The sequence below is a fragment of the Hungatella sp. L36 genome (genome assembly GCF_014288035.1).
Genome location: NZ_JACOPC010000010.1, coordinates 173,015 through 288,357 on the forward strand (window position 1 = coordinate 173,015; position 115,343 = coordinate 288,357).

Genomic DNA, 115,343 nt, shown 5'->3' on the forward strand with positions numbered 1-115,343 from the left:
TTTTGAATTTCTTCCGATTTACTGTCTCCTAAAAAATCACAGTCTATCGATTTTGCCATATCTGATAGAATATTCCAACATGTTATAATTACATTACAGTCTAAAATTTGCATGTCTAACTTTTTTAATATATCGTCTGTTATCTGCAGAACTTCAGAATCAATACTATATCCTTTACTTTCTGTAAAAGCCTTAGCCTCTCCAACATTTGCAAAAAATTTTATCTTTTTGTCCTCATCTTGTAAAAAGCCATCAATTTCATCTGTATACCAAAGTGTGCAATATTCTGTTTGATTGACTTTAAACTTTATAGGATAAAATTCTATTATTTCCTCTTTATTCAAAATCACGAACACCCCATTTTTTTATTTGGTTGTATTCACTACCTGGACCAGTTTTGTAATTTCCTGCACCATATTTTTCATCCATTTAACCGTTTGGCGAAATCTTTGCCACGCTCTCCTTTATACGGTCGACTGCCTTTGGCCCATTTAGGAACCTCTAAAGTCTTTTCTTTCCCTGATCCTGATTTAGGCTTCTTATATTCTCGTTCCTCACTCTCAGAATCCCCTTAGCACTGACGCTGAACCCTCATAACTTTTACGCCTTTTTCTCTGTTCTTCTGGAAAAAGGCGGTAAATCAATTACTGTGTTTTTATTTCTTTCATCTTATCACAAGCCTTTATCAAATGACAGCCTTTATTACTCCGGCTCCCGGTATTCCGTATGATTTTTCAGCATCCCCTACACGATATTGACCAACCTGCGGGCGATGCAGATCAGCGCCTGCTGTTTATTCTTTCCTTCCGCTACTCTTTTCAGATAATACTCCTGGAATACTTTATTCCTCGGCGTTCCGTTGGTGGATATCTGAATCATTCGGATGGCTAAAAAGTAAAATAGACTGCAACAGTCTGTTTCCCTGCTACGGGCACATATCCCTCCCTTTTTTTCCGCCGAAGAAAAGTTAATCGGGCATATCCCTGCTAATTTCGCCTGCTTATTGGCTTTGGGAAATCGGTTGATGTCTCCAATTTCTGACAGCATATTTGCCGCTGTTATTACCTCCATTCCAGGCATGGTCATCCGTGTGCAGTTGAATGTCGATAAGCGTTATGTACCGAATTACGCCCTACGGCAACGGCCATCGCAAGGGGGATTAAGCCTGTCTGCTTCCCTAACCTCGGATTTCACAAGTTATTCTCCTTTCGGAGTTGTCGTATTTTAACTCTGAAAAGGAGTATCCGCAAGTCATTTGGGATCAGTACTGAATGTTTGTGAAATGTGATACAAAAATGGCGGACTGATTTGTGTCATAGTGGTATCGCCAGAAAAGAAAAGGAACTAGCAGCCAATATCATATAACCGCTGGTTCATTACTATGTTTTTCTGGCAGTTTCAATCAGCCACTTTTCTCTCCCTTATACCCCTTGGTGTGCGCCATTTTACCATGGAACCAACCCGCATGTCAATTTCCTTTTCCTTGTGTTTTTCTTGCTGGTTCCTTACTTTTGGTATTCATTTCAAAGGTCGAAAAATAATCTGCTGGGTGGCTTTGCGGCACCCAAATTTTGTAATAAATCGGATTCTCCCACCCAAAACGCCCGAAACACCACAAAATCAAAGGATTATGGGGTGGCTCAGAAATACTCCCGGCTAATAACAGTTTTTCGGCAAAGCGGCACCCTTAGCGGGGATGTCTCTGATTCATGATTTTTCCTGCCCCTGTGGCGCGCCATGACCGCCCGTGTTGCCCTTTTCCGACCGACTTCGGAAAGATGTACCATGAACCATGTATATCAGCTCGTTGACCCGATGTGAAACAACCGTCATTTTCCGAAAATCAAGAAAAATTGCAGGGTCGAAATGTGTGCTGGTTAAAAGCTGGGTGGCTTTGACGCCACCCAGCCGTGGGACATTGCCCGGCAAAGCCGGGCCAAATACTATTTATGTTAGATTCCGAGTATTCTTGTAAAAATCGCATATTCCCTTTTGGGGATCATAATACTCCCAATTTAAATAATAGTTAATTGCCAATGCAGTTTCTTCCCACGATTCTCTTGCGCATCCTTCCAGTAACTTTTTTATTTCTTCTGTAATATAATTTATATTTTCCTCCATATTAGAACCCTTAACAATAAATACTGATCTTATTAACATTGCCCCTATCCCCTTGGATAATTTCTCTAATCGCTTCGGAGTCATTATTCTAAAAGAAAAGCAATCTGCACCTTTATCACCTTCAGTATTTATACATGCTTCTAAATGCATAACAAAGTCTTCTATATCCTCTGGTTCCTCAACATCTAAAATACAATCTAAAATTGGTATAACCATTTAAACCTCCTAGAAAAATATCAGTCTTCAATAATGCCCACATGATAATTTGTTAATTTATTTCCCGCTGAATCAAACATTTCAAAGTTTGCCTCGTAAACCCCCTTCGTTTTTTTAGTCATAATTCTGAAAGACTTTGTACCATCTTTACTCGTGTATTTAATCAAACCATTTTCCATTGTCGTTTTATATCCTTTTCCGACAAATTTCTGACCTGCTTCCATTACTGTATTCACATCTACATTTGTTCCGGATAGTCCATCAATTTCCTCAGAGTTCTTTGCTAATTCAGCTAATTCATCTGCTGAAGGTGGTTCCTTAGTCTTAGAATCCCCCTTGGCACTGACGCTGAACCCTCATAACTTTTGCGCCCTTTTATCTGTTCTTTTGGAAAAGGCAGTAAACCAATTACTGTGTTTTATGCTTCTTTCATCTTAGCACAAAGTATTCGTAACCGACAACCATTATTGCTCTGGTTCCCGGTATTCTGTGTGATTTTTCAACATTCCGTACACGATATTCACCAGTCGTCTGGCAATACAGATTAACGCCTGCTGTTTATTCTATCATTCTGCCACTCTTTTAAGGTAATACTCCCGAAACACCTTATTCCTCGGCGTTCCATTCGTGGAAATCTGAATCATCTGAATTGCCAGAAAGTAAAAAATTGCTTGTAGCCGCCTGTTTCCCTGCTTCGGGTACATATCCTTTCCTTTTCCCGCTGACGAAAAGTTGATCGGGCATATTCCTGCGAACTTTGCCAGCTTATTGGCGTTGGGAAAACGGTTGATGTCTCCTATCTCTGACAACATATTCGCAGCGGTTGTCACGTCAACACCTGGCATGGTCATCAATGTACAGTTAAATGACGGCAGCATAGTTTCTATCGCTGTCTCCACAATCTCAAGCTGTTCCCGGTAATGCTCCAAGTCTCCTGTAATATTTCGCGTGATGGCATCCCGACTCTCCTGATGCTCCCTTGTGGTCTGACCGTCCATACGTACCAGTTCTAATATTTTCCCTGCCCGTTTGATGGAGCAGTTATTGTGGCTGATTGGGCGCAGTTCTGCCACCAGTTCTTCCGCGGTCTTCCCTTTTAGGTGTTCCTGTGACGGATATCTAAGCCAGAAATAAAGCGCTGTCCTTCGGCTGATATCACCAAAGAATTGTTTGTAGCTCGGGTACGCTACGCAAAGCTGTTCATATAATTGATTCTTTAATCTCTGCTGATGGGAACAGATGTTGTCCCGGCGATTCACCAACTGGCTTAAAGTCCAATAAGCATCAGCCGGCACGGCATCCGGCAGTTTGTCCAGCATATTGATTAGTACAAGTGCGACCGCTTCTGCGTCGTAACTGTCATTTTTTTGATACTTCGGTACGCTTTTTCTCTGGGCATATGACAACGCGGTATTCACGTCTTTCACCATACAGCCTTTTTCAATCAGCCACACCGCCAGCGCGCAGCCATAGCCGTAGGCATTCTCTAATCCGTATGCCGCTGTCTTTTCTTCTGTTAAAAAGCGGCTTACTTTCCTTGTCAGCTTATGGAACTCTGATGGTTTGTTTTCAAAGGTGATCTCCCCCAGCTTTTCGGAGTTGTCGTATGTTAACTCTGAAAAGGAGCATCCGCAAGTCATTTGGGAGCAGCTCTGAATGTTTGTGAAATGTGATGCAGAAATGGCAGGCAGATTTGTGACATAGTAGTATCTCTGGAAAAGAAAAGGAACCAGCAGCCAATATCATCTGACTACTGGTTCATCACTATGTTTTTCTGGCAGCTACAATCAGCCTCTTTTCTTTCCCCCTTATACCCCCTGGTGTGCGCCATTTTACCATGGAGCCAAACCGCAGGTCAATTTCCTTTTCCTTGCATTTTTCTTACCGGTTCCTTACTTTTGGTATTCATTTCAAAGGTCGAAAAATAATCTGTTGGGTGGCTTGGCGGCACCCAAGTTTTGTAATAAATCTGATTCTGCCACCCAAAACGCCCGAAACACCACAAAATCAAAGGATTATGGGGTGGCTCAGAAATACTTCCGGCTAATAGCAGTTTTTGCGGTAAAGTAACACCCTTAGCAGGGAGGTCTCTAATTAATGATTTTTCTTGCCTCTGTGACACGCCGTGACCGCCCGTGTTGCCTTTTTCTGGCAGGACTCGGAAAAGATGTACCATGTACCAAGTATCTCGGCTCGTTGGCCCAATGTGAAACAGCCTCACTTTTCCGAGAATCATGACAAATCGCAGGGTCGAAAAGTGTGCAGGTTAAAGTCTGGGGTGGCTTAACGCCACCCAGTCGAAGGACATTGCCCGGCAAAGCCGGGCAAATAAAAAATAATAATTATAAAGGATTACCACATTTCCACTCTGGTATTAGCAGAGAAAAATCACTTAAATATCTAGTTAGCTCTTCTTCGAGGTTATAAATTCCACAAATACCTTCTAATATTCTGTCACTTTCCAAAATTGAATCAGAAATTTCCAATCCATTATCATAGTATTCCACTGGTATTTCATAATCACGGATTTGGAAATAAGTACTTTGAACTTTTTGTTCACTAATAGTTTTTGTGATTTCTCTATAATGTCCTTCTGTACTCAGCTCATAACCAAAAACTGTTATAAAATGTCTAAGTCTTGAATCCGTAGGCTTTAGTTCCGCTGCCAGCGTACAGCCAGTTATTAGATCATTAATCTGTTTAATAGATAATTTCACGTTATATCACCTCTAATCCATATTAAAAAATATTCTAATTTCTTTACCACTTGCAGGATAAATTTGTAAATGTGGCATAGCTCCGTCAGGATTATCCAAACTGTGACCTAAAAGCCAGCCATCATTTCCAGCTTCTGTATCCCAATGGTATGTATTCGCTTTTGTACCATACATATTTTTTACATCCATTGCATCCATACCAGTTGTATTTGTGTATCCATCACTCTGATATAAATTTAAAAATAACTCTTCCGCCTCAGATTTACTATTTACAGTTACCGACTTTGCGCCATTAGTTAATTGATCAGCAGCATCTTTTACAGTCTTAGAGGACCACTTTATTGACTCAGAATCCCCCTTGGCACTGACGCTGAACCCCCATAACTTTTACGCCTTTTTCTCTGTTCTTTTGGAAAAGGCGGTAAACCAATTACTGTGTTTCTATTGCTTTCATCTTAGCACAAACTGTTCGCAACCGACAACCGTTATTGCTCCGGTTCCCGGTATTCTGTGTGGTTCTTTAACATTCCGTACACGATATTCACCAGACGTCTGGCAATGCAAATCAGCGCCTGCTGTTTATTCTTACCTTCTGCCACTCTCTTTAAGTAATACTCTCGAAACGCTTTATTCCTCGGCGTTCCATTCGTAGAAACTTGAATCATCTGGATTGCCAGAAAGTAAAAAATCACCTGTAACCGCCTGTTTCCCTGCTTTGGACACATATCTTTCCCTTTCCCGGCAGACGAAAAATTGATTGGGCATATTCCGGCGAACTTCGCCAGCTTATTGGCATTGGGGAAACGGTTGATATCTCCGATCTCTGACTGCATATTTGCCGCTGTTGTCACATCCACTCCCGGCATGGTCGTCAAAGTACAGTTAAATGACGGCAGCATAGTTTCTATCGCTTTTTCCACAACCTCAAGCTGTTCCCGGTAATGCTCCAAGTCTCCCGCAATACTTCGCGTGATGGCATCCCGACTCTCCTGATGCTCCCTTGTGGTCTGACCGTCCATACGTACCAGTTCTAATATTTTCTCTGCCCGTTTGATGGAGCAGTTATTGTGGCTGACCGGGCGCAGTTCTGCCGCCAGTTCTTCCGCTGTCTTTCCCTGCAAGCATTTCGGCGATGGGTATTTGAGCCAGAAATGCAAGGCCGTAGCCCGGCTGATATCTCCGAAGAAGCCTTTGTAGCTGGAATAAAGCACACAAAGCTGCTCATGCAGTTGTTTCTTTAATCTCTGCTGATGAGAGCAGATGTTATCCCGGCGGTTCACCAACTGACCCAACGTCCAGTAAGCATCGTCCCGCACGGCGTTGGGCAGTTTGTCCAACATATTAATCAGCACAAGTGCAACCGCTTCTGCGTCATAGCTGTCATTTTTCTGATACATCGGAACGCTTTTTCTCTGGGCGTAGGACAATGCTGTGTTTACGTCTTTCACAGTGTAGCCTTTCTCTAAAAGCCAAACCGCCAGCGCACGGCCATAGCCGTATGCATTCTCCAATCCATATACCGCTGTCTTTTCTTCCGTCACAAACCGACTGACTTTTCTCGCCAGCTTATGGAATTCTGATGGTTTGTTCTCAAAGGTAATCTCGCCTAATTTCTGATTCCAGCAGTCAAGCATGACCGCCGTGTGTGTTTCGTTATGCAGGTCAATCCCCACATAGATGATGTTTTCATTTCTCGTCTGAATCCTTCCTTTTCATCCTGTCTCCATCCGTAATCAAAAAATCACCGGCAACCTCAGCTGATAAGCGTTATGTGCCGAATTACGCCCTACGGCAACGGCCATCGCAAGGGGGATTAAGCCTGTCTGCTTCCCTAACCTCGGATTTCACAGGTTATTCTCCTGTCGGAGTTGTCGTATGTTAACTCTGAATAGGAACATCCGCAAGTCATTTGGAAGCAGTTCTGAATGTTTGTGAAATGTGATGCAGAAATGGCAGGCTGATTTGTGACATAGTAGTATCTCCAGAAAAGAAAATGAACCAGCAGCCAATATCATCTGACTACTGGTTCATCACTATGTTATTCTGGCAGCTACAATCAGCCTCTTTTCTTTCCCCCTTATCCCCCCTGGTGTGCGCCATTTTACCATAGAACCAACCCACAGGTCAATTTCCTTTTCCTTGCGTTTTTCTTACCGGTTCTTTACTATCGGTATTCAATTCAAAGGTCGAAAAATAATCTGCTGGGTGACTTGGCGGCACCCAGCTTTTCTCATTTCCAGAATTTTGCCACCCAAAATGCTTGAATCGCCCACATTAAAGGCTTTTGGGGGTGGCAAAGCTACAAAATCACTATATCAGGCAGTCAACTTTTTTCGAGTCCCAATCCAGCGATTTTCTTTCATCCGGTTTCCATTGGTCCGCTCCCATCATCCTCTTTCCCCTGTGACGCGCCGTGACCTCCCGTGTTGCCGATTTGATTTGGAAACGGGATCGGAAAGATGTACCAAAAAGCAGGTTTCTAGGGAAAATCGCAGGGTCAAAAAGTGTGCGGGTTAAAGGTTGGGTGGCTTGACGCCACCCAGACCAGAGGACATCGCCCGGCAAAGCCGGGCGAATCTTTACTATCAATACAAAAAACAAGATAGAAATTTATCCTTATTTTTTATATTTACATTTAAACTCTCTAACCATTCAAATGACTCATTCAACTGTTTTCCCACAAGTTCTTTTCTCTCTTTTTTAATATAATCTGTATCAAATTCGCTATCTACAATATCTTTAATAAATTTAAAGCATTGCACCTCTTCATCATCAAAAAACATTCCATCAAAGATGCCAATTAAATCCTCTAATTCTTGATACTGCTGTTCATCCATTACTATTTTCATACTTACCTCACTTAAGCTGTATAATTTTATTTATTACATGCCCTGGATTAGCTGATGTAGAATGTTCTGCTCTTTGAGCAATTATCTGTAATTCCTTAAATCCTTGATTTTTTGCTTGCTCCTTTACAGTATTTAACCAAGTTTTAAATTCACTAGCACCGATTTGATTTGGAATATCTCCTTCATTCGAATAAATTGCTAAATCCTTCAAAATTAATCGGTCTCCCTCCACTTCCACCTCTGCCAATGCATCTATTCTATGTCCATCAACATCTATAGAATCCTCATACAAATCACCAGTTTTGAATTTAGCTTTAGAATCCCCCTTGGCACTGACGCTGAGCCCTCATAACTTTTACGCCTTTTTCTCTGTTCTTTTGGAAAAGACGGCAAACCAATCTCTATGTTTCTGTTTTTTATCCTAACACAAAGTGTTCGTAACCGACAACCATTATTGCTCTGGTTCCCGGTATTCTGTATGGTTTTTCAGCATTCCATACACGATATTCACTAATCTGCGGGCGATACAGATCAACGCCTGCTGTATATTCTTCCCTTCTGCCACTCTCTTTAAGTAATACTCCCGGAATACCTTATTCCTCGGCGTTCCATTCGTGGAAATCTGAATCATCTAGATTGCCAGAAAGTAAAAAATCGCCGGTTTCCCTGTTTTGGACACATATCTTTCCCTTTTCCAGCAGATGAAAAGTTGATTGGGCATATCCCGGCGAATTTCGCCAGTTTATTGACATTGGGAAAGCTGTTGATATCTCCTATCTCTGACAGCATATTCGCAGCAGTTGTCATGTCAACACCCGGCATAGTCATTAAGGTACAGTTAAATGAAGACAGCATAGTTTCTATCGCTGTTTCCACAATCTTAAGCTGTTCCCCGTAATGCTCCAAATCACCAGTAATACTTTGTGTTACGGCATCCCGGCTCTCCTGGTGTTCCCTGGTGGTCTGACCGTCAGTACGCACCAGTTCCAATATCTTTTTTACCAACTGGCCTAGTGTCCAGTAAACATCAGCCAGTATGGCATCCGGCAGTTTATCCAGCATATTGATTAATACGAGCGCAACAGCTTCCGCATCATAGCTGTCGTTTTTTTGATACATTGGAACGCTTTTTCTCTTGGCATAGAACAACGCTGTATTCACGTCTTTCACCATACAGCCTTTTTCAATCAGCCACACTGCAAGCGCATGGCCATCGCCGTAGGCATTCTCTAATCCGTATGCCGCTGTCTTTTCTTCTGTTAAAAGCGACTTACTTTCCTTGTCAGCTTATGGAACTCTGACGGTTTGTTTTCAAAGGTGATTTCACCCAGCTTTTGGTTCCAACAATCAAGCATAACCGCCGTGTGTGTTTCCTTATGCAGGTCAATCCCCACATAGATGATGTTTTCTTTTCTCGTCTGAATCCATCCTTTTTCTCCTGTCGGAGTTGTCGTATGTTAACTCTGAAAAGGAACATCCGCAAGTCATTTGGGAGCAGTTCTGAATGTTTGTGAAATGTGATACAAAAATGGCGGGCTGATTTGTGACATAGTCGTATCGCCAGAAAAGAAAAGGAACCAGCAGTCAATATCATCTGACTACTGGTTCATCACTATGTTTTTCTGGCAGATACAATCGGCATCTTTTCCCCTTAATCCTCCCTGATGTGCGCCATTTTACCATGGAACCAACCCGCAGATCAATTTCCTTTTCCTTGTGTTTTTCTTAATGGTTCCTTACTGGCAACACGTATCTCAAGGGTTGAAAAATAATCTGTTGGTGGCTTGGCAGCACCCAGCTTTTTTCATTTCCAGAATTTTGCCACCCAAAATGCTTCAGTAGCCCACATAAAAGGCTTTTTCTGGGTGGCAAAGCTATAAAATCACTATACTAGGCAGTCAACTTTTTTTGAGTCCCGATCCAGCGGTTTTCTTTTATCCGGTTTCCATTGGTCCGCTCCCATCATCCTCTTGCCCCTGTGACGTGCCTTGACCGCCCGTGTTGCCGATTTGGAAGCGGGATCGGAAAGATGTACCAAAAAGCAGGTGAATCGGCCCGTTGCCCCAATTTGAAATAGGGCTATTTCCCTGGAATTCAAGGAAAAATCTCCGGGTCGCAATGTGTGCGGGTTAAAGGTCGGGTGGCATTGCGCCACCTCAACCGTGGTACATCGCCCGGCAAAGCCGGGCGAACACAAGCCTCAAAAATCACTCGATAATTCTCCATTTAACTCGCTCTGCTTCAATTAGAATAAAATCATTGTACTTTAAATGTGCTTCATTATACGGATCAAACCCTTCCCATTCCGTCCAATAAAAGTACTCACTATTTTTTTCAATCTTTGCAAAGTTTATTTCTGTTCTCTGAGAACTCTGACCTCCTATTGGTGCTAAAAAATTAAAGCGTGTTGTATATTGAAAAAGGATTTCAATGGAAAAAGGATTATCATCCAATCGTTGAAACAGCAAATATAAATTATTATCATTATATTCATGACTAACACGATTCTTATCCACAAAATTTCCACTTTCAAACCTATATCCCACTAACGTAGAATCTCGAAAATTATTATATAATTGTTGAAGCTTTTCAATATCATCTGTAGTTTTAACTTCATTCCATGCCATTTATATCCTCTCCTTTAATTAATACCAAAATAATCCAATATCCACTGCTCTGTGCTACTAACTGCGCCGCTACTATTTTTCAACTTATAGCTTGACCAACTACCTTTTGTTGGATCATTAGGATTTGTATTGTATTGCTCAATTTTGATTCTCTCAGATGAGATATCCATCACTCGAATTCCATTTTCATCATAGATAATAACGTGGCCATCCTTTGTAGTATAATAACTGTTTGGTGCTGCTTTAGTCGGAATCTTTCCCCCTGAACGTCCACCTGTTGATAAAGAGCCGTTATCAGTTAATGAATCAAAATAATCCTCACTTAATTGTCCTTGATTTTTTAAATTGTGTGGATTAACTTCTGGAGTATCAGAATCCCCCTCAATTGGAAGTATTGTAATCCCTGCTCCAAGACTACCGGATATATCGCCGGATACATCTGCTGGTATTAATATCTCATACGTATTTCCATAAATATCCTGGACAGCCACCAGCTTACTTTGTGTATCAACCAGCTTATTCGGCTTTGGCATCAAGGCCTCAACTATTGAAAGAAATGCTATATTATACCCCAATTGTATTCCGGCTTCAAATGCTCCTCTTGAATCACCGGACGCTCCTGTTTCATTAACCGTTTCAATGAACTTTTCGTTATATAATTCTGCCAACTCATTATTGATATACAGATAATTACCCATTATGTAATTCCCTGTATCTTTTATTATAACGTCCATTGCAACGCCAAAATTTTCTATTCCAAACTGGACCCCCTTCATAAACACAGCACAATTCTGAACTGATTCATGTTTCATTGCTTCTCTAATCAGTTTCTTAACAAAACTTTCTTTGTCTTTTGCTTCTGCATATTTTATGGATAAATCACGCTGGATTTTATTTTCTTTTGGCATTTTGCTTATACCAGGTGAAAGGATTCCTTCTGTTTTATGTCCACTCGGATCAACATAATTCAGCGGACTGTTCTTCGTATAAGCATACCGGTTCAGCGTCAGCGGGTCTGTGATATCCCCCAGATACGTATCCTCCTGGAAGAATCTTCCCTTATCTGCATTATAATACCTCGCCCGCAAATACTCAAGTCCGGTATTCGGATTATAGCTCTCTGCATTATACCCATAGAAGTCTGTATGCTCTGTACTTCCCAGCGTCACCTTCCCATATGGATCATACTGGTACACGCTCGTCACCATTCCATTATACCACGTATTCGCCGTCACGCTTCCCCGGCCGTCATATAAGTAATAGCTCGTCTCATTATGGTCCACTCCGCGCGCTTCATTCCAGATATTATTCCGTGACAGCCGCTGCCTTCCTTTATAGCTGTAGCTCTCCGTCGCCCCGCTGTTCACCGTATAAGCGGTCAGCACCTCCGTATACTGCCGGTTCGTGTCATTCACATATTCCGTCAGGTCATAGGCTCTTCCCGTTGCAGAACAGATATAGCTGAACAAATCGCCTTCCGCCGTCAAGCTTCCATCTTCATTCTCATGATTCTCCGGCATGAAGATTTCACCGCTCACATTCTTTCCGTAACCGCATTCCGCTTCCGGATTGTAATTCAGCTGGAACGTCCGGTTCCCGTCTCCGTCATAGGCGGCTGCCATCAGAAGCTTCTGTCCATCCTTTACCGCTTTTAACCGGTTCTCCGTATCGTACTGGTACGTCGTCTCCGCATAATTCATCAGGCATTCCTGGGTCAGATTTCCATTGGCATCGTATTTGTACGTGTAGCGTTTCGTCAGATTCCCTTCGCAGACCACCGCGCTTACCATCTGGTTATCCGCATTGTAGGTATACGTCGTCTTATCCGGGTTTGCATACGTAAATGCTTTCTGCTTCTTTGCCATTGTTCGGTTTCCGACGCTGTCATACTCATACGTATAGGTAGTCTTGTCGAACATTCCCTTATCTTCTTTGCACTCGATGAGCTGGCCGTTATCATCGTACCTGAATGTCCGCTTTGTCGTCTGCCACTCCGGATTCTGGTTCTGCCACGGGTTATCAGAAACATGGACGCACTCTCCATCCGGGCCGCCCTTGTGGCCGAAATCCTTATTCGAAGCAAACAGGCACTCTTTGGCCGTCTCATTGGTAATCAGGCCAGCGTCATTATACATGTACTGATAATCGGAAATCAGGAAGCCGCAGGAACATAAATTCTCTGCTTCCACGATCTGGTCTCTCGCATTGTACGTGTAAGTGCTGGTGCTTCCATCCGCCCTCTTCACCCTCGTAAGCCGGTTTAAGGGATCGTAGCTGTAAAATGTCTCCCGGCCGTCACGATCCACGATTTTTGTGATATTATCATTCTTGTCGTAGGTATAGACTACCGCGTACCCATCCGGATACAGGATCTTCTGCAGGTTGTCCGCTTCATCATAGAAATATTCCACGGTCTTCCCGGAGCCATTCGCGGCGGTCTTCAGTCTGCCGAGCGCATCGTACGTATAGCTGCTTTCTCCGGTAATGTCCTCCATGGAGATTCTCTGCCCCATCACATTATAGCCCATCTGGACCGGGTGATCGGCTTCAGCGCCGTTCTGGTCTTCGTACGTCTTTTCCACAAGCCCGTTCAGGACATCGTAATCGTAGCGGATCGTGTCGCCCTTCGCTGTCATCCGCTCTGTCATCCGGCCGCCGGCATCATAAGCGAACTGCTCTTTCCTGCCCATCGGGCTGGTTAAAGAGGTCATGTTGCCTTCCAGGTCATACGCATACTTCGTTACATTCTTCTCAGCATTAGTCATTGCTGTGATATTTCCCATCACGTCGTACGCATACAGAGTGTCATTTCCCATCGGGTCGGTAACCATAGTCAGACGATCCAGAATATCGTACTGGAAATGGGTGATCAGGCCATCCGTCGCCTTCGCGGCCGTCACATTACCATGGTTATCATACGTAAACTCCTGGCTCAGGCCCATCTTATCGGTCAGGGCTGTAATTCTGCTTCCCGCATCATAGGTAACAGACTGTGTCTGGTTCAGCGGGTCAGCTGCCGTAATCTGCCGGTTGTCCTTATCGTAAGTATTCCTGTAAATATAGCCCTTCGGGTCTGTCAGCGCCGTTATATTGTAGTTGTTATCATACGCGTAGCTGGTGGTGCGGTCTCCCGGCCTCGTTACAGAAGTTACATTTCCTACCATGTCATAGGTAAACTTCGTCGCCTTTCCTTCCGGATCCACGCTTTCCTTCATCTGGTCAATCAGGTCATAGACGTAGGTGTTCTTATGGCCCATGGCATTCGTCACCGCATTTAAATTACCGCGTATGTCATACTCGTAGGTCTCCACTCCGCCCTTTGCGTTGACTGCCTTCGTCATCCGGTGCATAATATCGTATTCAAAGGCCGTGGTACGGCCAAGGCTGTCTGTATCCTTTGTGATATTGTCACCATTATCATACGTAAAGCGGCGATTTAGTCCCAGTGGTGTTGTAATTCCAGTCAGGCGGTGGACAGCGTCATATGTATATGCATACTCTCCGCCATTTTTCTGTGTCATCTTCGTTACCATGCGGTTTAAGTCCACCTCATAGGCGGTTACATTCCCCATGGCGTCGGTGATACTCGTTAATTCGTCGTGCTTATCGTAGGTATAGCTGGTCTCCGCCCCCTTCGGCGATATTTCCTTTACCAGATTGCCCATCACATCGTACTGATATTCCGTAATCAGTCCATTGGCATCCTTTGCCTTTGTCATGCGGCTTAACGCATCGTAACGGTACTCCTGCTTACTTCCCTCCGGTGTTGTAATGGAAAGAAGGCGGGACAGTTCATCGTACTCATAACCGGTACTATTGCCATTTCCATCCTGCAGTGCAGTCATGCGGTTCAGGACATCATACGAATATGCGTTTTTTACTCCGTTTCCATCTGTAGCCTCCGTCAGATTACCGTTTGCATCGTAGGCAAATGCAGTCGCTGCTCCCAGCGGGTCAACCTTTCCGGTAATCCGGTTGATGGCGTCGTATGCGTAGGTATAGACAGCTTCGCCCGGCTCTGTGATCCCGATCACGTTTCCTACCTTGTCGTATTCGTAGGATGTCGCCGTGCCATCGGCCTCAGTGACACGGATCAGGCGGTCGAGGGCGTCATATTCATACGCTGTCGCCGCCCCGTCGGTTCCGGTCGCGCGGATCAGGCGGTTAAACTTGTCATATTCATAGACCGCAGCTCTTCCGATCGTATCCGTCTGTTTGATCAGATTTCCGGCAAGGTCATATTCGTAGACCATGGTATTTCCGGTATTATCAGAAGCTTTTACTATCCGCCCCATGGAATCGTATTCATAGGTGGTCTCCACCCCTGCCTCGTCGGTGCTGGCACTCATCTGGCCCTTTGCATCATGTTCCATGGAAACCTTGTCTCCATCCGGCATGGTCATGCTGATCAGATTGCCTTCCGCGTCATACTCATAGGCATATGCCCCGCTCATGGCGTCAGTCATCTTAACGGTACGGCTTAACGCGTCGTACTCCATGGAGGTCTCACCCTTTAATGCATCGGTCATCTTTAAGACGTTGCCGAGAGAATCGTAATCCATGGCGGTCACGCTTCCGGCCGCGTCGGTGACGGCCCGCATCTGGCCAAGAACGTCATAATGGTATGTACTGCTGTTTCCCAACGCGTCTGTTGTCTTTAATAACCTTCCATTCAAATCGTAATCGCTGCCGGTGGTCTGCCCCAGAGCGTCGGTGATCTCCTTCAGTCTTCCGGCCGCGTCATAAGCGTATTCGGTATTGTGGCCGTTGCCATCGGTTGTCCCGGTCTGGTTTCCGGCCGCATCATACGTATATTCCGTAACACCGCCCAGCGGATCCACACTTCTCACCAGACGATTGCTGCGGTCATACTCAAATGTATAGACGCGGGTTTCATCATCAGTGATCCGAATGATATTGCCGTTTCCATCATAGGACATCGCCGTTACAAGGCCATTCTGTGCGGTCGTGCTGACGATATGGCCGGCACGGTCATACGTGTAGGAAACTTCACTTCCGTCCGGATAGATGGTCTTCTTCACATTTCCATTCCTGTCATACCAGTAATACACGGTATTTCCCAGAGCATCTTCCATCGTAACGGGAACGCCAAGGAGCTTGTGATATCCTGCTTTTACCGTATTTCCCAGACGGTCTGTTGCTGCAGTTGTATGTCCTTTGCCGTCTAATGTGTAGGTCATATCATTTCCGAGGGCATCGGTTACTTTTATCAGGCGGTCGCGGCTGTCATAAGCGTAGGAAGTGACATTGCCTTTGGCATCGGTTTCTCTCACTTTGTTATAGTTTTCATCGTACTCATAGGTCAGGGTATTTCCCATGGCATCCGTACCGGACAGAATGTTATACATCCGGTCATAGGTGAAATCTGTTTTCACACCCATGGCGTCCGTAATCGACAGAACACAGCCGGCAGGATCGAACTCGTAACTGGTCGTTCCACCATCTTTCGCAGTCTCTGAGACACGCCGGCCTTTCCGATCATAGACAAATACCTCGGAGCTGCCCAGCGGGTCGCCGGCTGTCAGCTGACGGTTCATCTCATCATAGGTGAAGGTATACGTATTTCCCTCTCCGTCGGTATAGCTCACAGGGACGGCTCCGTCATACGTATACGTACTGGTTCCGCCATTTCCGTCTGTCATGGAGATCATGCGGTTTACTTCATCGTAGCTCCAGGAGACAGTGTTCCCTTCCGCATCTGTCATAGAGAGCAGATTTCCCTGTTCATCGTAGATAAATGAAGTAGTATTCCCTTCATAATCCGTGGCAGTCAGCGGCTGATTCTGTTCGTTGTAGGTGTAGGAAGCCTGGCTGCCGTCTTCTCTGGTGATGGTCAGAACGTTTCCATTATCATCGTAGGCATAGGAGATCGTAACCCCCAGTTCATCCGTTTCAGAAGCAAGATGGCCCGACGCATCATATTCTCTGGCTATCGAAGAACCATCCGGATACACGATCTTTGTGGTACGCTTCTGCTCATCGAACCAGTATACCGTTCCATTTCCCTTATTATCAGTGGCGATGGTGTGGTCGTCAAAATATTCCAGCGCTGCCGTATTTCCACTGCCATCCACCTGGGCGATTACACGGTTCTCATCATCATACGTATTCTGAATGACCCTGTTTCCATTCTCATCATACCACGCAGTCATGCGGTTCTCATCGTCATACTCATAACGGCGGATTCCGCCTTCCGGATCAGTCACAGAAATCAACCGGCCATCTTCATCGTATTCGTAAGAAACTGCCTCCCCATCCGGCAGCGTAATGGAGGTAATCCGGTCGTGGTCATCCATCTCCACATCAAAGATTTTTCCTGACGCAGTCCTTACCTCTGTCAGTCTGTAATCATTATCATAGGTATAAGTCGTGGTATTTCCTTTTCTGTCCTTCTTATAGTGCAGGAAACCTGCATTATCAAACAGGAGGCTGGAGCCATCCAGATAGCTGAGTTCCCAGCCGGCAACACTGGGCTTTGAGTTTCCGGAATTTTCAGAATCCTCTGGATTTTCCGGTTCTTCCGGTGTTCCAGGCTCTGTCTCATTTTCGTCATTTGCAGTTTCATCGTCTGCCAGGAGCATCGGTTTCTCTGCTGCGTAGGATGCCTCAGAGGCAGTCGCTACCGGCGGTTTTGGAATTTCCGGAAGAACTACGTCGAAGGAATCCAGAGGCTTTAATACGAGATCATACCCCTCCGGCCCTTTGTAAATATCGCCTTCCCTGGTAAATGGCAGCATCGCGCCATCGTTCTGGCGGTACAATATTCTTCCATCCGGAAGCATGGTTAAATGTTCGCCAAAGGAGCCGCTCCACCCCCGGCCAAATTCAGAACGGTTGTCCGGCAGTAAGGAGTTGTAGGCTCTCTGTACTTCGAAATCCCCGCCAAGCTCTGTAAGCAGCGCATCTGCCTGTGACATATAGAAGTTTCCGGTATTTAAGTTGACAGGCTCGAAACCAAAGGGACAGTATACGCCCGCCCCCTGCAGCAGCCCTGATAATACCAGTTCTTCCCATGGCGTCAGATTCTCAAAGTTGTACTCTCCCGCATCGGGATCAGGATTGCGGATAAAAAGATACGTATCCATCTCTGTCAACTGATTTAAGTAGATATGATTGTCCTTTGCAATCGTATTGGGATTTACTTTATAATGCCTCGCAATTCGCTGAACAAGATCATCCTGCTGAACATGATAGATCAGAAAGGTATCCGAGAGCTTCTCTCCGGATTTTTCTGTCTCTCCGGCAGGTTCTCCAGATTCATCCTTTATCTCCGCCTCAGCTTCTGCTTTAAACTGGTAGACTGTGTTTGTCTTAAGCGATTCTAAATCAATGCCGTCGCTTTGCCAGTTCGATTTCGGGATCACGGTAAAATCATGCTCCAGACCCGCCAGATCGAATTTGGGATACAGGACGGTATCCTCACCGGTGGCCTTGCTGCCAGTCACATTCTCACCGGTTGATGTGTCAATCAGTTCCCAGGTTACCTCAGCATCACCGGTAGTTTTTCCATGAGCCAGGACACCGGTGGCAGAGCCGCCCTCGATATCGGTTTTTCTGACAGATGGCGTCACGGTAATAGTCGTGTCTGCTACCGGAAAGTCTTCCGGATTGCCTCCAGGGTTATCCCCCTCCCATTCCACGGTGATCTTCGGACCCATGGCGTCTTTTCTGTTATACAGAATCTCACCGGGAACGCGCAGTTCCTGCGGCGTATCAGCCCCGGGTTCCTGGTCTGCCTTAATGACAAATCCGGCCTGTGGTGTCTTCCCTGTGATCCAGCTGTTCATGGTCTCTGTAATATCAAAGTCCATAGCCATGTTCTCGCCCGGCGCTGACTGTCTGATTCCGGTCTCTGTAAAGGGCGGAGCTCCATTCCAGTTGATTTTATGGGCATCCCAGCCCACGGTGGGCGTACCGACGGTAAATACATTTGCATTGCTGCTGTTGTTGGTCCTGGCTGTGACGGTAAATATCGCACTGCTGCAGACCGCGTTCGCATCCTGCAGCATAGAGGTAATGCTTTCGCAGTCATTTTCATTAAATGCAACGTATTGGCGGCAATTCTTTAAATTGCTGTCTACATAGCCAACATATGCATTTCCATCCCAGTTAAATATGGCATTCGGCTGGCCCTGTGATGCCATTGCAAAGATAAACTCATTTGACGGAACTGCGGTGGCCGGATCAATCCGTACCGGATACTGCCGCTCTTCTGCATCCAGCCATTTTTTATCTGCAGTGACGGATATCTCGTAGCTGCCATTCGACCCACGTCCCAGCTTCATAGATAAATCGGTGCTCGTCTCGCCGGCGGCATCGATCATATAAGGCGCCTCTAAGAGAAATACAGGCGATTTCCTGCTTGTCCTGTAAAATATAATATTCTTTCCGGACTGTGCGGCCTTTAACCCGGAGGTCCTTACCTCGTAGGAAAATGTATTCTGATCCGTAGGTTCCAGAAGAATAATATCTTCTTTTACCGTATCTCCGCGCAGGGTATATTGAATATCTATGCCGGGATAGACATTATTATAGCGAATCGCATTTCCTGCTGCAGCACTCTTTTTAAAAATGCCGCCAGAGGGAATCATCTCAATCGCATCAGAGCTGGAGGCCAGCGCCACCTTAATGCCCCTGGAGGAGGTCGGTTTTGACGGGATGGTCACATCAATCGCGCCGGAAGCATTTTTGTAGACAGACGGGATCTCTTCGCTTTCCTCCTCATAGAACAGAGCAGAATCCTCCTCCATACCGGAGGGGTCATCTCCTTCGAGTATATAGGCGGCAGACCGTTCCATCTGTATTTTTGTTTCGGAAGAAACCAGTGTGTTGTCTACACGCGATATCTTCCCATCTTCATCCTTGTAAAGGCCGGAGTATCCTCCCATCACGGTAACGTAGCTGCGCTCCCCTACCTCATAGGTACGGAAATTGTCGTTGAACTGAACGAGCTTGCCCTCCGGTTCCTCAATCTCAAGCGGCTCATAGAAATTCTCCGGTTCTCTTAAGTCCGCATTGGATGGAGTGGCTGGTTTTACTTCACTTATATCTTTGGAGTTATCAGCCCCAGAATCATTCTGCGTTTTTGTCTCTTCCTTTGTTGCATCTGAATCACTGGCAAGCTCCAAATCCTCTATGGAAAGCTTCTCCGGACGTTCAAAATTGACATATCGCGGCTGGTTATTCAGATACTCGGCTGCGTAGGATACCATAGGCATCATGTCCGGTGCAACCATGGTAAAAATCAGCAGGAAGCTTAAAAAGCGCCGGCTGAACTGGCCATATAATCTTTTGTATTTTCGATTCATAACTTTTCCCCTTCATTCCCATTGAAAGATTTTATTATTGAGCGGATTGGTACAAAATTAAGCCAACATTTTACAACACTTATCATTTCAGTTTTTTCTCATAGTTCTCCCCCCTTCTCTTCTAGAATCACGTCTCTTTGCTACTATTAAAACACGAACATAAAATATTTCAATACGTCTTGCATAAACGGGACAAATATTGCATAAACGGGATTTTTATTAATACCGGTGGTAAATTTCATTCCTGTTTACGGATATAAAAAGAGAGCTGCCACACGATAATTTGATCCGTGCGGCAGCTCTCTTCACTGGCCCTTGTCATATTTAATTTACTTTCTTACCGGACGTTTTGGCTGGTAGCCGCCCCACTCGGATGCTCTTCCTTCTGCTCGTTTCGCAGCATTGGACGCAATCTTTGCTAATATCTCAAAACCTTTCTTCTTCATACCCATCTGTTTTACCTCCCCGCTTTTGTTTTGCTATTAACATTAGTATTGATACAGATAGCAGCGTGACTGAGATAACCGCTGCGATCATGTAATACTTGTTTGTATACATCAAGAACATAATCAGAACCCAAAATACAAACACAATCATACTGTAACTTCGAAACTTCTTTTTTTCCGCTTTACTGAGTGGATGATTCTCATTTTCAACCGGCGCCATCTGATACAGACACAGTCCCTGCAAAACTACAGATATCACTGCAGCTGACAGTACATTAGTAAATTCCATAACTCCATAGCCCGCAACCGTACATAACAGGCAGGTTGTACCAAACAGACAGAAACACTGGGTATATGTTTTTGCATGGAATCCGCCGCAAAACATCCGCATACTAAGAAAAACTGTATAGAATATAAGAACCCTCACAATCGAATGCGTTATAAGACCAATTAACAATACGATTAAGGCATTCGTAATATTTGCAATGGTTATTTGAAAACCATATTCATACACAGCCCTGTCTTCAGCTCTAATAATCTTTTCTCGTTCCAGCATACCAGCCAGCATGACCGAAAGCTTACAGATCAACAGTCTCACCTGCTTTGCTGTCATTTTTTTCTTCTTTATGAAGGATATTCCAGATATAATTCCTGAATGAATTTTCCATCGGCTTCCCAATGATCATAGTGACCGTTGTATTTTTCTATTACCTGGTGAATGCTTTCCATCCCAAATCCATGGTATTCTTTATCCCTTTTACTTGTTTTAAGCTTTGGATTTTTCTTAAGTACGGACTCCTGTACAGTGTTGCTCATTTTACATTTCAAATATCCGTGATAGTTTCCAATCTCCAAATCAATTTCTTTTTTATCCGCCATGGAAGTGGCCTCTATTGCATTTGTCATCAAATTATACATCAGAATCCCCATATCACTGTTCTTTATTCTCTTTACATCCGCATGAATGATGCAGGTTAATGTAATCCCCATTGATTCACAGTCCAAACAGGACTTATACAAGATAGCATTCAGTCCATCATTATCCGTCAGATCCGGCAATTCATTATACTTCTTCTCATTGTCTTCCAGCTCTTCCAGATATCTTGCAGCCTCCTCATACAAGCCAGACTGTAAAAACATATGTAAAGCAACGTAATGCCCCCGGGTATCATGTCTCTGAATCTGTAATCTCTTATTTAAGTTTTCAATATCCTTCACGTATTCTCCCTGCATTCCAATCGCCTTATTGGTATAGCTCCGGGAAATCTCCTTCAAATTGTGACTGCTCAAGCTGTTAAACACGTTATAAATAAGCAAAATCATAAGCATCGTGCCAAACAGGAGAAATAGAGACGTAAAGTGACGTATTACTTCATTTTCCCAGGTCAGTTCCATCGTAAAAAAACCTAATGTCAGAAACAGAATAAGGAAACAAAAGCCAATGAGAACGTAACCTTCATTTTTATTCAGAAAAAGGCCTTTGTTTTTCTTAATCATTAACATGAAATTGCATAATATGAATTTCAGAATTGTTACTGCAGTCAGCATCTCTGTCCTCAGATAATAATTGGACATCAATAAATTATTAATATTATGGTTCGTAATGAGAGTTGTAACTTCAAACACCGGTACTGTGGAGAAGAGAATAATGCACGCCCATATCATGGTTCCAAGGGCATGTTCAACTATACTCCCTTTACAGGCGATGCGGGCATACAAAAGCATTACGAGAAGATATGCCAGTCCCAGTACCCCCTCAAAGGGCATAAGAAAATTCAAAACCGATACGGTTGTAAAATAAGCAAGGACACCGGACATTTTGTAAAGGATTCTGGTTCTCCCCGCATACTTTGGCTGACAATACCGGCTAATAAAATGAATCCCAATTATAGATGTCGCAGCATTTGCAATCAGTTCGATCATCACCCCATGTTTAAGCGCCTCCTCTAAAATACAGTTTTCTAACTTCTGCTCTCCGAGATTTGCTAAGTAATACACTGCTGTTATCGGTAAGGATTATTTTATCATTATGAATCACATTGATCTGCTTCATATTTACTAAAAAACTCTTATGTACACGAATAAATTGATAACGCGTTAATTCTTCCTCCAATTTTTTAAGGCTGCCGCACATGCTATAAGTTCTGTCTGCTGTTTTAATTGTAATCAAATGCCCATTGCATTCGATATACAGAATGTCTTTATAATAGACTTTTTGTGCATTTACCACATAATATAATTCATTATAAACGATACGCGCAAAATACTTATCAATTGCTTTTTTCAAATCGGTTATCAACGCACTCTTACGCATAAACCAGAATGTATCGTATTCATATGACTGGAAAACCAGGCTTTCATGGGAAGAGACGAAAATCAATACTATGTTTGGATAACTCTTTTGCATTTTCCCGGCCATGGAAAAGCCGTCCATTCCCGGCATCTCTATATCCAGAAAGAGAATGTTAAATTTTCTGCTCCCAAGCTGTGAAAGGCATGTCTGGCCATCTGAAAAGTCTTCAATATCAGCATCCTCTCCATGACTCTCTATCATTTTATAAACTGCATCCCTAAGTAACAATCGGAAATCATTATCATCATCACAAATGGCAATTGAAATCATATCTTTTACTCTCCCCTTTACAAAGAAATATGGTAATCCTCCATACCCTCCTGCCCGGTAAGCTATAGATCCTTATCTTTTACTCTCTCAATAAATTCAAGCATCAGCCATACATCTTTTTCCGGCATTGAATAAATATAATCAATTGCTTTTTGCTGCATTAGCGAAGTGTTATTTCTATCATTAAAAAATTCCATTGGCGTAATTCCAAGATACTCACATATATAAAGGAACTCACTCATTGACGGAAGCGTTCTGCCAGAGGTGATACTACGAATATAGCTGGTACTGTGTCCTAAATCCAAGCTCATCTTTCGCTCTGAGACCTGTTTTTCTTCTCGTAATCCGGAAAGCCGACTACGTATAAATTGCTCATTCATTATAATACCTCCTAATAATAATCATAATTCACGACAAAAGTATTTCCGAGCGTTTATAACGCTTATTTTCAATTAATTAGACGTTTTAAACGCTCACCTGCTTATAAGTCAGTCGTTTGTAGTATCTATAATGAAACGATCTTTTTTTTTAAATTTTGTACTGGCAGCTCTCAGGCATTATTTTTGCAGGAAATGAATTAAAAAAGCTGAGTGAAATCACCAAATAATCAGTAATTTCACTCAGCCAGCTTACCACAACCCCAGCTTCAATCCGCAGAAAATAATTCTTTACTGCCTGCCCTTACATCCCATGCGCCTCTCTCCATGCCTTCACTTCCTCCAGCCGCTTCTTCGCCGCCTTCTCATTCCCCTCTTCCGTGGGGACATAATACCTCCTGTCTTTCAGGGAGTCAGGCATACACTGCATGGCGGCGATCTTGTCCTCTGTCTGGTGGGCGTACTGGTAGCCTTCTCCGTAATGCAGCTTCTTCATCAGTCCCGTCGGCGCGTTGCGGATCACTAAGGGAACCGGCTCTGCCAGCGTATGCAGGGCGTCCTCCTTGCAGTGTTCGTAACCCGCGTAGGCGGAGTTGGATTTCGGTGCCATGGACAGGTAGATCACCGTGTGTGCCAGATTGACGTTGCATTCAGGCATCCCGTTAAAATGGCAGGCCTGATAGGCAGATACCGCCAGAGTAAGCGCCTGACTGTCCGCCATGCCGATATCCTCGCTGGCAAAACGGATCAGCCGCCTTGCCACATAGAGCGGATCTTCTCCGGCCTCCAGCATACGGGCGAGCCAGTATAGCGCCGCGTCCGGATCACTGTTTCTCATGGATTTGTGAAGGGCGGAAATCAAGTTGTAGTGCTCTTCGCCATTTTTATCGTACAGAAGGGACTTACGGCTGATGCACTGCTCCAGCACCTCGGCTGTCACCGTGGTTTCCTCCGCGCTGATCTCCCCGTTTAAGACTGCCATCTCCAGCGTATTGAGTGCCGTTCTCGCGTCACCATTGGCAAACTGAGCGATCATCCGGAGCATGTCCTCCGTAATCCCGATTCTCTGATCCCCCAGCCCGAGAGGACTCGTCAAGGCATGGTGCAGAAGCATTACCAGGTCATCGGTCTGGAGTGCCTGGAGTACGAAAACCTTGCATCTCGAAAGAAGAGCCGCGTTAATCTCGAACGAGGGATTCTCCGTTGTTGCTCCGATCAGGATGATACTTCCCTTTTCCACATAGGGAAGAAACGCATCCTGCTGGGCCTTATTAAAACGGTGGATCTCGTCCACAAATACGAGCGTACGCAGACCTATATGACGGTCACGCTCCGCCTGGGCCATCACTTCCTTTATTTCCTTTATTCCGCTTGTGACGGCGGAAAAATCCACGAAGGAAGCCCTGGTCCGGTTGGCGATAATTCTGGCCAGCGTGGTCTTTCCCACTCCCGGCGGTCCCCAGAAGATCATGGAACACACCATGTCCTGATCAATAATCCGGCGCAGCACCTTCCCCTCTCCCAGGAGGTGCTTCTGGCCTACAAACTCTTCCAGCCCACTCGGTCTCAACCTGCTTGCCAGCGGCCCCACGGCAGCCCGGTCGTCAAAAAGCGATAATTGCTCCATCATATCTCAACCACCTTTTTCATTCGATCCATTTATTTAGCTTCTATTTTACCATGGCCTGAATGAAATATCAAACTCCATACCAGGCAAACTTATGTTTATTTGTATATAAGCAAGCAGGGGAGTCCGAGGGAAGCCGTGATCATTTTCCTGGCAGAATAGTGAATGAGCAGCCTCCCGACTTCTTTATATGGTATACTGGCATCATAGCACTGCATTGCAGACAAGATACCTGGTACACTGGAATTTCCGACGTGCGGTGCGCGGAGGATGCAACAAAACTGTTTCATTTTGTGCAGGAAAATGAAACAGCGATAACGGATGCGCTCAAAATTGTAAGCGTTTAATACCAGAAGAGGGACTGTTTTAAGAATACTCCTAAAACAGTCCCTCGCATTTTTTATTCTGTTATTCCATTTATTCTGCTGTTCAATCGACCCTGACACCATTTTTATCGACTCTGCCGCCGTCCGGTGTCACTGTATCTGCCAGCATATGGCCGGATTCATCCAGGTAGTACCACTTTCCGTCTGTCTGAACCCATCCGGTCTTCATCGCTCCGGATTCTCCCATATAATACCAATAGCCTTTTTCCTGAACCCAGCCGGTCTTCATCGCTCCGGACGGGTTGAAATAGAACCAGTGGTCTCCGGTATTGACCCATCCGGTCTTCATTGCCCCTGACGGGCTACAGAAATACCAGACATTGTTTAAATGAATCCAGCCGGTAATCATCCGGCCGTCAGCACCGATCCAGTACCATTCTCCGCCGACTTTGATCCACTCGCTCTGCGCATAGGTACCGTCCTCCTTTTCGAAGTTCCAGATTCCGTCCTTTGCCTTCCAGCTTCCGCTCGTTTCTTCCGGATCTTTCCACACACTGTTTGAGGAATCTTCCCGCTCTGGCTTTTCTTCCGGTACATTGCCGTCCGGCGTCTCGTCCGGTGCCGTGCCATCCGGTGTCTCGTCCGGCGTCGTTTCGTCCGGCGTCTCGTCCGGCGTCGTTCCGTCCGGCGTCTCATCCGGTGCCGTGCCATCCGGCGTCTCGTCATCTGCCGCATCCCGCTTAACCGTATAATCGTCCTGACTTCCGAACACAGTGAGCGTTCTTTCCGTAAACGATTCATCGGCTACTTTGCAGCCTTCCGTCTTAACCGAAAACGTCACATCACTGTCCGCGGTTACCACAATCGTTCCAAGATTCAACGCAGTACCCTTTTTCAGGATATCATCCGCTGTCCCCGATACGTAGATCGTAAATGTTCCGTTATCCCGGTTATAGCGATACGACTGCACCGTAATATCAGAATTGTTTTTTATAGCGCTGTCGAACTTAAAATCTATGCTCTCTATCCCATCCGAATCATCGGAGGCAACGCCGAGCTGAACCTGAAAGGTTCTCGCTTTCTGCACGTCCTCCCGTGCAGAAAGCATGATACTCACTTTTACTTCATGATCATTGGTTCCCTTTTCCCATGTGACAAACCGGTATTCCTCCGCCGGTGTTGTCATAATACGGCCAAACGCTGCAAGCAGGATCAGGATTCCCAGCAGGCCAATTATTACTTTCTTATTCATAAGTCGCTGCAACATATTTTCTCCTCCTGTACGTTCAGTCCTGTGCTTTTATCTCGATCTCCGGCAGTGTCTCCGGCACATCGACAAACAGAGTGTTGCTGACAAGACGTTCTCCCTTGTTGTCATGTGCGTTGTCTACCCGGTAGAGCTCCGCTCTCACACGTTTTGGAAGAGCGGCATTTTTAAGGTTTTCGGGTTCGATGTAATAGATCCACGTTCCGCTGCTGGTCTCACCCAGTTCTCCGTGCTCCGGCACTTCCGCAAAGATCATCTGTGCTGCCAATATATTTCCTTCTGCATCGGTACCGCCCACAATCTTTCCCTGCTCATCATACAGCAGGACCACATTGTACGCCGGATTCCCTTTATACGTTCCTGTGAACAGGAGGGAGCCCTCCGGAATAACGGCCTCGCCGCTCTCTCCATGTCCGGCATGGTAATCCTCTTTCAAAAGGCCAATCGAATCCGTCTGACCAAAGTCGATGTCGTCTCCGGTCTGCCCCAGCAGATCAATCTCCGAAATGGAAATATCGGTTCCCTTCTGGTCCACCGCCGTAATCCTTACGTATGAGGTGTCATAGGCATACAGCCAGGTGTCGTCATTCTTGTTAAAATAGACGGTCTGACTGCCGTTCGCCAGCTGTCCCTGCGCTACGGCGAAGGTTCCGGCCTTGACCTGGGTCCAGGAACCATCTGCGCCGGTATCGCTGATCTCCACTTTAAAATTGCCGATCGGACTTCCGGCCGCGTTATCCGCCTTACTCAGCTTATACGTGAAACCGGTGATGGTCTCTTCTCTGTTTAAGTGAATGGTGACAGAGGCCGCAGGTACTTTTCCGTTACTTCCGGCTACCGTCTTTCCTGTATAGGTGGTTCCTGCATCGTTGTCGATGACCTTTCCGATGGCCTCCATGGTTACCACATCCGGATTTATCTCCTCATCCACTTTGTCCTCTGCCGAGACCATGTTTGTGGTCACGGTCCAGTCTGACTTATCAATCACACCGCCGTGGGAGACTTTAACCGGCTCCAGTACCACCGGTTTTGTGGCATTTAAGTACTTATCGTAGCCTACCACTTCGTAGGTGAAAACTCTGTTGTTAATAGTAGAAATGGAATCGACAAATTCTGTCTGGTCCGCGGTCACAAAGCCGACCGGTTTCTTCTCTACATGGCTCTTGATGGTTTCGGAACGGTAGATTTCGTATCCCAGCATTGCCTCCGGCTGCTTCGACTGGCTTCCGAGATGAATTGTCACCTCGTTGGAATTCGGCCTGTAGCTTAAGTCAGCCTCGACCGTGGCGCTGGCTGCCACAGAACCATTTTTGCCGTTCTCCAGCACGTAAGCCCTTGCCTCGTCGTTTACAAACCAGATCGCTCTTGTCTCTTTCTCAAACTGCTCCGCGTACTTCTTTGTGTTCTCATCCGGCACCATACCCCAGCGTTCGAAAAACTCCAGAATATTCTTTTCAGCCGCCGCACAAGCCAGACGCATGAGCTTGTTGTCCACATCTCCGCTTACGCTTAACGCCACGTTGCCCGGCTTCGGCGCCGATCCCGGATTTCTTACGTAGGAATCTACTCTGGCAAAGAACAGATTGTTGAACTGTTCCTTATACGTATCGTACGTTTTGTAGTTATAACCGCCCATATCGTATGCAAGATGAAGCTGCCAGTATAATCCCAGCTGTGTAAATACATTGGAGGACCGCCCCGTTACGCCCGACGTCACCTTCTTATAAACCTCCGGATACTGGAACCGCACGCTGTCATTCGTATCACGGGCCTGCGCCAGCACAGAGAAGTAGTTATTGGTGATTTCGGCTATGGCATATGCGCCTTCATTAATTTCATGGCCGATCTCATGAGCGATGCCCCAGCCAAAGTACTGGCCGCTTTCGTATTTGCCTTCCGGCGTTGTCTTCACCGGTACGGACTTGGTAAGGCCCGGTACGGATCCCCACTCGATTCCGATATGCAGTCCGTCCGCATACATAAATGCGCCTGCAAACATCCTCTGGTAGCGCAGATTCAGCCGGCTAACCGGCAGTTTATTTTTCACTCCGGCATCGGGATCGCTGCTCAGTCCCTTGTGCTGGTAGAAGAGATTTACCATCTCATCGGCCGCCGTCAGTGCCTGATACAGCTGCTCCGCCTTTTCCTCCGTAGTTCCGCCTGATAATCCGGCGAGTATCTGCTGGGAGGAAACGGAATACATCATATATCTCGTTACGATATCCGTGGCGCCCAGAATACAGTTTTTCCGCGCAGCGCTCCAGTCTCCGTCATGCGCTTTTTTATGGTTCTCATGGTCTGCTTCCAGCTCCGCTGTGCTGGCCTCCAGATCTTCCACATACTTCGTCACCAGGGCTCTCTTCGCATTGGAATCGGAAGCTCTTGTTATATCCAGCGTTGGAATGTGATTTCCTCCGCTGACTCTCACACTGTAGGTCTCCTTATCCTGATCACCGGTATATTCGATGTAAAGCTGTCCGCCCTGCTCCACGTCGAGGGCAGTGATCTGGGGGATGGTTATCTCATTGATTCCCGCTTTCAGCGTGCCGATCGTGTTCGACCATGCGCTGGATTCCCCGTGATACTGAGTCGCTATAAGGCGCAGATTCGTGCTGTCTCCAGTCTTCCTGGACGGGCTGCCCACATAGACCAGCACCGTGTCTCCGGCCATGGCTGTGATGCCAAGCGGCTGCCAGGCGTTTAATCCGCCTTTAAAAGTAATATTGCCGTCCGCATTTTTCGTTACGTGATTATCTATAGTAAGAATTCCAGCCAGAGCCTCATCCGTTAAAAGCTGTTCTGCCGTATCCAGTTCTCTCTCCAGAATCTCTTTCTTCGGATGGAATTCCCCGCTTACCTCATCCTTCTCATCCAGACGCGCCCTCAGACTGCTAATAAGCTCCTGAGTCACCCCTTCCTTCAAAGAAATGTGCATATCGTCTGCAAACAGATCGTATACCTCATGCTCAATCGGATCGTAGTGATAGAATTTCATCTCCGCAATGCTGATTCTGTTGGCCGCACCGTATCCTGTCCTCAGTCTGACTGAAACCCGGTCTGTCGTTACCGGCTGTTTCGTCTGGAATTCATAATATACTTTTCCGTTAGAGCTGGTTTTTCTGCTGAAGGTGCCTGCTGCCTGCACCGGTGTGCTGCTTCCCTCCGGCCAGTAGAAGAAGGTCGCATTGGTATATGCAAACTTCTGAGCCGGATCCGGAATAAGGACCACGGTGTCCATCGTATAGCTGTCGTCGAGGGTCACCGTTGGTGATTTTGATTCTCCCGGGTAAACGCAGCCCGCATCCCAGTCGTTGCGCACCCACGCAGATACCATATCGTTGTCCACAATCGCAAACTCACTGTCGGCATTTCCGCCGTGATTGTTTACCGCCTTGATATGTTCGGTTCCGCCATTCTCCCCTGCCACATTGATCAGTTTGTAGTTTGGCGTTATGGGGGCATTGACGCTCTCGGTCGTTCCGCTGTAGTGCATGGAAGGCGCACTTTCCCCAATTTTGTTCGTACCGGTCAGATAGATATCGTACTTTGTTTCATCCTTTAGATTCTGGATCATCTGGCTGGTATTTTCAATGTTGTCGATTCTGGTGTATTTACCGTCGGCATCATCGTATTCCCGGTAAAACAGAGAATACGTATCCGTATCCTTCATCTTTTTCCAGGACACATCGAGGCTGCGGTAACTGCCCTTTACCGTAATTCCCTCCGGCGGATCAGGCCGTTTGGAGGCTTCCGGCGTCACCTTCACAGCCGTGCTGTAACCGCTTCTCCACGCCCCGTTTACAGACTGCACCCGCACGGTATACTCTTTTCCGTTTATCAGGTCCTCATTTTTTATTGACTTTACGCTTAAACGGTTGTCCGATACCGACAGCACCTCAGACTTGACTCCGCCTTTTACCTCACCGGTAATCTCGACCTCATAGCCGGTTACATTTACCGCGCGCTTCCAGGTTAAATCAAAGGATTCGCTGCCTGCCACAGCCTTTAAGTCCTCCGGGATGTTCATCTCCGGCTCCGGAATTCTGCTCTCCATATCATTTAAGAATTCCACCTTGGATATCTCGACCAGAGTGGCCTCCTTTTCTAATGCAGCCGTCACTTTGATCGTCACCTTCTTGATCGCCACCTGTTTGCCCAAATTGATGACAATGGTCTTACCAGCGGCGGAATCCTCAGGCGCGCTTCTAAAGGCCGCGCGCATCCTTGTCCCTGTCTGTCTTTCCGCCACGCCGTTCTCAATCCTGAATACGACAGGCTTCTCTTCGCCTTCCAATTCAACCGTGACCCAGCCGTCTTTGATGGTGTTTCCGGAACCTGTAACCGGCTGGATTGTAAATCCTTCCGCCTTTAAGCTCTGTCCCAAGTCTGCGGTGATCTCAATTGGCGTTTCCGGTGTGATCGCCGTCTCCGCTGTAAGCGTCAACGCCTCGCTGTCATTTCCGGCAAATACTTCCTTCAGCGTCTCCTCGGAGAACGACGCATTGCTGGATGACGCAACAACAGCAGCGGTATCCACCAGGGCCTGCCTCGTTACAGTCGCCTTTGTATTGCTCTTATTTTTATAGAAGATGGTAAAATACTGAAGGTCTACAAGATCTATCTGCCCGTCTCCATTAAAATCGAACCTGGAATCTGCGAAATTACCGTCTGCTTCATCAATGGCGTCAATGAAAGCCTCCATATCATCGCTGTCGATCGTTCCGTCACCATTCACATCACCCATCCGGATTACACCGGGCATTTTATCCCCGGCATAGCCGTATTTGTCCGGGTAGTCGTTTAAAAGCAGAATCGACGCCCGGTCACCGTTAATTGAAATATTTTTCTGTATGTAGTCCTCATAACCGCCATTTACCGCCTTCACCTGAAGCTGATACTTCCCCTTCGGAAGGTCTGTAAATGTGTAACTGCCGGAGGAATAGACCCCGGCCGATTCCACGGCCTCATACTGCACCGAACCCTGATCGGTCAGTTCCTCGTCCTTTGTCAGAAACAATTCCCATTCCGCGGCCTTCTGCACAGGAAGGACTCCACGAATTTCTACCTTTAATTCCCCATTCTTACTGTCGCTGTCACTCTCTTTCCAGGCATCAGAAGGACTCGCCGATACGCTGTTCGACGGTGACGCTACTCCTCTCTGCCCGAAATCAGCAAAGCTGGTCATCAGACTTGCCGGTCCCTGTACGACCAGGCACAATGCAAGCAGACATGCGGCTGCTCTCTTCATACGTGTTTTTCCTCCTCTGTGTTTCACTTTTGATATCCCGTTCTGTTCTCTCTTATCTGCGATATCATTCTCTTTTTTTCTTTTATTTTCCATTGAAGTTACATTTTAACATTTTTATCGAATTTTATCAATATTTCTGTAACTTCGTTTTAAAAATATTTTTATCACCTATTTTAAACGTACTTTAAATCAAATAAAAAGTACCGTTTCAGCCTGCCAGGACTCCTATTTCGGTCCGGTTGGCTCAAACGGTACGCTTTTTCTTGCTTATTTGTTTATTTCTTTTAAATACTCCAGGAAACGCTCTACTCCGCCGCCGGTCACACTTACCTCCTGCGGCCGTTCTCCCGGAACCTCCGAAACATCAAAGAAATGGCCCCGCTTCGACTTCTCCGTAATCATAAAGCTGTCGCTTCCAAAGATACCTTCCTCAATCCCCACATATTCATCGCCCCAGTAGCTGCACTCCTCCGGCAGAATCCCGAATTCCTGCCAAAGCCTGCCGAGAATCGTGTCCACATTATCACTTTTGCTGGAGAGTCCCACTTCCAGATATTTCGCGTCACAGGTGGGCGCCACCGTGATTCCATACGACGCCCCAATAGTCTTTGCCATCTCCAGAAGCGTTGACAGCCCGCCCTCAATTCCGTGACGCTTTAAGCTCTCCTTTAACAGCAGCAGCTCATTTTCCTGCAGAAACAGCTGATCTCCTCTCTGGCTCGACACCATCAAATCAATCTTACAGTAATTCGGCCTGGAAAATACGATATCGGTAGGGAAATCGTACTTCTTTAAAAGCTCCTTATGGATATCGAAACAGATGCTGTGGACTGCCAGAAGGCCTTCCCTGTCCGGCAGCCGGTCGGCAAAGACATACGGTCTTCCTTCATCGTCAAACGCGTAATTATAAGCGCCCCTTCCCAGCCCCAGGTATAAATTTTTTAATTCTTCAGGGGTGAAGCATTTCTCAAGCTGCCCTCCTGCAATGTTTTCGATCGTGGTCCCGCTGACGATCACTAATTTGACGCCCTGAGCCAGCAGCGGTCTCATGGCGGATAACGCCGCGTCTGCCGGCGCTTTTCTGGAATAAACCGCCGTCCCATCCCAGTCAAAGAATACGGCCCGTGGCTTAACAACAGACATAGTCTCCCTCCTTTAAAAGCTGATGCCGGGTATCTCCCAGCCATAATACGACGCCGTCTCCCGACAGCAGCGTCACTCTTGTTCCTTCCCGTCCGGTCCGCACGTGAAGCAGGCGGCCGCGGTACATGAACCGGAACTCGTACCCCTTCATCTTTTCCGGAAGGATGGGATGGAGCTCTAAGAATCCCCGGTTCACGCGCAGGCCGGCGAAACCGAAGACCACCGCCTGCCAAGTACCCGCCATATTGGCCGCATGGATTCCCGCATAGAAATTGTCGTGGTAATCATCCAGATCCATTCTGGCCGACTGGGCGAAATACGTATACGCCTCTTCCTCATACCCGATCCGGCAGGCCAGAATCCCGAAGATACAGGTGGAAAGGGACGAGTGATGCAGCGTCACCTCCTGATAGAAATCGTAGTTGCGCCTTAGTTCCTCTTCCGTAAAGTAATTGCTGTGCAGCACCATACCGAGTATGGCGTCGGCCTGCTTCGACATCCGCTGGCGGAAGATAAAGAGCGGGTGGTAGTTTTCATAGAGCAGATGGCGCTTCTCCGGCGGTATTTTCGATTCGTCCCACGGCTTGCGCATCATGAAGCCATCATCCAGCGGATAGACCTTCCTGCCTTCATCGTAGGGGAAATACATGTTCTCCACGATCCGGTTCCAGAGCGCCCGTTCCTCTTCCTTAACCCCCAGCTTCGCCACAAGAGCCTCCCAGGCGGCCTCATCCATTGCGCGAAGTGTGTCAAGCGCCCACCCGGCATCGCGGATATTCTCCCTCGCCATGAGATTCGTATAGAAATTGTTGTCCACAATGGCATTGTACTCATCCGGCCCCGTTACGGCGCAGATGCAGTACTTACCGCCCCTGGACTCAGCGAAACAGCCGACATCCGCCCAGACTCTGGCCGTTTCCACCAGCACCTCCGCGGCCTGATCCTTTAAAAATTCCATATCTCCGGTCACATCGAGATACAGCTTAAAGGCGTAGGCAATATCCGCATTAATGTGGTACTGCGCCGTCCCCAGCGGGAAATAAGTGGAGGCTTCCTGACCATTGATAGTACGCCAGGGATACAGAGCGCCCTTCTCATGCCCCAGAACCCTGGCCCTGTCTCTCGCCTCGTCAAGCGTCCGGTAACGATAGCCGAGAAGAGACTTTGCCAGGTCTGCGTTGGTATAAATCAGCGCCGGCATTACGTACATTTCCGTATCCCAGAAATAGTGGCCCTCATAGCCCTCTCCCGACAGACCCTTGGCGCCCATACCGTTTTTCCCGTCTCTGGAAGCAGACTGAAGGATATGGAACAGGTTGAACCGCATGCCCTGCAGGAGCGCGTCATCTCCCTCGATCACCACATCCGCCTGATTCCACATGGCTTTCATACAGGCCTCCTGACTGGCCGCCTCGCTCTTAAAGCCTTTTTTTACTGCCTCCTTTAATATAGAAAGAATAAAATCTCTCATCGCGTTCTTTTCCAGATCGAGAGAGGAGGTGTAGGCTATCTGCTTTTCCGCAGTGATCGTCTGACCTTTCGTTCCGTGAACGGCTATCTTATGGCGGCAGTGAAGGCCGTCCTCCGTGACGCTCCACTCCTGTGTCAGCGGGGACTTCACCGTCATCACACTGCCGCAGGCCATAGTAAGGCCGCTGTGCTCCGTCGTCCCCTGATAAAACAGCATGGATTCATCTGCGGTGATCCTGTCGGTGAGCAGACAGCGGCCGAAGGGGCCGTAATCCACCAGCGGATTCGTCTTCCGTGTATGATTCTCCACATTCGCGTCCAGAACCGACAGGAACGTGATTTCTCCGTCAAAGTTGACCGGTGTCACTTCGTATGACATGGCCATCAGGTTCTTCACCCCGAAGCTTACAAGCCTGACTGTATCCACGTGAACCGTCCGTCCCGCCGGGGAGGTCCAGTCAAAGGATCTGGTGACTGTCCCCTGGTCCATGTGAAGTGTTCTGCGCCAGCCTGACACCTCCCCTTTTCTGATATCCAGTTCTTCCCCATCGAGGAAGAGCCTGATCGTCTTTAAATCAGGAAGATTCAGGAGTGACTGGCTCTCTGTCGGGAACCCATAGTTCCATTCTCCGTAGCGGATCGGCTCGCTTTCATAAAATCCATTGATAAAATTGCCTTCCAGTCCCTCATCTACCGTGAAGTCATACCCCTCCTCCAGGGTTCCTCTCGTCCCCAGATATCCGTTCGACAGGGAAAATGTCGTCTCATTCCGGTAATTTGTCTCCATCTTAAATTCCGTTTCCGTCACCGTCCACGGCTCGACGGGATAGATCGGCTGTTTGTTAATCTCCATTCTGTCTCGCTCCTTCAGTAATTAATCTCCCAGAAAAGTTCTTCATTCTTGATAAATGCATACAAAAAGTCCACCGCATCCGGCTTCAGAGCCGTGACATGACAGGAAAGCGCCTGATACTTCAGGTTCACATCCCGCTCCTCCGTCCTCATGCATGCGGGGACCGGAAAGCGGATCCGGTCCTCCCAGCGGAAACAGGAGGTCTCCCGGGACTGGGCCGGCTCTGTATACGGCCCCACCTCCCTGGTCCTGACAGGCCAGTTCTCATCTCCCGCCAGGGAATGAACGATTCCGCTGTACAGGCGGGGAAGTGCGTGCCTCTCCCCGCTTACCGGCTGACTCTTGCAGTCCGCCTTCCCGGCCTCCGCCTCCGCCTTCATCTGCACTAAGATATCACGGACAAATAAGTACAGCGCACTGTGATCCCCATGAGTGTCAAACTCCGAAGTGGTAAAAATCATATCAGGCTGGTGCTCCTCTATCACACCGCGGAGATCCGCGGCCAGATGGGCCCTGTCGTATGGCGCATGGGTTCCCCACCTCTTTTTATGGTACTCTTCCTTCTCTTCCAGGCCGTAGGTCTCCTCCGAGCAGTGGGACTTATGGCGTCTCCTCTCATCCGTCTCCTCATAGAGGCGGCTTATGAAGCTTTCTTCCTTCGGCATTCCCGTGTCGGCATAACCTAAAAACTCCACATCCTCCTCCTCGATTCCCAGCATGGCAAGCCCGGCAAGCGTCTCTCTTAAACGGCTCCGCCCAATCGAATAATCGCGGCATCCGTAATCGCCGTTTGTCACCATCACGACAGTGGCGGGAAGCTTTCTCCGGACGGCCTCATAGAGGATACCGGCGCACAGGAGTATTTCATCATCCTGATGCGGTACGATCACCATCAGGCTCCCGGGAAATGTTCCAGACTCTCTCTTATCCATATTCCATTATCCTTTCACCGCGCCGGCAGCCACACCGGCGATTATGTATTTCTGCATGAACACGTAAAAGATCATGAGCGGCGCCACGCCCAGCATCAGCATGGGGAACAGCGCGGTCCAGTCTGTGGCAAACTGCCCGATGTTCCGGGACACCTCCTGAAGGATTACGTCCTTCTCGCGGCTCTGCAGGAACAGAAGGGGCGTCATGAATTCATTCCACACGTTCAGTGTGACGATGATAACAACCGTCGAGATAACCGGCGTGAGAAGCGGCAGCACCACTCTGAAAAACTTACGGAACACGGTACAGCCGTCGATCTCCGCGGCCTCCTCCAGTTCCTTCGGCACCGTTCCCTCTATGAATTCCTTAAACAGGAATACCGCCTGCGGCGTATTGATGGCCACGTTGACGAGAATTACTGCAAACGGAGTGTTCATCAGGTGAAGGCTCTTGACGATCTTATATAAGCTGACAATATTCATCTGAAACGGTACGATCAGGCCCGCCAGGAAGAACAGAAACATGCGGTTGCCCATTTTCGTCTTCGTTCTCGCCAGAGCGTATCCGGCCATGGCGCCGAACACGACGATGATAACGACCGCCGTGGCCGTGATGAACAGCGTATTGGCAAACGCCCTCGGAAACTGCATATTGGTCCATGCTTTGATGTAATTTCCGATTTCTAAGTGAACCGGCAGTCCCAGGGGATTGGCCGTGGCCTCCTGAGGATTCTTAAGCGTCGTTACGATCAGATAGTAAATCGGGATAAACCAGATCACCGCAATCACGAGCATGACTGCTTCCAGAACATATATATTTCTTTTTCTCTTCGTCATTGTATCGAATCACTCCATTTCCCCATTAATTTTGTGACTACGGCGCTGATCACCAGCACGATAGCAAAGAAACACACGCCGAAGGCTGATCCGGTGCTGTAAAAGCCGTCCGAGATACCCTTTTTCATCATGACTGTCATAACTGTCTCGGTCGCATTGCCCGGACCGCCCGATGTCATGGAGTAGATGATGTCGAAGACCTTCATGCCTCCGATTAAGCCGGTCACCACGATGATCTTGACCGACGGACACATCAGCGGCAGTGTCACGTAAAAGAACTTCTTGATTCCTCCGGCTCCGTCGATGTCCGCCGCCTCGTAGAGATCCGGTGAAATGCTCTGTAAGTTGGCCAGGTAGATGACCATGGCCCATCCGGTCCACTGCCATGCCTGGGTTAAAATGACGGAAAACAGCGCCCGGTTAGCCGTAAAGAAATTAAAGGTTCCAAAGCCCAGCTGATGCAGCAGGTTGTTGATCAGGCCGTAATCCGACGACGACATGATGAAGTTCCACAGATAGCCGATGATCAGGGAACTGAATACGGCCGGGAAGAAGAATACGGCTCTCAGTAGGTTCCTGGTCTTCAGCTTCTTATCCAGGAGCACCGCCAGCGGCAGCGCGAGAATGGTCTGGAGTGACGTCAGCATGATGGCATAAATTACGGAGTTTTTTATCGCCGTCATCATCAGCGGCGTGTTGAAAACCTTTATATAATTTTTCAGGCCTACAAAGCTTAAGTTGACCGGATTCATATCCGTGTAATCGGTGAAGCTGTAGTAAAACGTATATAAAAACGGAACGATGGAAAACAGAAGATATACGATGAAAGCCGGCAGGATGAACACATAGAAATACTTTCCCAGCGTTCCTGCCTGCCTCCTTTTTCTTTGAATCTGTTCCATTTCATACCCCTCCTTTTCTTCAATTCGCCCAAAAATGGGCGCAAAAAGGGAGCGTCCTCCATGCGTACGCCAATATTCTTTTCAGCATGGATTGCCGCTCCCATCATCGGTATCGTTCGTCAGTGCCAGCCTTACTTTTCCAAAAGCTCCGCCACGGCCGCGTCCACATTCGACAATGTGGTCTTTAAATCCTGGGAACCTAACAGATAGCTCTGCATCTCGGTTCCGTATGTCTCATGAGCGCCGGCTGCCGCGCCCCACTCATTCCACGGGCAGTATACATTGCCGGCCGCCAGGGTTCCCGAAACGCCCTCGTAGGCAGCCGGTAAGTCGAAGGATGCGCCTTCCAAGTAGGAAGAGCCGCCCTGGTTGTTTTCCCACAGTGCCTTCTGGCCTTCCACGGTTGAGATCGCGCGGGCCACCTTCATAGCCGCTTCCTTGTTGGCAGAGGCGCTGTTTACGGCAAATCCGCATCCAGGGCCGCCGATCAGCCATCCATCGCTCTTGGCGGTTCCGTAGAATGGCATCATATCGATCTGGAGATCCGGGTTCTTGCTGGTGATGGTATCCAAATCCCAGGGACCGGAACAGAACATGGCCGCGCCTCCGGTTGCGAACTGCTCTAATGCCTGATCGTGGTCGATTCCCGTCATGTCTGTGGTGTAGACGCCCTCCGAGATCATCTCAGACCATTTTTCCACGTACGGGTCCCATGTCCCTTCCATTTTGGCTTTGCCTTCCCGGTAATCGGAGCCAAAGTTCTTCCCTGCGTCGGTGGATAAGTATTCCGCAGTCACAAACGCCATGGAGTTTTTCAGCATTGGCTCCCAGGATTTTAAGCCTGCTGCCAGAGGGGTGATCCCCTTCTCCTTAAACGCCCTGCAGACCGCGATATACTCGTCGAATGTGGTCGGCAGTGCGATTCCATTCTCCTCAAACAGGGCCTTATTGTAATAGATTCCCTCGAACCAGCTGATTCCCGGCAGCGCGTAGATGTTTCCGTCATAGGAATAGACGCTGGTTCCGGCGCTGGAATACTCGGCCCCCAAATCATTCAACGGCTCTAAATAGCCCAGTCTCGCGTGCTTTAAGGAAGATCCCGGTGATTCGCAGATGATGTCCGGGCCTTCTCCCGCCGACAGCTGGGTATCTACGATGGTATCGTAATTGGAATTGTCGATGAACTGGTATTCAATCTCGATCTCCGGAAGCGTCTCCGCCAGATAATCCAGCATCGCCTTCATGGTGTCCTCACTGTTCCAGTACGTCATACGAATCTTGACCTTGTCCGCCCCCGTTTTATCGGCAGCAGCCTCTGTCTTCGCCTCTCCCCCCTCTGTTTTGGCCGCCTCCGTGCCGGAAGCTCCAGAGCCCCCGCAGCCTGCCAAAGCAGAAGCAGTCATCGCCGTACATAAGAGAACGCTTAATAATTTCTTTTTCATGTTACCTTCCTCCTTGTTATGATTCCTTTGATGTCCCTATCTTACCATCTCCCGGAGGAAGACTTTTTAACAAATTTTTTAGAAACCTTGCACTATTTTTAGAACTTCCCATCTATACGGACAGCTCCTTCAGTTCTTTTAATATCTTCACCGTAAAATTCGTATAGCCGTCTTCCGTGACGGATGCGTAGACACCGCATCCGGCTCCGTAGTAAATCCGGATCCGCTCTTCAATGTTATAAATTCCATAGCCCTTGCCCGGCGTGTTTAATATCTCCTCCAGCCGTTCCAGCTCCACCCGGGGGCCGTTGTTTAAAATACTGAAGATGAGATGGCTGTCCTCTTCCTCCAGCCGCACGATCAGCCGCCCCTTTCCGTCGATCTCCTCCTGATAGTTAATGCCGTGCTCAATGGCATTTTCCACAATCGGCTGCAAAAGGAAGTTCGGCATGGAATATCCGAGAAGCGTCTCATCAAACTCATACTCTGCGTCGAAGCTGTTTTCATGGGTCATGCGCTGAAGCTCCACATACGATTTCACATTTTCCAGTTCGCTTCCCACGGTGGTAATCTGTTTTCCTCCATTTAAGCTGGTGCGGTAAAACTTAGCCAGCAGCCCCGTGAGATCGCTGATCTCGTCATTGCCGGTACGGATGGCCTTCCATTTGATGCTGGAAAGACAGTTATACAGGAAATGGGGATTGATCATGGCCTGAAGCGCCTTAAGCTCCATGGCCTTCTTTTCCAGTTCCGCCTTGTAGACCCGGTTGATCATCTCATTCAGCCGGTCGCACATGGTCTGCAGGCTCTTTGCCACGATCCCGATCTCGTCGGAATCGTTGTGGTTCAGTTCCAGATTAAAGTTGCCCTCCGCCACTTTCTCCGCGCTCTCCTTCAGTTCCAGAATCCTGCGGCTTAAAACCTTAGACAGGATACCGATCAGAAACAGGCTGACCGCCAGGCACAGTCCCACGATCAGCAGCGTGGACTTCAGGATCTCATACAGCCGCCCTGTGATCTCGCTTTTCGTCACATAGTAGTAAAGGCGCCATCCGCTGGTGGTGATCTCCTCAGACATCAGAATATAGTCCCCCTGGTCGCCGTCGTGAAGCGTTCCCGCCTCTGCCCCGGTTAAGACGGACTGATCCGCCTGCTCCGTCCCCGTCTGCCTGGAATATATGGGCCTTCCCTCCGTATCCGCCAGGAGAATCCCGTTGTTTAAAAATGTATTACTGGAGATCGGCTCCAGGACCGACGCCGGATGGACGCTCAGCTTCAGCACACCGATGGGCTCTGATGCCGTCTGGGCGTCCAGAAGCGTCCTGGTGGCGAACATACTGCCGTCCTCATACGTCCACAGCGTCCCGAAATTCTTCTGATGATACTGGTACCACGATTCCTCACAGCTGCCGCCCACCGGTTTTAAAAAGCTGCCCACCTCCTGGCTCACATAGGGCGTGTAGATCTCGATCCCCTTCATATTGTGATCGCTGGTGATAAAATACCAGAAGATCGGCTCGACCACCTCGTTGAGCACCTGAGCCACCTCCACCTGGTTTCCCCTGCTGTTTTTCAGCACCTGGCGGAATTTTGCGTTATAAGACAGGTATTTGATGTTGTCATTTTCCCTCTTCAGCGAGGTCTCCAAATCGGAGGCCATCAGCCGTACATTATTCCGGATGGTCTCCTCCGTCTGCCGCTCCATATTGCGTTTCGACACCGAATAAGAGTACACTCCCAGCACCAGGATCGGGACGGTAATCAGCAGGAGATAGCTGATCACCAGTTTCTTCCGGATCGAGGCGCTTCCATAATACCACTTCAGCAATCGTTTCATCCTCATCCCTGCTGCTTTCCATTCTTCTCCCGGTACTGCCGGGGCGTCATTCCATAATAGTTCTTAAACAGCCGGTTAAAATACGGCTGATTCTCATATCCGCAGGCCTTTGCCACCAGAACGATCTTCAGTTCCTCATCCTCCAGCAGCTTCCTGGCCTGTTCCATGCGGTAATCGGTAATATATTTGACCAGGTTTGCCCCGGTCTCCTTCTTAAACAGATAGCTCAAATAGGCCGGAGCCAGATTGACCCGCTCGGCGATATCTTCAAGCCCGATATCGCTCCTGTATTCATCCCTGACAATATTCTTGATCCGTTCCACGATCCTGGGGCTGTCCCCCGCGGCGTCCGTCCGTTTTGCCAGCACCTCATTTAAGACTGCCCGGAAATTCACCTCCAGCTCCTCGCCATCTTTGTAGGACAGCAGCCGTTCCACGCTCTCAAAGAGCCGCGGCTTGTCATTGACTCCATACTGGCTGTAAAATGCCGACAGAATATCGTAAAAGACGTGATGCACATAGATCCGGCTGACCACATGGCCGCCCACCATCGTCTCCACCAGCTGATCTCCGTACAGGATCACAAGATCGTCGTTCCTGTCCCCAATCGCCCCGATCATCAGTTCCTTAATCCGCTCCACCTCCGCGGCATAATACTCCGAATTTAATACAATCTCAGACAGAAACGTGATCTCACCGCCCGTCCCATAGAAATTCTTCCGAATCTGGCTGATCTCCTCCATCTGCCGGTTCATCTCCTCCACCGTAGTAAATTCCCTGCTGACTACGATAGAGATCTCAGTCCCCAGAAGCTGTCTGCCGTCCCTGGCCAGTTTCTCCAGCTGCTTCTGCAGCCCGCTTCCCACGATCCGGTTCTCATCGGCCAGAAGCACCACCGACGAATCGGGATACAGGTTCACATATTCGCATGGAATTCGGATATATGTATGCAGCAGCTTCAAAAAGACCTCCTCCTGCTGTTCAAAAATATTCCGCCCGCTCTCCAGGCTTATAAGCACCTTCCGGTCCTTTCCAATCGTCCGAAAATACTCCTCCAGCATCCCCAGATCGGACGCCGACACGCTCCCACCTGTAAACACCTTATAAAACACCCGCTTCATGGAAGCTTCCTTCTGCTCCTGTTCCTGCTTTGACTCCTCTCTCTGCCTCTCCAGATCCCCGATTACCTTATTCATAACCTTCTCGAACTCGTCCAGTTCAATCGGTTTCAGCAGATAATCCACGGCGTTGGCCTCCATCGCCCTCTTCGCATACTCAAATTCCCCATACGCGCTGAAGATAATTATCCGGATATCCGGATTAAACTGAAACGTCTCCTTTGCCAGCTCCAGCCCATCCTTATAAGGCATCTTCACATCGGTAAACAGAATATCCACCGGATGCCCCTTCAAATACTCCAGCGCCTTCTGCCCATTCTGCGCCTCCACTACCGAAAGCGGCAGCCTATATTTTTCAATCAGGAACCGGATTCCATCCCTCTCCTGCGCCTCATCATCCACCAGCAAAATCCGAAACATAAAATCCTCCCTTTCCCATCTCCATTTCTTACCAGCTTACCGCGTCTTCCCCCTCTTTGTCAATGTTTGAACGGTTACCAATGCTTCGGCAATACAAAAAAGACGGTAAAAGAGGGTAGTAAATGCTGGCCTCCAGGCCAACATTTACCACACTCTTTTACCGTCTTTTGCTTTAGTCTGCGGCGTATCCTGTTCTTATACTCTGGATAAATACTCCCCAGTACGTGTATCAATCTTAATCTTATCGCCCTGATCCACAAACAGCGGAACGTAAACAACTGCTCCGGTCTCTACGGTAGCCGGCTTTGTAGCGCCCTGTGCCGTATCACCCTTGAAGCCTGGCTCTGTATCAGTGATCTCCAGCTCTACGAATAACGGAGGCTCAACAGAGAACACCTTTCCATTGTAAGAACAAACCTTTAAAATGTCGTTCTCCTTCACAAACTTTAATGCGTCTCCGATTACTTCCGGGCTCAGTGCGATCTGCTCGTAAGTGTTCGTATCCATAAAGTTATGAAGATCGCCATCCGCATATAAATACTGCATGTCCACACGGTCAATTCTGGCAGCCGGGAACTTCTCTGTAGGACGGAAAGTACGCTCTACTACACCGCCGTTCACTACGTCTTTAATTTTAGTTCTGACAAATGCAGCACCCTTACCAGGTTTTACATGCTGGAACTCCATAATCTGATAAACATTACCATCAATCTCTAATGTGATACCGTTTCTAAAATCACCCGCTGATATCATAAATGATATTCCTCCTTGAAATTCTCTTAATCCTTTTTATTCTATACTATAATAATACCTTTTTCAACTATTTTTTTCATTTTCTGTATACACGCCGTTATTCACGGCCTGTCAAATAGTCCATGGCAAGGGCATAACCCTTCAGTCCCAGCCCCAGAACCTGGCCGTCGCAGACAGGCGCCGTAACAGAAGTATGCCTGAATTCTTCCCTTTTATGCACGTTGGAAATATGTACCTCCACCTTCGGAATCTCCACCGAGGAAAGGGCGTCTCTCAACGCGTAGCTGTAATGGGTAAACGCGCCCGGATTGATGATAATGCCTTCCGTTCCGTTATAATACGCTTCCTGGATCTTATCGATTAAGCCGCCTTCGAAGTTACTCTGGTAAATATCCAGTTCATGTCCTTCTCTCTCCGCCTTCTCTTTCATCATACGGACAAGATATCCGTAATCCTCAGTGCCGTATACACCTTTTTCCCTGATTCCAAGAAAATTTAAATTCGGTCCATTTAAAAGAAGCAGCTTCATTCAAATCCCATCCTTTCTTCCAGCTCCGTCACAATCTCACCGACACTCCGTCCATTCACATCCACGATCAGTCCGGCGGCCTCCCGGTATATGGGGCCGCGGGCCGCGATCAGCTCTTCCACACGCCGCGTCACGTCTCCGCCCTGAAGCAGCGGCCTTGTCGTATCTCCCTTCAGCCGTTTCAGCACGGTATCCGGATTCACCTCCAGATAGATCACGGTCCCGAGCTGTTTCAGCAGCCTTCTATTCTCTTCCCGCAGGGGAAGCCCGCCTCCGACGGAAATGACCTTTTCCTGTGTATCGGAAAGAAGCGTCTGGAGAACCGCCGTCTCCGTCCTCCGAAACTCGTCCTCGCCCTTCTGCGCAAATATCTCCGATATCGTCATGCCGGCCCGCTCTTCGATCAGCCAGTCCGTATCCACCATGGGGAGACCGTGCTTCTTTGCGTACCGTTCTCCGACCGTTGTCTTACCGGCCCCCATGAAGCCGATCAAAATCACGTTCTTCATCGCGCCGCCTCCAGTTCTTCCCGCATCAGCACTCTCGCACCGTCGATCATCTCTCTGGTAAACACGGTCTCCGGATTCCACAGCTCGTAGGCGATAACGCCCTGGTAAATCAGCATATCGAGCCCTCCCACGGCCTTGCCGCCGGCTGCCCGGACGTATTTCATAAATTTCGTCTCCATCGGCGTATACACAATGTCTACCGCCGTATCGATCTTTTTATAGAATTCCGCATCCTCCACCGGGGCGTGATCCACGTTCGGATGCATCCCTACGCTGGTGGTCTGAACCGCCAGGCAGGAGCTGCACTCCAGCTTTCCGTAATCGTCCAGGGCCATGGGAAGCATGACTCTGCGGCCGAACCGCTCATTGACGATCTCAGAAAGGGCCTCCGCCTTTTCCAAACTCCGGTTCAGAACATAAATCACAGACGCGCCTTCCTTCGCCAGCACGCAGGCTGCCGCCCTGGCCGCGCCGCCCGCTCCGAACAGAATGCAGGTGCGGTCCCGGATTTCGATTCCCGCCTCCGTCATGGCTCGTTTCAGTCCTGCCGCGTCCGTGTTATAGCCCTTGTAGCCGCCGTCGGTCCGCACCAGCGTGTTGACGGCACCGATGGCTTTTGCGTCCTCGTCAATATCCACCAGGTATTTCATGACCTCCTGCTTGTGAGGAACCGTGACATTCATGCCGGTAAAATTAAGGGCGTAGGCTCCTTTTACCGCTTCCTCCACACGTCCCGGCTCCACCTTAAACGGTACATAGACGAGATCTGTTCCTGTCTTTTCCGAGTAATAATTATGCATGAGCGGTGACATGGAGTGCTCCACCGGATACGCCATGACTCCGCATACTTTACTTTTTCCGCTTATCATACTGTCTCCTCTTTTTGTCCCTGCGATAAAAAAATAAGATAAGTGCCTCCGGATACCGTTTTAATACGATCTGAATCTCTTCCTTCGGATTGATCGGCTTCACCAGAAAGCTCCTGATTCCCGTCCGTTTGGCCCCGTAGACGTCGGTAAACAGCTGATCTCCCACGAATATCGTGCTGTTTAAGCTCGTCCCCATGAGCTCCATCGCCTTCTTATAATTCTTCACGCCCGGCTTTCCGCCCTTATAGATATAGTTAGAGCCGCCGACAGCTTCTGCAAAAGCTGCCACCCGCGGCTCTTTGTTATTGGAAAGCAGGCAGGTGTCCATGCCAAGCGCCCGCAGATGAGAAAACAAGTTCTTCGCTCTCTCATCCGCCGGCGCGTCATGGGGCACCAGGGTGTTGTCTACATCAAAGATTACGCCTCTGATTCCCTTTTTATAAAGGGCGTCATACGGAATGTCATACGCAGAGGCCACGTCTTCATCCGGATAAAATCTGTTAAACATACATCTTCCTACTTTTTCAATAATTTTCCGATCTCTTCCATGAACGTATTCACGTCCTTGAACTCACGATATACGGAGGCGAAACGGACATATGCGACCTCATCGACCTCCTGCAGCTTTTTCATGACAAGCTCTCCGATCGCGGAGCTGGAGACTTCCTTCTCTTCCATATTGAATATCTGTGTCTCGATCTCGTCCACCATGGAATCAATCTGCTGGGAAGAAACGGGACGCTTGTGGCAGGAATGAAGGATTCCTTTTTCCAGCTTGGAACGTTCATAGACTTCTCTGGACTCGTCCTTCTTAATAACCATCAGCGGCAGAGTCTCCAGTTTTTCATACGTTGTAAATCTCTTTCCGCATTTCTCACACTGCCTGCGGCGTCTGATGGAGCTGTTGTCATCCGCCGGTCTTGAATCAATGACCTTTGTATCTGCTTCATTACAAAATGGACATTTCACGTCGCTATCCTCCTGTTGGGCGATTTCTCTTTCCTTCTTTTCAGAAATGAGAAATCCCACTGTTTTTTGTGCAGGGCCCAAAACCGCGAAAAAAAATACACATTTTTTCGCGGCTCCGGATCCGTTACTTTTTAATTATGTATATCATACCCCACAATCCGTAGATTCGCAAGCACATATTACACTATATCTTGCATTTTTCCTCAGCTTTTTCCAGATCTACTTTCACCAGGATAATATCTCTCCCCACCTGACAGATGTCACAGAAGGGAATGATGTACTCTTTTTCTCTGACCAGAAATCCACAGAAGCAGCCCGGCCCGGGAACGATAATCGCCAGAAGACAGCCCGTATCCATATCAAAATCCACGTCGCCCACATAGCCAAGGCGTTTGCAGTCGCAGATGTTAATCACTTCTTTTTGTTTAAGATCTGAAATGCGCATAGCCTGCACCTTCTATATTCCTTAGTGTATTCTATGCGCATTTCCTATGTGTGATACAAATTATTACTCCGGTACATTTCCGTAAAGGCCGTCACAGCTTCTGCCGTCATAAACCGGTTCCTCGTAATCATATGCTTCTTCCCGGCGAGGTCCATCGCTCATATCGAGATAGAAGTGAATCATGGTCGTCTCTATATACGGTAAAATCCATAAAAACCCGATTCCAAACGATCCGAACCCCAGCAAATACATCCCGATCAGGCTGATTCCCAGATAAAACAGGCGGCCCTTGTTCCCTTTCATGAGCGCCGCGCTCTCCCGGAAGCAGCTGATCACCGTCCGCTCGGGATCTTCCATCAGAAGGTAAACCGCCATTTTAAAATGCAGGCTATACACGACGATTCCGACTATCTGAAGCAGATACATCAGAAACTGAAGCGCTGCCAGTATGGGGATATAACCCGTAATACGGGCGGAAACGCTTACCACAAAATATGGGATTCCAATGATCATACCAAATACCAGGTTGATAAAGTATACGCCTAAAAATCTTTGAGGCCTGTGAGTAAAGGCAAACAACATATCTCCCAGTGAATACGGCTGGCCTGTACACATATGGTAGAACATCCTTCGTATTCCGACCATTATGAGGTAAACCAAAAGGATCGCAATGAAATAAATCACCATCTCGATTGCCAATGAGCGAATCCAGCCTCCCCGGTTGAAGCCGGGTTCGCCGATCCAGGAGAGTGTGCTGACTGCAGATATACCGATAAAAATCATAATAACGACGATCAGTAGGACATACACAATCAGCATGGCGCCCACGGCTGTTCCATAGTTGCCTGACAGCGTAAGCTTCGCACGTTTTTTCAGTTCCGTTGACGTTGTCTTCATTAAAAAGCACCTCCTGACAGAAGGGATGAACTCATCATTCCAAATAGAAATATCATTGCCATGGCCGCCAGAAACAGCGCGATAATCGAGGTAATGAGACCTGCCTTCGCATATCCCTCCATCGTATCTCCCATTTTGGACAACAGCGCAAACAGGATTCCCAGGCTGCCAAAAATCACCCCGCCGTAACAGCAGCAGGATGTAACGATCCCGATGATCCCCATGATCAGGGAAGCCAACGCCATGCTGCTCTGCTTTTGAGGCTGTGTATACGCAGGATTAGCCGCCTGCCGGTATTCGTCCCGGTAATAGCTGTTCTGGGGGGTGGGCTGCTGGTAGTTGGGCTGCTGGTAGTTGGGCTGCTGGTAGTTGTTTTGCTGACGGTTGTCCTGCTGCCAGCTGTCCTGCTGCCAGTCGCCCCTCTCACGGTTGTCCTGCTGCCAGTTATCGTTCTGCCTGTATTCTTCTCTGCCCCAGCTCTCATACTGTCTGCTTCCGGTATCCGGATATCCATTCAACTCATGGAAATCCGATCCCGTTCCGCTGTTCTGCGTGTCGTAACGGTCAGCTGCGTCTTCTGCTGCTGGTTCTTCTGCATTCGCCAGTTCTTTCTCTGCATTTGCCGGACTCTCTTCTGCAGTTGCCGGACTCTCTTCTGCATTTACCGGCCCCTCTTCTGCAGTTGCCGGACTCTCTTCTGCAGTTGCCTGCCCCTCTTCTGCAGCTGCCCGACTCTCTTCTATATTCGCCGGTCCTTCCTCTGTATTCACCGGTCTTTCTCCCGCGCCGGCCAGCCCTTCCGCTGGTGTCAGCCCTTCCTCCACCGGTTCCCTTCTGGAATCAGGACCATCATATCCATACAGCCTGTCTTCTTCCATATCCTGCCTCCCATTCTGTCTGTTTGTAAATCTGTATATATTTACCTATTATACAGCACGAACGAGTATCTGTAAAATTAAGTTTTTCTTGCACTCGTCTATCCGTACACGAAAAACCAGGCGTTTAAAACGCCTGGTTCGTTTTTTTCTGCTCCTATATGAGTCCCTGTTATCAGGCTGATGCCTTTTAATAGGAATCGCTCTCCACATGCTCCTGCTTGGCCAGCTTCACGATCCGGCTGGTTCCAAGCCGGTCTGCGCCCAATGCCAGAAACTTTTCTGCATCCGCTTCGCTTCCAATTCCTCCTGCTGCCTTAATCTTCACGCCAGCGTCCACATGGGCTTTAAACAATGCGATATCCCCGAAGGTCGCACCCGCTTTTGAAAATCCGGTGGAGGTCTTGATAAAATCGGCTCCGGATTCCGATACGATCCGGCACATGGTAATCTTTTCATCCTCTGTCAGCAGGCAGGTTTCTATGATTACCTTTAAAATCCGTCCCTTACACGCCGCCTTCACAGCCTCAATCTCGGACTTCACGGTCTCATAATCGCCATCCTTTAACGCACCGATTGAAATCACCATATCAATCTCATCCGCTCCGTTCCTTACCGCATCCTCCGTCTCAAACACCTTCACTTCCGCTGTCTGGTATCCGTTGGGAAACCCGATAACCGTGCAGACCTTCATCCGGTCTCCCACATACTCCTTTGCCCGTTTCACATAGGAAGGCGGAATACAGACGGATGCGGTCCGGTACTCCACTGCATCGTCACAAATCTGTTTTACCTCTGCCCATGTTGCTGTCTGTGTCAGCAGGGTATGATCCACCGCGCTTAAAATTTTCTGATCCATCCGTTCTTCCTTTCTATCCGATCACTTCCTCCAGAATCGTATCCAGCAGCTCCACAAACGTCTTCTTCACTCTCGCTGCGGTCTCCACCACTTCCTTATGATTCAGCGGCTGTTCCAGAATTCCGGCACCAAAGTTGGTAATGCAGGAGATTCCAATCACCGGAATCCCGCAGTGCGCGCAGACGATCGCTTCCGGCACAGTTGACATTCCGACCGCGTCGGCGCCCAGGATTCCGGCCAGCCGAACCTCGGCCGGAGTTTCATAGCATGGCCCTGAAAACATCATATAGACGCCTTCCTCCAGCTTAATGCCCTTCTTCGCAGCAGCGCTCCGCAGACGAGTCCGCAGTTCCGCCGCATATACCCGGGTCATATCGGGAAAGCGCGGTCCGTCGTCTTCCCAGTTCGCTCCCATCAGCGGATTTCCGCCCGAATAATTGATGTGATCCCGAATCATCATCAGCGTACCCGGATCAAAATTCCGGTTTACGCCCCCTGCGGCATTGGTCAGCACCATGTACTGAACCCCCAGCCGCTTCATAATTCGCACCGGAAGCGTTATCATTCTCTGGCTGTAGCCTTCATAATAGTGGACTCTGCCCTGCATCGCAATGACGTTCTTTCCTTTGCAGGTTCCCAGCACAAACTGTCCTGCATGCCCCGCCACCGTGGAGACCGGAAAATCCGGAATCTCCCCGTACGGTATCACCACCGGATTCTCAATCTGCTCCGCGTAGTCACCCAGGCCGCTTCCAAGAATCAGGCCGATCTCAGGCACAAAATCTGTCTTTCCCCTAATAATCCCAATACTATTTTCGATGATCTCTCTTTCATTTAACATATCTGTATCCCCAATCCTTCTTTTAGACCCACTGCTCCAATCCGAGTCTTACATACTGCTCGTCCGGCGCGTCATTTTCCTTCATCATACGCACCATGTTCCGGAGCATCCGCTCCTCAGTCGCCTTGTCCTCCAGCGGATGCTCCTGGCCCGGATCTGTCTCCGTATCATAAAGTAAAGTTCCGTATTCCATCAGTGATCTCGGCGGAAATCCCAGCGTACGGATACCGTAGCCGCCCTTTATTCTCAGCATGGGACAGCCCTTTGTAAAGGAAAATCCCTCGTGGAGAACCGCCGTTTTCAGTTCCTCCACCGTGATTGCTCCCGGATAGCTGGTCGGTTCCACCACATAGTTAAAGAGCTCCTGTTCCTTATCCGGCATCGGACATCTCATATACACGTATCTGCCGTCTGTGATATTTACATGAATTCCATGCTGGCCAAAGAGCGCATAATCTCTGATCTTCTTATCGCTCTCAATCGTCTCACGGAGCGGACGTCCCTCCATATCCGCCGGAATTGGAAGCCCGAAATACTCCAATAAGGTTGGGGCAAGATCGATAGTCTGTACCAGCGCCTGACGGCGTTCCCCGCAGACTCCGGTTCTCGGATCCCAGATGAAAAGCGGCGTATGCGCCAGCTCATTATAATACGGCATCATCATCTTTCCCCACCAGTTATGCTGGCTCAGCATGAAGCCATGATCCGTATTGACAATCAGCATGGTGTCTTTCCACAGGTCATACTCGTCCATCATATCCAGCACCTTTCCCAGATACGTATCACACATGGTCACAAGCGCCCGGTACTCATTGATACAGTGCTCCACCTGTTCCGGTGTCTCCACCACCTCATGGTATCCCGGCCAGTCAAACATCACGCCCTGGTATCCGTCTTTATACGGCTCTTTGTAGCTTTCCGGTGTAAAATACGGTTCATGGGGATCGTAATTCTCCAGCTGAAGGTACCAGTTGTCGGCTCCGTGATTATCCCGGATAAAATCAAGCCCGTTGGAGAAATTCTGGGCAATCGACTGATTGGCCTCATCCTGCATGTAATAACGGTTGATGTACTCCTGCCTTCCGCAGAAATCCTTTCTTCCGCCCAGGTGCTCCGGAACCTCCCATTCCACTCTGCCCTTCCAGGGGTCCCCCTCCTGTCCTCTGACAAACTCGTAGGAATTGTACTTATTTACATAGTTTCCGCCGCCCTCTTCCCAGTAATGCCAGTGATCCGTAGTCAGATGGGTATAAATTCCGTTTGCCTTTAAAATACCCGGCATGGAATCGTCGTAAGGCTCCAGCGGTCCCCAGCTTCTGTGCAGGAAATTGTAGCGTCCCGTATGGATCTCTCTTCTCGCCGGCATACACGGAAGGCTGCCTGCGTAGCAGTTGTCAAAGGTCACGCTTCTTTCTGCCAGCCGTTTAAAATTCGGCGCTATCACGTCATCGCAGCCATAGGGAGGCAGCATATGACGGTTCAGGGAATCGAACATTACCATTATCGCTTTCATATTTTTATCCTCTTTCTTCCTCATAGTATTTATTCATCATCATGCTTTCCGACACCGGCAGGCGGTGTGATATGGCGGACACCGAAGGCGAGCACGAACAGCGTCACCACGTAAGGAATCATCGCCATAATCTGCGGCGGAACTCCGTACCCCTGAAAATTGATCTGTACCGCATCGGAAAAACCGAATATCAGGGCGCAGAACAGGACCATGACCGGGTTGTACTTTGCGAGGATCATGATTGCCACCGCAATATAACCGCGTCCGGCCGACATATCCCGCACATACATATCCAGGTGGTCGATGGAAAGGTATGCGCCCCCCAATCCGGCCAGTACGCCGCAGGCAATGACTCCGATATACTTGATCTTATGTACCGCCAGCCCCACGCTGGCCGCAGCCTTCGGGTTTTCCCCCACCATGCGCAGCCTTAAGCCAAACCGTGTTTTAAACAGAACCACATACTCTGCGATTACGGCAAAAAGCATGATATAAGTGATTGGAGATGCGAACACACCGGCGTTAATGGAGGCCACCTGCGGAGACGATCCCTTGTTGTCCCATAAGAGCTGCATCAACAGTGTGGTTGCCGCTACCGACAGGAGGTTGAGCCCGATTCCGCTGATTACCTGATTAACCTTATACCGTACACAGAGAACGGCGTGGGCCAGACCAAACAGCGCTCCGCCCGCCATACCGGTCAGGAGACCCGCAAAGACATTTCCCGTATAATAGGAGCCGAGAACTCCGCAGAACGCCCCCATGGTCATCATACTTTCCAGTCCCAGCGCCATGACGCCGCTTCTGACGGAAAGGACTCCGCCCAGGGCCGCCAGCACCAGCGGAACGGACATGCTGAGGGTAGATGTAACGATTGACATGAACTGATTCATCATTTCTTTCCCCCCTTACTGCCATTTTTGATTCTGAGAATTTCCTTAACGAGAAGCGGCGCTGCCACAAGCAGAATAATGAACGCCTGAATGACATCGATAAATTCTGTCGGTATTCCGGTCGTACGGTTTAAGACCATACAGCCGGCTCTCAGTGCACCGAAGATGATTCCGGAAAGGATGACGCCCAGGGGACTGTCTGCCGCCAGAGCCGCTACCGCGATTCCGTCGAAGCCGTAGCCCGAGGAGAAATCCGCAATCAGCCGGTGATCCACGCCCAGCACATGAGTTCCTCCCAGAAGACCGGCAATGGAGCCGCTGAGCACCATGGCGATGATCATAATTTTCCCGATCTTGATTCCCGCGGTCTCGGAAGCCTTCAGATTCAGCCCGACACACTTGATTTCATAACCAACCACAGTCCGTTCAAACAGAAGCTTAATCAGGACGCAGAGAACCACTGCGATGATAATCGCCGCCGTAAGCTGTGTCTTATCCACCAGCTTCGGAATCCACACCGATTCGGAAAATCTGGCCGTCTGCGCCATGCTCTTTCCCGCTTCCTTTAACGGATAGTTCACCACATATGCCACAAAATTCTGTGCTATGGTATTTAACATAACGGTCGCTATCACCTCGTTGGAGCCAAACTTTACCTTCATAAAGCCCACCAGGCCCGCATACAGTCCGCCGAAGATGATTCCGCCCAGAAGTGACAGCGGGATCCAGATCACACCAGGCAGATTGACCGGCATCAGGGCGATCAGGCTGGTACCAAGGGCGCCCATGTAAAGCTGCCCTTCAATTCCTAAGTTGATCAGATTTGCTTTCTTTGCAACCGTGTAGGCAAGTCCTGCAAAGATTAAGGGAGTCGCCTGCACCAGCGTCTGGCAGATGGCCTTTCTGCCGATAAACGCCCCCTTTAAAATGGACCCGTACGCCTCAAACGGATTGTATCCGCAGACCAGCATGGCGATTCCGCCCAGAACCAGGGCCAGAACCAGAGCCACCGCAGACATATTTTTATTCAGAAATTCTTTTTTATCGAACTGCAATCCTGCTGCCTTCACGCTCTCTGTCCCCCCTTCCCCACTGCGCCTGTCATCAGAAGTCCCAGCTGCATATCGTCAAAATCCGCCGGTTCCCCTTCCGCCACGATCTCGCCGTCGTACATGACCATCAGCCTGTCACTTAAATTCTTCACCTCATCTAAGTCGGCAGAAATCAAAAGGATGGCCTTCCCCTCGTCTCTCAGCTTCAGCAGCCGGTCGTGTATGTATTCAATCGCACCGATATCCACGCCGCGGGTCGGCTGTGCGACGATAATAATATCCGGATTCTCACTGAACACCCTTGCGATAATCACCTTCTGCTGATTTCCTCCGGAAAGGGCGCTGCATTTCACCCCGGAATTGGGCGATTTGATCAGGAACTCCTTTAAGAGCCCCTCGGAAAAGCTTCTGATCTTCTTTCTGTCCAGAATTCCCCTGTTCTGAAACTGGTCCTGATATCCCAGTATCAGGTTGTCCAGAATCGATAGCTCCAGGATCAGCCCCCTGGTCATGCGGTCCTCCGGGATATGGCCGATCTTTTTCCGGATAAAATCCTTCGGCTTGCCGGAAATCTTCTCCCCGTCCTTTTCCATGTCCAGAACGTCAGGATTACGAATCCCTGTCAGACATTCGATCAGCTCCGTCTGCCCGTTTCCTTCGATTCCCGCAATACCCAGAATCTCTCCCCTTTTCAGTTCAAAGCCCACATGATTAAGTACGGTTCTTCCCTTTTCCTTCAGCGTAATATCCCGCACCGTGAGCCTGGTATCCCCGACGCACTCACTTTTCCTCCGAATTCCCAGCTCCACCTCTCGGCCAACCATCATCTGGGCCAGACTGTCAGGAGTCGCTCCTATGGTGGAGACACCCGACTCGATCATCCTGCCATCTCTCAGCACGCTGATGCTGTCAGCAATCTCCAGTGTCTCCTTCAGCTTATGGGTGATAATAATAATGCTGGTTCCCGCCGCTTTTAACCTTCTTAAAATATGAAACAGCTCCTCGACCTCCTGCGGAGTCAGAACCGCAGTGGGCTCATCCAGGATGAGAATCTTCGCGTTCCTGTAGATGGCCTTTAATATCTCCACCTTCTGCTGTTCCCCCACAGAAAGCTCCTTCACGATCTGAGATGCGGATATGTGGAAACCATACCGCTCGATCATCTCCTGAACTTCCTTTTCGGCCGCCGCCTTATCAAACAGAATTCCATTTACCGGCTCCTGTCCGACTACGATATTCTCCGTGACGCTCAAGACCGGAGTCAGCATAAAATGCTGGTGCACCATGCCGATTCCAAGGTCAATCGCCTGCTTCGGCGTCCTTAAGTTTACCTTTTTCCCCTCCACCAGGATTTCTCCCTCATCCGCTTTGCAGATTCCGTAAAGGATCTTCATCAACGTCGATTTCCCGGCCCCGTTCTCTCCGAGAAGAGAGAGGATTTCTCCCTTTTTCAGGGAAAAATCCACATGATCGAGCGCTAAAACCAGAGGATACTGTTTCGTAATATTTTTCATTTCAACTACAACCATCAGCCGTCTCCTCCAATCGATTCCGACTACTTCGTATACTGGTTTTCAGCCACCCAGGCGTTAAGCTCATCTGCCGTCTTACATGGCACCAGCTCTCCAGCCACCATTTTTTCCCTGATATCCTTCAGTGCCGTCTGAATCTCCTCGGGAATGGCTACATTGGAGCCTTCCGTGTCACAGCCTACGACGCCCTCCCTGATGCCGCTCATATGGAGGCCCGGCTCCCAGGTTCCGTCAATCACCTTTTTCACTTCATTATAGACCATGTTTTCCACGCTTCTGACCGAAGAGGCCACGATATAATCCGGGTCCTCCGCATTCTGATTCGATCCGACGCCGAATGCGTAGCGTCCCGCTTCCTTTGCAGCGCCAAACACGCCCAGACCGGATGCTCCGGCGATACACTGGATAAAGTCAGCACCCTTGTTATACATGGAAAGGCCGATCTCTTTGCCTTTTCCAGGATCGTTAAACGCTCCCACAACGCCTTCCAGCACTTCCACATCCGGATTCACATACTTTGCTCCCGCTGTGAACCCAACGATGCCCTCTCTTAAATTAGGCTGGTCCGCACCGATGATGACTCCAATGACGTTATCTGCATTCGCCTTGTCCATACTGCTCTTCGTCCCCAGGCCCGCGATAACGCCGGCAAGGAAGGTCTGCTCACACCACTCCGTCTGAAGCGTGCTCACACCGGTGATCTCTTCCGTTCCATCGACCAGTGCGATCCTCTGATCCGGGAACTCTTCCGCGATCTCTTTTACCGCCTCCTGCTGGTCGGAACCGACAGCAATCAGCAGATCGTATTCTTCCGTCTCTGAGAACTGCCTTCCCAGAGGAACGAAATCACTGATGGCATTGGGCTCCACATAGTCAAACTCGATCCCTAAGTCCTCCTGCGCCTTCATGATTCCGGCATATGCCATGTCATTGAAGTTCTTATCGCCAAGTCCTCCGGTACCGAAGATCACGCCGATTTTTGCAGTCTCCTTACCGGTGCCAGCCTGTGTCCCGGCTGCTTCCGTGCCTCCCTGTGCTCCGGCGGCCTCCGGGCTCCCCTTCGTGTCTGCCGTCTTTCCGGCGCATCCTGTCATGGATACCGCCATTATCACTGCCATAGCTGCTGCTGCGATCCTCTTTTTCATTGCTCTTCTCCTTCTTTTTTCAAGATTTCCATCTGTATTTCATGTATATATTGTACTAATTTCCATTTAAAACATAAATAAAAGCTGTGTACTTTGTCATGAAGTATTTTAACTTCTTTTCAGTCCACAGCTTTTTTATCTATCACTATTCTGACTTTCTGTCACTTTGTTGACATCTCGTCATTTCCGGCGTCACTCCCATATAGTCGTGATACACCTTTGAAAAATAGCTCGGCGCGGCATATCCCACCGCGTACGCAACCTCATAAATCCGCATATCCGTGTAGAGCAGCAGCTCCTTCGCCTGATTCAGCCGGTAAAGCATCAGATAAACGGAGAAATTCTTTCCCGTCTCCGATTTAAACCGGCGGCTTAAATATTCCGGCGACCGGTAGACCGCCTGGGCCACCTCCTTTAAGGAGAGATCCTGGTTCCCGTAGTTGTCGTGGATGTACTGTATCGCCTCCCTGACACTCTGGGAATAGTTCAAATAGTTATCAGAGTAAAGCTCCCCTATGATATAAGTGCAGAATTCCCGGCATTTATCGAGGGTCCATCCTCTGTCGATCTCCGGCTCCTCCTGGCTGTTTTTACAGTATTCCAGGAAAATCTCCTCCAGCCCCATAACGAAGCTCATACAGGCCTCCTTGGCCCAGCCCACGTCCTGGCACGGAACATGATCGAAAAAGGAAAACCACTGGTCTATATTTTGATTCAGCGTATCCCTGTCCTCGTGCATGACGCGGTTTAAGAGCTTCCGGCATTCCTTTTTAATTGTATTCCGTTCCAGACGCTCGCCGTCTTCCGCTATTTTTGCCGGAAAGAATCCCTTTTTATAGAAGAAATCGTACTGCAGCATCCGCTCCGCCTCTTCGATTCCTTCCATCACCCGGTCGATTCCGTGCAGGCTCCGGCTGGAGACAATGATCCCAGGCTCCCGTTCATTCCAGTAGCTCACAAAGGCCTGAACGGCTTCCTTTAGCAGCTCCCCGCTTTCCGCCTGCAGGATCAGGTAAATACTCTCATTTCTCAGCACCGGCCGCAGAATATGAAGCTTCTGATCCCTGATAAACCCGTCCAGCTTCTCCTTCTGTCCTTCACTGCTCCGGCTTCTCAACGCCACGACGGCGAAGTCCAGTTCCTCCATAAAATGGTGTTTCTGCCAGAACGACCGGATAAAGGCATCGTCGTCCAGGCGGTGGCAGCAGGTGAAGATATCGAGATAGCCGTTTGAGTAGCAGTCCTCCTCCTTCGCTTCCAGAAGGGCCGCCCGCTCGCTCTCGATCTCTAAGAGCGCTTCCAGAATGTCCTGTCCGCGAAGCTCTGACTTTAAAAAATACTTCTTGGCTCCATAGGTAATGGCCTCCCTGGCATAAGAAAATTCCGCATAGTTTGTAAGAATGATAAACGAGACGTACGGCATCTTTTCCAGAAGCTTCTTCATCAGCATCAGGCCATCCATCCCCGGCATTTTGATATCGGTGATCACTGTATCCACATGGTGTTCCAGCGCCAGTTCCAGGGCATCGTTTCCGTTTTCCGCCACTCCCACTATCTCAAAATCCGGATGATTGCCGCGTTCAATGCTGAATTGTATCCATTCTCTGATGGGTGTTTCATCGTCCGCTATCAGTATTTTCATCTAAATTCTTTCCTCTCATATTTACCGGCATGCTTAAGATCACCTCGGTTCCCACACCTTCCTCGCTTAAGATCCGGATCCCGTATTCTTCGCCGAAATTCAGCTTTAATCTCTCGTTCACATTGCGCAGGCCAACCTTGTTCATATTCATGCCCTTATCCAGGACAGTGCTTAATTTATCCTCATCCATGCCGATTCCGTCGTCCTTTACACTGATACAGAGCGTCCTGGGGCGTGTTTGAAAATTGCTTTCTGTCAGATGTACGTCAGGATCGAGATAGCTCCGGATTACGATATGGCAGACCTGCTTCTTCTGTAGGCTGTAAAAGATTGCATTTTCCACAATGGGCTGCAGTATAAAATCCGGGACAATACAGGAAAGCGTATTTTCCGGCATGTCGAACTCCACCTCGAAACGGTCCCGGTATCTTGCCTTCTGGAGGTCAATATAATAGAGGAGAGTCTCCCGCTCCTCTCTCAGGCTGATCATTTTTTCGGAACTGGAGAGCGTCTTTCTCAGTATTTTGGAAAAATCGATCAGCATCTTCTCGGCGGCCTCATTTTTTCCCATCTCCACATAAAACCGGATGGAGCTGAGCGTATTGTAGATAAAATGCGGGTTGATCTGCGTCTGTAAAAAATCCAGCTGCAGCAGATGTTTTTTCCGTTCCATCACACCGATCTCATCGACCTGGCTCTCCAGCTTCCCGACCATGTAATTGAAGGAATCAGCGATCTCGGAAAGCTCCCCTTTTCCCTTTTCCGCCTCCTCGATCCTGGCCTGAAGTTCTCCGCGGGCCACCATGTCCATCTTATTCTTTATGGCGTCGATTGGCTTTAATATCACACGGAGGGAGACGGCTGTCACCGGCAGAAAACAGACGGCGAACACTGCCAGCAGCAGAAAGGAGAAAAACGTCATCCGGTCGATCGGCGCAAAGAGATGGTGGATATCCGCATTCTCCAGCAGGAACCACTCCGTTCCTGAGATATTCTCATAGAAATAGACATTATCCGGAAATGCTTTCGATATCCCATAACCGGAGCCAAGGGCCTCCCGGTTCTCGATGACGATATCATTTTTCTGGTAGGGCAGCCCGATATGGTTCTTATTCTTGCCGGACAGCACGATGCCTTCCGCGTCCACAATGCAGTAATCCCTGTCTTTTTCAATCATGTCCGAATAGGAATCGTACAGAACCACCTCGCTGAACTGCATCAGGGCATAACCACGTACACTGCCGCTTAAGAGGTCCTTAATTGGCTGGGTCAGGTAAAAGCTGTGGCGGTAAAGCCCCTGCTCCTGCCCGCTCTGCAGCGGCCCGCCCAGATATCGATTGTCCTTCGGATTTTTCTGCTCCAGAAGCGCCGCCTGCTTAAGCGCCTCCCTGGCCTCCTCCTCCGGCAACCCCGGAGAGTCACTGGCATAACGCAGCTCATCCAGATCGTAGATATAGATCCGGAACTTATTGCCTTTCTTATAATTCCCGTAGATCTCATCACGGATATACGCGTCGATCTCTTCCGTGTCCCCCTCACCGCCTACGATCCAGTCGATCACGCGGGTGTTTTCCGTAATCTTTTCCAGACTTTCCTTAAGACTCCGGATGGTCTCAGCCGGCTGCCGGATCGTCTGGTTTAAGATCGAACGGTGCAGGCTGATGATCTCATCCCCCACCACGCTCTTGGAGAACCTGGTCATCATGAACACCAGAACGCCCACCAGTATGATGATCAGCAGAAGCATCTTCAGGAAATAACGCTTCATATAGCTGAGTCTTCTTCCGGAACCTTTCGGCGCCGCATGCTTCATCTCCCGGATGCTGTCACTGATCCGGCTTCGTATCTCGTTCCATCCCCTCATATGGTTCTCCGGCAGCCGTGCAGGGCTGCATACTCTTCTATTTTAATATGGTTATACTTTACCACAGAGAATATGGATTTTCAATGACGTCTGAGCAAAGATTGCCGCCCGCCAGCCCCCTGCTCCGCCGCATTTCGCAAAAAAAGAACAGCCCGCCAATAATCCGGCGGTACTGTTCCCATTTACATATCTTAGAATAACGGAACTACTGCACCCTGATACGTGTCTTCAATATACTTCTTTACGGTATCGCTTGTCAGCGCATCAATCAGAGCCAGAGTCGCGTCGGATTTCTCCTCGCCTGCGCGAACTGCTACGACGTTGCCGTATGTGGTGGCTGCGATCGACTGGGAATCCTCGGTAACCAGAGCATCCGTCACCTTTAAGCCTGCCTCGATGGCGTAGTTGCCGTTGATAACGGCGATGTCCACATCACCCAGGGAGCGCGGAAGCTGTGCTGCCTCGATTTCCATGATCTTTAAGTTCTTGTCATTCTTTACAATGTCATTCTTTGTTGCTTCCAGACCAACGCCTTCCTTTAACTCGATCAGGCCGTTGTCGGACAGGAGAAGAAGTGCTCTCGCCTCATTGGATACGTCGTTCGGTACCGCCACCTGCGCTCCGTCCGCTAAATCTGCCAGGGAAGCGGTCTTTCCTGCATAGATTCCGAATGGTTCGTAGTGGATTGCACCTGCGGATACGAGATCCGTGCCGTTTTCCTGGTTGAACTGCTCTAAGTATGGGAAGTGCTGGAAGTAGTTGGCATCCAGATCACCGGATTCCAGTGCCAGATTCGGCTGTACGTAATCGGTGTACTCCTTGATTACCAGATCGTAACCCTTTTCCTTTAAAATGTCCTTGGCTGCCTTTAAGATCTCTGCGTGAGGTGCCGGGGAAGCTCCCACCACCAGCTTCTTTAATTCTCCGGCTGCTGCCGTTGTCTCATCGGCCGGTGCAGCGCTTTCGGTCTCCTTGGACTCTGTAACAGCCGCTGTTGTCGTCTCGGCATTCGTCTCCTTGCTGTTTCCGCCGCAGGCGGTCAGTGCTCCCGCTGCAAGCAGCGCGGCAGCCAGTACGTAAAGTGATTTTTTCATAATTGTTTCCTCCTTTTTGTTGTGCAGTTTCCTGCGCCTCTTGATTGTTACGGTGACTCGTGCGCAAAGCGTGCGAGTGATCGTTTTTATGGTAACGCCTTACGGCCATTACTCCTTTATGATCTATGATCTAGCGGATTCGCTTATCGCTGACGCGGGACAGCTTCATGCCCGCCTCCTGTATGATCTGGACAATGATAACGAGAATCGCCACGGTTACGAACATCATCTCTGTCTGATAGCGGTAATAGCCGTATTTGATGGCAATATCGCCCAGACCGCCGCCTCCGACAAAGCCGGACATGGCCGAATAGGACAGGATGGTGGTCACCGACAGCGCGGCTCCCACAAGCAGGGAAGGCTTCGCTTCCGGAAGGAGCACCTTCCATACTATCTGCATGGTGGAGGCTCCCATGGACTTGGCTGCCTCGATGACTCCCGCATCCACTTCCTTGAAGGACGACTCCACGACTCTCGCCACATAGGGCGCGGCCGCGATTACCAGCGGCGGGATCACCGCCTTGGCGCCCAGCGTCGTTCCGACGATCTTTTTCGTAAGCGGAATCACCATGATCAGAAGGATGATAAACGGCACCGAACGAAGCAGGTTGATGGCCAGGCCGAGAATCTTCTGAAGCCATGGAACCGGCCGGATTCCGTCCTTATCCGTCACAATCAGGATAATTCCCAGCGGAATCCCGATTAAATAGGCAAAGAAGGAAGATGTGAAGGTCATGAACAGTGTCTCCCAAATTCCTGTTTTTAGCATATCGAATGTAGCGGCATCAAATGTCATAATCCGTCACCTCCTCAAATGGTACTTTGGCTGTTTTTAAGTAATTGGCCACCCGGTTAGCATCGACCTCATCCTCGGGAAGCTGGATCACCATCTGTCCCATGGCCGTTCCGTTTATGTCGCGCGTCTCCGCGTGGATAATATTCACCGGCACCTTGCAGGCCAGGATCATATTGGATAACACCGGTTCGAAGGAGGAACGTCCGTCGAAGGAGATTCTCACCCGTCTGGACTTTCCAAATCTCGCCGCCTGCTCGGCCGCGTCTCCTAAGATCAGCTGCCGCCCGATCTTCGACTTCGGCTCGGAGAATATCTCTGATACGCTTCCCACTTCTGCGATGTGGCTCTGGTCAATGATGGCCACGCGGTCGCAGATCGCTTCGATGACGGTCATCTCATGGGTGATCACGACTACCGTAACGCCCATGGTTTTGTTGATCTCTTTTAACAGGGCCAGGATCGACTTCGTGGTGTTGGGGTCCAGCGCGCTGGTGGCCTCATCACATAAGAGGATCTTCGGATTGGTGGCCAGTGCCCTGGCGATCGCCACCCTCTGCTTCTGTCCCCCCGAAAGCTGAGACGGATACGCGTCCTTGCGGTCCGCAAGCCCTACAAGCCCTAACAGCTCCATGGCCCGCTCTCTCGCTTCTTTCTTCGGTGCGCCTGCGATCTCCAGCGGGAAGCAGACATTCTGAATGACATTTCTCTGTGCCAGCAGGTTAAACTGCTGGAAGATCATGCCCATGGACTGTCTCGCCTTTCTCTGATCCCGTCTGGACATGGACGCCAGGCTCCTGTTCTCAAACAGGACCTCTCCGGAAGTCGGTACCTCCAGATAATTGATGCATCGTACCAGCGTACTCTTTCCCGCACCGGAAAGACCGATAATTCCAAAAACTTCTCCCTGGCAGATCGTTAGGTTGATATCGTCCAGCGCCTTGATCGGGCCGCCCGACGTCCTAAACTCCTTGCCCAGCCCCACCAGCTGAATAATTGGTTCTGATGACTGCATGTCTTTCGTTTCCTTTCTTTTCCATACTGTTTAACGGGTATGCCCGAATCCGGCAGGCCGGCTCGCACGCCGAAGCACAGTCGCTTCAGCGGCCAGGCTTCCTCAGCGCGGAGTGCGCATACCCGATAAAGGAGCAACTTCCCTATTACACAAAAAGGCCGCAAGCCCTGCACAGACTTGCGACCACAGCGATTCAAGATTCAATCTCCCTGTTTGCCATAAACTTCAATCACAATCCATACAAATGAATATCATTTTCGATTTTTTACGCACATTGACATACGGCACATCATCATGCCGTTCATCATGTACATATTCATCTGCATGGCTTTAAACTGGTTCATAGCGGTTTCTCCCTTCGCCTATTCCTATAGTTCGACTAGGATTTTAACTTATGAGGCGTATTTTACGCTACATCATACCATTTGTCAAGTATTAATTCGTCTGACAGACGGATTTTAGGAACAGAGATCGATAATTACCTGTGCAAACATCTTTGCGCTGACGATCAGTTCCTCGATGACTGCGAACTCATCGGCTCCGTGCATGCGGTTATCCGTCTCCGGCATGGCGGCGCCAAAAGCGACTCCGTTCTTCAGCTCGTGAACGTAGGTACCGCCTCCGATGGCGATACACTCTCCCTTACGGCCTGTGTACTCCTCGTAGGTGCGAAGAAGCGTGCTGATGAATTCGGAATCTCCATCCACGTGATGAGGCGGCCTCATGGAGTCATTCAGAAGGGTAAATCCTTTTTCCGCCATCTTTGCCTTTGCTGCATCCAGTACATTCTCTTTTGTGGCGCAGATCGGGCATCGGCTGTCGAAGGTACCATCCAGCTCGCTGTCAGAGATGGTGAGCAGGCTGAATGCCAGCGTTAAATCTCCGGAGATCTCATCGCTCATGGCGATTCCCAGAGCATTACCGGAGGTGTCGCCGTGAGGAATCAGTTCCAGAAGGCGTCCAATGGTACTGATCTGCTCGCAGGCCGCAAACGGCAGTCTCTGAATCAGGACAAGAAGACCTGTCAGCGCGTTGTTGCCCTCTTCCGGTTTGGACGCATGAGCGCCTTCACCGATGGCTGTGATCGTCGCGGAATCTTCCTCCACTTCGAATTCGAAACGGATTCCGGTTTCTCCGGTCACTGCCTCAGCGGCCTTCTCCATTACCTCCACATCGATTCCCTGTACCACAGCGCGGGCTTTTCCCGGCACTACATTGACCTTGATGCCGGCTTCTACAGAAACCAGCTTCGGCAGCGCCTCAGACGGAGCGAAGGAAGCGGTGAAGTGACCGTTTAATGAGCCTTTTTCCGTGTTGACCACCGGGTAGGAGCCGTCCGGTGAAAAGGTCATCGGAGCCTCTTTTTCAATCGCATAGTAATGCGCAATGTCAGAGCTTCCGCACTCCTCGTCGGTTCCCAGAATCAGGCGTGCATTCTTCTTAAGAGGAACTCCCAGCTCTTTCACGGCTCTCATGGCGTAGAGCGCTGCGACTGCCGGTCCCTTGTCATCCGCGGTGCCGCGTCCAAAGAGCTTATCGCCCTTTACCACCGGCTCAAACGGTTCTGTTTCCTTCCAGCCTTCTCCTGCCGGGACGACATCGAGATGGGCCAGAATATCCAGCTGGCTCTCTTTATCATTCAGGTCTGCGGTTCCCACGTAATTATCGTAATTGGTGATGGAGAAACCATAGGCCTCAGCCATGGAAAGTGCCTCAGCCAGTGCAGTAAATGCACCCTGACCGTATGGCATGCCTTCTTTATACGGCATTTTCTCACTGTTAATGCGGCACAGAGTACAGATGTCATCAAGCATCTCCTGTCTGTGTGCCTCGATAAACTCTTCAATCTCTTTTCTGTACATGTCTTATCCTTTCCTGCGGCGGTAAAGCCGCGTGTTATTTCATCATGGAAGCCAGAATCTCATTAACAGCCTTGCCGTCCGCCTTGCCTTTTACCTTCGGCATGAGGACTTTCATAATCTTTCCCTTGTCTGACGGCGCCGGCTTTTCGATCTCCAGCTCAGCCAATACGGCTGTCACTACCTCACGGATCTGCTCCTCGCTCATATCCTCGGGCGCAAATTCCTTATAAACTGACAGGCGGTAAGCCGCCTCCTCGCGGATGTCATCCCGGTCCGCAGGCGCTGTATCAAAGGTCTCCTGGGACTGCTTGATCTCTTTCTTCACAACCGTATTCGCCTCGTCCTCGGTAATCGGCTCGTGATCCTTTTTATCGATTTCGAAATTCTTCAGTGCAGAAAGAAGCATGGATAATGCATCTTTCCTCTGCTTGTCTTTCGCCTTCATGGCTTCTACCATCGCTGCCCTGACTACATCAATCTTACTCATATCTGCTGCCTCCTTATTGATTTACCCGTTAATTTTTACCGAACTCACTGAGCTTCAGGCCCGGATTGCGGTCCAGAACCATGCCCACGCTCCAGCTGTTGACAAACAGCAGAAGCGGATTATCCTTCAAATCCTTGATGCGCTTCATGTCGGAGGTTCCCTGAATCTTCGCAACGTCAATCTCATCCTTATTCTCTACCCAGCGGATGTATTCATACGGGAGCTTCTCCAGCTTGACTTCCACGTTGTACTCATTTTCCAGACGGTAGGTGAGAACCTCGAACTGCAGTTCGCCGACTACTCCGACGATGATCTCCTCCATGCCCGTATTGAACTCCTGGAAAATCTGGATGGCGCCTTCCTGGGCGATCTGATTCACGCCCTTTATAAACTGCTTCCGCTTCATGGTGTCCATCTGGCGCACTCTGGCAAAATGCTCCGGCGCGAACGTGGGGATTCCCTCATATTCAAACTTCTCATTGGACAGGCACAACGTGTCTCCGATGGAGAAAATACCCGGATCGAAAACGCCGATAATATCGCCTGCGTACGCTTCCTCCACGATCTTTCTGTCCTGAGCCATCATCTGCTGCGGCTGGGACAGCCGGAGTTTCCTGCCGCCCTGCACGTGGTTTACCTCCATGCCGGCCTCAAACTTTCCGGATACGATTCGCATAAATGCGATTCTGTCGCGGTGGGCCTTATTCATGTTCGCCTGGATCTTAAACACAAAGGCCGAAAATTTCTCTTCAAACGGATCGATCACACCCTTATCCGCCAGTCTCGGCAGCGGCGTTGTCGTCATCTGAAGGAAATGCTGTAAAAATGTCTCCACGCCGAAATTCGTCAGCGCCGATCCGAAAAATACCGGTGACAAGTTCCCTTTCCCGACACGATCCATATCCAGTTCGTCACTGGCTCCATCCAGCAGTTCGATGTCCTCCATCAGCTGGTGGTGGTAATCCTCGCCGATCAGCCAGTCCACCTGGGGATCGCCTAAAAGTACCTCGGTGGCATCAACCGTCTTCTGTCCGCCCATGGCGGCCTGGAAGGTGGTAATCGTCTTCTTGTTTCTGTCGTAGACACCCTTGAACTCATGGCCGCAGCCGATCGGCCAGTTGACCGGACAGGTACGGATTCCAAGCACCGTCTCGATCTCGTCCATCAGTTCAAACGGATCCCTGGCTTCCCGGTCCATCTTGTTGATAAAGGTAAATATGGGGATGTGGCGCATGACACAGACCTTGAACAGCTTGATCGTCTGCGCCTCAACACCCTTGGAACCGTCTATGACCATGACCGCGGAATCCGCCGCCATAAGGGTCCGGTATGTGTCCTCCGAGAAATCCTGATGCCCCGGGGTATCCAGGATATTAATGCAGTATCCGTCGTAATTGAACTGCATTACCGAGGAGGTAACGGAAATACCTCTCTCCTTCTCGATCTCCATCCAGTCTGAGACCGCATGCTTTGCCGCCTTTCTTCCCTTAACGGAGCCAGCCAGATTAATGGCGCCTCCGTAAAGCAGAAACTTTTCCGTCAATGTCGTCTTACCGGCATCGGGGTGGGAAATGATGGCAAAGGTTCTTCTCTTCTTTATTTCTTCAGTTATATTCGACAAAATGTTTCCTCCAATTTTACGTGTCAATCTTTTTTATTGTATTATTATTCCATTACAAAGTCAAGATTCATGTGGTGAAGCGAACATTCCTCTTTAACAGGACGCTTCGAAATGCTTCAGCCACATTTTCACGAGAGGAATCCAGCTCTGGCACTGTTCCACCACCTGGAAGCCGTTCCCGGCCGTCTCCTCGTCGGCCAGAGAAAGTCCGTGGCCGCCGGTGGGATAGATATGAAGTTCAAAGTTGACATTCTTCCGTTTCATGGCGGCTGCCAGAAGCAGGCTGTTTTCCACAGGAACGTTTTCGTCCGTATACGTATGCCAGATAAATGCCCTCGGCGTCTGTTCCGTCACAAAATTCTCCAGGGAAACCGCGTCTCTCTGTTCCTGGGTCACATCGTCTCCAAGCAGACGCTTAAAGGAGTTCACATGCGCGTACTCGCCGCCTGTAATGACCGGATAACACAGGATCAGGCCATCCGGGCGAATTTGTGCGGGTGTTCTGCCAATCGCATCATATACCAGCTCATTGTCCCAGAATACGCCGAGACTGCAGGCCAGATGGCCCGCAGCGGAAGAACCGCACACGATGATCTTTGCCGGATCGACCTTCCACTCTGCCGCGTGTTCCCTGATATAGGCAACCGCTTCCCCAAGCTCTCTCACAGAGGTTGGGAAATGGTTCGGGGCAACGCTGTAGTCGAGAATAAAGGCATGGCATCCCATGGCCATAAACTGAAGCGCCAGGGGCTCACTCTCCCGATCCGATCTCTGCCAGTATCCGCCTCCGGCACAGACGATCACAGCCGGCCGCTGTCTGTCCGGCGCCACACTCACTTCTTTTATCAGATATCCGGTGAGCAGCGCCGGTCCTGTCAGCTGCCCCGGAACTATAATTTCTTTTTTCTCTGTATTCATGATGATTTTCCCCTTTGTCATTCCATTTTATTTATCTGCTGATACGGCAAGTATCTCATCCAGCAGCCGGTCGGCGACCTCTTCCTTCGTCATCTTCTCCAGCTCCAGATTCCGCTCTCTCGTGATGATGGTCACGACGTTCGTATCGGTGCCGAAGCCGGCGCCTTCCACCTTCAGATTATTTGCCACAATCATGTCAATATTCTTTTTATCCAGCTTCACCCTGGAATTCTCCAGCATATTCTGGGTTTCCATGGAAAATCCGCAGAGAAACTGGCCTTCCCTCCGGTGCGCACCCAGCCATTTTAAAATGTCATCGGTCCGCTCCAGCTCGATCGCCATATTTCCGTCCGTCTTCTTCGTCTTTTCCGTGCCCACTGATTTAGGCCGGTAATCCGCCACGGCCGCCGCCTTAATGATAATATCCTGTTCCGCCGCCGCTGCCGTCACCGCCTCGAACATATCTGCGGCGCTTTGGATCTCGATCAGCTTTACGAAACGCGGTTTGGGCGTGTCTGTCTTTCCGGTCACCAGCGTCACATCAGCCCCTCGCAGAGCCGCGGCCTTAGCGACGGCACAGCCCATCTTGCCGGTAGAATGGTTGGTGATATAGCGGACCGGATCAATCGCCTCTCTCGTTGGGCCCGCTGTGACGAGAATCTTCTTTCCCTCCAGATCCTTCTGCGCCCCGATCTCCTGTTCAATGTAGTCGAACAGCTCGGCCGGCTCCGGCATCTTTCCCGCTCCCGTATCGCCGCAGGCCAAGTAGCCCACCGCCGGTTTTATCACTTCCATCCCATACTTTTCACAAATCTTTATATTATCCTGAACAATCGGGTTTTCATACATATTCGTGTTCATGGCCGGTGCAATGATCTTCCTGCAGCGGCAGGCCAGCACGGTCGTCGTCAGCATATCATCGGCCAGCCCGTGAGCCAGCTTTGCGATGGAGTTGGCGGAAGCCGGGGCAATCATCACCACGTCCGCCTGCTTGGCGAGCGCCACATGCTCCACGCTGAATTCAAAATTCCGGTCAAAGGTATCTACAAGGCATTTATTTCCTGTCAGTGTCTCAAACGTGATCGGATTGATAAAATTAGTCGCATTCTCTGTCATCAGTACATGGACATGGCAGCCCTTTTTCACCAGCATGCTGGCCAGTCCGGCCGTCTTGTATGCCGCGATACTTCCCGTAATTCCCAGAACAACATGTTTTCCTTTCAGCATAAACGTCTCCTGCCTCACTTCTTTTTATTTCTGCTTACATTGTTATTTTGCCTAAAATGTGGTAAACTCGTGAAAAACCTCACTAAGTGCTCATAGTATACCATAACCTCTAAATTTTGGAAAGGAGTTCCCTTTATGATTTTAGCAATTGACATGGGAAACAGCAATATTGTAATCGGCGGTATTGATGACAGCCGCACCTGGTTTGTGGAGCGTGTCACCACGAACCTGGGGAAGACAGACCTGGAATACGCAGTTAATATCAAAGACATTATGGCAATCCATAACCTGCCGCTTTCCTCGATTGAAGGGGCCGTGGTCTCTTCCGTCGTTCCGCCGCTGACGGACGTGGTGCTCTCTGCAGTTAAGAAAATCACCGGAAAGACGCCCATGCTGGTTGGCTCCGGCATGAAAACGGGACTTAATATCATCATGGATAATCCGAAGACCGTGGGGAGCGACTTAATTGTTGACGCCGTGGCCGCGCTTAAGGATTACCCGTCTCCCATTATTATCATCGACATGGGAACCGCCACCACCATGTCCGTCATTGACAGGGCGGGCAACTATACAGGCGGCATCATTTTCCCGGGGCTCCGGGTTTCTCTGGATTCTTTGAGCAGCCGCGCGGCCCAGCTTCCCTACATCGGTTTAAACAGACCGACCCGGGTCATCGGCAAGAACACCATCGACTGCATGAAAAACGGTATTCTCTATGGCAATGCCGCCATGATTGACGGCATCATCGACCGCATGGAAGAAGAGCTGGGACAGGCCGCAAGCCTCGTAGCCACGGGCGGTCTGGCCCCTTCCGTCCTCCCGCTCTGCCGTCATAAAATCAATTACGATGAGGCGCTTTTATTAAAAGGTCTCCTCATTCTTTACGAAAAAAACAAATAAAATCCGCAGCTCACGCGGCGGACCGCAAACATTCACTGGCTCATCTGCGCACCTGATGTATGAGCCAATGCGATAAACAGGCACTTTGCGGACCGCCGCCAGAAAATGGAAATAAAATTTAAATCTGGCATCGTATAAAAGCCTCCGAATAAGTACATCATTCCTTTATGACTAAAAAGAATGATGCGGAGGGAAAGACATGCCTGTATACAAAGTAGAGATCTGCGGCGTTAACACTTCAAAGCTGCCCCTTTTAAACAACGAAGAAAAAGAAGCCTTATTTAAGAGGATCCTGGATGGCGATATGGAAGCCAGAGAGGAATATATTAAGGGTAACTTAAGACTGGTTCTCAGCGTCATACAGCGTTTTTCAGGCAGTAACGAAAATGTGGACGACTTGTTCCAGATTGGCTGCATCGGCCTGATAAAAGCCATTGACAATTTTGACATTACACAGAACGTACGCTTTTCAACGTATGCCGTTCCCATGATACTGGGCGAGGTACGCCGCTATCTTCGGGATAACAATTCGATCCGTGTCAGCCGTTCCTTACGCGACACCGCCTATAAAGCCATCTATGCAAAAGAAAATCTCATGAAGAAAAACTTAAAAGAGCCTACCATCATGGAAATCGCCAATGAAATCGGCGTCAGCAAGGAGGACATCACCTATGCTCTGGATGCCATTCAGAGCCCTGTCAGCCTGTACGAGCCTGTATATTCCGACGGCGGCGATCCACTCTTCGTCATGGACCAGATCAGCGACAAAAAGAATCTGGAGGAAAACTGGGTGGAGGACATCTCCTTAAATGAAGCCATGAAACGCCTTCCCGAACGGGAACGCCACATTATCGACATGCGCTTCTTCGAGGGAAAGACCCAGACTGAGGTAGCCGAGGAAATTCACATCAGCCAGGCCCAGGTCAGCCGTCTGGAAAAAAACGCACTCAAAAGCATGAAGGGATACCTTTCGTAAAAATAGAGAGAAATACGTAATCAGATAGAAGCATCGAACTGCATTTCCGTTATGAGCTTATAAATAGGAAGAAAATTCAATAATTTTGAATTTCCTTCCTACTTTTATTTATTCTATAGAAATATTTTTTCTTCAAAGGTTGCCAGCCTTTAGCTTTTAAAACGCATTTCTAATGAGACTACTATGTATAGTCATATCTAAGATGCTGATCATTTTTTCAAAATTGCCATCGGATGCTGTTATATTATAACTTTCCACTCAATCCAGCTCTTTTATTGACAAGAACTTGTGTAAATGGTATGATATATACGACTAATGTTATTAGTCGTATATATCATACCATTGGGAGTGAGTTGAATGAAGCAAGATATTACACCTGCTGAGCAGGCCATTATGAACGTCTTATGGGAAAGTAAACACTGGATAACTATCAATGAATTAATTGAATATTTTGAGCACTTAGGCAAAGAATGGAAACGTCAGACGGTGAATACTTATTTAACCCGGCTGATTGAAAAAGGTCTCGTAGTAAAAAACGGGCGAAAATATATTTATGCGTATACGAAAGAAGAATATGAAGCACAAAAGGCTTCTGAAGTTCTTAACGCTCTTTACGGTGGATCTTTAAAAAAATTTGTAGCGGCCTTATCCGATAGTCACTCTTTAAAATCCGAAGATATTAAAGAATTAAAGGAATATCTGGATCAATTATAAGTTTTAAGGAGGGACACAATACATTGAATATTATTTTTACAATGTGCTTCACCGGAAGTATTTTATTTTTATTATACTTAATTGCTGTCAGAATTTTTAAAAATAGTTTGAGCAATCGCTGGAAATATATCATATTGAAGCTCGTGCTATTCTTTTTTCTGACTCCGTTAGGATTTCTAAAACTGATTCTGCACCATGCGCCAACTCAGACCGATTTTAAACTTGCCGGAAATATTCCAATTATGGTATCCACTCCTCACAGTACCTATACAAACTCTGCTTATCAGATAAATCTCACGATTGTGCTTATTTGGATTGTCATGGCCATTGCCGCATTTGTCTGGCAACAGTTAAAATATTTTCGGTTTAAAAAACTGATTCAGTTGTCTATGACGGAAATCACTGATCTAGATATTATAGATTATGTCGATCATTATCGTCAAACTGTGAGAATCAAAAGAAAAGTCCGCCTATATCAATCAAATTGTATAAGCCCATTTACAGCGGGGATACTTTCACCTCTTATCGTGTTGCCTGCTAACCTGTCATCTGAAAAACAAAGACTTATTTTAAAACACGAGCTGACTCACATCCGTCGTTGTGATACATTATTTTTATTTCTACGACATCTTGTCACTTGCATCTACTGGTTTAACCCGTTGGTCTATCTTCTTGAACTTCAATTAAATAAAACGGTCGAGGCCTCCTGTGATGAAATAGTCACACTGGGAATGAATCAAAAGGATCGGAGAAATTATGCCTCGCTAATCATAGATATGGCAGCTAATGACGTGCAGTATCGAACCACCTACGCATCTTCATTCAGTAACTCGTCCAACGGTCTCAAAGAAAGGATGGATTTAATTATGATTCCTGATAAACAAAAGAAACACGGAAAAAGATTATCTGTATTACTAGCTTCCTGTATGGTTTTGTGCAGCAGTTTTACTGCTTTTGCTTACCAATCCCCAACGGAACTGGATATGGTTTGCAATAGTTCGAATAATCCTCTATTAAACATTCGTTCCTCTGACACTATCGTTTTTCAAAGTGGAGATTTTAAGCTCACAAATAGTTCCAGTCCCATTTTATATGATTACCAGTTCACCGATACCGACGGAAACATATATAAAATTGATACTTCCGACCGTTCCGAGTATGCTGCCTGCAATCATGATTATGTTGAAGGAACGATATCCAAACACTCAAAGAAAAGCAATGGCGGCTGTATCACCAAATATTATGACGCCCAGCGCTGTTCCAAGTGTGGCAAGATAATACTGGGATCATTAATTGATACCGAAACACATGAAGTTTGTCCACATTGATTACATCTAACTTTTGCTCTATATATAAAAACACAGGATCTTGCATTCCCCAACAAGATCCTGTGTTTTTATATATTTTAGGTTTTCCGTCTTTTTATATGAAATATTTGTTGTTTTTCTCGGCGCAGCCGCATCAGGATCTTCATACGGAGTGAAAGAACTTCCAATTCCCCAAGTTGTCTTTCCCCGTACCAGTTCTACATCAATTACGGAATTGCGTGCTTCTGAAAGAAAACTCTCTCTCATTTCGCCTTCTGTATTATAATACTGCAGTTCCAGTAACTCTTTTGCAGATAATCTGACTGGCGCATCTGTATTCATATTAATTTTTTGTATACGCGCGGAGGGACTCCCTGTTTTCATTATTCCCTTAAGTTCTTTCGCACTTATCTCGGCACTCGCTCCTCGCACCGTGATATGATACTCGTTAAGCAGGGATTCGAAATCACTTTGCGCAGAAGCTGTGTTTCCCTGAGCAAAAAACGGAAAATTCATAGTTACGGCTAACAGGCTGACTCCAGTTATCATTGCAATTATTTTTTTCAGTAATTTCATAAAGTACCTCTCTTTTCGTATTTATAAACGTATTAGTTAAATGCATCGGATAAAAATGAAATAATCATCGGACTCAACGCTTTCCCTATAATATAGTTATGCTTAAGATACACGACATACCAGTCATGTACCTATGCACCTCTCACCTTTTATTACTCAACTATTAAAAATGTCAAATATAATTGGATTGCCTCTAATTTTCACTTGTGTTGCGGAGCGCAGATGACTATATACGCTTAGTCATTTAAGTATATCTCTTTGACATCATATTGTCAATTCAATTCTATTGCTCCGGTATTATCTATATTTATTACATATTCTCCCCCATGTATCGACTATATTTTTATAGTCTTTTTCCTTAAACTATTAAGCTAAAAAGTGAAGACAGGATCAGTATTTATGATCCTGCCTTCGAAAAAAACACACTATATACATTTTAAACACGATTGCTCAATTATAAATATCATTCCATTTACCTGGCAACTGCATCTTTTTCTATTACTGTAATGAATTATACCCAACACACCGGTAATCACTTTTTATTTACCTTCTTCCACAAGTCCCCCGCCGCCAGCGGAATCTCATAATTCACATACTCCCGGTTCTCCGACAGATTCACGAACTTCATCGCAAGCTTCCCGTCGGCCGCGGACGCCGCCACGCACTCATAGTTCTTCGCGTCGTATCCGCACTTATCGTAATACATAACCTCGTCAAAGCGGCCTTCCCGCGTCAGCACGATGGCTGGTTTTTCCGCGCTTAACAGATAGAAGGTTCCATCCACCACGGATATCAGGTTTCCGTTAAAATCTCCCAGCTTTGTTATCTCACTGAAATCAGGCTTCATGCGGTAAATCGGGCGCGGGAACTCCATGGCATTTTTCCAGCCTTCATAATAGAGATAGCCGTTGTCGTAGGACAGACCCCTGCAAACCGAGTAGTCGATCCCGGCTACCCGGCGGTCGCTGCCATCCGTGCGGATTCCGATCAGGGAATGAGATTTAAAGCTCAGTATATCCGCCTTCGCCGCACCGTAATAGTAGATCCTTCCTTCCGCCAGAACCATCTTCTGGCTTTCCGGCTGTCCCATGATCACCATGGGATCCAGAACCTGGACAGATCCCCCTGCATTTCTCACCAGCTCCAGCCGGTCATATGGAAAATGAAGGCTTTCCGGCTCTTTTCCATCCTGCAGCTCAAATTCAAGAGCTGTCTGCGGAGTTCTGAGGAAGTAATCAGCGCCGTCGGTCGTAAACAAGTACCGCCGCTCTTCGATCTCTCCGCTGTTATTTTCCACCATTGTACCGTCTCCGGCGAATAAGTATGCCTGATGCATCACCATATCGTCCGGATGGTACCAACCGTAAAATACATCCACCAGCTTTCCCGTCAATCCTCCATTGCTCGAGGAGGTACCCATACCTCCAAGTACGGCGATGCTTCCGTCGGCAAGCTTTTCCACATCGTAATCGATAAAAGAACTTCCGGCTGTCGGATTCTTACCGACGAAAGAATCTTCTCTGTGAACGCTGTCTTCCGATTCCGGTTCCTTTTTCACCGCATCAAGCGCGCTGGTTATCGCCTCCAAGTCGATGGTTCCCGTATCATCCGGCCCAATGATTAAATTCGGCACCCATTTACCGTCTTTAAGCTGAAAACTGAACAGGCCGCAGCTTCCATGAAAAATGATCTGATCCTTTGAGGCGTAATCTATGGTAATGGTACTTTCAAGCCCCTTTTCCAATACCTGTCCGGAAAGCCAGGAGGTATCCGGCATTTCCACAGGCATAGCCGGCGTCTCGCCGTCATCCTTACCTGCAATAAAAATGCTGGTAGGACCGTCTCCGCCTCCAATGATGGAAACCGCCTCCGGATCCACGGGTTTTTCCCTGACGGTCATGAGGCACAGCACGGCCGCTGCCGTTACGATCACGGCGCAGAGCGTGATCCTGAAGCCCGCTTTCTTATAGTTTAAAACATTCTTTATTCTCGATTTCGTATGGCTCTCTCCAAAGGCCAGGGGCAGGCGCGCTCCGCTGCCTTTCTCCGCAGCAGACAGGAGTGCCAGCGAGTACTGCCTCTTTCCGCCCTGTCCCAGCTCGCTCACCACCGCCTCGTCACAGGACATCTCCATGTCCTTGCAGAGCAGACGGAAAGCTATATGGGCGATGGGGTTAAACCAGTGCACGATAACCATCAGAAGCCCCAGAAGCTTAACGAGATAGTCACGACGCCGGATATGGATCCGTTCATGCCTCAAGACACACTCCCGTTCCATCTCCGTTAAGTTTGAAGGAAGGTAGATCACCGGGCGGAATATTCCCATGACAAAGGCGCCGGGAATCCGGTCAGATTCATAAATCCCGTGTTCCGGTCTCCGGCCTTTTTCATCCTCATGGTCCGGATCGGGCTCCTGGATCTTCACTGCCGTTCCAAGCCTCCATTTCAAACGGATATACCCGGCAAAATGGAAGAGGAAGAAGACCAGCATCCCCGCCTCCCAGACTACCAGCATCACAAACAGCAGGATCTGTATGGGATTGACCGACATATAGGGATTGGTCACGGTCATGGTCTGCTCCAGAACCTGGTTCACGGGACGGTCTATAAAGAAGACCCCCGAATCAATGGAGGGCGTGTTTTCATAGATGATCCGCTCCTCCAGGGGATTCGAATAAAATGGCAGCAGGCTGTAAGCCGACTGGAGGGAAAACGGACATAAAAAGCGAAAGATCACTACCAGCCACAGCACACAGGAAAACCGCTTGGGAAGCCTCTTATACAGCAGGCGCAGCGCCATCACCAAAAGGGCGGCAAAGCCTGCGGTAATGCTCATGTTCAAAAGAGTGATCATCATCTGATCCACATCCATTACTTCACCGCCTTTTCTATCATCTGTCTGATTTCCTCCGCTTCCTTCGCTGTCAGCTTTCTGTCCTTCAGAAAAGCAGTCACAAAGGCGGGCAGAGAACCGTCAAAGTTTCTGTCCACTACCGTCTCACTCTCGTACTTTAAAACCTCTTCCCTGGGAATCAGTGAGCTCACGATGGCCTGTTCATTCTTCACGAAGCCTCTTCCTGCCAGTTTTTTTAAGACCGTATAACAGGTGGACTTCTTCCATCCCAGCTCTTTTCCGCAGATTCTCACAAGCTCCGTGGAATTCACCGGCTCATTGTCCCAGATCAGGTTCATGAAACGGTATTCGCTCTCATACAGTTTCTTTTCTTCTATCTGATTCTTTTCAAGAATCTCCTTCTTTTCTTCCATGTAAATGCCTCCCTCCAATCCATCATTGCCGCATGGTTCTGGTCTATCGCAGTAGTCCTTCGTGTTAAGTCTATCACGATAGACCTCTCATGTCAAGCGCATCTTCGGGAAGACTGTCCAGTATCCTTTTCAGAGAGGCTGCCTTTCCTCACTTTACAGATCAGTAATTGATTCCATTAACAGCCAGTTTTCCATCCACGATACCAAATGTGATGCCTGGTTTCCTCTCCTCCGACTGCTCCTGCATATGAAACCCTGCCATGCTCGCCTCCAGCGCCGTAATATCCGTATTTTTTATGGAGGAAATAAGATCAGCCGTAAAGATCTTCTCTTTTCCGAAAGCGAGAAATTCTTCTCTCGTACTGACCACGACGCCTTCATCCGGAAAACCTATATAGGTAGGGAAGGAGATGCAGTCAGCCAGCGCCTCCAGATCCTGTTCTGCGACAGCCTTCTGAATTCTGCCGGCAAAGGCCTCCGCCTCGCTCTGATCCACGGAGAAATTATCCAGGCCGCCGGACTCCGCCTGTTCTTCCGTCATACGCTCCTTTGCCGTGGTCTCCGCAGGCGCTTTCTCCTCCGTCTGCCTTTCGATCTCAAACTCCGGACGTCCGAGCGCCCCGGGCGCAATCTCATACTTTTCAAATACTACGACTGGATTGCCCTTCTCATTGATATAGAACGGTGTATCCGCCGTCACGGTTTCAAAGCCGCCTTCAGCCTTTGTAAAGAATTTCACTTCAGAGTCCGCTTCCCGCGCTTTGATCTGGGCGCGTATGCTCTCATTCGCCTTTTCCATGTAACCCGGCCCTAAAAGGTCCTCCAGGCTCAGATACCTTCCGTTTGTCAGGTCGATATTGTAGTAATACGTCTCGCTGTAGGCGGAGACCCAGTTTTCGGATCCGCTGACCGTAAAGGAGAGATGGGAATCGTTCTGGCTTTTCAGTTCATACCATACGCGAATCTGGATATCATGCTCTTTCCACTCCGCTTCCGTTCCGCCCGTATCCAGGAATGCCTTTTTGTACTCCTTTGCCCGTTCTAAGGCCGCTGCCGCGTAGGCGTCGCACTTCGCCTTGATTTCCTCGTTGATCTCTTCCGCCAGATTTTTCGTCTCGCCGCGAATCATCTCAATTCCCGGGACCTCCACCGAGATTCCGGCATCATCCGTGTCGGACTGCCACGATTCTGCGGTAAACAGCCTTACGATAGCTCCAATTACCGGAATCCCCCGTATTTCTTCGGCAAACGTCGGGCTGGTATTAACCCCGACGGCGACCACTACCGTCAGTGCGGCCGCAGCAGCCAGACCACAGCCGGAGATCACTCTGCCCCGCCTTCTCCATTTTTTCCTGTCCCGGCGATCCATTGCCGGCTGGTCCGGTACACCATTTTCTTCTTTTCGCCGCGCGGCGGCCTGCTCAATGGCTGAGGCCACAGTCTCCTCCAACCGGTCCGGGATCGGAATGTTGTCGTATACGTTTTTGCTGTCCTTCAATCTGCTCATATCACCAGCTCCTCCTTTAATGATTTAAGCCCTCTGTACAATTTCGATTTTACAGTGTTTACACTCAGTTCCATAACCGCAGCAATTTCCTGCAGAGACATCTCCTCATAAAATCTCAGTCTGATCACATTCTGGGTATCGGCCGGAAGACGGTCCAGCTCTTCAAAGAACCCCTCCGTCTCCCCGTAGCCCGGCTCCACATAGGCGGCCTCCCCGCCCAGCGGTTCATCACTCACGATTTCCCGGTTCTTCTTTCTGACATAGTTCAGGCTCTCATGAACCAGCACTCTGTAAAACCAGGTTTTAATATACGAGATCTCCCGTATCGACTCATAATGCTCCAGCGCGCTGCAGATGGCATTCTGAACGATATCCAGCGCGTCGTTCTCGTTTCTCACATAGGTATAGGCCAGCCTGTAAAACTTCTTCTGATTTGCAATGATATAATTTACCACAATGTCATAATGATCCTGTTTCATATTTTGTTTTCTGTCTCCTTTCACAGGCATGCTGTATTTGTTCCCGTCTACTTTATTGACAAACTCAGGATGTGAAAAGTTTCATCTCCTGTAAATTTTTTATTGAAAGAGTGGGGTCGAAAAATTATATCATTGTATGAGACAGGACGCAACCAAAAACAGCAGCAGGCATCCGGACTCTTTCGTCCAGACGCCTGCTGCTTTGATTTCATGGGAGAATCCGGACAGCCGGACTCTTTATTCTAAATTATTCCAATCAGCCAATATCTCCCGTTACCGATTTCGGGATGGTAAATTCCACAACTCCCATATATCCCGGAGCCACGGTATACTCGTCAAATACAAGCACCAGCTCTCCATTCTCGTTGAAATAGAAGCTCTCGTCACCGGTAATCTGGTTGAAGTCCTCTGCGGCCTCCTCGCCGGATTCAAAGAAATACATCTTGGAATCGTCCGCCGCCATCTGAGCCCTCATCTGCTCTTTTATATTATCGCTGAGAGCCTGAATATAATCCGCTTTATCCCGAAATAAGTCCTTTAAGGTTACTACCTGGCCTGTTGCCTTGTCTATTGTGAAGATCTTCACAAAGTCCGCACCGCTGGCCATAATCACGGTTGTGTTGATGCGCAGAGACAGATACTTATCATTGTCTGTCACCACCTGGTAGCTGGAGGTTACAGAGTAATGGCCCTCGCCGGCAACGTCCTCTGTCACTTCCTTCTCGTATTCGGCGATCAGCTGGTTCGCATACTCCTCGATGGACTTGTTGACCTCTGTGTTCGCCTGATCTCCGATGGATACCTGGGGAATATCGATCTTCGCCTCATAATTATCTTTTGTATCTTCAAAGGTGCGAAAGGTTACCACCTTGGCAATGGTTCCGAGCACCGGAATATTTTCCATGGCATTTGCGGTCGTGGGGCTTACGTTTGCCATCACAGTGATGGCGAGCAGCGCGGCCGCCGCTGTTAATCCTGTCTTCTTTGTAAACTGTATCACGATTCTCATCCTCTTTTCTTTTTTTGCCTTTTCAATTCCTGCCATCATGTTTTCCCTGGCCGAGGCCGGCACCGGAATGTTATGATATTCTTCTTTTAACTTCTCCAAATTGTTTCTGCTGTCGTTTTCCATAATGTGTCCCCTTTCTATGACATTTCCGACTTCAGTTCGATTCTGAGTTTTTTCAGTGCCCGGTACAGTCTTGCTTTTACCGTGTTGACATTCAAATCCAGTACCACAGCGATCTCTTCCAGCTTCAGTTCCTCTATAACCTTTAATACCACGATGGTACGGTCTTTTTCCTCCAGTGACTTGAGAAGCTCCATCGGATCATCCTCATGATAGACATCCTCGTGGGAGATCTCCACCCCCTCCAGACCGATGCTCTCCTTCTGTCTCTTCCTCAGAAAATCGACGGCCGTGTTCATCACCACGCGGTAGATCCAGGTGGATAAATAATCCGGCTCCCGCACCTTACTAATATCTTTCATCACCTTATAAGCACTTTCCTGGACAATGTCCAGCGCATCCTGTTCGTTGTTCACATAGCTGTAGGCGAGACGATAATACTTTTCATAATTGGTCAGGAGTATTTTCTCAGCTTCAGCTTCAGCTTCTAAATTCTTCTTCAAATATTCTTCCTCCTCTCTCCTCTTCTGTCTGTTAGACGTTTGCTGTTATCAAAAAGTTGCGAAAATAATCTTATTTATTCGGGCAAGGGAACAAGGAGTACTGCCCGGAGGGCTTTTTATGTAATAGGAGTACTTTCCTACTACATAAAAAGTGGCACCCGGAAAGCCTTATACCTTTCCGACGTGCCACATTTTATTATTATACTATAGATCAAATATTTTTTAAAGAAAAAACGGATAAATATTAATTCCTTCCGCTACTCAAAACGCACAATTTCTTTTTTCAGCCTCTTCATAATCTTCTTTTCCAGACGGGAAATATAGGACTGGGAGATTCCGAGCAAATCGGCCACCTCTTTCTGGGTCATTTCCTCCCCCTCCTCGTCGGACAGGCCAAAGCGGAGCTCCACGATCTTTCTCTCCCTCGGGCTCAGCCGGCTGATGGCGGAATTTAAGAGATTGCGTTCCACTTCTGTCTCCAAATCCTTGTAGATCACGTCCTCGTCTGTTCCCAGAATATCGGACAGCAAAAGTTCATTTCCATCCCAGTCCACATTTAACGGCTCATCGATGGATACCTCCATCTTCGTCTTATTGTTGCGCCGCAGATACATGAGAATCTCGTTCTCAATACAGCGTGACGCGTAGGTGGCCAGTTTGATGTTCTTCTCAGGGTTAAAGGTGTTGATCGCCTTGATCAGACCGATGGTTCCGATGGAGATTAAGTCCTCTACGCCGACGCTGGTATTGTCAAATTTCTTGGCTATGTAGACGACAAGGCGGAGATTATGCTCGATCAGCTCCGACTTTGCGCTCTGGTCGTCTTCGCCTCCCAGCATGGCAATCACTCTCGCCTCGGACTCATTATCCAGTGGGGCCGGAAGAATATCGGCGCCGCCAATGTAATGAATCTCTCCCTGCTTCGGCATCATCAGCGTCTTAAACGTGGGTACGGCTTTAAACTGGAAACGGTTTGGTACGGAAACTTTTAATATCATATCGGTAATCTCTCCTTTTCATCTGAAACTAATCTTCATGCAGAAGCATCTGGTATTCCCCGTCCACAGACAGGGGACGGCGGCAGACAGCCACCAGAGGCTTTTCTATAATTTTCACGTCACTGCCCTGGCGTATTTCCATTTCATCCAGGAAAATTCCGGGCATCACGCCTTCCTTCTTTCCCACACTCCCAAACGGAATGTATATGACAGAGGACACGCTCTCGCACAGTTCCTTAAGCGCCTCGTAGGTCACCACATGAACCGGCCGGTGCGTCACTGGCTCATACAGCCGGTTACCGGTATCGAGAAGCGCTGTCACCGTCTTCTTCCGCCCTCTGTAATGCATCGTTACCTCGTAGAAATGGTTCCGGCTCTTTCTGGCCTCCAAAACGAAGCCCAGGATACACCTCACGCCGAAGTAAGCGCCGGCAGCCAGCAGCAGCAGCCGGTAAAACGGCATGGCCGCCCGGTTATTTCCGCGAAGGATCTGTTCTATATAATAACCGGCCATCGTATGCTGGTAGAGAGCCTGCATGGCTCCGGCCATCATGACGGTCACCAGATAGAGGCAGGCTACAGCCTTGCCAATCTCCCGCTTCTTTCTGACGCCGAACGCCGTCACCACCATCAGGCAGCTGACCACGGCGTAGGTCATAAAAAAAGAGACTGCGGGGGGAATGGACGGAAATGCCGCGCACAGGACGGCCCAGGCAGCTCCCAAAGCAGCGCCCAGCACGATTCTGTATCTGCCCGCCCGGTATCTCATCACCTTTCCGGTTATGGAAAGCACAAGATAATCCAGGATCATGTTTATGACAAAAAACACATCTATGTATAAGTCAACCGTCACTAAAAGTTTTCTCACCTCCTGCCCTGTATGAACATTATAGTCAGAGAGACCTTCAGATTTTGTCAAAACGGCGGCCCTGATTCCTGTTTTTCATCGCCTTTTTCCCGGTATTTTCATCATGATTCGACATTTTATGGTCAAACATCTGTTTGCACCGGACCGTCCATGCGTTTCACACACCAATCACAAAGCTTTGCCGCTTGATAGACCTCGCCGCATACCGCCAAACATGAGGGAGAGAGAGTTTCCGTATCTCACACGAAAAAAAGAGTCGAACCAGGCAGATTTTTTCCGCCGGGTTCGACTCTTTTCTTATAAAGATTGGTAAACAGGACAGGCTGCGCGCTCTTATTCGCCTAACTGAGCGATACGCTCCTTCACCTGATCCATCATCTGTGTATATTTTTCCAGTTTCGCCTTTTCTTCCTCCAGTTTGGCTGCCGGCGCCTTGCTTACGAATTTCTCGTTGCTCAGCATTCCCTTTACGCGGGACAGCTCCCTGGATAACCGTTCCTCTTCCTTCTTTAACCGTTCCTTTTCCTTCTCGATGTCAACCAGCTCGGCAAACGGCATATAGATGACTGCCTGATGGATCACAGCGGACACGGCATCTTCGCCGATTCCTTCCTTATCCTTCTTTAGCACGATTTCGCTGGCATAGCCCAGCATGGCGAAGAATACGCGGCTGTGCTCGAAGATATCCAGGATTTCGCTGTTCTCTGATACAACGTATACCTTTGCCTTCTTGCTCGGCGGAACGTTCATGGAAGTCCGGACATTCCGGATGCCTCTTACCGCTTCCTTGATGGTCTCTACCGCATGCTCTTCCTCGGCAAAGTTCCATTCCTCCTTATATTCCGGCCATGCGGATACCATGATGGACTCTTCCTCGTCCTGAAGATTGCAGAAGATTTCCTCGGTGAGGAACGGCATATACGGATGAAGCAGCTTCAGGGAATTGATCAGCACGGTCTTTAAGGTCCAGATGGCCGCTGCCTTTGTGGTATCCTCTTCGTTCCAGAGTCTCGGCTTTACCATCTCGATATACCAGTCGCAGAACTCCTCCCAGATAAAATCATAAACCTTCTGGAGGGCGATTCCCAGTTCATACTTGTCTAAATTGTCCGTCACATCGCGGGCCAGGGTGTTGGCCTTGGAGAGGATCCATTTATCCGCCATGGTCAGATCAGACAGCTCCGCCTGGCTGTCCGGCGCCTTCTCGATGTTCATCATCATGAAGCGGGAAGCGTTCCATACCTTGTTGGCGAAGTTCCGGCTGGCTTCCACTCTCTCCCAGTAGAAACGCATATCGTTTCCAGGGGCATTGCCGGTAATGAGTGTCATACGCAGGGCGTCCGCGCCGTACTTGTCAATGACTTCCAGCGGATCGATGCCGTTGCCTAAGGACTTGCTCATCTTGCGGCCTTCGGAATCTCTGACCAGGCCGTGCATCAGCACGGTATGGAACGGCAGTTTTCCAGTATGTTCAATTCCCGAGAACACCATACGGATTACCCAGAAGAAAATAATATCGTAACCGGTCACCAGCACGTCTGTCGGGTAGAAATACTTCAAGTCCTCTGTCTCGTTCGGCCATCCGAGCGTGGAGAACGGCCACAGAGCAGAAGAAAACCAGGTATCGAGCGTGTCTTCATCCTGAGTAAGGTGAGTGCATCCGCATTTCGGACACTTCTCCGGTCTTTCCTTGCTTACAACAGTCTCTCCGCATTCGTCGCAGTAATAGGCCGGAATCCTGTGGCCCCACCACAGCTGTCTGGAAATACACCAGTCGCGGATGCTCTCCAGCCAGTGCAGATACGTCTTATCGAAACGCTCCGGCACAAATTTCAGTTTTCCGCTCTTCAACGCCTCAATCGCCGGCTTTGCCATCTCTTCCATGCGTACAAACCACTGCTGCTTCACCATCGGCTCTACCGTGGTCTTACAGCGGTCGTGAGTACCTACGGCGTGGGTATGGGGAACCACCTTTACGAGAAGGCCCAGCTCCTTCAAATCCTCTACGATGGCTTTTCTGGCCTCGTAGCGCTCCATCCCATCGTACCTGCTGCCAGGCAGACTGATGGTCGCGTCGTCGTTCATAATCGTAAGCTCCGGAAGATTGTGGCGTTTGCCCACCTCGAAGTCGTTAGGGTCATGGGCCGGTGTGATCTTTACACATCCGGTACCGAATTCTTTGTCTACGTAGGAGTCGGCAATCACCGGGATGGTGCGTCCCGTGAGAGGCAGCTCCAGCATCTTTCCAACGAGATTGGTGTAGCGCTCATCCTCCGGATTGACTGCCACAGCCGTATCGCCGAGAAGCGTCTCCGGTCTCGTGGTTGCGATCTCCACAAAGGAACCTTCCTCTCCCGCTACCGGATAGTTGATATGCCAGAAAAATCCGTCCTGGTCCACATGCTCTACCTCTGCGTCCGATATGGAGGTCTGGCATACCGGGCACCAGTTGATGATTCTGGACCCCTTGTAAATATAGCCTTTCTCATACAGACGGATAAATACTTCCTGCACCGCTTCCGAACAGCCCTCGTCCATGGTAAAACGTTCTCTGTCCCAGTCTGCGGAGGAACCCATCTTATGCAGCTGGTTGATAATGCGTCCGCCGTATTCCTTTCTCCAGTCCCAGCATTTCTCCAGGAATCCGTCACGGCCCAGGTCCTCCTTATCGATGCCCTGCTTCTTTAAGCTCTCGATTACCTTGACCTCTGTGGCGATCGCCGCGTGATCCGTACCTGGCTGCCAGAGCGCCTCGTATCCCTGCATCCGTTTGTAGCGGATTAAAATGTCCTGCATGGTGTTGTCCAGCGCGTGGCCCATATGAAGCTGGCCTGTGATATTGGGCGGAGGCATCACAATGGTAAACGGTTTTTTGTCCGGATTTGGCTCTGCGTGGAAATACTTCCTGTCCAGCCATTTCTGGTATATCTTGCCCTCAATTTCGGCAGGATTATAATTTTTTTCTAGTTCTTTCATGGTATTCTCCTTATCTGTTTTCTTTCTGATTTTTCTAAGGCTGTCTGCCCTGTTTCATGAAGTTTTGAAACTCTTCGAAATCTCCTTTTTGAAAAGCATCTTTCTTTACCATAATGCCTATGGTTTTTTCTATGACAATGACGTACAGGCCGCTTGACTCTTTCACCCTGGAAATCTGGCTGTAATAATATGTTTTCGCCGCTTCACCGTCATTTGCACACTCAATTCTGTCCGGATAAAACAATATGGTCTTTCCCATTCCGGTATGGCTCAGTTCATAGACTCTGTAGTTCCTTTTTGCCAGCCTGGAGCTGTAAAACACACTGAGGAAAAGGAACAGCACTCCCAGGACAATCAGCAGAAGCTTAAGCACGATATGGACCGGGAATAACAGCCCCCAGGCCAGATACACGACTCCAAGTACGATATGGACGGTTCGCCTCGAAGCTGTCATGCATTTCGTGTATTCCTGAAGCAGTTCCGGCGTGACCTGATATGAATTTTCAAATGATGGGGCGTCGTTTCTGTCCGAGGCCTCATATCTTTCCGGAAAGCTATGCCTTCCCTGCTTCATAAACTCCCGGAACTCTTCGAAGGTCCCTTTTTGAAAGGAATCCTTCTTTACGATAATACCGGTTTCATTTTTTACAACAATGGAATATAGACTGCCAGACTCCTTCTCTCTGGTTATATGTCTATAGTAAAAGGTCTTTGACTCCCCGCCGTCATTCACACATTCCATTCTGTCCGGATAAAAGGATATTGCTTTATCCAGCCCGGCGTGGCTCATTTCATATCTCCTGTAATTCTTCTTCGCAAGCCAGGCACTGTAAAACACGCTGCAAAGGATCGCTGTTACTCCCAGAACAGGCAGCAGAACTCTCAGCGCTGCATGAGAGGTAAACAGGATTCCCCAGATGAAACACAGGATTCCGAATACAAGCAGAACCTTTCGCCTCGGGGCTGTCATACAGTTCGTATACTCCCGCAGCAGCTCGGGTGTCATCTGGTATGTATTGATAAACAAAGGTTCCACGGCGATTCTCCTTTCCATTTACTTGTCTGTCATAAAAACACAATACTACCAAAAAGCAGCACTCCCGAGCCGGACTCTCGCGCCGGAGCGCGGTCGCTTCAGCGGCCATACTTCCTTAGCGCGGAGTGCGCATCCTCCCGGAGGGTTTTTATTCATAGAACGAACTTTCCTGTGAAATTAAAAAAAGCCCTCTGCATGTATTCCATGCAAAGGGCGAATAATCCGCGGTACCACCTTTTTTCCTGCGGCAGTCTGCGCCACAGCTCTCACGGTCTTTAACGCAAACCACGCGTGAGCGCCTACTGAACACCACTGTATTTCAGCACTCCGGTTCCAAAGCTACCTTCCGCACACACTTCCTTAACCATCTTTCAGCCGGTGAATGGTTCTCTCTGTCAGGGTTATGAACGTACTCCTCTTCTTCATTACCTTTTTTCTTTATGGTGATATCATAGAGGTTTTTTCAGCATTTGTCAACCCCTGTGAGTCAGGTGCCGAAAAGTTCTGGTCATTTTTCTATTCTCAATTCCCTCCGTTCGCACCCGCATCCACATAGAATTTCCCATCTTCACCGCGGAAAAATGCCATGCCCGCAGGGGCGTCAAGAAGCGGAATGATATCGGGATCATAGTTTGCCACCGTATTCAGATCATAGAGTCCGAAATGCCCGCTGTCCTCGCAGTATTCCCGGTCTTCCGATCCCTCATAGAAGATCCATCCGCTGTCCTCCGGGTGTTCCTCCTGCGGCTCATTACGCACCATATAGCCCACTTTGGAGCCTTCCACCATAATCTTATCGGTGGCGATTCCAAACTGGCCGCTCTCCAGCAGCGGCTTTATCTCTTCCGCCTTCATGAAGAACTTCTTACGCCGCGGAAGCTCCGGCATGGGAACGTCGTAGGCCTCCGGATCGATAAAACGGATCACAAGACACGCCTTGTCCCCATTTTCGTCAAACCCCCAGTAACCGCTGTACGCACCGTCACCGAAACCACTGGTAAAGAGAATCAGATTTTCATCGCTTCCCGGCGGACACCAGTCCATATAATCGCCGTCCTCCCTCTGATATCGGGGATACTGTTTTGCATAAGCCTTCATGGCCTCCGCAAAGCAGTCGTCATAGAGATTTTTGTCCGGATTCTTCCCGCGCCACTCTTTTATAAAATCATCATAAACGACAGAAACAGCCCTGTCACAGATACAGGCCAGCCCCGTATCCACACCGAACATGGCAAATACTCCCGGTTTATCTTTATCTTCAATCGTATAGCCCTGAGGCATGGCCAGTTCATAGCGGACCGGCGTCTTTCCGTTCACGTCCAGTTTCGCCGCCAGGAAGCGGAATCCAAAGACCGGATGATCGATCACTGACAGCGATACCGGATAGCTCCCCGGCTCCACCGTCTCCTCCAGCGTACAGGAATATTTCGTATTTATGTAGCAGAGCGGATCTCCAATCTCGATCCTGCCGGTCTTTAGCCGCACCTCTCCGATCGTCAGCTGTTCATACGCTCCCGCACGGTCAAACAAAGCATTGAGCCCCACGGCTTCCGGTTCCTGTTTCATAAGCTCCAAGTTCTTTTTAAATATCTCCTGAAATACGTTCTGCCATATATTATCACCCATAGCGTCCTCCTGTCTGAACGTTTCGTTTTCTGTATCGCCGTTCAGGTTCTATACGCCTTAGTGTATCATAACATGTCACTTTTTTCCACTTACGATTCCAGCCGTTCCAGCCGTATTTTCCATTTTCCCCGGGTTCCATGTCTTTCGGAAACAATATCCTTGTTTCTGTAGACGCTGAGAATCAGTCCTAGCAATATGTAATTCACCAGGGTACTCTGTCCTCCGTATGACAGAAACGGAATCGTCATGGGTTCTACCAGCGGTACGCCGAAGTTGGCCGCCACATAGACAAGCATCTGAATTGTCAGAACTACGGAGCACGCCGTTCCGACGAGAAATCCAAGGCGGTTCTTCTGTCTCCACGATATGGAAAATGCTTTCACCGCCGTGGCGGCAAGTATGCACAGCATGGCGGTTCCGGCCGCAATACCGTATTTGGCAAAAACAAAGAAAACAACGTAGTCACAGTTTAAAAACTTCATTGCCTTCGGCACAGGTGCTGCCGATGAGCCAAACATTTGAAAACTGGAGACAGACTCCTGAAGATAGGGAATAATCCCTCCATTGGAGTTGTAATGAAGCATATCCGGGCCGAAAATGGACTGAAGCCTGATCATCTGGTACGTATGCAATACTCCCAGGTCCGTTCCCTTCCAGTAAAGAAGGAGGAGGGTGAGCACAGGTACGGCAATAAGAGCTGCTATGGTCCGGGCCTTTTTGACATGGAAGAATCCTTTCCATACGGCAATAAGCAGAAGCAGGAAACAGCCGCCGGCGAGCTCCAGACTCCCATGTACCATTATCGTCTTCAGTCCCATGAAAAATGGCATGAAGCTTAAGAGATAACAGACAGCTACTGCTCCGTATCCCTTTGTCCGGAATCTATAAAGCACTCCCGCGTAGAGAGGCAGGAACAGTGTCAGATAATTATAGATTCTCACTTTTCCCATGATTACGACGTGTGTATTTGCAATGATAAATATGACGACGAAGTAACCAAACCACAGAAGGAGGGGATACCGGCCAAGTATCGTGTAATCGACGATATAGACTGCGGCAAGAACAGCGAGTCCCACGAAGGTAAAAAAGCACTGGCGCGTCCAGAAATAGTCTGCAAGATCGCCGGAAATGCCGCCGAACAGTCCGGTATAGCATGTCATATACTGAAGCGCGAGGCCTAACGCGCTTAACAGAAGCACCAGAATGAGGAATTTCCACTCCAGATGCGGCCGGTGAATCCGGTTCAGGGCAGTTCCCGTCTCTATGGGATCTCCCATCTGGCGGACCGCCTCTCTCTTCGCCTCAGAAGGCGTCATGCCATCAGCCTCATAGGCATCAGACTGTTCCTGCACATGGTTTTCCAGCTCCTCCCTGACCATGATCCTGGCCTTTTTACAGCGGATCTGCTCCGATACGGTATCGAGATATTCAGTTAGTTCCATAGACGGCACCTCCTAGTACTGCGTTGCATAAATAGCTGAGTTATAGTGCCTGATATCTGCGTCAGGTGTGCGTCCGCGAAGCGACGGCGTAGTGGACCCTACGTCTAGCTTCGCGGGCGTGCTCCTGGCGTAGATAGCTGGTACTATAGCGCAGGGATTTATGCAATGCAGTGCTAGTACTCCGGATACTGCTCCGGCATATTGCTTCCACTCCTCTTCCTTCCCTTTCAGGTAACGCTTTCCCTCTCCGGTGATACTGTAATACTTGCGTACCTTTCCGGAAGCGTCCTCTTCATAGGAGGTCAAATATCCCTTCTGTTCCAGGGAATGCAGAAGGGGATACAGGGTTCCCGCCTTCAGTTCGAATACATCGTTGGATTTCTTCCGCAGATTTTCTATCATCTCGTATCCGTACATGTCTTTTTCTGTTAGAAGTTTTAGAAGAAGCATGGCGGTACTGCCTGAGATCAGGCTTTTGTCGATGGGCATGGGGGTACCTCACTTTCTTTTTTTTAGTTGTTGTATAGGCGATTTATGTATAGGTGATCTATATATATCGATTATCTATATAATAGTTGATGGCAGAGAAGATGTCAAGAGAGAACTACTGCCCTGTTTATATGAAATTGATCGTGCTGCCCGCTGGCCCGCAGTGGCCGCTCGATTCCGCTTCGCTCCATCTCGCTGACGGGCGTTCGCCCTATGAAAAAAGACATAGACAAATTTACTTTTGTGCAAGCACAACGTAAATTTGTCTATGTCTTTTTTCACACTGCTCAATGCTTATATCATGTTTCGGTACTCTCCCTTCCAGCCTTTGACCAGTTCGGAAGCACCTTTCATTCTTTTAATCGGATCTTTTAAGAATAGTTCGTCTAATTTTTCTAAGCTTTCAACCTTCTGCGCTGCTTCTTCTGCCTTCTTCATATCTTCATCCCATACCGCTTTTACATCTTCCGTAATCAATGTGCGGTATCTGTCTTTTAATACCAGATTGGGGTTCCATTTGGATAAATAATAGATTCGCTTTAATACGTCTCCACTCTTTGCTAAATCAAACGACTTCTGATACGCCTGATAGGCCTTCTCCATGGAAAATAAACGCGCATAGGAAGCTCCCAGATTGTTGTATATCTTCGCAAAAAAGGCGTCGTCTGTTGAAGACTCCTTTGGCATCTCTAAGATTCCTTCGTATTCTGCTACGGCTTTGCCGTACTGCTTTCTCGTGAAGAGGTAGTCGGCTTTGGCTTTGGCGAATTCGGGCGGGGTCATTTTTCTGTAGGTCTCGATCTTTTGACGGAAATGTTTGATCTCAGCTGCGTTGTAGTAGTCACATTCCGTCAGGATTAAAAACAGGAGCTCATCGGTGTCTTCTCCGCTCTGCTGCCATTTTTCCAGCTTGGCCGCCATAAAGCCCATCTCCAGCTCGCCGCGGATGAATTCGATCAGATGGTCATCCACGAAAGTCTCCAGTACCAGAAGCGGATTATGGTAGATCACATAGCAAAGCTCCTGGGAGGAGTAGAGGTGGACTCCCAGGCCCTCGAAATAAAAAGGATGTTTTACCGGCTCCTGCCGGCATAGTATCAGGCTCATATCATGACCTCTTGTCTGACTACGGCATCTGAGGCCGGGAACAGTTCTCCGAAGCCCTTGTCCTTAAGCACCACCGCCATCGTCTTCTCATCTAAAAATCCCACGCTGATCCCCACACGCGTCGTTCTCTCGGGCCGTTTCGGGAATCCCTCCAGCGGAATCTTTACCAGCTTTTTCTGCTTCGGATCCATGGGTGTTACTAAAAACTCTACGTAGTCCTGGTTATCCACGATCAAATCCACACTGCTTCTCGACTCATACCAGTTGTCGCCGGCAGCCGCCACGATCAGCTGGCTCTCACGGTTCTTGTGCAGCACCTTCATCGATATCGTCGAATGAAGCCGCCCCTCGCAGACACAGATAAAGGGGTAAGACGTCTTTTCATGGAGGTAATCCATGCCCTTAAAAGCGGCGCCCCTGGCAAACAGCTCCTGGTCCATGTAGACCTTTCGCCTGGAACAGAGAAGCTTCATGAAATCTCCCGCCCAGTCCTGCCGCTCAAAGCCTTTTCCTGTCAGGAAAATGGAAGAAAACAGCTTCTTGGAAAGCAGCCGCTCCGCACAGGAACTGAGGATCTTATCCGCCAGCTTTCCGCCGGAAGGGGTATTCAAAATATCGAGATTAAAGCTTTCCTCCAGCGCCTCATCCTCGGCCACCACAGTCATCTGCTTCATCCCGCGCTGAACCTTTAATTCGTGGTAATGGAGCGAATCCTCTGATAAATCGAAGACCGCTACCTGATTGCTCCATACTTCCTTCTTCTGGCTCAGAACGTAGTAGACAAAGCCTTCCGTATGGCTGATGATGTGCACCCGGTCCCTGGGGATCTCTAAGTAATCCGCACAGTACATCAGCGCGTCCATCAGCTTGACCTCCACCTTTTCCAGTGTGATCACCAGCTCCTTTACCTCATCGGAGAAAAATTCCTCCCTGGCCAGCGCCAGTATTTTCTTTAGATAGATCTTAAGCAGGGTGGTACCCTCGTATTTCACGCCTCCCAGCGTGGCGGTACCGTCCTTCATGACCATCTTTATAAGCTTGTCTACGATAATGCCTTCCCCCACCAGGGTGTATGCGTAAGCTTCTTCCCCCACATACCACTCGTCATCATCCTTTTTCCGGCAGATGACCGTCGGCAGGCACCACGTCTTTTCACGTTCGTGACAGCACAGCCTGGTATAGGCATCACATAAATCAAGTCCAATTATCAATCCGTCCATCGACAATCCCCTTATCTACATCAGTGGAAATAATTCTTCCGCGGCAGCATTCTTTGTTAAATACTCCCGCATCCGTTTTTTGAGCCCTTCTTCGTCCTTTAAACTCAGACACAGGCTCATTTCATTTAAACAGGCAAATCTGCTTTCCGAATCACCGGCCGCCGATGCAGCGTCACAGCTGACGCTTCCTTCTTTTTTCAGCACCCACTTGCCGTCTTCCAGTTCACTGATCCGGTACTCCATGATTTCCCCTTCAAAAAGGACCTTCTTCTTTACGAAAATCCCCTGGTACGTCCTTCCAATATCCTCGCAGTGGTATTCCTCCTCATCCGGCAGAATCCGGACCTCAAAATCGATCCGCGCGTTCCTGTCTGAATGATACTGGATCATGGCCTTGTCCATGATATCCTCCGGCATGGGAACGTATTTCGCCAGCTTCTTGAAATACGGGAATACCAGTCCCGCCTCCAGGAGAACCGCTGTCGTACTCTTTAACAGCTCCTTCTGCTCCTCTTCCAGCGAGGAAAGCTCGGAATAGTATTTGGTCAGAGCCAGCAGATAGATCGTTGGTATCCTGTCTTTGTCTGCGGAGCCGTTGACCGCGCCTTCCAGATAGGCGAAAACCTTGTCATCCGGAGTCTTGTCATCAAGGAAATACTCCGAACTCTTAATTGTAAAATATGCCCGGACGATGTTGTCACTCGTCTTCTTTTTGTTCATATAGAGGCTGAATACCCGGTCTATGGTTTCCGTGCATCCGGAAAACATCATCTGTGCGACCAGACGCTCCTCAAGATCATACGTCTCCACATGCTCGGAAATACCCTGCAGGAGTATGCGGTACATCTGATTCGTCAGACCGTTGTAGTGCTCGCAAAGGTAATCCAGGATGACGCTGTCGCTCATGCCTTCCAGAAAAACGCGGTACGACAGGTGGAGAAGCAGCGGATCTTCATCAAAAAGATTCTGAAGAATCATCTTGGTACACAGCTTTAAAAGCCGCTTGCTCTGAATCTCCTCGCAGCCGAATTCCCGTATCATATCGAAGGCTTCCTCAACATAATTGCGGTTGATTAAGGTCTCACAGATTCCCAGGCGTTCTTCCTTCGTAAGCAGACGCTTGTCGAGGCGCACCAGATAAGCGCCTCCCTCTGTGCTGTCTTCACTCACCGGATGAAGAGGAGAATCTCCCTCTTTCACGTTCGATGGAATGCCCGGCATATTCTGGTAATACTCTATGATTCTGGATAGCAGGAGTCTCTGATACAGCGGCTGGAGCCGTCCATCCTCCATGGCATCCTCCAGCATCCCCGCCTCCTTCTCATCTGCAATGCCCCTCTTTAGGATCTCGTCGCAGGCCCGGAGTCTGAGCATCGGATGATCGGGATACAGTTCAAAGCAGCGCGCCTCTAACTCCGGCTTATCCATCACCGGCGTCTTCTCATAAGGAACCGTACTGTAACGGTTTCCAAAGGCATCCTGGAACAACAGGATGCTGTGCTCGGAAAACAGCGGCACGTACGCTACGCCGTCGTCCAGAAGAAATGCGTCCTCCTCCAGCAGCTCCTCGTAACAGACAATTACATACTTCATCTTAAGGTTCCTGCACTCCACGCGGTAAGAACGCAGAATAGAGGGCAGTACCTTAGCCATAGGAAGGTCAATGACATCCTTGTAGATCATGTGTTCGTAAATAACGGCCAGATTACTTCCGATCCTCGATTCGAACAGCTGTTCTGTGGCGAATTTTTCGATATCCCGCTCATACACCTCATACAGCGGATCGGATTCCTTTAAGTAAACCAGCACATTTTTATAGAGCAGCGCCCTGCTGTGGCGGTCCAGCTCGCTACCGCCGTAGGAAAAATAGAGGAGCACTTCCTTGGGAAGCAGGTAGCAGTAATCCTTTGGAAGCGCGTACAGATAATACTCGTAAAGCCGTGTCAGGCTGATTCCTTCTTTGATCCCCTTCTCATACCACTTAAATGCCTCCGCACTCCTGCTCTCTCCCCGGATCAGTATGGAACAGACCGCCTCCAGTATTTCCTTTCCGGGATACTTCTCATACAGGCGTCCCAGCGCCCTGTAGTGAAGGCGGTTAAAATGCCTGGACGTCAGCGTAAGCCTCGCAGCAGCCAGCGCAAATTTCTCTCCCGCGGCGCCGTATCTGGCACCGAAGGACAGTACCTGCAGCTCAAACGGGCCGATACTCCGGATCAGATCCGGCTCTTCGGAAAGCAGCCTGCAGGCATGCAGATAGAGAAACGGGCTTCTCATGCCCGCTTCAAACTGGCGTCTCATCATGGATATGGCTCCGCCCGAATTCTCATTAAGCCGGCGGTCCAGCCTTAAAAGGATCAGAAACAGATTATGAAGGTCCGGATTCTCCTCCAGATATTTTCTCAGCAGACGAACCAGCGATTCCTTCTGGTATTCATCCGGCTGCAGAATCAGCCTCAGATACTGATAGTAACAGTAAAGCTCCAGCTTCTCCTGCCGCTCCGCCAGGATCTTCTCCCGGCATTCATCCAGCAGCAGCGCCGCCTGGCTCGTCCTGTCGTCTGAAAGGTATATCTCGGCCCTTAATAGCTTAATCGCCTCCTGCTGCCCCTTCATCTCCTCGATCTCATCCAGCGCCCGCAGCATCTGATTATGCGGAAAGTCCCCATCACCTGTGTTCGGCGGATTGTAAGGAAAGTCCCCATTACCTGCCTCTTTCTGCAAGCGCAGGTGCAGGTACGTCGCCACCGCTTCCTTCGTATAGGCGTCCTCCGCGGAAATACCACCGCCCGGGTTCACCATCGCGGTCACCGGAACGACGAAGCGCTCTTCGATTCCGGTAATGATAATGCGTCCCTGGTTCAGGCCCTGATGCATGCGCCTCGGATGGATGCGGTAGACGATCTCGCAGGTGTCGTCGGTAAAATCCTGGTCTCCGATGTTTCTCACCGGAATCTCTATAAAATCGCAGTCGGCCGTAACCTCAAGGCTTACGTAGCCCCAACCGCTTCTGGTTATCGTAATACATTCCTGGATCACTCCGTCCAGTTGGTCAAACCGCCGCTCGCTCTCGTCCGCAGTCAGCTTTACCGGCTCCTTGACACCGAGTCCGGTCAGGAATTCCTCCAGCTCCTTCTTCCTGTCCGGTCTTCCTTTTAAACCACCGTAAAGGGCCCTCACATGCAAATCCTTCATGAAGGGGGCCTCGAAAAAATCTCTATATTCAAATAAGCGAAGCGCTGTCTCATAGTCGTTCTTCGCTGTTCCAGCGAAATCCTCCGCCGTCTTTAAATCGCTCAATGCTTTCCCTGACGTACTCAGTTCCACACGAAAAGAATAAGGGACTTCTCTTTCTCCGCCATTGGTAACCAGATAGAAAGCTCCCTTAATCATATCTCCGTCTTCCAGAAAACCGGTATTCACCTCATAGACCAGATGGTTATAGGTGCCGCCAAACGCCCCATTAAGAAGCCTCACGCGGAAATTGGAAGAATATGCAAGTCCTTTTATATGCAGATTATTCTCACTGGTAACGACAAGTTCCCGCCTCGTGGCCCCGCCGGAACGCACCACGTCGTCAATTCCTTTCGGAGTGACCTTGATCACAGGAACCTCCGAATCGATGATGCCTTTAGCCAGCCTGTTGATTCGTTCTCTCATAGTACCACCTGTATCTTATGTTCTTCAGCCTGACAGCTGTTGTCTTTCAGTTTAATTACTATATTCTAACATATTTTCTATTGATTTAAAACCCTAAAATTGGTATGATAAAATAAAAACTGATAGAAGAAGGACAAGAATCATGACAACGAATGAAAAAGCTTTATTATTGCATGAAAAATGGAACGGCAAGCTGGAAACTATTTCCAAGGCCGAAGTAAAAAGCAGGGAAGATTTGGCCCTCGCCTATACTCCCGGCGTTGCGGAGCCGTGTAAGGTCATCGCTGCCGAACCGGAAGCCGCTTATAAATATACAATCAAATCCAACACGATCGCGGTTGTTTCCGACGGCAGCGCGGTTCTTGGCCTCGGCAATATCGGACCTCTGGCCGCCATGCCCGTTATGGAAGGAAAGGCCGTGCTCTTCAAGGAATTCGGCGGCGTCAACGCATTTCCAATCTGCCTGGATACCCAGGATACGGAAGAGATCATAAAGATTGTTGTGGGTATCGCTCCTGCTTTCGGAGGAATCAATTTAGAGGATATTTCCGCGCCCAGATGTTTTGAGATTGAGGAACGCTTAAAAGAGCTGCTCCCCATCCCCGTCTTCCACGATGACCAGCACGGAACCGCCATCGTCGTTCTGGCAGGAATCATCAACGCATTAAAGGTGACCGGCAAGAAGAAGGAAGACTGCCGGGTCGTCGTAAACGGAGCCGGTTCCGCTGGAATCGCCATCACAAAGCTTCTCTTAACCTACGGATTTTTGCACATCACCATGTGTGACCGCGCCGGAATCTTAAAGAAGGGCATGGACGGCTTAAACTGGATGCAGGAAAAGATGGTGGAGGTGACCAACTTAGAAGGCGCAGACGGCAGCCTGGCCGACGCCATGAAGGGCGCCGATATCTTTGTCGGCGTGTCCGCACCGGGAATTGTCACAAAAGAGATGGCCGCGTCCATGAACACGGATGCGATCCTGTTCGCCATGGCAAACCCGGTTCCTGAGATTATGCCTGACGTCGCAAAAGAGGCCGGAGCGAAAATTATCGGCACCGGCAGGTCTGATTTCCCCAATCAGGTCAATAATGTAGTTGTATTCCCGGGCATCTTTAAGGGTGCTTTAGAGGGACGCGCCACTGCGATCACTGAAGAGATGAAGCTGGCTGCCGCCACCGCGATCGCAGGGCTGGTGGATGAATCCATACTGGATGAAAACCATATTCTGCCGGAGGCATTTGATCCCCGTGTGGCCGATGTGGTCAGCCGTGCAGTGAAAGATCATATACAAAAGTAAGAATCAATCTATGGAGGGTGTCCTATGTTGTCAGAACCCATGACGCTTTATAAATTAATGATTTTGTATATGCTGAAGCAGGTCAATTTTCCCCTTACCAGTGCGCAGCTGTCAAATTTTTTCCTGGAGCATGAATACACCACGTATTTCACGCTGAATCAGGCATTAAACGAACTTCTGGAGGCCAAGCTCCTCCATGTGGAGACCAACCACAACAGCAGCCGCTATGAGATCACGCGGGAGGGAGAAGAAACCCTTTCGTTCTTCGGCAACAAGATATCCTCTGCCATCATTGAAGACATCGATGAATATTTGAAAGAGAACAAGTTCCGCCTCCGCAACGAGGTGGGCGTGACCGCGGATTTCTACAAATCCACCAACCAGGATTTCATCGTTCACTGTGAGGTGCGTGAGGGTAAGAGCTGTCTGATCGATTTAGAGCTCGCCGTCCCCGACAAGGACCAGGCGGAAATCATGTGTGACCACTGGAAGGCCAAGAGCCAGGAAATCTACGCATTTGCCATGAAGGCTCTCATGAGCGACTAAAAAGGCAATTATAAAGGGGGAATTCCCATGCAGATCAAAAAACAGAAATCATTGATTCAGGAAATCAGAGATGAGTATCAGGCAGAAGTGAAAAAGCTGAAACGGAAGAAATTTCTTTTGAAGGCAAAGCTACTGCTGACCATTGTCCTTCCCGTCTTTATCATCCTGCTTTCGGTGAAGGTTATCAAAACCTTTGTGCGCATCAAGGTCAGAGATATCTTTTCCAAAAAGCCCAGAGATTCGAAGGGCACGGAGAACGTGCAGGTCTCTAAGAGCCAGGGACAGGGGAAGACACAGGAACAGACACAGGAACAAACGCCTCCGGAACCGGAGCCGTTAAAACCAGCCGTTCCGGTTCCGGCAGTTATGACGCCGGTAGAAAAAGAAATTATAACGCCGGTTCCTGTGGTGACGGAATCTGTCACTGTATCTGAATAGAGTCATACAAAAATGGTATAAGGAGCATTGGGGATTGGAAATATCCACATGCTCCTTATACCATTTTCAGATTACCATTTTTTATGCATCTCTTTTGTATTTCTATGTATTTTATTTCAATCCACATTCTGAGTTCAGAATACAAAACCCAGAAAGACATAGTAGCTATGCTGCCATTTTAGTAAAAGGATGATATTGCACTGATACAGGGAATTCCGGTAGTACCTGAAATACCAGCTCGTGCGCCTTTATCGTCCGAGCAAAATACATATAACTGTATATGATCCTGATTTTGAAGAACTTGCTGCATAAGGTAAGTTTTAATCTCGCCCAGATTATTGCCATATCCTACTGTCATATCACAATTGGCAATCTCTATCATAAAATAGTCGATTGGCATTTTGATGTACAGTTCAAGGCTCATGTAAAATCTCCTGTAAAAATCTTTGTCAAACAAATCACAGGCATTTTTTAAGTATGAAAGATACAGGGAAACAGCACTCTTTCCATAATTCTGATATAGTAGCATAATGAGAGAATAATCTGCTCATGGCAGCTTCATATCTGTGCAAAATCTTACAGAGAGTTTCCTGATCTGATACGTTTCTCTTGTCAGAAAGTAAATCATATTCTGAATTTTGATCCATTAGCTGCTTAAGGCTCCCAAACCTGAGAATCTCCGGGGTACGTCTTTGCCATCTTTCAGCGTCAGGTTCATAGCTGACCGCTTTTCTCAGTACTTCCTTTTTCACATTTAAAAATTCGTAAACAGTATCCGTATTTATATATCCTTCTTCATAAAGCCGCAGTAAAACTGCTTTATATGGAACTGAAAAAATTGCCATTAATCTGATCATATCGCCCAACACCTGACCGGATTTGGGAATTCCATAAATCTGCATTTGTTCATACAAAGCATTGGAAGGAACAAGAAGTAATCCGGCGAACGCATTCGCTTCCAGATCTTCTTTACATTTTACGTCTTCATCCATAACAGCCGCATTTAAAATAGAGCCCTTTCTTAAAACACTTCCGTTTTTTCTCTAAAAAACACCAAATATGATATAACTCATGAGCAGCTGCAAAAATCTGATTTGATACTGGCAGCCATGAGTTTACATAAGTAAACACTCTTCCTTTCTGTACGCATGTAAGTGCACAAAAATCATCATCTTTTGTAGGAAACCGAAAAAGATCCAAGTCTTCCTGTTTTTTTCGTGCGTAATTAGTCAACACTGAGAAAATATCATCCTGTATAATATTATTTCCATTGTACAGGCTATTGAACTGTATGACAGCTTGGAACAGTTCCTGGAACTTCTTTTGATCATTCATATAAAGGCTATTATCTAAAACATTCCCCATTAAAGTTCAGTCCACTCCTCTCTCATCATCTTGCCGTTTTCTCTGATCTTATCATGAAAAAGGATCAATTCAATCAAAGTATCTATATCCTGTATGGACTGCTTTGCTTTACCGGGTTTTTACCTGCCCCATAAAAACATGGAACACATTCATCTCTTCATAATCCTATGGAATTGATGTCAGTGCTTCCATACTGGTACCACAATATTCGGATATCTGCCGCAGTTCTGCCGCATTAATGGTGCGAAATAAAATAAAAGCCCCGCAAAATCACCAGACTTTGCAGGGCTTCCAACACAAACCTTCCATATGAACTTTTATACCGTTTCGACTATCCGTTATTTCCTCCGCCTACCCCTGCATAAACCGGTTCAAAAACTCCTTGGTCGAGTTCTTCTGCGGGTTTCCGAAGATATCCGCCGGAGCACCCTCTTCCTCGATCACCCCGCCCGCCATATAGACGACATGGTTCGATACGTCGCGGGCGAACGCCATCTCGTGGGTGACGATAATCATGGTCAATCCCTCTTTTGCGAGCGTCCTCATGACGGCAAGCACCTCGCCCACCATCTGCGGGTCCAGAGCAGACGTCGGCTCGTCAAACAACAGAATCTCCGGTTCCATGGCGAGCGCCCTGGCGATTGCCACACGCTGCTTCTGGCCGCCGGACAGCTGCCTCGGCTTCGCGTTGATATAGGGGGCCATTCCTACCTTCTCCAGATAAAGCATGGCCTTACGTTTTGCTTCTTCCTTATCTTTCTTTAAAACCTTGATCTGGCCGACCATGCAGTTGTCAAGCACCGTCATGTTATTAAAGAGGTTGAAATTCTGGAACACCATTCCCACGCGCGTACGGTAGGATGCGGCGTTCATCTTTCTGTCGGTGATGTCCTTATCGTGATACAGGATCTCTCCCGTAGTCGGTGTCTCCAGAAGGTTGACACAGCGCAGCAGTGTGGATTTACCGGAACCGGAGGCGCCTATGATGCACGTCACATCGCCCTCAGCCACAGAGAAATCGATATCCCGGAGCACCACGTTCGTTCCGAACGTCTTGCTTAAATGATGGATTTCCAGTACTGTATTTCCTGCCATAATTACTTATCCTCCTTCTCGTTTGGATCTGGGAATTTCACCAGGCCGCTGGTGTAGGCAAGCGTATCCGTGGTAGCGAGATCGTAGCTGTCCGAACCGTCCATCTTCTTCTCCCAGTGACGCAGAATTCTGGAGCAGGTGAAGGTAAGGATAAAGTAAATCACCATCGTAATGGTAAATGCCTCAAAATACGTATAGTAAGCGCCGGCCACGCCCTTCGTCGCATAGAACAGCTCTACGACGCCGATCATGGAAAGCACGGAAGAATCCTTGATGTTAATGATTAAGTTATTGCCGATCTGAGGCATGATGTTGCGCAGCGCCTGAGGCATGATAACATTGACCATAGTCTGGATATGATTCATACCGATGGCTTTCGCGCCCTCTGTCTGTCCCGGATCGATGGATAGGATGCCGCCGCGCACCGTCTCTGCCATGTAAGCCCCCGTATTAATGGATATAATAAAGTAAGCGGCAAACGTCTGGGACATGTTAAATCCAAACAGAACGGAAGATCCATAGTAAATAAACATGGCCTGAACCATCATGGGCGTTCCGCGGAATACCTCCACGTAGATATTTAAGATCAGCTTGATAAGTCCCAGAACTCCCCTTTTAACAGGATTATCCTTCTTATCCACCGGTATTGTCTGGACGATTCCGACCGCGAATCCGATGATACAGCCGATCAGTGTGCCGACAAGGGCGAGCGCCATAGTCTTTCCGGCGCCGTTTAAAAATGATACTCCGTATTTCTGCAGGATAAATAGAATCCTTCCAAAAAAATCTGACGGCAGCGACATAAGATTACCTCCAATTTAATTAAAACAGAACAAGCGGCACGGAATGAAACTGCCCTGTCCCGTGCCTGCATGCCCTGCCGATTTCTGTAATTTAAGATTATTCTGATAATGGCTGAACGGAAATCGCCTCTTCCATCATCTTGTTATAATCATCTTTTGTCATCGTAGCCAATACACTGTTGATGGCGTCCTTTAACTCTGTATTCCCCTTCTTTAAGGAAATACCGATGTTGATATCTTCATCCGATACCTGGAACTCGCCGTCCTTGCCCGTGAAATCAAGCAGCTTGAAATCCGGATACGCAATGAGCGCAGCCTGTCCGGTAGGCTTGTCTGTTACAACCAGATCACATCTGCCGGAGTTTAAAGCTACCAGCATGGCCGGTGCAGACTCCTGTGCCGGCTGAATGTTGCCATCCGGGATCTGCGGCAGGCAGTTGTCGTACCAGATTGTGTTTAACTGAGAGGTAGCGGTGGCTCCTGCAAGGTCTGCAACGCTGGCCGCATTCTCATACTTTCCGCCTGTCTTTACCAGAGTTACGATCGTCGCGTAGTAATACGGCTCCGTAAAATCTACAGACTGAAGGCGCTCAGCGGTGATGGACTGTCCCGCAATGACACAGTCAACCTTTCCCGACTGTACGGCCGGTACCAGGGAATCCCAGTCCAGCTTAACGATCTCTAACTTATAGCCGAGCGTGTCGGCGATCTTTTTCGCCATCATAACATCATAGCCGTACGCAAAATCGGAGCCTCCCGAAATCGCGACAGCGCCGTTGGCATCCGTAGGCTGGGTCCAGTTATACGGAGCGTAGCTGCACTCCATCGCAACCTTCAATACCTTCTCTCCGCCTCCATTCGCCTCTGCTCCGGCGGCCGGCGTACTCTCTGCCGCATTCTTGCTCCCACACGCAGTCAGCGCCGATACGGCTAAAACCACCGCAAGGCAGGCTGCTGCCAAACTCTTTCCTGTTTTTTTCATAACTTTTTCTCCTCTGCACTATCTCATAAATAGGTTCATTATAAAAAGATTTTGTCTCCTTGTCAAGACTCTCCCATCATTTCCTCGATCAGAGCCCATATTTCGTCTCTTCCCTGTTTCGTTTCAGCGGAAAATGGGATAACCGTCACATCCTGGCCGATTTCCAGTCCCTGACGAACCATCTTCATATGCTTCTGTACCTGGCTCCGGTTGATCTTGTCCAGCTTCGTCGCAATGATAACCGGCTGATATCCGTTGTACACGATCCAGTCGTACATGGTCTTGTCGTTGACGGATGGCTCATGGCGGATGTCGATAAGCAGGAACACACGCTTCAGCATGGGAGACTGGTGGAGATAGTTTTCAATCATCTTCCCCCATTTGGCCTTTACCTCCTGAGCTACCTTTGCGTAGCCGTAGCCCGGTAAATCCACGTAATAAAGGGCATCGTTGATATTGTAGAAATTGATGGTCTGGGTCTTGCCCGGCTGGGAAGACGTGCGCGCGTACGCCTTGCGGTTCATCAGCGCGTTAATCAGCGACGACTTCCCCACATTGGACTTCCCCGCAAATGCAAACTCCGGCTTCGTATTGTCCGGCAGCTTACTGGTAATTCCGCACACGGTCTCCAGTTCTACTGTTTTGATTATCATATGGCTTCCTTTCTATTCGCTTACAAGGGCTTCCTTCAGCACGTCTGCCATATCCTTCACAAAAATGATGGTCAGCCCCTTCGTAATCTCCTTTGACAGCTCCGCAATGTCGGGCCTGTTCTTATCCGGCACGAGAACTCTCTTCATATGTGCCATCCTGGCAGCCAGGATCTTCTCCTTTAAGCCGCCGATCGGAAGCGCCCTTCCGCGCAGTGTGATCTCTCCCGTCATGGCCAGCTTCGCATCCACCTTTCTCCCCGTGACAGCCGACAGCATGGCGGTCGCCATGGTAATGCCTGCCGACGGGCCGTCCTTCGGAACTGCTCCCTCCGGAATATGGAGGTGGATATCGTGTTTTTCAAAGTAATCATCCGCCACGCCGTACTCCGGGCAGATGGAACGGATATAGCTTAATGCCGTCTGGGCCGATTCCTTCATCACATCGCCCATCTGGCCTGTCATCTGCATCGTTCCCTTGCCAGGCATGACGTTGACCTCGATCTGCAGAGTGTCTCCGCCTACGCTGGTCCACGCCAGTCCTCTGACGATTCCCACCTGATCTTCCTCATTAACATCCTCGAAGGTGATCTTCTCCTTGCCCAGATACTTTTCCAGCCCATTTTCCGTAATTCTGATGGCCTTCTTCTTATCTTCCAGGAACTCTCTGGCGGCCTTCCGGCAGATATCCCCGATCCGGCGCTCCAGATTTCTCACTCCGGCTTCCCTGGTATAATTATGGATAATCTTCTCAAGAGCCTTGTCGGTAATGGAAACCTGTTCTTCCGTCAGACCATTTCGCTCCAGCTGCTTTCTTACCAGATAGTTTTTCGCAATATGGAACTTTTCATTCTCCGTATAGCTGTTTACTTCAATCACTTCCATACGGTCGAGCAGCGGTCCCGGTATGGTCTGCGTCGTATTCGCCGTGGCGATAAAAAGCACATTGGACAAATCGATGGGGAGTTCTACATAGTGGTCGCGGAACTTCACATTCTGTTCGCTGTCCAGCACCTCCAGCAGCGCGGAGGAAGTGTCTCCCTTATAGTCACTGCTCACCTTGTCGATCTCATCCAGAAGCATCAGCGGATTGCTGACTCCGGCCTGCCGCATGGCTTCCACGATGCGGCCCGGCATGGCGCCGACGTATGTCTTTCTGTGTCCACGGACCTCCGCCTCGTCGTGGATTCCGCCAAGGCTGATGCGGACGTACTGCTTGTTCAGCGCCCTGGCCACAGAGCGCGCGATGGACGTCTTACCGGTTCCCGGAGGTCCCACAAGGCAGATAATCGGGCTCGTTCCTTTCTTCGTCAGAACACGGACGGCCAGGTATTCCAGGATTCTCTCCTTTACCTTTTCCAGCCCATAGTGATCCGCGTTTAAAATCTCCTCGGCATGCGATATGTTGTTATTGTCCTTCGACACCTTTTTCCACGGCAGATCCAGCACTGTCTCCAGATACATGCGGAGTACGTTGGCCTCCTGGCTTCCGCCCGGCATGGCCTTGAACCGTTCGATCTCTCTGTGAATCTTGTCCTTCGTCTCCTTGTCCGCCTTTAAAGCCTTAAGCTGCTTCTCATACTCGTCGGCGTCGGACAGCGGGTTGTCCTCACCCAGTTCCTCGCGGATCACCTTCAGCTGCTCCCGCAGGATATAGTCCTTCTGATTCTTATCCACATTCTCCTTGACACGTCCCTGGATCTCCCTTTTTACACGGGTAATCTCGATCTCGGTCAGAAGATTTCTCATGACGGTCTCATAACGCTCTTCCAGCAGCACACACTCCAGAACCTTCTGGCGGTTCTTGTAGTCCCAGGTCAGCTGGATCGCAATCTGATCCAAAAGCTCGCCTAAGTCCGTAATCATCATCAGGTTCGGGAAGACCTCCTTCAGCATCCGGGGATTCTCCTTGCCGTATTCCTCCAGTTTTTCTTTCAGAATACGCACCATGGCCTGCCTCGTAACGTAGTCCAGGGAATCCTCCGACTCCGTTAAGGTTCCGATCTCACCGACAAGCATGGGTTCCTCGCTGTCCAGTCCCAGAAGCTCCACACGCTCCTGGCCCTCGACCATAACGCGAACCACGTTATTCGGAATCTTCACCAGCTGCTTGATCAGCGCCACACAGCCAACTGAATGAAGCTCATCGACTCCCGGATCTGCCTCCTCGCTGTTCTTCTGAGTGACGAGGCAGACTCTCTGGTCTCCGATCATCGCCTTCTCCACAGCCGCGATGGACTTGCTGCGGCTGATGTCGAAATGTATCATCATTTTAGGAAGGACAGTCATGCCACGCAAAGCAATGACCGGCATCGTTATTGTCTTATCTTCCATATTTCTCTCCTTTGCATCCCGACAGGACAGATGGATCCATCTAGTACAGCATTGCGTAAGTTTCGGTGAATTATGTGCTTGATATTTGCGTCAGGGGCGCGTCCGCGAAGCGACGGCGTAGTGGATCCTACGTCTAGCTTCGTGGGCGTGGTCCTGGCGTGAATAGCGAGTGCAGAATTCACCGGAACTTATGCAACGCTGTACTAGCTTACTGCACGCGGAAATAAGGAAAGGTGCTGCAGCAGTTCTTCCTGCTGTAACACCTTTCCGAACTTTCTCTGGATCCTATGCAATCTCGCCTGTCTTATCTTTTCTCAGTTTCTGGGCCAGGGATTTTCTGGGTACCGTCGTATCTCTGTAGATGATCTCCGGTTCTCCCTCTTTATTCACAACAGCCTTGGTGATCGTACAGATACCGATGTTGCTGTCGGATGGAATCTCATACATGATATCCATCATGACGCTTTCCATAATGGAACGCAGACCTCTGGCTCCCGTCTTTCTCTCCACTGCCAGCTCCGCAATCCTTTCGACTGCTTCCTCGGTCAGCTCCAGCTTTACATCGTCCAGCTCAAACAGCTTCTGATACTGCTTGATCAAGGCGTTTCTCGGTTCTGTCAGAATCTTTACCAGCGCCGCCTTGTCGAGAAGCTCTAATGACACGGTAACCGGCACACGGCCGATGAATTCCGGAATCAGACCGAATTTTACGAGATCCTGCGGAAGTACTTTCTTCAACAGGTCGTCGATATCGGTTCTGTTCTTATCCACGATCTCGGCATTGAAACCGATGGAGCCCGCGCTTAAACGGCTCTCGATGATCTTCTCGAGCCCGTCGAAGGCACCGCCGCAGATGAACAGAATGTTGGTGGTATCGATCTGAAGAAGCTCCTGATGGGGATGCTTTCTTCCGCCCTGAGGCGGCACGCTGGCGACCGTTCCCTCCAGAATCTTTAAGAGTGCCTGCTGCACCCCTTCACCGGATACGTCTCTCGTGATGGACACGTTTTCGGATTTTTTCGTAATCTTGTCAATCTCATCGATATAGATAATGCCGTACTCAGCCCTGCTGATATCGTAATCCGCGGACTGAATCAGCTTGAGCAGAATGTTCTCCACATCCTCGCCCACATATCCCGCCTCGGTAAGCGCCGTGGCGTCCGCAATGGCAAACGGTACGTTGAGCACCTTTGCGAGCGTCTGTGCCAGATACGTCTTACCGGAACCGGTCGGTCCCAGCATCAGGATATTACTCTTCTGTACATCCACATCCATGTTTCGTCTGGATGTGATTCTCTTATAGTGATTATAGACCGCTACGGACAATACCTTTTTGGCACCGTCCTGTCCGATGACGTAGTCATCCAGAAATGACTTGATCTCCTTCGGCTTCATTAAGTTGATGTCACTGAAATCAGGTCCTTCTTCTTCATGACTGTCGAACTCTTCTTCTAATATCTCCGCGCAGAGATCAATACACTCGTCACAGATATAGACATTATTGGAACCGGCAATCAGCTTCTTTACCTGGTCCTGCGTTTTCCCGCAAAAAGAGCATCGGATTTTGTCGTCTGTTCTGACCGGCATATACACACCTCATTCTTTCTCAATTAATCACTAACTTAATGCTCGTGGCTGTAGATAATTTCATCAATCAGGCCGTAAGCCTTTGCTTCTTCGGCGTTCATGTAGTTATCGCGCTCTGTATCGCGTTCGATCACTTCATACGGCTGGCCTGTGTTTGCAGCCAGGATCTCGTTCAAACGCTTCTTGATCTTTAAAATGTTTTCCGCAACAATCCTGATCTCGGTCGCCTGTCCCTGTGCGCCGCCGGAAGGCTGATGAATCATGACCTCCGCATTCGGAAGAGCGAATCTCTTTCCCTTTGCACCGCCGGACAGTAAGAATGCGCCCATGCTGGCCGCCATGCCCATACATACGGTGGAAACGTCACACTTGATATAGTTCATCGTATCGTAGATCGCCATACCCGCGGTTACGGAGCCGCCCGGGCTGTTGATGTAGAGGTTGATGTCCTTGTTAGGATCCTCCGCCTCCAGAAACAGAAGCTGGGCTACAACGATACTCGCGGATACATCCGTCACTTCTTCACCCAGGAAAATGATTCTTTCTTTTAAGAGTCTTGAATAAATATCGTAAGAACGCTCGCCCTTACTAGTCGATTCAATGACATAAGGTACTAAACTCATATTGTTTCCTCCTCGTTGCGAATTCTGGTCTGCCGTTCTTATATTACGAAAGCCGAGCAGATTCCAAACATAGTCAGGAATCTCCCCGGTCTTCTAAACGTAATTATTACAATCCGCATGCTGAGGTTTGTAATTCACCCTCAGCATGACAAAGCTATTTATAACTACTCTGCCAGATTACTCAGACCGCTTTGACCTCCAAAAGTGGGGATAAACCACTAATGACAGAAAATCCACATTAATTAAACTAACTTTGCCTCAGCAACCAGGAAATCAACTGCTTCCTGAACTGCCAGGTCTTCCTTCATCTGCTCGATGCCGTTCTCTCCCATGTATTCCTTGATCTGGGCAACTTCCATCTTGTAGGATTCAGCCATGTCTGCGATCTCTTTCTCAACAGCTTCATCGGAAACTGTGATGTTTTCAGCTTTTACAATCGCTTCTAATACGAGTCTTGTCTGAATTCTCTTAACAGCCTGTGGCTTCATCTGTTCTTTTAAAGTATCGATCGTCATGCCGGTGAACTGCATGTACTGCTCAAGGGAAAGGCCCTGGCTCTGCATTCTTCTTGCATAATCGTTGACCATGTTGTTTACCTGGCTGTCGATCATCGGCTCAGGAATGTCCATTGTGGCATTCTCCACTACCTTGTCAACAACATGATTCTCATTCTCTGTAGCGGCTTCTTTCTGCTTTGTTAAGGAAAGCTTGGCCTTTACATCGTTCTTGTACTCTTCGAGGGTCTCGAATTCGGAAACTTCTCCGGCAAACTCATCGTTTAACTCCGGAAGCTCTTTTCTCTTGATCTCCTTAACGGTTACCTTAAATACTGCTGGCTTACCGGCAAGTTCTTTTGCATGGTATTCCTCCGGGAAGGTTACGTTTACTTCGCACTCTTCGCCGATGTTCTTACCGATTAACTGCTCTTCGAATGTATCGATGAAGGAATGGGAACCGATGGTTAAAGGATAATCCTCGCCCTTTCCGCCTTCAAACGGAGTTCCGTCTACAAATCCTTCGAAATCAACAACCGTCTGGTCTCCGTCTTCTACTGCTCTGTCCTCTACGGTGATCAGTCTGGAGTTCTGCTCCTGAACCTTCTTAAGCTCTGCTTCGATGTCCTCGTCGCTCACTTCAGCGGATGCCTTCTCTACTTCGATTCCTTTGTACTCGCCGAGAGTCACTTCCGGCTTAACAGCTACGGTAGCTGTGTAGATTAATTCTTTCCCTTTTTCAACCTGTACAACGTCGATTTCAGGTCTGGATACAACGTCCAGTTTGCTCTCTGTTACGGCATCGCCGTATGTTGCGTCGAGAGCTTCGTTGATGGCATCCTCATATAATACCTCTACGCCGTACATCTTCTCTACCATGGCCTGAGGAGCTTTTCCTTTTCTGAAGCCAGGTATGTTGAATCTGCTCTTATTCTTATTAAAAGCCGTGGTGAGCGCTTTTTCAAACTGTTCAGCTGGTACCTCTACGGTTAATTTTGCCATGTTCTTTTCTAATTTCTCTACTTGTAAACTCATTCTATGGGTTCCTCCTTGAATATATATGTGAACCGCCATACCGACAGGGCGTTACACTTCAATTTAGCATTATAGCATACTCATTCGGTAAATTCCAGTACTATTTCTGTGAAAAGTCCGATTTTTGGGCAAAATCCTGCATTTTCCTGACAATGTACGGATCGATTGGACGGATTTCCATCTGAGGCCGTCCGATATAGTATCCCTGGAACAGCTCGACGCCGCATTGAATCAGGAATTCCAGTTCCTCCTTCGTCTCCACGCCCTCTGCCAGAACCGTGATATGATTCTGCCCCGCAAAGTCCAGGATATTATTCAGAATCAGCTGACGGTTGGGATCTTCATGGATCCGCTGCACGAGACTCATGTCCACCTTGATGATGTCGGGCTCCATGTCGAGAAGCACGGTTTCACTGTTGTAGCCGGCGCCGAAGTCGTCGATAGCGATAAGGCCGTTCCACTTTTTGGTCACTGCGATTTTACGGCTCATATACTCCTGATTCACGGGTTCCCCTTCCGTAAGCTCCGTCACGACACGGGACAGATAGCGGCTGTACCGGTTCCAGAGATCGGCTTCCTCCTCCTTCGACATACAGGCGCTGGCAATGGAGTTGATGAAAAGCCGTTCCGTCTGTCCCAGCGCGCCCGCCTGATCCTGTTTTTCCACAGCCTTCAGACCGGCATACCAGGTCACCGTCTCCATCTGTGTAAGCTTCGCCTGAGCCCGCGCCAGATTCAGCACCTCTTTGATCCCTTTTAAATTCGTAAAATTGGGCCGCATCAGCAGCTCATAGCCAAAGACGCTTCCGTCCCGCCTCGTGATCGGCTGGAATGCAAAATCCACTTCCCGCGTCTCCAGCATCCGGTTTAATTCTTCCCGCCCGGCCAGCATATAGGAATTGTTGGAATAATCATTGGAATCGAATTCCATGATAATGCCCTTCACGCTGTGCTTCACCATGTACATGGCAAAGTCAGCGTAATTTAACAGTGTGTCAAAATCCACGGCGTCATCCGGATACCACGCCATGCCTCCGGAAACGCGGACAGGAATCTGATAACCGCCCTTCATCTCCAGGCTGGTGGACTGCAAAAACTGCATGAAGGACTGGACTCTCCGCCTGATCTCCTCTTTTCCGCCGCCCCCGTAAATCAGCGTGACGAATTCATCACCGGAATAGCGCGATACGATGGCGCCTTCCTCTTCCAGCCGCTTTAAGCAGTTGGCAAACAGAACGATATAGCGGTCGCCCTCGTCATGGCCGTACGTATCGTTGATATACTTTAAATTATCGAGATCCCACATGGCCACAGCCGCGGTCTGAATGTTCCCATCCGCCATGGCCACCACCAGCTGTTCCCGAAATGCCCTTCTGTTATAGAGGCTGGTGAGCAGGTCGTAATTTCTCTCCCGCTCCAGCTTCGCCTTCTCCTCCACGTCGCCCGTCACATCCGAGAGCACGCCGAGGACCGTTCCCGCCTCCTGTGTATCCAGGATGAGGCGGACCCAGCGTCCCTTACCGGCCGCATTTGCCCGGTCAGACGCGCCCCTCTCTGCTTCATCTGCCGTCGGCCGCGCCTCCACATGAAACAGGTAATTTTCGCCGTCTCTCTTTGTATTCCTGATACCGGCCTCCATCCGCTGCCGGAACTCCTCGCTGCCCATATAGCAGTACGGCTCCCCCGGCTCTTCCCATCCCATCATCTCAAAAATGGAACGGCTGCAGAATACGCTCTCATTATTTTCTTCATACTCAAACACGCCGATCAGCACGTTGGCGTGCTCTAAAATGCTGGAAATCTTCGATGCGGACCGCTCCACATCCGCACTCAGCTGTTCGATGGTCTCTGTCAGTTCATCGATCTCCCCGATGTGAACCCGCGTCAGCGTAAGGCCGTGTTCTCCCGACCGTTTACGCACCTCATTGACCAGGCCGCGAATCGGGTCCGTGACGATCTTGCCGATGATAAAGACACCGAATACACTTAAAATAATTGGAATCAGAATGGAGCTCAGCAGCATGCTTCGAATGGAATTATAAAAGGACAGCAGGTCGTTCTTCCTGGCCATCCCGACCAGGACCCACTCCTCCTGTTCAAACGGCGTATTATAGTTATACACCTCCAGCTGCTTTACGCTGGCATACCACCCGGCCCGGTCGGAGGATCGCAGCTCGCCGATGCCTTCCTCCTCGTTATCCGTATATTCCAGGTACTCGTCTCCCTTAAAATACTGATTATAAAGATAGCCTGACGATGCTACGGGAGTGATGGTATTCTCTCCCGCCTGACGGACTCCCAGGGCGTAGCAGACCTCGAAGCTGCTCTCCGTCCTGTCGGAGCTGAGCACCTGCTCGATCCTTCCGATTCCCATCTCCAGGCCGAACACGCCCACGATGCTTCCGTCCGCCAGGATGATGGGGGCGGAATACGTGATGACAGGAATGTCTTTGGGACTCAGGCGGAACGGCTTGCTTAAATAGGCAAAATTCAACCGGTCCTCTGCCCCGGCCTGATTCTCCACGGAGGAATAAAACGGTTTTTTATAGAAATCGGTGCTGCCGTCATCGGCCGTCATGTCAAAGCCCAGGTCCCAGAAGGAATCCAGAGGAATCCCGTATTTATTGGCAAGGGAAGGAAGCCCCCGCTCCAGAAGCAGGGACGAATTATCCTGATTATAGCTCCTGCCGGGATTGGAATCGCGTATGTAAAACCCGGCCTTCGTATTTTCCGCACTGTTCTGCGCGGCCGGACCATCCAGCACGACGAATATTCCCGTGCCGTAGCTGCGGCGCATGAGATCGACGGCTCTGTTCATAATCCCGTCGGCAATCTCCCGGTTTAAATCATAATCGCTTGAAATACAGGACGCATCTTTATGCTGTTCGTCTAAAACCGACTGAATCTCAGACGCCATGGATCCGGAGTCATTGACGACATTGATCCACTGGTGGATCGTCTCCTTCTCCAGATAGAGCCTGGTGTTATCCGTATTCTCACTCAAAATATGGATTTCATTATTCTTCAGTTTTTTAGAAACACCGCCGAACAGAACCATTCCGGCCATAATCAGTGCCTGTATAATCAGCAGCACCAATAACGGCCAGAGCAGATGGGTTCTGATGGATTCATTCCTGCCTTTTTTCATAACTACTCTCCGATGATGGTCTCCAGTTGTTCTTTTGTATCCTCATACCACTGTTCAAAGTTAGATTCTTCCGTAAACTGCTCTACGGCTTCTTCCCTGGACTTTCCCTGCGCCATGAGGGACAGCACGGTCTCTCTGTCATCTCTGGCCTTATCCGCCATGGTAGCGTTTAAAATGGCGCGCGCCTGATCTCCGCCCTCGAAGGGCTTCGTCGTATACAGCTGATACTTGTTGGCAGTCTCCAGGCCGATCAGCAGGTTCTCGCCCGCCGCGTCTTCCTCTCCGTTCTCCGCCAGCACGGTCTCCAGCCGTTCCTTCACTCCCGCTTCCTTCTTAACCGGCAGATAGCCGGAGGAGACGGAAAATCTGATATTATTGTCAACACCCGTAAACCACTTCAAAAAAGTGGACGCCGCATACTCTCTCTTCTCCTCAGACTTTAAGATCATCATGCCTGCGCCCTGCTGGACGGCGCACGGCTCCGTCCCCGAGAAGTTGGGAAGCGGATAGACCTTGCTCTCGATGGGATAGCTGGTTCCATCCTCCAGCGTCACGCTGGTTGGAAAATAGGCGAATCCGCTGGTTGAGCCCACGAAGGCCGCCAGCTGTCCCGTCTTCACATCGTCGCTTCTGAACTTTCCGAATGCGCCGAAATAGCCGTTGACATACGGAATATAGTAGTTATCCCAGAGCCGCTTCATAGCGGTCCTGTCAAAATCCATAATCACGTTTCCATCTTCCACACGGAAAATCTCATGTCCAAGCTGCAGACTTCCGACGATGATATAGTTGGCAAATGCATCTCTTCCGAAAAATGCCTTCCCGTCATCCGGCGTTTCCGTCAGGCTGTCGGTCCACTTGTAATATTTCTCCGCCACACGCGTGATTCCTTCCCAGGTGGAGAACGCGGCGTCCGTCTCCCCGGTTGCCTCGGCAAACTTATCCCAGTCCGTCTTGTTGATCGCAAATACTTCCGTTGACTTCGCCACCGGGAATACCTTGATTCCTTCGCTTCCGTCAAACCGGCCTTCTTCTATGTAGGCATCCACATACTCACCGATCTCATCGGCGGTCAGATACTTGCTTAAATCAACCGCCATGTCTCTCTGGTCAATCTCATAGACCTTATCGGCATAAGCCGCGAAGACGTCCGGAACCGGATCTGAGCCGATCTTCTTATCGATGCTGTCCGTCACGGCCTGACTCAAATCGTCGATGCTGCCCTTGCTGTAGGCTTCCACGATTATGCCCTTTTCCCGGCCCTCCGATTCGTTAAATGTCTGAACCAGCTGATCGAAGCCTTCCTTCTGGACGCCGTTATAGTAGTGCCATATGGTAATCGTCACCGGATCCTTAGCCGAGAGGCCGTAAGGATCCTTCTTTTCACATCCCGCTAAGCCGGCGGCCAAAATCCCCGCAGCCAGAACCGGCAGTACCCAACTTTTTTTCATCTTCATCCCCATCACACCCTTATCCTTACATTGGAATCTGGTCATACTGGATCGAATCTTTGATCTGACCCGCATGTTCCCTGTCCGTCAATAAAGCCAGCAGTTCAATTCCCAGATCCAGCGCATAGCCAAGGCCCCGTGCGGTTGTCACATTGCCATCCGTCACTACGCCCTGTCTCGTATATTCCGCACCCTTCAGTTCGCCTTCAAAGCCCGGATAGCACGTCGCCTTTCTCCCTTCCAGGATTCCCAGTCCGCCGAGGACGCTGGGGCCGGCACAGATGGCAGCCAGTCTCTTTCCAGCCTTATCCGCCTTTAACAGTTCCCCGCACAAGCCCTCATGAGCCGCCAGATTCCTCGTCCCCGGCATACCGCCCGGTAAAAACAGAACATCCGCGTCAGAAAAATCTGCCTCGGAAAATTCAAGATCCGCCTGCAGCTTTATCTGATGCGCGCTTACCACATCTTTACTTCCTGTAATGGAAACCAGCTTCACATCCTGTCCGCCTCTGAGCAGAACATCCACGACTGCAAGCAGCTCCACCTCTTCTGATCCGTTTGCTACAAATGCATATACTTTTCCCATGATAATAATCCTCTCTGTCTGTTTATTTTTGCAGGGTGCTGATGGTAGAAATCTTCACATAATCCACCAGATACCTTGTTTCTGCCTCGTCACCGTGAATCATCTTCATCAGCACGTCCGCCGCCGTATGGGACTGTCCCGTGTGGTCATTCAGCACGGTTCCCGTCACTTTGCCTTCCTTGATATACTGAACCGTCTCCTCCAGGGCATCCACGCCCACTAAGTAGATGTCCTTTCCGGTTTTCCGCCCGGCCGCGTCGATGGCTTCCCACGCGCCATTGGCCATAGCGTCATTGTTGCAGAAAATGACCTCAATCCGCCTGCCATAGAGTGCAAGCGCCTTCTCTGCCAGCTTCCGGCCCTCTTCCTTATTCCAGTCAGCATGGCCTGAAAACAGCTTTTCCGTCTTCATGCCGCCGTCCTCCAGTGCCTTTATGGAATACTCGGTGCGGTAATTGCTGTCCTCATTGTCCTTTTCTCCCATGATCATAACGTAGGACACGACTCCATCCCCGTTAAAATCTCCGCGTTTCTCCGTCTCCAGTATGATGCCGCCCTGATAGGTTCCGGCCTGCTTCGAATCCGTTCCGATGCAGGAAACCGCCATCTTCTCCGTCTTCCATCGGGCCTGCTCGTCCGCCTTCGGCTCCCTGTTGATAAATACAAGGGGAATCCCGGCCTCATGGCAGGAATCCGCAATCACGCCCGCCCGGTCCGTGTCCACCAGATTCACGATAATCCCGTCGTATCCGGCCTCGATGAACTCATTCACCTGGGAGATCTGTTCCTCCTGCTCTCCCCTGGCATTCCGCACCACAACCTCCGCGTTATACGCTTCCTCCAGATACTGCCTCAGCTCCTCCCGGTACAGCTTCATAAAATTATCGTCGTACCGGTAGATGGCAACGCCAATACGCAGCTTCTTCTCCGCTGCTTCCGTACTTTCACCGCTGTCATCCACACCGTTCCCACTGCCATTGGCACTTTCTGACGTACTTTTGGACGTACTTTTCGACGCCCCCGGCGATTCCTGCGTCCCGCCTTTTCCGGACGAACACGCCGCCAGAAAGCAGACCGCCAGAGCCAGCAGCAGACAGATGGGAAAAATACGGTATTCTCTCTTTTTCATGATGTATTCTCCTGTTTTTTGTCTGTAGATTTTATATTACCACTTTTAGGGTATTTTATCTACTGTTTC

At 49.0% G+C, this 115,343-nt stretch carries 94 protein-coding genes, 1 pseudogene and 1 other annotated feature (1 of these 96 cut by a window edge); of the genes and pseudogenes, 7 read left to right on the plus strand and 88 right to left on the minus strand.

Translation table 11 applies throughout. The annotated features are described in order from the left end of the window. From H8S80_RS21915 to coaBC, 56 genes are all read right to left on the minus strand, one after another. Window positions 1-344, minus strand: partial view of a hypothetical protein gene (locus H8S80_RS21915; RefSeq protein WP_118033047.1) — the 5' portion only. 160 nt of this gene lie to the left of the window's left edge; the window shows 344 of its 504 coding nt (coding positions 1-344); it begins with the start codon at window positions 342-344; its stop codon lies off the left edge, out of view. A gap of 400 nt (window positions 345-744) precedes the next feature. After that, window positions 745-1,086: a transposase gene (locus tag H8S80_RS21920; RefSeq protein ID WP_117630805.1), complete on the minus strand. Its 342-nt coding sequence runs from the start codon at window positions 1,084-1,086 to the stop codon at window positions 745-747. Window positions 1,087-1,947: 861 nt separating this feature from the next. Next, the gene (locus H8S80_RS21925) at window positions 1,948-2,337 is read right to left on the minus strand and encodes an Imm8 family immunity protein (protein WP_002603630.1); all 390 of its coding nucleotides are present in this window, start codon (window positions 2,335-2,337) and stop codon (window positions 1,948-1,950) included. 20 nt (window positions 2,338-2,357) lie between these two features. Then, a complete protein-coding gene (locus tag H8S80_RS21930; RefSeq protein ID WP_117630806.1) occupies window positions 2,358-2,573 on the minus strand; it encodes a hypothetical protein in 216 nt (71 codons plus the stop codon). A gap of 330 nt (window positions 2,574-2,903) precedes the next feature. Further along, window positions 2,904-3,977 (minus strand): transposase, encoded by a 1,074-nt coding sequence (locus H8S80_RS21935; RefSeq protein ID WP_117630807.1) that lies wholly within the window; start codon window positions 3,975-3,977, stop codon window positions 2,904-2,906. 215 nt (window positions 3,978-4,192) lie between these two features. Next, window positions 4,193-4,459, minus strand: a complete 267-nt coding sequence (locus H8S80_RS21940; protein WP_147338530.1) for a hypothetical protein — start codon at window positions 4,457-4,459, stop codon at window positions 4,193-4,195. A 220-nt stretch (window positions 4,460-4,679) separates the two neighbouring features. Continuing rightward, on the minus strand, window positions 4,680-5,054 hold the full coding sequence (locus H8S80_RS21945; protein ID WP_117630808.1) for a hypothetical protein: 375 nt from the start codon (window positions 5,052-5,054) through the stop codon (window positions 4,680-4,682). Window positions 5,055-5,066: 12 nt separating this feature from the next. Then, complete coding sequence (locus H8S80_RS21950; RefSeq protein ID WP_181987881.1) at window positions 5,067-5,228, minus strand: hypothetical protein; 162 nt, start codon at window positions 5,226-5,228, stop codon at window positions 5,067-5,069. Between the two features lie 311 nt (window positions 5,229-5,539). Beyond that, window positions 5,540-6,727 (minus strand): IS110 family RNA-guided transposase, encoded by a 1,188-nt coding sequence (locus H8S80_RS21955; RefSeq protein WP_117630809.1) that lies wholly within the window; start codon window positions 6,725-6,727, stop codon window positions 5,540-5,542. A 912-nt stretch (window positions 6,728-7,639) separates the two neighbouring features. Beyond that, a complete protein-coding gene (locus H8S80_RS21960; RefSeq protein ID WP_118090527.1) occupies window positions 7,640-7,903 on the minus strand; it encodes a hypothetical protein in 264 nt (87 codons plus the stop codon). Between the two features lie 7 nt (window positions 7,904-7,910). Then, window positions 7,911-8,114, minus strand: coding sequence for a hypothetical protein (locus H8S80_RS21965; protein WP_243007840.1), 204 nt, complete (start codon window positions 8,112-8,114; stop codon window positions 7,911-7,913). Between the two features lie 240 nt (window positions 8,115-8,354). Next, window positions 8,355-8,534, minus strand: a complete 180-nt coding sequence (locus H8S80_RS34370; RefSeq protein ID WP_243007841.1) for a hypothetical protein — start codon at window positions 8,532-8,534, stop codon at window positions 8,355-8,357. Beyond that, entirely contained in the window at window positions 8,531-9,076 is a 546-nt protein-coding gene (locus tag H8S80_RS34375) for a transposase (protein ID WP_243010334.1), read from the minus strand. Before H8S80_RS34375 ends, H8S80_RS34370 begins: the two co-directional genes overlap by 4 nt. Before the next feature lie 1,034 nt (window positions 9,077-10,110). Further along, window positions 10,111-10,530: a hypothetical protein gene (locus tag H8S80_RS21975; RefSeq protein WP_117630811.1), complete on the minus strand. Its 420-nt coding sequence runs from the start codon at window positions 10,528-10,530 to the stop codon at window positions 10,111-10,113. Window positions 10,531-10,544: 14 nt separating this feature from the next. Next, window positions 10,545-19,859 (minus strand): DNRLRE domain-containing protein, encoded by a 9,315-nt coding sequence (locus H8S80_RS21980; RefSeq protein ID WP_243007843.1) that lies wholly within the window; start codon window positions 19,857-19,859, stop codon window positions 10,545-10,547. Between the two features lie 426 nt (window positions 19,860-20,285). Next, window positions 20,286-20,918 carry an accessory gene regulator ArgB-like protein gene (locus tag H8S80_RS21985; protein WP_117630812.1) on the minus strand — a complete coding sequence of 211 codons (633 nt, stop codon included), beginning with the start codon at window positions 20,916-20,918 and terminating at the stop codon, window positions 20,286-20,288. Window positions 20,919-20,929: 11 nt separating this feature from the next. Then, window positions 20,930-21,538 (minus strand): sensor histidine kinase, encoded by a 609-nt coding sequence (locus tag H8S80_RS21990; protein ID WP_157386243.1) that lies wholly within the window; start codon window positions 21,536-21,538, stop codon window positions 20,930-20,932. A gap of 700 nt (window positions 21,539-22,238) precedes the next feature. After that, a complete protein-coding gene (locus H8S80_RS21995; protein ID WP_117630813.1) occupies window positions 22,239-22,928 on the minus strand; it encodes a LytR/AlgR family response regulator transcription factor in 690 nt (229 codons plus the stop codon). A 62-nt stretch (window positions 22,929-22,990) separates the two neighbouring features. Next, window positions 22,991-23,308 carry a helix-turn-helix domain-containing protein gene (locus H8S80_RS22000; protein WP_002603611.1) on the minus strand — a complete coding sequence of 106 codons (318 nt, stop codon included), beginning with the start codon at window positions 23,306-23,308 and terminating at the stop codon, window positions 22,991-22,993. 301 nt (window positions 23,309-23,609) lie between these two features. After that, window positions 23,610-24,932: a replication-associated recombination protein A gene (locus H8S80_RS22005; RefSeq protein WP_117630972.1), complete on the minus strand. Its 1,323-nt coding sequence runs from the start codon at window positions 24,930-24,932 to the stop codon at window positions 23,610-23,612. A 429-nt stretch (window positions 24,933-25,361) separates the two neighbouring features. Then, window positions 25,362-26,525 (minus strand): PspC-like choline-binding domain-containing protein, encoded by a 1,164-nt coding sequence (locus tag H8S80_RS22010; protein ID WP_117630814.1) that lies wholly within the window; start codon window positions 26,523-26,525, stop codon window positions 25,362-25,364. A 19-nt stretch (window positions 26,526-26,544) separates the two neighbouring features. Beyond that, window positions 26,545-31,773, minus strand: a complete 5,229-nt coding sequence (locus H8S80_RS22015) for a fibronectin type III domain-containing protein (RefSeq protein WP_117630973.1) — start codon at window positions 31,771-31,773, stop codon at window positions 26,545-26,547. 267 nt (window positions 31,774-32,040) lie between these two features. Continuing rightward, window positions 32,041-32,916 carry an HAD family hydrolase gene (locus H8S80_RS22020; RefSeq protein WP_002603607.1) on the minus strand — a complete coding sequence of 292 codons (876 nt, stop codon included), beginning with the start codon at window positions 32,914-32,916 and terminating at the stop codon, window positions 32,041-32,043. Beyond that, a complete protein-coding gene (locus H8S80_RS22025) occupies window positions 32,903-35,239 on the minus strand; it encodes a glycoside hydrolase family 65 protein (protein WP_117630815.1) in 2,337 nt (778 codons plus the stop codon). The genes H8S80_RS22020 and H8S80_RS22025 overlap by 14 nt, the downstream gene beginning before the upstream one ends. A gap of 14 nt (window positions 35,240-35,253) precedes the next feature. Then, window positions 35,254-36,171, minus strand: coding sequence for a PIG-L deacetylase family protein (locus tag H8S80_RS22030; RefSeq protein ID WP_117630816.1), 918 nt, complete (start codon window positions 36,169-36,171; stop codon window positions 35,254-35,256). A 6-nt stretch (window positions 36,172-36,177) separates the two neighbouring features. Beyond that, entirely contained in the window at window positions 36,178-37,008 is an 831-nt protein-coding gene (locus tag H8S80_RS22035; RefSeq protein WP_117630817.1) for a carbohydrate ABC transporter permease, read from the minus strand. After that, window positions 37,005-37,910: a carbohydrate ABC transporter permease gene (locus H8S80_RS22040; protein ID WP_002603603.1), complete on the minus strand. Its 906-nt coding sequence runs from the start codon at window positions 37,908-37,910 to the stop codon at window positions 37,005-37,007. Before H8S80_RS22040 ends, H8S80_RS22035 begins: the two co-directional genes overlap by 4 nt. Before the next feature lie 131 nt (window positions 37,911-38,041). Then, on the minus strand, window positions 38,042-39,352 hold the full coding sequence (locus H8S80_RS22045; RefSeq protein WP_055653090.1) for an ABC transporter substrate-binding protein: 1,311 nt from the start codon (window positions 39,350-39,352) through the stop codon (window positions 38,042-38,044). A 112-nt stretch (window positions 39,353-39,464) separates the two neighbouring features. Then, window positions 39,465-41,189: a sensor histidine kinase gene (locus H8S80_RS22050; RefSeq protein ID WP_117630818.1), complete on the minus strand. Its 1,725-nt coding sequence runs from the start codon at window positions 41,187-41,189 to the stop codon at window positions 39,465-39,467. 2 nt (window positions 41,190-41,191) lie between these two features. Next, window positions 41,192-42,727: a response regulator gene (locus H8S80_RS22055; protein WP_117630819.1), complete on the minus strand. Its 1,536-nt coding sequence runs from the start codon at window positions 42,725-42,727 to the stop codon at window positions 41,192-41,194. Between the two features lie 195 nt (window positions 42,728-42,922). Beyond that, window positions 42,923-43,480, minus strand: a complete 558-nt coding sequence (gene efp / locus H8S80_RS22060) for an elongation factor P (protein WP_002603599.1) — start codon at window positions 43,478-43,480, stop codon at window positions 42,923-42,925. Between the two features lie 97 nt (window positions 43,481-43,577). Beyond that, window positions 43,578-44,009 (minus strand): type II 3-dehydroquinate dehydratase, encoded by a 432-nt coding sequence (gene aroQ / locus H8S80_RS22065; RefSeq protein WP_055653093.1) that lies wholly within the window; start codon window positions 44,007-44,009, stop codon window positions 43,578-43,580. Further along, window positions 44,006-44,518: a shikimate kinase gene (locus H8S80_RS34380; protein WP_002603597.1), complete on the minus strand. Its 513-nt coding sequence runs from the start codon at window positions 44,516-44,518 to the stop codon at window positions 44,006-44,008. Before H8S80_RS34380 ends, aroQ begins: the two co-directional genes overlap by 4 nt. Then, window positions 44,515-45,387, minus strand: a complete 873-nt coding sequence (gene aroE / locus H8S80_RS34385) for a shikimate dehydrogenase (protein ID WP_002603596.1) — start codon at window positions 45,385-45,387, stop codon at window positions 44,515-44,517. Before aroE ends, H8S80_RS34380 begins: the two co-directional genes overlap by 4 nt. Continuing rightward, window positions 45,368-45,895 (minus strand): YqeG family HAD IIIA-type phosphatase, encoded by a 528-nt coding sequence (locus H8S80_RS22075; RefSeq protein WP_002603595.1) that lies wholly within the window; start codon window positions 45,893-45,895, stop codon window positions 45,368-45,370. The genes aroE and H8S80_RS22075 overlap by 20 nt, the downstream gene beginning before the upstream one ends. Before the next feature lie 8 nt (window positions 45,896-45,903). Further along, on the minus strand, window positions 45,904-46,356 hold the full coding sequence (gene nrdR / locus H8S80_RS22080; RefSeq protein WP_002603594.1) for a transcriptional regulator NrdR: 453 nt from the start codon (window positions 46,354-46,356) through the stop codon (window positions 45,904-45,906). Window positions 46,357-46,540: 184 nt separating this feature from the next. Next, the gene (locus tag H8S80_RS22085) at window positions 46,541-46,801 is read right to left on the minus strand and encodes a PRC-barrel domain-containing protein (protein ID WP_002603593.1); all 261 of its coding nucleotides are present in this window, start codon (window positions 46,799-46,801) and stop codon (window positions 46,541-46,543) included. Window positions 46,802-46,864: 63 nt separating this feature from the next. Continuing rightward, complete coding sequence (locus tag H8S80_RS22090; protein WP_117630820.1) at window positions 46,865-47,698, minus strand: DUF975 family protein; 834 nt, start codon at window positions 47,696-47,698, stop codon at window positions 46,865-46,867. Continuing rightward, a complete protein-coding gene (locus H8S80_RS22095; RefSeq protein WP_117630821.1) occupies window positions 47,698-48,576 on the minus strand; it encodes a hypothetical protein in 879 nt (292 codons plus the stop codon). Before H8S80_RS22095 ends, H8S80_RS22090 begins: the two co-directional genes overlap by 1 nt. A gap of 187 nt (window positions 48,577-48,763) precedes the next feature. After that, window positions 48,764-49,432: a deoxyribose-phosphate aldolase gene (gene deoC, locus H8S80_RS22100; RefSeq protein WP_117630822.1), complete on the minus strand. Its 669-nt coding sequence runs from the start codon at window positions 49,430-49,432 to the stop codon at window positions 48,764-48,766. Between the two features lie 13 nt (window positions 49,433-49,445). Further along, the gene (locus H8S80_RS22105) at window positions 49,446-50,273 is read right to left on the minus strand and encodes a purine-nucleoside phosphorylase (RefSeq protein ID WP_002603589.1); all 828 of its coding nucleotides are present in this window, start codon (window positions 50,271-50,273) and stop codon (window positions 49,446-49,448) included. A gap of 22 nt (window positions 50,274-50,295) precedes the next feature. Then, entirely contained in the window at window positions 50,296-51,786 is a 1,491-nt protein-coding gene (locus H8S80_RS22110) for a sulfatase (RefSeq protein WP_117630823.1), read from the minus strand. Window positions 51,787-51,815: 29 nt separating this feature from the next. After that, a complete protein-coding gene (locus H8S80_RS22115) occupies window positions 51,816-52,682 on the minus strand; it encodes an ABC transporter permease (RefSeq protein WP_002603587.1) in 867 nt (288 codons plus the stop codon). Next, window positions 52,679-53,749: an ABC transporter permease gene (locus H8S80_RS22120; protein WP_002603586.1), complete on the minus strand. Its 1,071-nt coding sequence runs from the start codon at window positions 53,747-53,749 to the stop codon at window positions 52,679-52,681. The genes H8S80_RS22115 and H8S80_RS22120 overlap by 4 nt, the downstream gene beginning before the upstream one ends. Continuing rightward, complete coding sequence (locus H8S80_RS22125; RefSeq protein ID WP_117630824.1) at window positions 53,746-55,260, minus strand: ABC transporter ATP-binding protein; 1,515 nt, start codon at window positions 55,258-55,260, stop codon at window positions 53,746-53,748. Before H8S80_RS22125 ends, H8S80_RS22120 begins: the two co-directional genes overlap by 4 nt. A gap of 26 nt (window positions 55,261-55,286) precedes the next feature. Further along, window positions 55,287-56,408 (minus strand): BMP family lipoprotein, encoded by a 1,122-nt coding sequence (locus H8S80_RS22130; protein WP_117630825.1) that lies wholly within the window; start codon window positions 56,406-56,408, stop codon window positions 55,287-55,289. A gap of 145 nt (window positions 56,409-56,553) precedes the next feature. Further along, entirely contained in the window at window positions 56,554-58,050 is a 1,497-nt protein-coding gene (locus tag H8S80_RS22135) for a response regulator transcription factor (protein ID WP_117630826.1), read from the minus strand. Continuing rightward, window positions 58,025-59,914, minus strand: a complete 1,890-nt coding sequence (locus H8S80_RS22140) for a sensor histidine kinase (protein ID WP_117630827.1) — start codon at window positions 59,912-59,914, stop codon at window positions 58,025-58,027. Before H8S80_RS22140 ends, H8S80_RS22135 begins: the two co-directional genes overlap by 26 nt. Window positions 59,915-60,105: 191 nt before the next feature. Further along, complete coding sequence (locus H8S80_RS22145; protein WP_002603581.1) at window positions 60,106-61,008, minus strand: MetQ/NlpA family ABC transporter substrate-binding protein; 903 nt, start codon at window positions 61,006-61,008, stop codon at window positions 60,106-60,108. A gap of 130 nt (window positions 61,009-61,138) precedes the next feature. Continuing rightward, complete coding sequence (locus H8S80_RS22150) at window positions 61,139-61,804, minus strand: methionine ABC transporter permease (RefSeq protein WP_002603580.1); 666 nt, start codon at window positions 61,802-61,804, stop codon at window positions 61,139-61,141. Continuing rightward, entirely contained in the window at window positions 61,794-62,816 is a 1,023-nt protein-coding gene (locus H8S80_RS22155; protein ID WP_002603579.1) for a methionine ABC transporter ATP-binding protein, read from the minus strand. Before H8S80_RS22155 ends, H8S80_RS22150 begins: the two co-directional genes overlap by 11 nt. Window positions 62,817-63,274: 458 nt before the next feature. After that, complete coding sequence (locus tag H8S80_RS22160; protein ID WP_117630828.1) at window positions 63,275-64,678, minus strand: Sapep family Mn(2+)-dependent dipeptidase; 1,404 nt, start codon at window positions 64,676-64,678, stop codon at window positions 63,275-63,277. Between the two features lie 34 nt (window positions 64,679-64,712). Next, window positions 64,713-65,165: a GatB/YqeY domain-containing protein gene (locus tag H8S80_RS22165; RefSeq protein ID WP_002603576.1), complete on the minus strand. Its 453-nt coding sequence runs from the start codon at window positions 65,163-65,165 to the stop codon at window positions 64,713-64,715. A gap of 28 nt (window positions 65,166-65,193) precedes the next feature. Next, complete coding sequence (locus tag H8S80_RS22170) at window positions 65,194-66,786, minus strand: peptide chain release factor 3 (protein WP_117630829.1); 1,593 nt, start codon at window positions 66,784-66,786, stop codon at window positions 65,194-65,196. Between the two features lie 93 nt (window positions 66,787-66,879). Next, the gene (locus tag H8S80_RS22175) at window positions 66,880-67,704 is read right to left on the minus strand and encodes an alpha/beta hydrolase (protein ID WP_002603574.1); all 825 of its coding nucleotides are present in this window, start codon (window positions 67,702-67,704) and stop codon (window positions 66,880-66,882) included. A 27-nt stretch (window positions 67,705-67,731) separates the two neighbouring features. Beyond that, window positions 67,732-68,931, minus strand: a complete 1,200-nt coding sequence (gene coaBC / locus H8S80_RS22180) for a bifunctional phosphopantothenoylcysteine decarboxylase/phosphopantothenate--cysteine ligase CoaBC (protein WP_117630830.1) — start codon at window positions 68,929-68,931, stop codon at window positions 67,732-67,734. A 135-nt stretch (window positions 68,932-69,066) separates the two neighbouring features. On the opposite strand from coaBC, the gene H8S80_RS22185 reads away from it, so the two are divergent. The 4 genes from H8S80_RS22185 to H8S80_RS22200 all read left to right on the plus strand — a co-directional run bounded on the left by H8S80_RS22185 (window position 69,067) and on the right by H8S80_RS22200 (window position 72,849). Next, window positions 69,067-69,831: a type III pantothenate kinase gene (locus H8S80_RS22185; protein WP_002603572.1), complete on the plus strand. Its 765-nt coding sequence runs from the start codon at window positions 69,067-69,069 to the stop codon at window positions 69,829-69,831. Window positions 69,832-70,030: 199 nt separating this feature from the next. Beyond that, complete coding sequence (gene sigG / locus H8S80_RS22190) at window positions 70,031-70,807, plus strand: RNA polymerase sporulation sigma factor SigG (RefSeq protein WP_002603571.1); 777 nt, start codon at window positions 70,031-70,033, stop codon at window positions 70,805-70,807. Between the two features lie 357 nt (window positions 70,808-71,164). Beyond that, complete coding sequence (locus H8S80_RS22195) at window positions 71,165-71,521, plus strand: BlaI/MecI/CopY family transcriptional regulator (RefSeq protein ID WP_002603570.1); 357 nt, start codon at window positions 71,165-71,167, stop codon at window positions 71,519-71,521. Window positions 71,522-71,544: 23 nt separating this feature from the next. Then, window positions 71,545-72,849: a M56 family metallopeptidase gene (locus H8S80_RS22200; protein WP_117630831.1), complete on the plus strand. Its 1,305-nt coding sequence runs from the start codon at window positions 71,545-71,547 to the stop codon at window positions 72,847-72,849. A gap of 18 nt (window positions 72,850-72,867) precedes the next feature. On the opposite strand, the gene H8S80_RS22205 is transcribed toward H8S80_RS22200, so the two are convergent. The 17 genes and pseudogenes from H8S80_RS22205 to H8S80_RS22285 form a co-directional block, all read right to left on the minus strand. After that, window positions 72,868-73,404 carry a hypothetical protein gene (locus H8S80_RS22205; RefSeq protein WP_117630832.1) on the minus strand — a complete coding sequence of 179 codons (537 nt, stop codon included), beginning with the start codon at window positions 73,402-73,404 and terminating at the stop codon, window positions 72,868-72,870. 532 nt (window positions 73,405-73,936) lie between these two features. Continuing rightward, entirely contained in the window at window positions 73,937-76,276 is a 2,340-nt protein-coding gene (locus tag H8S80_RS22210; protein WP_029466461.1) for a M56 family metallopeptidase, read from the minus strand. Further along, window positions 76,276-76,671 carry a BlaI/MecI/CopY family transcriptional regulator gene (locus tag H8S80_RS22215; RefSeq protein ID WP_002603566.1) on the minus strand — a complete coding sequence of 132 codons (396 nt, stop codon included), beginning with the start codon at window positions 76,669-76,671 and terminating at the stop codon, window positions 76,276-76,278. The genes H8S80_RS22210 and H8S80_RS22215 overlap by 1 nt, the downstream gene beginning before the upstream one ends. 160 nt (window positions 76,672-76,831) lie before the next feature. Continuing rightward, window positions 76,832-78,178, minus strand: coding sequence for an RsiV family protein (locus H8S80_RS22220; RefSeq protein WP_117630833.1), 1,347 nt, complete (start codon window positions 78,176-78,178; stop codon window positions 76,832-76,834). After that, complete coding sequence (locus H8S80_RS22225) at window positions 78,175-78,657, minus strand: RNA polymerase sigma factor (protein ID WP_025530450.1); 483 nt, start codon at window positions 78,655-78,657, stop codon at window positions 78,175-78,177. The genes H8S80_RS22220 and H8S80_RS22225 overlap by 4 nt, the downstream gene beginning before the upstream one ends. Window positions 78,658-78,913: 256 nt before the next feature. Beyond that, a complete protein-coding gene (gene rsiV, locus H8S80_RS22230; protein WP_002603563.1) occupies window positions 78,914-79,789 on the minus strand; it encodes an anti-sigma-V factor RsiV in 876 nt (291 codons plus the stop codon). A gap of 14 nt (window positions 79,790-79,803) precedes the next feature. Next, window positions 79,804-80,289 (minus strand): RNA polymerase sigma factor, encoded by a 486-nt coding sequence (locus H8S80_RS22235; RefSeq protein ID WP_117630834.1) that lies wholly within the window; start codon window positions 80,287-80,289, stop codon window positions 79,804-79,806. A 257-nt stretch (window positions 80,290-80,546) separates the two neighbouring features. Beyond that, the gene (gene sigE, locus H8S80_RS22240; RefSeq protein WP_002603561.1) at window positions 80,547-81,287 is read right to left on the minus strand and encodes an RNA polymerase sporulation sigma factor SigE; all 741 of its coding nucleotides are present in this window, start codon (window positions 81,285-81,287) and stop codon (window positions 80,547-80,549) included. A 28-nt stretch (window positions 81,288-81,315) separates the two neighbouring features. Continuing rightward, entirely contained in the window at window positions 81,316-82,140 is an 825-nt protein-coding gene (locus H8S80_RS22245; protein ID WP_025530449.1) for a sigma-E processing peptidase SpoIIGA, read from the minus strand. Between the two features lie 348 nt (window positions 82,141-82,488). Next, window positions 82,489-85,131 (minus strand): valine--tRNA ligase, encoded by a 2,643-nt coding sequence (locus H8S80_RS22250; protein WP_117630835.1) that lies wholly within the window; start codon window positions 85,129-85,131, stop codon window positions 82,489-82,491. A 34-nt stretch (window positions 85,132-85,165) separates the two neighbouring features. Further along, the gene (locus H8S80_RS22255; protein WP_181987882.1) at window positions 85,166-86,167 is read right to left on the minus strand and encodes a YcxB family protein; all 1,002 of its coding nucleotides are present in this window, start codon (window positions 86,165-86,167) and stop codon (window positions 85,166-85,168) included. A 206-nt stretch (window positions 86,168-86,373) separates the two neighbouring features. Next, window positions 86,374-86,602, minus strand: a binding site (T-box leader). A gap of 87 nt (window positions 86,603-86,689) precedes the next feature. Beyond that, window positions 86,690-87,793 carry an immunity protein Imm33 domain-containing protein gene (locus H8S80_RS22260; RefSeq protein ID WP_117630837.1) on the minus strand — a complete coding sequence of 368 codons (1,104 nt, stop codon included), beginning with the start codon at window positions 87,791-87,793 and terminating at the stop codon, window positions 86,690-86,692. Between the two features lie 89 nt (window positions 87,794-87,882). Then, window positions 87,883-89,235 (minus strand): permease prefix domain 1-containing protein, encoded by a 1,353-nt coding sequence (locus H8S80_RS22265; RefSeq protein ID WP_117630838.1) that lies wholly within the window; start codon window positions 89,233-89,235, stop codon window positions 87,883-87,885. A 162-nt stretch (window positions 89,236-89,397) separates the two neighbouring features. Further along, window positions 89,398-89,724 (minus strand): annotated as a pseudogene (locus H8S80_RS22270) (PadR family transcriptional regulator); the annotation flags it as partial. Window positions 89,725-90,018: 294 nt separating this feature from the next. Next, window positions 90,019-90,831 (minus strand): hypothetical protein, encoded by an 813-nt coding sequence (locus tag H8S80_RS22275; RefSeq protein ID WP_002603554.1) that lies wholly within the window; start codon window positions 90,829-90,831, stop codon window positions 90,019-90,021. After that, entirely contained in the window at window positions 90,828-92,051 is a 1,224-nt protein-coding gene (locus tag H8S80_RS22280) for a DUF5716 family protein (protein WP_002603553.1), read from the minus strand. Before H8S80_RS22280 ends, H8S80_RS22275 begins: the two co-directional genes overlap by 4 nt. Window positions 92,052-92,066: 15 nt before the next feature. After that, entirely contained in the window at window positions 92,067-95,711 is a 3,645-nt protein-coding gene (locus tag H8S80_RS22285; protein ID WP_117630840.1) for a DUF5717 family protein, read from the minus strand. Between the two features lie 142 nt (window positions 95,712-95,853). On the opposite strand from H8S80_RS22285, the gene H8S80_RS22290 reads away from it, so the two are divergent. The 3 genes from H8S80_RS22290 to H8S80_RS22300 are packed head-to-tail and all read left to right on the plus strand — an operon-like array spanning window position 95,854 to window position 97,992. Next, window positions 95,854-97,008 (plus strand): NAD(P)-dependent malic enzyme, encoded by a 1,155-nt coding sequence (locus H8S80_RS22290; protein WP_002603551.1) that lies wholly within the window; start codon window positions 95,854-95,856, stop codon window positions 97,006-97,008. Between the two features lie 24 nt (window positions 97,009-97,032). Beyond that, window positions 97,033-97,554: a DUF4364 family protein gene (locus H8S80_RS22295; protein ID WP_002603550.1), complete on the plus strand. Its 522-nt coding sequence runs from the start codon at window positions 97,033-97,035 to the stop codon at window positions 97,552-97,554. A gap of 27 nt (window positions 97,555-97,581) precedes the next feature. Next, window positions 97,582-97,992, plus strand: a complete 411-nt coding sequence (locus H8S80_RS22300; protein ID WP_117630841.1) for a glycoside hydrolase family 23 — start codon at window positions 97,582-97,584, stop codon at window positions 97,990-97,992. Window positions 97,993-98,170: 178 nt separating this feature from the next. Here H8S80_RS22300 and H8S80_RS22305 read toward each other — a convergent pair whose 3' ends face one another. From H8S80_RS22305 to H8S80_RS22375, 15 genes are all read right to left on the minus strand, one after another. Beyond that, a complete protein-coding gene (locus H8S80_RS22305) occupies window positions 98,171-98,416 on the minus strand; it encodes a hypothetical protein (RefSeq protein WP_002603548.1) in 246 nt (81 codons plus the stop codon). A 34-nt stretch (window positions 98,417-98,450) separates the two neighbouring features. Next, complete coding sequence (locus tag H8S80_RS22310; protein WP_117630842.1) at window positions 98,451-98,984, minus strand: ImmA/IrrE family metallo-endopeptidase; 534 nt, start codon at window positions 98,982-98,984, stop codon at window positions 98,451-98,453. Continuing rightward, on the minus strand, window positions 98,977-99,357 hold the full coding sequence (locus tag H8S80_RS35140; RefSeq protein ID WP_117630843.1) for an ImmA/IrrE family metallo-endopeptidase: 381 nt from the start codon (window positions 99,355-99,357) through the stop codon (window positions 98,977-98,979). Before H8S80_RS35140 ends, H8S80_RS22310 begins: the two co-directional genes overlap by 8 nt. A gap of 351 nt (window positions 99,358-99,708) precedes the next feature. Further along, on the minus strand, window positions 99,709-100,452 hold the full coding sequence (locus H8S80_RS22320) for an amino acid ABC transporter ATP-binding protein (RefSeq protein WP_117630844.1): 744 nt from the start codon (window positions 100,450-100,452) through the stop codon (window positions 99,709-99,711). A 2-nt stretch (window positions 100,453-100,454) separates the two neighbouring features. Next, window positions 100,455-101,249, minus strand: coding sequence for an amino acid ABC transporter permease (locus tag H8S80_RS22325; protein ID WP_181987891.1), 795 nt, complete (start codon window positions 101,247-101,249; stop codon window positions 100,455-100,457). Window positions 101,250-101,352: 103 nt separating this feature from the next. Then, entirely contained in the window at window positions 101,353-102,237 is an 885-nt protein-coding gene (locus H8S80_RS22330; RefSeq protein WP_117630846.1) for a transporter substrate-binding domain-containing protein, read from the minus strand. Between the two features lie 62 nt (window positions 102,238-102,299). Further along, entirely contained in the window at window positions 102,300-102,890 is a 591-nt protein-coding gene (gene yihA, locus H8S80_RS22335; protein ID WP_117630847.1) for a ribosome biogenesis GTP-binding protein YihA/YsxC, read from the minus strand. A 12-nt stretch (window positions 102,891-102,902) separates the two neighbouring features. Continuing rightward, window positions 102,903-105,221, minus strand: a complete 2,319-nt coding sequence (gene lon / locus H8S80_RS22340) for an endopeptidase La (RefSeq protein WP_117630848.1) — start codon at window positions 105,219-105,221, stop codon at window positions 102,903-102,905. Between the two features lie 285 nt (window positions 105,222-105,506). Next, window positions 105,507-106,808, minus strand: a complete 1,302-nt coding sequence (clpX, locus tag H8S80_RS22345; protein WP_002603540.1) for an ATP-dependent Clp protease ATP-binding subunit ClpX — start codon at window positions 106,806-106,808, stop codon at window positions 105,507-105,509. A gap of 35 nt (window positions 106,809-106,843) precedes the next feature. Continuing rightward, a complete protein-coding gene (gene clpP / locus H8S80_RS22350; RefSeq protein WP_270466859.1) occupies window positions 106,844-107,473 on the minus strand; it encodes an ATP-dependent Clp endopeptidase proteolytic subunit ClpP in 630 nt (209 codons plus the stop codon). A gap of 200 nt (window positions 107,474-107,673) precedes the next feature. Beyond that, window positions 107,674-108,960, minus strand: a complete 1,287-nt coding sequence (tig, locus tag H8S80_RS22355; protein ID WP_117630849.1) for a trigger factor — start codon at window positions 108,958-108,960, stop codon at window positions 107,674-107,676. A gap of 100 nt (window positions 108,961-109,060) precedes the next feature. Then, complete coding sequence (locus tag H8S80_RS22360; RefSeq protein WP_117630850.1) at window positions 109,061-112,108, minus strand: bifunctional diguanylate cyclase/phosphodiesterase; 3,048 nt, start codon at window positions 112,106-112,108, stop codon at window positions 109,061-109,063. A gap of 2 nt (window positions 112,109-112,110) precedes the next feature. Next, a complete protein-coding gene (locus H8S80_RS22365) occupies window positions 112,111-113,559 on the minus strand; it encodes an extracellular solute-binding protein (protein WP_243007845.1) in 1,449 nt (482 codons plus the stop codon). A 25-nt stretch (window positions 113,560-113,584) separates the two neighbouring features. Further along, the gene (locus H8S80_RS22370; RefSeq protein WP_002603535.1) at window positions 113,585-114,145 is read right to left on the minus strand and encodes a DJ-1 family glyoxalase III; all 561 of its coding nucleotides are present in this window, start codon (window positions 114,143-114,145) and stop codon (window positions 113,585-113,587) included. 22 nt (window positions 114,146-114,167) lie between these two features. After that, on the minus strand, window positions 114,168-115,274 hold the full coding sequence (locus tag H8S80_RS22375) for a galactose ABC transporter substrate-binding protein (RefSeq protein WP_117630852.1): 1,107 nt from the start codon (window positions 115,272-115,274) through the stop codon (window positions 114,168-114,170). Between the last annotated feature and the right edge of the window lie 69 nt (window positions 115,275-115,343).

Coding starts and splice junctions, on each gene's coding strand:
- sigG (WP_002603571.1), top strand. CDS start 70,031: ATGCCTGTATACAAAGTAGAGATCTGCGGCGTTAACACTTCAAAGCTG.
- H8S80_RS22155 (WP_002603579.1), bottom strand. CDS start 62,816: ATGCAGTCATCAGAACCAATTATTCAGCTGGTGGGGCTGGGCAAGGAG.
- H8S80_RS21920 (WP_117630805.1), bottom strand. CDS start 1,086: ATGACCATGCCTGGAATGGAGGTAATAACAGCGGCAAATATGCTGTCA.
- H8S80_RS22225 (WP_025530450.1), bottom strand. CDS start 78,657: ATGAAACAGGATCATTATGACATTGTGGTAAATTATATCATTGCAAAT.
- efp (WP_002603599.1), bottom strand. CDS start 43,480: ATGATATCAGCGGGTGATTTTAGAAACGGTATCACATTAGAGATTGAT.
- H8S80_RS22285 (WP_117630840.1), bottom strand. CDS start 95,711: ATGAGAGAACGAATCAACAGGCTGGCTAAAGGCATCATCGATTCGGAG.
- H8S80_RS22040 (WP_002603603.1), bottom strand. CDS start 37,910: ATGGAACAGATTCAAAGAAAAAGGAGGCAGGCAGGAACGCTGGGAAAG.
- H8S80_RS22135 (WP_117630826.1), bottom strand. CDS start 58,050: ATGAAAATACTGATAGCGGACGATGAAACACCCATCAGAGAATGGATA.
- H8S80_RS22365 (WP_243007845.1), bottom strand. CDS start 113,559: ATGAAAAAAAGTTGGGTACTGCCGGTTCTGGCTGCGGGGATTTTGGCC.
- H8S80_RS22210 (WP_029466461.1), bottom strand. CDS start 76,276: ATGGATGTGGATCAGATGATGATCACTCTTTTGAACATGAGCATTACC.
- H8S80_RS22375 (WP_117630852.1), bottom strand. CDS start 115,274: ATGAAAAAGAGAGAATACCGTATTTTTCCCATCTGTCTGCTGCTGGCT.
- H8S80_RS22010 (WP_117630814.1), bottom strand. CDS start 26,525: ATGTTGCAGCGACTTATGAATAAGAAAGTAATAATTGGCCTGCTGGGA.
- H8S80_RS22125 (WP_117630824.1), bottom strand. CDS start 55,260: ATGGTTGTAGTTGAAATGAAAAATATTACGAAACAGTATCCTCTGGTT.
- H8S80_RS21990 (WP_157386243.1), bottom strand. CDS start 21,538: ATGCAGGGAGAATACGTGAAGGATATTGAAAACTTAAATAAGAGATTA.
- H8S80_RS22330 (WP_117630846.1), bottom strand. CDS start 102,237: ATGAAAAAAACAGGAAAGAGTTTGGCAGCAGCCTGCCTTGCGGTGGTT.
- H8S80_RS22035 (WP_117630817.1), bottom strand. CDS start 37,008: ATGACGAAGAGAAAAAGAAATATATATGTTCTGGAAGCAGTCATGCTC.
- H8S80_RS22250 (WP_117630835.1), bottom strand. CDS start 85,131: ATGAAAGAACTAGAAAAAAATTATAATCCTGCCGAAATTGAGGGCAAG.
- H8S80_RS34370 (WP_243007841.1), bottom strand. CDS start 8,534: ATGATTCAGATTTCCACGAATGGAACGCCGAGGAATAAGGTATTCCGG.
- H8S80_RS22015 (WP_117630973.1), bottom strand. CDS start 31,773: ATGAAGAGAGCAGCCGCATGTCTGCTTGCATTGTGCCTGGTCGTACAG.
- H8S80_RS22195 (WP_002603570.1), top strand. CDS start 71,165: ATGAAGCAAGATATTACACCTGCTGAGCAGGCCATTATGAACGTCTTA.
- H8S80_RS22030 (WP_117630816.1), bottom strand. CDS start 36,171: ATGGATAAGAGAGAGTCTGGAACATTTCCCGGGAGCCTGATGGTGATC.
- H8S80_RS21980 (WP_243007843.1), bottom strand. CDS start 19,859: ATGAATCGAAAATACAAAAGATTATATGGCCAGTTCAGCCGGCGCTTT.
- H8S80_RS22370 (WP_002603535.1), bottom strand. CDS start 114,145: ATGGGAAAAGTATATGCATTTGTAGCAAACGGATCAGAAGAGGTGGAG.
- H8S80_RS22305 (WP_002603548.1), bottom strand. CDS start 98,416: ATGAGCCTTGAACTGTACATCAAAATGCCAATCGACTATTTTATGATA.
- H8S80_RS22150 (WP_002603580.1), bottom strand. CDS start 61,804: ATGACATTTGATGCCGCTACATTCGATATGCTAAAAACAGGAATTTGG.
- H8S80_RS22095 (WP_117630821.1), bottom strand. CDS start 48,576: ATGGAAGAAGACAGGCTGTATGGATATGATGGTCCTGATTCCAGAAGG.
- H8S80_RS22320 (WP_117630844.1), bottom strand. CDS start 100,452: ATGGCAGGAAATACAGTACTGGAAATCCATCATTTAAGCAAGACGTTC.
- H8S80_RS22140 (WP_117630827.1), bottom strand. CDS start 59,914: ATGAGGGGATGGAACGAGATACGAAGCCGGATCAGTGACAGCATCCGG.
- H8S80_RS34375 (WP_243010334.1), bottom strand. CDS start 9,076: ATGGTGAAAGACGTGAATACAGCGTTGTTCTATGCCAAGAGAAAAAGC.
- H8S80_RS22295 (WP_002603550.1), top strand. CDS start 97,033: ATGTTGTCAGAACCCATGACGCTTTATAAATTAATGATTTTGTATATG.
- H8S80_RS22290 (WP_002603551.1), top strand. CDS start 95,854: ATGACAACGAATGAAAAAGCTTTATTATTGCATGAAAAATGGAACGGC.
- H8S80_RS21975 (WP_117630811.1), bottom strand. CDS start 10,530: ATGGCATGGAATGAAGTTAAAACTACAGATGATATTGAAAAGCTTCAA.
- H8S80_RS21995 (WP_117630813.1), bottom strand. CDS start 22,928: ATGATTTCAATTGCCATTTGTGATGATGATAATGATTTCCGATTGTTA.
- clpX (WP_002603540.1), bottom strand. CDS start 106,808: ATGCCGGTCAGAACAGACGACAAAATCCGATGCTCTTTTTGCGGGAAA.
- H8S80_RS22020 (WP_002603607.1), bottom strand. CDS start 32,916: ATGTCTGTTGTTAAGCCACGGGCCGTATTCTTTGACTGGGATGGGACG.
- H8S80_RS22165 (WP_002603576.1), bottom strand. CDS start 65,165: ATGAGTAAGATTGATGTAGTCAGGGCAGCGATGGTAGAAGCCATGAAG.
- H8S80_RS22085 (WP_002603593.1), bottom strand. CDS start 46,801: ATGCGCATTTCAGATCTTAAACAAAAAGAAGTGATTAACATCTGCGAC.
- H8S80_RS22275 (WP_002603554.1), bottom strand. CDS start 90,831: ATGAGCCTGATACTATGCCGGCAGGAGCCGGTAAAACATCCTTTTTAT.
- H8S80_RS22205 (WP_117630832.1), bottom strand. CDS start 73,404: ATGAAATTACTGAAAAAAATAATTGCAATGATAACTGGAGTCAGCCTG.
- deoC (WP_117630822.1), bottom strand. CDS start 49,432: ATGGATCAGAAAATTTTAAGCGCGGTGGATCATACCCTGCTGACACAG.
- H8S80_RS22280 (WP_002603553.1), bottom strand. CDS start 92,051: ATGGACGGATTGATAATTGGACTTGATTTATGTGATGCCTATACCAGG.
- H8S80_RS22105 (WP_002603589.1), bottom strand. CDS start 50,273: ATGTTAAATGAAAGAGAGATCATCGAAAATAGTATTGGGATTATTAGG.
- H8S80_RS21950 (WP_181987881.1), bottom strand. CDS start 5,228: ATGTATGGTACAAAAGCGAATACATACCATTGGGATACAGAAGCTGGA.
- H8S80_RS22175 (WP_002603574.1), bottom strand. CDS start 67,704: ATGAATACAGAGAAAAAAGAAATTATAGTTCCGGGGCAGCTGACAGGA.
- H8S80_RS22145 (WP_002603581.1), bottom strand. CDS start 61,008: ATGAAAAAATCACTTTACGTACTGGCTGCCGCGCTGCTTGCAGCGGGA.
- H8S80_RS22160 (WP_117630828.1), bottom strand. CDS start 64,678: ATGTACAGAAAAGAGATTGAAGAGTTTATCGAGGCACACAGACAGGAG.
- H8S80_RS22000 (WP_002603611.1), bottom strand. CDS start 23,308: ATGAATGAGCAATTTATACGTAGTCGGCTTTCCGGATTACGAGAAGAA.
- lon (WP_117630848.1), bottom strand. CDS start 105,221: ATGGAAGATAAGACAATAACGATGCCGGTCATTGCTTTGCGTGGCATG.
- tig (WP_117630849.1), bottom strand. CDS start 108,960: ATGAGTTTACAAGTAGAGAAATTAGAAAAGAACATGGCAAAATTAACC.
- H8S80_RS22300 (WP_117630841.1), top strand. CDS start 97,582: ATGCAGATCAAAAAACAGAAATCATTGATTCAGGAAATCAGAGATGAG.
- H8S80_RS22260 (WP_117630837.1), bottom strand. CDS start 87,793: ATGGGTGATAATATATGGCAGAACGTATTTCAGGAGATATTTAAAAAG.
- H8S80_RS34380 (WP_002603597.1), bottom strand. CDS start 44,518: ATGAAGAACGTGATTTTGATCGGCTTCATGGGGGCCGGTAAGACAACG.
- H8S80_RS22360 (WP_117630850.1), bottom strand. CDS start 112,108: ATGAAAAAAGGCAGGAATGAATCCATCAGAACCCATCTGCTCTGGCCG.
- H8S80_RS22220 (WP_117630833.1), bottom strand. CDS start 78,178: ATGAGCAGATTGAAGGACAGCAAAAACGTATACGACAACATTCCGATC.
- coaBC (WP_117630830.1), bottom strand. CDS start 68,931: ATGCTGAAAGGAAAACATGTTGTTCTGGGAATTACGGGAAGTATCGCG.
- H8S80_RS22005 (WP_117630972.1), bottom strand. CDS start 24,932: ATGGAGCAATTATCGCTTTTTGACGACCGGGCTGCCGTGGGGCCGCTG.
- H8S80_RS22025 (WP_117630815.1), bottom strand. CDS start 35,239: ATGGAGATTAACAAACAGCCGATCTATCCCGTCGAGCCGTGGACGGTG.
- H8S80_RS22310 (WP_117630842.1), bottom strand. CDS start 98,984: ATGGATGAAGACGTAAAATGTAAAGAAGATCTGGAAGCGAATGCGTTC.
- H8S80_RS22090 (WP_117630820.1), bottom strand. CDS start 47,698: ATGAAGACAACGTCAACGGAACTGAAAAAACGTGCGAAGCTTACGCTG.
- sigE (WP_002603561.1), bottom strand. CDS start 81,287: ATGATATTAAAAGTTTCCGTACCAAACCGTTTCCAGTTTAAAGCCGTA.
- H8S80_RS21985 (WP_117630812.1), bottom strand. CDS start 20,918: ATGACAGCAAAGCAGGTGAGACTGTTGATCTGTAAGCTTTCGGTCATG.
- H8S80_RS21925 (WP_002603630.1), bottom strand. CDS start 2,337: ATGGTTATACCAATTTTAGATTGTATTTTAGATGTTGAGGAACCAGAG.
- H8S80_RS22045 (WP_055653090.1), bottom strand. CDS start 39,352: ATGAAAAAGAAATTATTAAGCGTTCTCTTATGTACGGCGATGACTGCT.
- H8S80_RS22130 (WP_117630825.1), bottom strand. CDS start 56,408: ATGAAAAAGAGGATCGCAGCAGCAGCTATGGCAGTGATAATGGCGGTA.
- yihA (WP_117630847.1), bottom strand. CDS start 102,890: ATGATAATCAAAACAGTAGAACTGGAGACCGTGTGCGGAATTACCAGT.
- rsiV (WP_002603563.1), bottom strand. CDS start 79,789: ATGGAAAACGACAGCAGAAACAATTTGGAGAAGTTAAAAGAAGAATAT.
- H8S80_RS22115 (WP_002603587.1), bottom strand. CDS start 52,682: ATGATGAATCAGTTCATGTCAATCGTTACATCTACCCTCAGCATGTCC.
- H8S80_RS22265 (WP_117630838.1), bottom strand. CDS start 89,235: ATGGAACTAACTGAATATCTCGATACCGTATCGGAGCAGATCCGCTGT.
- H8S80_RS22215 (WP_002603566.1), bottom strand. CDS start 76,671: ATGGAAGAAAAGAAGGAGATTCTTGAAAAGAATCAGATAGAAGAAAAG.
- aroQ (WP_055653093.1), bottom strand. CDS start 44,009: ATGAAGCTGCTTCTTTTAAATGGACCGAATTTAAATTTTCTTGGAATC.
- aroE (WP_002603596.1), bottom strand. CDS start 45,387: ATGATAAGCGGAAAAAGTAAAGTATGCGGAGTCATGGCGTATCCGGTG.
- H8S80_RS22185 (WP_002603572.1), top strand. CDS start 69,067: ATGATTTTAGCAATTGACATGGGAAACAGCAATATTGTAATCGGCGGT.
- H8S80_RS22050 (WP_117630818.1), bottom strand. CDS start 41,189: ATGAAACGATTGCTGAAGTGGTATTATGGAAGCGCCTCGATCCGGAAG.
- H8S80_RS22110 (WP_117630823.1), bottom strand. CDS start 51,786: ATGAAAGCGATAATGGTAATGTTCGATTCCCTGAACCGTCATATGCTG.
- H8S80_RS35140 (WP_117630843.1), bottom strand. CDS start 99,357: ATGGGGAATGTTTTAGATAATAGCCTTTATATGAATGATCAAAAGAAG.
- H8S80_RS22075 (WP_002603595.1), bottom strand. CDS start 45,895: ATGTTTAACAGATTTTATCCGGATGAAGACGTGGCCTCTGCGTATGAC.
- H8S80_RS22055 (WP_117630819.1), bottom strand. CDS start 42,727: ATGTTTCGGATTTTGCTGGTGGATGATGAGGCGCAGGAGAGGGATGGA.
- H8S80_RS21960 (WP_118090527.1), bottom strand. CDS start 7,903: ATGAAAATAGTAATGGATGAACAGCAGTATCAAGAATTAGAGGATTTA.
- H8S80_RS21935 (WP_117630807.1), bottom strand. CDS start 3,977: ATGACTTGCGGATGCTCCTTTTCAGAGTTAACATACGACAACTCCGAA.